The sequence below is a fragment of the Sulfitobacter sp. SK025 genome, from assembly GCF_003352105.1.
GTDB lineage: Bacteria > Pseudomonadota > Alphaproteobacteria > Rhodobacterales > Rhodobacteraceae > Sulfitobacter > Sulfitobacter pontiacus.
Map to the genome: position 1 here is coordinate 429,435 of NZ_CP025808.1, position 114,581 is coordinate 544,015.

General features: G+C 59.7%; 99 protein-coding genes, 6 tRNA genes, 3 rRNA genes and 2 riboswitches (2 of these 110 cut by a window edge). Of the genes, 64 read left to right on the forward strand and 44 right to left on the reverse strand.

Translation table 11 applies throughout. From position 1 onward, the window contains the following. From C1J04_RS01990 to C1J04_RS02010, 5 genes are all read left to right on the forward strand, one after another. A protein-coding gene (locus tag C1J04_RS01990; protein ID WP_009825736.1) for an ABC transporter ATP-binding protein crosses the window boundary here: on the forward strand, nt 1-1,412 show its 3' portion. It extends 430 nt beyond the left edge of the window; only the last 1,412 of its 1,842 coding nucleotides appear in the window; its start codon lies off the left edge, out of view; it ends in the stop codon at nt 1,410-1,412. Beyond that, nucleotides 1,412-3,238 carry an ABC transporter ATP-binding protein gene (locus tag C1J04_RS01995; RefSeq protein WP_009825737.1) on the forward strand — a complete coding sequence of 609 codons (1,827 nt, stop codon included), beginning with the start codon at nt 1,412-1,414 and terminating at the stop codon, nt 3,236-3,238. Before C1J04_RS01990 ends, C1J04_RS01995 begins: the two co-directional genes overlap by 1 nt. A gap of 38 nt (nt 3,239-3,276) precedes the next feature. Continuing rightward, entirely contained in the window at nt 3,277-4,515 is a 1,239-nt protein-coding gene (locus C1J04_RS02000; protein WP_009825738.1) for a class I SAM-dependent RNA methyltransferase, read from the forward strand. A 9-nt stretch (nt 4,516-4,524) separates the two neighbouring features. Beyond that, a complete protein-coding gene (locus C1J04_RS02005; RefSeq protein ID WP_009825739.1) occupies nt 4,525-5,316 on the forward strand; it encodes an ion transporter in 792 nt (263 codons plus the stop codon). 85 nt (nt 5,317-5,401) lie between these two features. Beyond that, nucleotides 5,402-5,899 (forward strand): L,D-transpeptidase family protein, encoded by a 498-nt coding sequence (locus C1J04_RS02010; protein ID WP_005850826.1) that lies wholly within the window; start codon nt 5,402-5,404, stop codon nt 5,897-5,899. Between the two features lie 32 nt (nt 5,900-5,931). Here the strand turns inward: C1J04_RS02010 and C1J04_RS02015 are convergent, their stop codons facing one another. Then, complete coding sequence (locus C1J04_RS02015) at nt 5,932-6,441, reverse strand: CAP domain-containing protein (protein WP_005850828.1); 510 nt, start codon at nt 6,439-6,441, stop codon at nt 5,932-5,934. 171 nt (nt 6,442-6,612) lie between these two features. On the opposite strand from C1J04_RS02015, the gene C1J04_RS02020 reads away from it, so the two are divergent. Both C1J04_RS02020 and C1J04_RS02025 read left to right on the forward strand, forming a co-directional pair. After that, the gene (locus C1J04_RS02020; RefSeq protein WP_009825740.1) at nt 6,613-7,218 is read left to right on the forward strand and encodes a L,D-transpeptidase; all 606 of its coding nucleotides are present in this window, start codon (nt 6,613-6,615) and stop codon (nt 7,216-7,218) included. Nucleotides 7,219-7,358: 140 nt separating this feature from the next. Next, nucleotides 7,359-7,541: a hypothetical protein gene (locus C1J04_RS02025; protein ID WP_005850832.1), complete on the forward strand. Its 183-nt coding sequence runs from the start codon at nt 7,359-7,361 to the stop codon at nt 7,539-7,541. Nucleotides 7,542-7,690: 149 nt separating this feature from the next. On the opposite strand, the gene hemH is transcribed toward C1J04_RS02025, so the two are convergent. After that, a complete protein-coding gene (gene hemH, locus C1J04_RS02030; protein WP_009825741.1) occupies nt 7,691-8,737 on the reverse strand; it encodes a ferrochelatase in 1,047 nt (348 codons plus the stop codon). A gap of 52 nt (nt 8,738-8,789) precedes the next feature. Further along, a complete protein-coding gene (locus C1J04_RS02035) occupies nt 8,790-9,608 on the reverse strand; it encodes a hypothetical protein (protein ID WP_009825742.1) in 819 nt (272 codons plus the stop codon). A gap of 17 nt (nt 9,609-9,625) precedes the next feature. On the opposite strand from C1J04_RS02035, the gene C1J04_RS02040 reads away from it, so the two are divergent. Genes C1J04_RS02040 through C1J04_RS02055 form a run of 4 tightly spaced genes read left to right on the forward strand, consistent with a single transcriptional unit; the run spans nt 9,626 to nt 11,925 of the window. After that, a complete protein-coding gene (locus tag C1J04_RS02040) occupies nt 9,626-10,354 on the forward strand; it encodes a ComF family protein (RefSeq protein WP_037954040.1) in 729 nt (242 codons plus the stop codon). Nucleotides 10,355-10,390: 36 nt separating this feature from the next. After that, nucleotides 10,391-10,648, forward strand: a complete 258-nt coding sequence (grxC, locus tag C1J04_RS02045; protein WP_005850844.1) for a glutaredoxin 3 — start codon at nt 10,391-10,393, stop codon at nt 10,646-10,648. Continuing rightward, the gene (locus tag C1J04_RS02050) at nt 10,648-11,478 is read left to right on the forward strand and encodes a carbon-nitrogen hydrolase family protein (RefSeq protein WP_009825744.1); all 831 of its coding nucleotides are present in this window, start codon (nt 10,648-10,650) and stop codon (nt 11,476-11,478) included. Before grxC ends, C1J04_RS02050 begins: the two co-directional genes overlap by 1 nt. Before the next feature lie 9 nt (nt 11,479-11,487). Beyond that, complete coding sequence (locus tag C1J04_RS02055) at nt 11,488-11,925, forward strand: MarR family winged helix-turn-helix transcriptional regulator (RefSeq protein ID WP_005850847.1); 438 nt, start codon at nt 11,488-11,490, stop codon at nt 11,923-11,925. Nucleotides 11,926-11,937: 12 nt separating this feature from the next. Here C1J04_RS02055 and ubiG read toward each other — a convergent pair whose 3' ends face one another. Beyond that, nucleotides 11,938-12,684 (reverse strand): bifunctional 2-polyprenyl-6-hydroxyphenol methylase/3-demethylubiquinol 3-O-methyltransferase UbiG, encoded by a 747-nt coding sequence (ubiG, locus tag C1J04_RS02060; RefSeq protein ID WP_009825745.1) that lies wholly within the window; start codon nt 12,682-12,684, stop codon nt 11,938-11,940. A 48-nt stretch (nt 12,685-12,732) separates the two neighbouring features. Between ubiG and pip the strand changes: the two genes are divergently transcribed. The 6 genes from pip to infB all read left to right on the forward strand — a co-directional run bounded on the left by pip (nt 12,733) and on the right by infB (nt 20,058). Next, nucleotides 12,733-13,704 (forward strand): prolyl aminopeptidase, encoded by a 972-nt coding sequence (gene pip / locus C1J04_RS02065; RefSeq protein WP_114865235.1) that lies wholly within the window; start codon nt 12,733-12,735, stop codon nt 13,702-13,704. Then, entirely contained in the window at nt 13,701-14,549 is an 849-nt protein-coding gene (locus C1J04_RS02070) for an ABC transporter substrate-binding protein (RefSeq protein ID WP_009825747.1), read from the forward strand. Before pip ends, C1J04_RS02070 begins: the two co-directional genes overlap by 4 nt. Before the next feature lie 162 nt (nt 14,550-14,711). Continuing rightward, entirely contained in the window at nt 14,712-15,290 is a 579-nt protein-coding gene (gene rimP, locus C1J04_RS02075) for a ribosome maturation factor RimP (RefSeq protein WP_005850854.1), read from the forward strand. Beyond that, the gene (gene nusA, locus C1J04_RS02080; protein ID WP_009825749.1) at nt 15,291-16,931 is read left to right on the forward strand and encodes a transcription termination factor NusA; all 1,641 of its coding nucleotides are present in this window, start codon (nt 15,291-15,293) and stop codon (nt 16,929-16,931) included. Nucleotides 16,932-16,953: 22 nt separating this feature from the next. Continuing rightward, the gene (locus C1J04_RS02085) at nt 16,954-17,574 is read left to right on the forward strand and encodes an RNA-binding protein (protein WP_005850857.1); all 621 of its coding nucleotides are present in this window, start codon (nt 16,954-16,956) and stop codon (nt 17,572-17,574) included. A gap of 9 nt (nt 17,575-17,583) precedes the next feature. Then, nucleotides 17,584-20,058 (forward strand): translation initiation factor IF-2, encoded by a 2,475-nt coding sequence (gene infB, locus C1J04_RS02090; RefSeq protein WP_114865236.1) that lies wholly within the window; start codon nt 17,584-17,586, stop codon nt 20,056-20,058. A 1-nt stretch (nt 20,059) separates the two neighbouring features. Here infB and C1J04_RS02095 read toward each other — a convergent pair whose 3' ends face one another. From C1J04_RS02095 to C1J04_RS02115, 6 genes are all read right to left on the reverse strand, one after another. Then, nucleotides 20,060-20,866, reverse strand: a complete 807-nt coding sequence (locus C1J04_RS02095) for a metallophosphoesterase family protein (protein ID WP_009825751.1) — start codon at nt 20,864-20,866, stop codon at nt 20,060-20,062. Then, on the reverse strand, nt 20,863-21,786 hold the full coding sequence (locus C1J04_RS02100) for a diacylglycerol/lipid kinase family protein (protein ID WP_009825752.1): 924 nt from the start codon (nt 21,784-21,786) through the stop codon (nt 20,863-20,865). The genes C1J04_RS02095 and C1J04_RS02100 overlap by 4 nt, the downstream gene beginning before the upstream one ends. A gap of 74 nt (nt 21,787-21,860) precedes the next feature. Next, complete coding sequence (locus C1J04_RS19675) at nt 21,861-21,995, reverse strand: hypothetical protein (protein WP_009825753.1); 135 nt, start codon at nt 21,993-21,995, stop codon at nt 21,861-21,863. A gap of 126 nt (nt 21,996-22,121) precedes the next feature. Beyond that, on the reverse strand, nt 22,122-22,520 hold the full coding sequence (gene mutT, locus C1J04_RS02105; RefSeq protein ID WP_005850865.1) for an 8-oxo-dGTP diphosphatase MutT: 399 nt from the start codon (nt 22,518-22,520) through the stop codon (nt 22,122-22,124). Next, complete coding sequence (gene argJ / locus C1J04_RS02110) at nt 22,517-23,743, reverse strand: bifunctional glutamate N-acetyltransferase/amino-acid acetyltransferase ArgJ (protein ID WP_114865237.1); 1,227 nt, start codon at nt 23,741-23,743, stop codon at nt 22,517-22,519. Before argJ ends, mutT begins: the two co-directional genes overlap by 4 nt. 3 nt (nt 23,744-23,746) lie before the next feature. Continuing rightward, complete coding sequence (locus C1J04_RS02115; RefSeq protein WP_114865238.1) at nt 23,747-24,625, reverse strand: peptidylprolyl isomerase; 879 nt, start codon at nt 24,623-24,625, stop codon at nt 23,747-23,749. Between the two features lie 176 nt (nt 24,626-24,801). Here C1J04_RS02115 and secA point away from each other — a divergent pair, with 176 nt between their 5' ends. Together secA and C1J04_RS02125 are read left to right on the forward strand one after the other, a co-directional pair. Next, the gene (gene secA, locus C1J04_RS02120) at nt 24,802-27,531 is read left to right on the forward strand and encodes a preprotein translocase subunit SecA (RefSeq protein WP_009825756.1); all 2,730 of its coding nucleotides are present in this window, start codon (nt 24,802-24,804) and stop codon (nt 27,529-27,531) included. Between the two features lie 110 nt (nt 27,532-27,641). Beyond that, a complete protein-coding gene (locus tag C1J04_RS02125) occupies nt 27,642-27,911 on the forward strand; it encodes a spike base protein, RCAP_Rcc01079 family (RefSeq protein WP_005850873.1) in 270 nt (89 codons plus the stop codon). A 35-nt stretch (nt 27,912-27,946) separates the two neighbouring features. On the opposite strand, the gene C1J04_RS02130 is transcribed toward C1J04_RS02125, so the two are convergent. Together C1J04_RS02130 and C1J04_RS02135 are read right to left on the reverse strand one after the other, a co-directional pair. Further along, complete coding sequence (locus tag C1J04_RS02130; protein WP_009825757.1) at nt 27,947-28,615, reverse strand: sugar transferase; 669 nt, start codon at nt 28,613-28,615, stop codon at nt 27,947-27,949. A 102-nt stretch (nt 28,616-28,717) separates the two neighbouring features. Continuing rightward, nucleotides 28,718-29,452 (reverse strand): metallophosphoesterase, encoded by a 735-nt coding sequence (locus C1J04_RS02135; protein ID WP_009825758.1) that lies wholly within the window; start codon nt 29,450-29,452, stop codon nt 28,718-28,720. Between the two features lie 264 nt (nt 29,453-29,716). Between C1J04_RS02135 and C1J04_RS02140 the strand changes: the two genes are divergently transcribed. The 7 genes from C1J04_RS02140 (at nt 29,717) to C1J04_RS02170 (ending at nt 37,508) form a co-directional block, all read left to right on the forward strand. Further along, nucleotides 29,717-31,714 carry a YjbH domain-containing protein gene (locus C1J04_RS02140; RefSeq protein ID WP_009825759.1) on the forward strand — a complete coding sequence of 666 codons (1,998 nt, stop codon included), beginning with the start codon at nt 29,717-29,719 and terminating at the stop codon, nt 31,712-31,714. Then, complete coding sequence (locus C1J04_RS02145) at nt 31,711-32,370, forward strand: YjbF family lipoprotein (protein ID WP_009825760.1); 660 nt, start codon at nt 31,711-31,713, stop codon at nt 32,368-32,370. Before C1J04_RS02140 ends, C1J04_RS02145 begins: the two co-directional genes overlap by 4 nt. A 172-nt stretch (nt 32,371-32,542) precedes the next feature. Further along, nucleotides 32,543-33,787 carry a polysaccharide biosynthesis/export family protein gene (locus C1J04_RS02150; RefSeq protein ID WP_009825761.1) on the forward strand — a complete coding sequence of 415 codons (1,245 nt, stop codon included), beginning with the start codon at nt 32,543-32,545 and terminating at the stop codon, nt 33,785-33,787. A gap of 166 nt (nt 33,788-33,953) precedes the next feature. Further along, nucleotides 33,954-34,904: a glycosyltransferase family 2 protein gene (locus tag C1J04_RS02155; RefSeq protein WP_009825762.1), complete on the forward strand. Its 951-nt coding sequence runs from the start codon at nt 33,954-33,956 to the stop codon at nt 34,902-34,904. Nucleotides 34,905-34,951: 47 nt separating this feature from the next. Next, entirely contained in the window at nt 34,952-35,308 is a 357-nt protein-coding gene (locus C1J04_RS02160) for a GtrA family protein (protein WP_254655135.1), read from the forward strand. Then, nucleotides 35,305-36,078: a methyltransferase domain-containing protein gene (locus C1J04_RS02165; protein WP_009825764.1), complete on the forward strand. Its 774-nt coding sequence runs from the start codon at nt 35,305-35,307 to the stop codon at nt 36,076-36,078. Before C1J04_RS02160 ends, C1J04_RS02165 begins: the two co-directional genes overlap by 4 nt. A gap of 26 nt (nt 36,079-36,104) precedes the next feature. Beyond that, nucleotides 36,105-37,508, forward strand: a complete 1,404-nt coding sequence (locus C1J04_RS02170) for a hypothetical protein (RefSeq protein ID WP_254655136.1) — start codon at nt 36,105-36,107, stop codon at nt 37,506-37,508. On the opposite strand, the gene idi is transcribed toward C1J04_RS02170, so the two are convergent. Together idi and C1J04_RS02180 are read right to left on the reverse strand one after the other, a co-directional pair. Next, complete coding sequence (gene idi, locus C1J04_RS02175) at nt 37,505-38,023, reverse strand: isopentenyl-diphosphate delta-isomerase (protein ID WP_009825766.1); 519 nt, start codon at nt 38,021-38,023, stop codon at nt 37,505-37,507. The two genes, C1J04_RS02170 and idi, sit on opposite strands and share 4 nt — an antisense overlap. Before the next feature lie 149 nt (nt 38,024-38,172). After that, nucleotides 38,173-38,820, reverse strand: coding sequence for a CoA transferase (locus C1J04_RS02180; RefSeq protein WP_254655137.1), 648 nt, complete (start codon nt 38,818-38,820; stop codon nt 38,173-38,175). A gap of 119 nt (nt 38,821-38,939) precedes the next feature. Between C1J04_RS02180 and C1J04_RS02185 the strand changes: the two genes are divergently transcribed. After that, nucleotides 38,940-40,331: a DUF2793 domain-containing protein gene (locus C1J04_RS02185; RefSeq protein WP_009825768.1), complete on the forward strand. Its 1,392-nt coding sequence runs from the start codon at nt 38,940-38,942 to the stop codon at nt 40,329-40,331. A 113-nt stretch (nt 40,332-40,444) separates the two neighbouring features. Next, nucleotides 40,445-42,934 (forward strand): calcium-binding protein, encoded by a 2,490-nt coding sequence (locus C1J04_RS02190; protein ID WP_009825769.1) that lies wholly within the window; start codon nt 40,445-40,447, stop codon nt 42,932-42,934. Between the two features lie 25 nt (nt 42,935-42,959). On the opposite strand, the gene C1J04_RS02195 is transcribed toward C1J04_RS02190, so the two are convergent. Genes C1J04_RS02195 through C1J04_RS02210 form a run of 4 tightly spaced genes read right to left on the reverse strand, consistent with a single transcriptional unit; the run spans nt 42,960 to nt 46,677 of the window. Beyond that, complete coding sequence (locus C1J04_RS02195) at nt 42,960-43,724, reverse strand: ABC transporter permease (RefSeq protein ID WP_009825770.1); 765 nt, start codon at nt 43,722-43,724, stop codon at nt 42,960-42,962. 29 nt (nt 43,725-43,753) lie between these two features. Further along, nucleotides 43,754-44,656, reverse strand: coding sequence for a sulfotransferase (locus C1J04_RS02200; RefSeq protein WP_009825771.1), 903 nt, complete (start codon nt 44,654-44,656; stop codon nt 43,754-43,756). 24 nt (nt 44,657-44,680) lie between these two features. Then, nucleotides 44,681-45,337, reverse strand: coding sequence for an ABC transporter ATP-binding protein (locus C1J04_RS02205; protein WP_009825772.1), 657 nt, complete (start codon nt 45,335-45,337; stop codon nt 44,681-44,683). An 8-nt stretch (nt 45,338-45,345) separates the two neighbouring features. Then, nucleotides 45,346-46,677, reverse strand: a complete 1,332-nt coding sequence (locus C1J04_RS02210) for a capsule biosynthesis protein (RefSeq protein ID WP_037954047.1) — start codon at nt 46,675-46,677, stop codon at nt 45,346-45,348. Between the two features lie 91 nt (nt 46,678-46,768). On the opposite strand from C1J04_RS02210, the gene C1J04_RS02215 reads away from it, so the two are divergent. Then, nucleotides 46,769-47,692: a glycosyltransferase family 2 protein gene (locus C1J04_RS02215; protein ID WP_009825775.1), complete on the forward strand. Its 924-nt coding sequence runs from the start codon at nt 46,769-46,771 to the stop codon at nt 47,690-47,692. 7 nt (nt 47,693-47,699) lie between these two features. On the opposite strand, the gene C1J04_RS02220 is transcribed toward C1J04_RS02215, so the two are convergent. From C1J04_RS02220 to C1J04_RS02230, 3 genes are read right to left on the reverse strand one after another with little or no spacing between them, the layout of a single operon-like run. Then, on the reverse strand, nt 47,700-48,461 hold the full coding sequence (locus C1J04_RS02220; RefSeq protein ID WP_083779625.1) for a sulfotransferase family 2 domain-containing protein: 762 nt from the start codon (nt 48,459-48,461) through the stop codon (nt 47,700-47,702). Next, nucleotides 48,458-49,192 carry a CatB-related O-acetyltransferase gene (locus C1J04_RS02225; RefSeq protein ID WP_009825777.1) on the reverse strand — a complete coding sequence of 245 codons (735 nt, stop codon included), beginning with the start codon at nt 49,190-49,192 and terminating at the stop codon, nt 48,458-48,460. Before C1J04_RS02225 ends, C1J04_RS02220 begins: the two co-directional genes overlap by 4 nt. Then, on the reverse strand, nt 49,189-51,612 hold the full coding sequence (locus tag C1J04_RS02230) for a glycosyltransferase (protein ID WP_009825778.1): 2,424 nt from the start codon (nt 51,610-51,612) through the stop codon (nt 49,189-49,191). The genes C1J04_RS02225 and C1J04_RS02230 overlap by 4 nt, the downstream gene beginning before the upstream one ends. Before the next feature lie 197 nt (nt 51,613-51,809). Here C1J04_RS02230 and C1J04_RS02235 point away from each other — a divergent pair, with 197 nt between their 5' ends. Further along, nucleotides 51,810-52,439, forward strand: coding sequence for an acyltransferase (locus tag C1J04_RS02235; protein WP_009825782.1), 630 nt, complete (start codon nt 51,810-51,812; stop codon nt 52,437-52,439). Between the two features lie 135 nt (nt 52,440-52,574). Beyond that, a tRNA-Arg gene (locus C1J04_RS02240) sits at nt 52,575-52,651 on the forward strand. 16 nt (nt 52,652-52,667) lie between these two features. On the opposite strand, the gene selD is transcribed toward C1J04_RS02240, so the two are convergent. Continuing rightward, a complete protein-coding gene (gene selD, locus C1J04_RS02245; RefSeq protein WP_009825783.1) occupies nt 52,668-54,836 on the reverse strand; it encodes a selenide, water dikinase SelD in 2,169 nt (722 codons plus the stop codon). Between the two features lie 213 nt (nt 54,837-55,049). Between selD and C1J04_RS02250 the strand changes: the two genes are divergently transcribed. The 8 genes from C1J04_RS02250 (at nt 55,050) to C1J04_RS02285 (ending at nt 66,215) form a co-directional block, all read left to right on the forward strand. Continuing rightward, nucleotides 55,050-56,216 (forward strand): metallophosphoesterase family protein, encoded by a 1,167-nt coding sequence (locus C1J04_RS02250; RefSeq protein ID WP_009825784.1) that lies wholly within the window; start codon nt 55,050-55,052, stop codon nt 56,214-56,216. After that, complete coding sequence (locus tag C1J04_RS02255) at nt 56,213-59,650, forward strand: ATP-binding protein (protein ID WP_009825785.1); 3,438 nt, start codon at nt 56,213-56,215, stop codon at nt 59,648-59,650. Before C1J04_RS02250 ends, C1J04_RS02255 begins: the two co-directional genes overlap by 4 nt. 643 nt (nt 59,651-60,293) lie before the next feature. Then, nucleotides 60,294-61,753: ribosomal RNA gene (locus C1J04_RS02260) — 16S ribosomal RNA — on the forward strand. A 248-nt stretch (nt 61,754-62,001) separates the two neighbouring features. Beyond that, nucleotides 62,002-62,077, forward strand: a tRNA-Ala gene (locus C1J04_RS02265). A 100-nt stretch (nt 62,078-62,177) separates the two neighbouring features. Then, a tRNA-Ile gene (locus C1J04_RS02270) sits at nt 62,178-62,254 on the forward strand. A 605-nt stretch (nt 62,255-62,859) separates the two neighbouring features. Beyond that, nucleotides 62,860-65,767 (forward strand): 23S ribosomal RNA (locus C1J04_RS02275). Between the two features lie 183 nt (nt 65,768-65,950). Beyond that, nucleotides 65,951-66,065: ribosomal RNA gene (gene rrf / locus C1J04_RS02280) — 5S ribosomal RNA — on the forward strand. Together the 16S, 23S and 5S rRNA genes with 3 tRNA genes alongside form the textbook arrangement of a ribosomal RNA operon. Before the next feature lie 73 nt (nt 66,066-66,138). Continuing rightward, a tRNA-Met gene (locus tag C1J04_RS02285) sits at nt 66,139-66,215 on the forward strand. A gap of 225 nt (nt 66,216-66,440) precedes the next feature. Here the strand turns inward: C1J04_RS02285 and C1J04_RS02290 are convergent. Further along, entirely contained in the window at nt 66,441-67,577 is a 1,137-nt protein-coding gene (locus tag C1J04_RS02290; protein WP_009825786.1) for a Hint domain-containing protein, read from the reverse strand. 297 nt (nt 67,578-67,874) lie between these two features. After that, nucleotides 67,875-67,960, reverse strand: a tRNA-Leu gene (locus C1J04_RS02295). A gap of 214 nt (nt 67,961-68,174) precedes the next feature. Between C1J04_RS02295 and C1J04_RS02300 the strand changes: the two genes are divergently transcribed. Next, a complete protein-coding gene (locus C1J04_RS02300; RefSeq protein WP_009825787.1) occupies nt 68,175-69,158 on the forward strand; it encodes a complex I NDUFA9 subunit family protein in 984 nt (327 codons plus the stop codon). Nucleotides 69,159-69,213: 55 nt separating this feature from the next. Here the strand turns inward: C1J04_RS02300 and C1J04_RS02305 are convergent, their stop codons facing one another. Beyond that, a complete protein-coding gene (locus C1J04_RS02305; RefSeq protein WP_037954055.1) occupies nt 69,214-70,017 on the reverse strand; it encodes an undecaprenyl-diphosphate phosphatase in 804 nt (267 codons plus the stop codon). Nucleotides 70,018-70,246: 229 nt separating this feature from the next. Between C1J04_RS02305 and C1J04_RS02310 the strand changes: the two genes are divergently transcribed. The 7 genes from C1J04_RS02310 (at nt 70,247) to C1J04_RS02340 (ending at nt 81,725) form a co-directional block, all read left to right on the forward strand. Continuing rightward, nucleotides 70,247-71,680, forward strand: a complete 1,434-nt coding sequence (locus C1J04_RS02310) for an NAD(P)-dependent oxidoreductase (RefSeq protein WP_037954057.1) — start codon at nt 70,247-70,249, stop codon at nt 71,678-71,680. Between the two features lie 57 nt (nt 71,681-71,737). Then, entirely contained in the window at nt 71,738-76,270 is a 4,533-nt protein-coding gene (gene gltB, locus C1J04_RS02315) for a glutamate synthase large subunit (protein ID WP_009825790.1), read from the forward strand. Nucleotides 76,271-76,369: 99 nt separating this feature from the next. After that, a complete protein-coding gene (locus tag C1J04_RS02320) occupies nt 76,370-77,083 on the forward strand; it encodes an SGNH/GDSL hydrolase family protein (RefSeq protein ID WP_114865239.1) in 714 nt (237 codons plus the stop codon). 27 nt (nt 77,084-77,110) lie between these two features. Continuing rightward, entirely contained in the window at nt 77,111-77,857 is a 747-nt protein-coding gene (gene mtgA / locus C1J04_RS02325; protein WP_037954060.1) for a monofunctional biosynthetic peptidoglycan transglycosylase, read from the forward strand. Between the two features lie 60 nt (nt 77,858-77,917). Continuing rightward, nucleotides 77,918-78,583, forward strand: a complete 666-nt coding sequence (gene fzlA, locus C1J04_RS02330) for an FtsZ-binding protein FzlA (RefSeq protein WP_005850934.1) — start codon at nt 77,918-77,920, stop codon at nt 78,581-78,583. 15 nt (nt 78,584-78,598) lie between these two features. Further along, nucleotides 78,599-79,657, forward strand: coding sequence for a tRNA epoxyqueuosine(34) reductase QueG (gene queG, locus C1J04_RS02335; protein ID WP_009825793.1), 1,059 nt, complete (start codon nt 78,599-78,601; stop codon nt 79,655-79,657). A gap of 61 nt (nt 79,658-79,718) precedes the next feature. Then, on the forward strand, nt 79,719-81,725 hold the full coding sequence (locus C1J04_RS02340) for a hydantoinase/oxoprolinase N-terminal domain-containing protein (RefSeq protein ID WP_009825794.1): 2,007 nt from the start codon (nt 79,719-79,721) through the stop codon (nt 81,723-81,725). 51 nt (nt 81,726-81,776) lie between these two features. Here C1J04_RS02340 and msrA read toward each other — a convergent pair whose 3' ends face one another. The 6 genes from msrA to ade all read right to left on the reverse strand — a co-directional run bounded on the left by msrA (nt 81,777) and on the right by ade (nt 87,549). Next, a complete protein-coding gene (gene msrA / locus C1J04_RS02345) occupies nt 81,777-82,286 on the reverse strand; it encodes a peptide-methionine (S)-S-oxide reductase MsrA (protein ID WP_037942922.1) in 510 nt (169 codons plus the stop codon). Further along, entirely contained in the window at nt 82,283-82,732 is a 450-nt protein-coding gene (gene msrB / locus C1J04_RS02350; protein ID WP_037954063.1) for a peptide-methionine (R)-S-oxide reductase MsrB, read from the reverse strand. The genes msrA and msrB overlap by 4 nt, the downstream gene beginning before the upstream one ends. Nucleotides 82,733-82,852: 120 nt before the next feature. Next, nucleotides 82,853-83,722, reverse strand: coding sequence for a DMT family transporter (locus tag C1J04_RS02355; RefSeq protein WP_037954066.1), 870 nt, complete (start codon nt 83,720-83,722; stop codon nt 82,853-82,855). Between the two features lie 144 nt (nt 83,723-83,866). After that, nucleotides 83,867-84,157 (reverse strand): HU family DNA-binding protein, encoded by a 291-nt coding sequence (locus C1J04_RS02360; protein ID WP_235183739.1) that lies wholly within the window; start codon nt 84,155-84,157, stop codon nt 83,867-83,869. A gap of 129 nt (nt 84,158-84,286) precedes the next feature. Beyond that, entirely contained in the window at nt 84,287-85,750 is a 1,464-nt protein-coding gene (locus C1J04_RS02365; protein ID WP_005850943.1) for an AMP nucleosidase, read from the reverse strand. Beyond that, on the reverse strand, nt 85,747-87,549 hold the full coding sequence (gene ade / locus C1J04_RS02370) for an adenine deaminase (RefSeq protein ID WP_009825797.1): 1,803 nt from the start codon (nt 87,547-87,549) through the stop codon (nt 85,747-85,749). Before ade ends, C1J04_RS02365 begins: the two co-directional genes overlap by 4 nt. Before the next feature lie 121 nt (nt 87,550-87,670). On the opposite strand from ade, the gene C1J04_RS02375 reads away from it, so the two are divergent. From C1J04_RS02375 to C1J04_RS02385, 3 genes are read left to right on the forward strand one after another with little or no spacing between them, the layout of a single operon-like run. Beyond that, complete coding sequence (locus tag C1J04_RS02375) at nt 87,671-88,936, forward strand: glycosyltransferase family 4 protein (RefSeq protein WP_009825798.1); 1,266 nt, start codon at nt 87,671-87,673, stop codon at nt 88,934-88,936. Nucleotides 88,937-88,948: 12 nt separating this feature from the next. Further along, nucleotides 88,949-89,803 (forward strand): SDR family oxidoreductase, encoded by an 855-nt coding sequence (locus C1J04_RS02380; protein ID WP_009825799.1) that lies wholly within the window; start codon nt 88,949-88,951, stop codon nt 89,801-89,803. 14 nt (nt 89,804-89,817) lie between these two features. After that, complete coding sequence (locus tag C1J04_RS02385) at nt 89,818-90,402, forward strand: exopolysaccharide biosynthesis protein (protein ID WP_009825800.1); 585 nt, start codon at nt 89,818-89,820, stop codon at nt 90,400-90,402. On the opposite strand, the gene C1J04_RS02390 is transcribed toward C1J04_RS02385, so the two are convergent. The 3 genes from C1J04_RS02390 to thiB are packed head-to-tail and all read right to left on the reverse strand — an operon-like array spanning nt 90,403 to nt 93,591. After that, nucleotides 90,403-91,095, reverse strand: a complete 693-nt coding sequence (locus C1J04_RS02390; protein ID WP_009825801.1) for a thiamine ABC transporter ATP-binding protein — start codon at nt 91,093-91,095, stop codon at nt 90,403-90,405. It abuts the gene before it with no gap. Next, the gene (locus C1J04_RS02395) at nt 91,082-92,638 is read right to left on the reverse strand and encodes a thiamine/thiamine pyrophosphate ABC transporter permease ThiP (protein ID WP_009825802.1); all 1,557 of its coding nucleotides are present in this window, start codon (nt 92,636-92,638) and stop codon (nt 91,082-91,084) included. Before C1J04_RS02395 ends, C1J04_RS02390 begins: the two co-directional genes overlap by 14 nt. Then, complete coding sequence (thiB, locus tag C1J04_RS02400) at nt 92,614-93,591, reverse strand: thiamine ABC transporter substrate binding subunit (RefSeq protein ID WP_009825803.1); 978 nt, start codon at nt 93,589-93,591, stop codon at nt 92,614-92,616. Before thiB ends, C1J04_RS02395 begins: the two co-directional genes overlap by 25 nt. A 34-nt stretch (nt 93,592-93,625) precedes the next feature. Then, nucleotides 93,626-93,725: riboswitch (TPP riboswitch) on the reverse strand. Between the two features lie 92 nt (nt 93,726-93,817). Here thiB and aroC point away from each other — a divergent pair. From aroC to C1J04_RS02415, 3 genes are all read left to right on the forward strand, one after another. Beyond that, nucleotides 93,818-94,918 (forward strand): chorismate synthase, encoded by a 1,101-nt coding sequence (gene aroC / locus C1J04_RS02405; protein ID WP_009825804.1) that lies wholly within the window; start codon nt 93,818-93,820, stop codon nt 94,916-94,918. A 101-nt stretch (nt 94,919-95,019) separates the two neighbouring features. After that, the gene (locus C1J04_RS02410) at nt 95,020-95,997 is read left to right on the forward strand and encodes a DMT family transporter (protein ID WP_009825805.1); all 978 of its coding nucleotides are present in this window, start codon (nt 95,020-95,022) and stop codon (nt 95,995-95,997) included. Between the two features lie 111 nt (nt 95,998-96,108). After that, nucleotides 96,109-97,056: a cyclase family protein gene (locus C1J04_RS02415; RefSeq protein ID WP_005850953.1), complete on the forward strand. Its 948-nt coding sequence runs from the start codon at nt 96,109-96,111 to the stop codon at nt 97,054-97,056. Nucleotides 97,057-97,137: 81 nt separating this feature from the next. Here the strand turns inward: C1J04_RS02415 and C1J04_RS02420 are convergent, their stop codons facing one another. Next, on the reverse strand, nt 97,138-98,007 hold the full coding sequence (locus C1J04_RS02420) for a branched-chain amino acid aminotransferase (protein ID WP_005850954.1): 870 nt from the start codon (nt 98,005-98,007) through the stop codon (nt 97,138-97,140). A gap of 160 nt (nt 98,008-98,167) precedes the next feature. On the opposite strand from C1J04_RS02420, the gene C1J04_RS02425 reads away from it, so the two are divergent. The 5 genes from C1J04_RS02425 to dxs all read left to right on the forward strand — a co-directional run bounded on the left by C1J04_RS02425 (nt 98,168) and on the right by dxs (nt 102,593). Continuing rightward, nucleotides 98,168-98,680, forward strand: a complete 513-nt coding sequence (locus C1J04_RS02425; RefSeq protein ID WP_005850955.1) for a MarR family winged helix-turn-helix transcriptional regulator — start codon at nt 98,168-98,170, stop codon at nt 98,678-98,680. Then, the gene (locus tag C1J04_RS02430; protein WP_005850956.1) at nt 98,677-99,378 is read left to right on the forward strand and encodes a response regulator; all 702 of its coding nucleotides are present in this window, start codon (nt 98,677-98,679) and stop codon (nt 99,376-99,378) included. Before C1J04_RS02425 ends, C1J04_RS02430 begins: the two co-directional genes overlap by 4 nt. 135 nt (nt 99,379-99,513) lie before the next feature. Next, nucleotides 99,514-99,756, forward strand: coding sequence for an exodeoxyribonuclease VII small subunit (locus C1J04_RS02435; protein WP_005850957.1), 243 nt, complete (start codon nt 99,514-99,516; stop codon nt 99,754-99,756). Next, the gene (locus C1J04_RS02440) at nt 99,710-100,648 is read left to right on the forward strand and encodes a polyprenyl synthetase family protein (RefSeq protein WP_083779626.1); all 939 of its coding nucleotides are present in this window, start codon (nt 99,710-99,712) and stop codon (nt 100,646-100,648) included. Before C1J04_RS02435 ends, C1J04_RS02440 begins: the two co-directional genes overlap by 47 nt. Nucleotides 100,649-100,664: 16 nt before the next feature. Beyond that, on the forward strand, nt 100,665-102,593 hold the full coding sequence (dxs, locus tag C1J04_RS02445) for a 1-deoxy-D-xylulose-5-phosphate synthase (protein WP_009825808.1): 1,929 nt from the start codon (nt 100,665-100,667) through the stop codon (nt 102,591-102,593). A gap of 27 nt (nt 102,594-102,620) precedes the next feature. Here the strand turns inward: dxs and C1J04_RS02450 are convergent, their stop codons facing one another. Continuing rightward, complete coding sequence (locus C1J04_RS02450) at nt 102,621-103,055, reverse strand: 6,7-dimethyl-8-ribityllumazine synthase (protein WP_005850960.1); 435 nt, start codon at nt 103,053-103,055, stop codon at nt 102,621-102,623. 80 nt (nt 103,056-103,135) lie between these two features. After that, nucleotides 103,136-103,294: riboswitch (FMN riboswitch) on the reverse strand. 66 nt (nt 103,295-103,360) lie between these two features. Here C1J04_RS02450 and C1J04_RS02455 point away from each other — a divergent pair. The 5 genes from C1J04_RS02455 (at nt 103,361) to C1J04_RS02475 (ending at nt 107,611) form a co-directional block, all read left to right on the forward strand. Then, nucleotides 103,361-103,984, forward strand: a complete 624-nt coding sequence (locus tag C1J04_RS02455) for an FMN-binding negative transcriptional regulator (protein ID WP_009825809.1) — start codon at nt 103,361-103,363, stop codon at nt 103,982-103,984. Between the two features lie 26 nt (nt 103,985-104,010). Further along, nucleotides 104,011-104,664, forward strand: coding sequence for a glutathione S-transferase (locus C1J04_RS02460; RefSeq protein WP_009825810.1), 654 nt, complete (start codon nt 104,011-104,013; stop codon nt 104,662-104,664). Between the two features lie 176 nt (nt 104,665-104,840). After that, nucleotides 104,841-105,401, forward strand: coding sequence for a ubiquinol-cytochrome c reductase iron-sulfur subunit (gene petA / locus C1J04_RS02465; RefSeq protein WP_009825811.1), 561 nt, complete (start codon nt 104,841-104,843; stop codon nt 105,399-105,401). Between the two features lie 12 nt (nt 105,402-105,413). Next, the gene (gene petB / locus C1J04_RS02470; protein WP_114865240.1) at nt 105,414-106,757 is read left to right on the forward strand and encodes a cytochrome b; all 1,344 of its coding nucleotides are present in this window, start codon (nt 105,414-105,416) and stop codon (nt 106,755-106,757) included. Nucleotides 106,758-106,762: 5 nt separating this feature from the next. Further along, nucleotides 106,763-107,611 (forward strand): cytochrome c1, encoded by an 849-nt coding sequence (locus C1J04_RS02475; RefSeq protein ID WP_009825813.1) that lies wholly within the window; start codon nt 106,763-106,765, stop codon nt 107,609-107,611. A gap of 132 nt (nt 107,612-107,743) precedes the next feature. On the opposite strand, the gene C1J04_RS02480 is transcribed toward C1J04_RS02475, so the two are convergent. From C1J04_RS02480 to dapF, 3 genes are read right to left on the reverse strand one after another with little or no spacing between them, the layout of a single operon-like run. Beyond that, the gene (locus C1J04_RS02480; protein WP_009825814.1) at nt 107,744-108,103 is read right to left on the reverse strand and encodes a putative quinol monooxygenase; all 360 of its coding nucleotides are present in this window, start codon (nt 108,101-108,103) and stop codon (nt 107,744-107,746) included. Nucleotides 108,104-108,163: 60 nt separating this feature from the next. Continuing rightward, entirely contained in the window at nt 108,164-109,420 is a 1,257-nt protein-coding gene (gene mtaB / locus C1J04_RS02485) for a tRNA (N(6)-L-threonylcarbamoyladenosine(37)-C(2))-methylthiotransferase MtaB (protein WP_009825815.1), read from the reverse strand. Beyond that, a complete protein-coding gene (dapF, locus tag C1J04_RS02490) occupies nt 109,417-110,325 on the reverse strand; it encodes a diaminopimelate epimerase (protein WP_009825816.1) in 909 nt (302 codons plus the stop codon). The genes mtaB and dapF overlap by 4 nt, the downstream gene beginning before the upstream one ends. 104 nt (nt 110,326-110,429) lie before the next feature. On the opposite strand from dapF, the gene C1J04_RS02495 reads away from it, so the two are divergent. Further along, nucleotides 110,430-110,505 (forward strand) — tRNA-Lys (locus C1J04_RS02495). A gap of 81 nt (nt 110,506-110,586) precedes the next feature. On the opposite strand, the gene C1J04_RS02500 is transcribed toward C1J04_RS02495, so the two are convergent. The 5 genes in view from C1J04_RS02500 to C1J04_RS02520 are tightly spaced (at most 4 nt apart) and all read right to left on the reverse strand, a layout consistent with a single transcriptional unit that may run on beyond the window. Next, on the reverse strand, nt 110,587-111,357 hold the full coding sequence (locus C1J04_RS02500) for a LamB/YcsF family protein (protein WP_009825817.1): 771 nt from the start codon (nt 111,355-111,357) through the stop codon (nt 110,587-110,589). Next, complete coding sequence (locus C1J04_RS02505; RefSeq protein WP_037954071.1) at nt 111,358-112,386, reverse strand: biotin-dependent carboxyltransferase family protein; 1,029 nt, start codon at nt 112,384-112,386, stop codon at nt 111,358-111,360. It abuts the gene before it with no gap. Then, nucleotides 112,383-113,120 carry a 5-oxoprolinase subunit B family protein gene (locus C1J04_RS02510; protein WP_009825819.1) on the reverse strand — a complete coding sequence of 246 codons (738 nt, stop codon included), beginning with the start codon at nt 113,118-113,120 and terminating at the stop codon, nt 112,383-112,385. Before C1J04_RS02510 ends, C1J04_RS02505 begins: the two co-directional genes overlap by 4 nt. Further along, complete coding sequence (locus tag C1J04_RS02515; protein ID WP_009825820.1) at nt 113,117-114,427, reverse strand: TRAP transporter large permease; 1,311 nt, start codon at nt 114,425-114,427, stop codon at nt 113,117-113,119. The genes C1J04_RS02510 and C1J04_RS02515 overlap by 4 nt, the downstream gene beginning before the upstream one ends. Nucleotides 114,428-114,431: 4 nt before the next feature. Further along, nucleotides 114,432-114,581, reverse strand: the 3' portion of a protein-coding gene (locus C1J04_RS02520) for a TRAP transporter small permease (protein ID WP_005850973.1). The gene runs 375 nt beyond the window's last position; 150 of the gene's 525 nt are visible here — the last part of the coding sequence; its start codon lies beyond the right edge, outside the window; its stop codon occupies nt 114,432-114,434.

The window sequence follows — 114,581 nt, forward strand, 5'->3', positions numbered from 1 at the left end:
GCATCATGCAAACGCCCCCCGCTGCGGGGGAGGTCGTGTTTCAGGTTTTTGACGCGATTTCATATGCGCTGGCCTATCTCATCGGTGCAGCGATTTTGTTAACCACGTCGGACTGGCAGCTGCTGATCCCCTTGGTCGCGTGGTTCGCGCTTTATGCTGTGCTGACCCAATGGACGATCAAGCGTGTGGCGGTTGCGTCGCAGGCGGCGTCGGATGCCCGCTCAGAGGTGACAGGCCGCGTGGTCGACAGTTACAGCAACATTCATTCGGTCAAGATGTTCGCTCACCATGACCGCGAGATTGAATATGCCAAGGGCGCCATCGAGAAGGCGCGCGTCACTTTTCAAAAGGAAATGCGGATATTCACCATCATGGATATCTGTCTGGTCAGCTTGAATGGTTTGTTAATCGTCGGGGTCGTAGGCTGGGCGTTCTATCTGTGGTCCACCGGCAACGCGACGGTGGGCGTGGTGACGGCTGCGACGGCGCTGACGCTGCGGTTGAACTCCATGACCGCCTGGATCATGTGGGCGCTTTCGACGTTCTTCCAGCAGCTTGGCGTCGTGGCCGAGGGGCTAGAAACGATTGCGCAGCCCATCACCTTGGTTGACGACAGCGATGCCAAGCCGCTGGCCCTGACCGACGGGCGGGTGGAGATGCGCGGGCTGACCCATCATTATGGCCGTGGTTCGGGCGGGTTGGATCACGTGGATATCACCGTGCAGCCGGGGGAAAAGATCGGCCTGATCGGGCGGTCGGGCGCGGGCAAATCGACCTTGGTCAAGCTGCTGCTGCGGTTTTACGACCCCGAAGGCGGACGCATTCTGATTGACGGGCAGGATATCACCACCGTCCGGCAGGACAGCCTGCGGCAGGCGATCGGGATGGTGCAGCAGGACAATGCCTTGCTGCATCGGTCGATCCGCGAAAATATCCTTTACGGTCGTCCCACCGCGACGGAGGCAGAGGTGATTGCCGCAGCGAAACAGGCCCAAGCACATGATTTTATTCAGGAGTTGAACGATCAGGGCGGGCGGTCCGGCTATGACGCGCAGGTTGGCGAGCGGGGCGTGAAACTGTCGGGAGGGCAGCGGCAACGCATCGCGCTGGCGCGGGTCATCCTCAAGAACGCGCCGATCCTTTTGCTGGACGAAGCGACGAGCGCGCTTGACAGCGAGGTAGAAGCCGCGATCCAGCAGACCCTGTACGGCATGATGGAGGGCAAGACCGTCATCGCCATCGCGCATCGCCTGTCCACCATCGCTGAAATGGACCGTATTCTGGTCATGGACGGGGGCCGTATCGTCGAAGAGGGCACGCATGAGGTGCTTTTGGCACAAGGCGGGCTATATGCAAATTTCTGGAACCGGCAATCCGGCGGGTTCCTTCGCACAGAAGAGCCGACATCGTAATGCCTTTGACATGGATTGACCCGTTTTCCCCCGCCACGACAGAGCCGCCGCGCCGTCTGGCGGCCTTTTTTCGTTGGGCGTTGAAGGGCAGCGGCCCTGCGCTTGGCGTCGCGGGGGTGCTGTCGATTTTCGCCGGCGTGATAGAGGTGATGGCCGCCTTGGTTCTTGGGTGGGTTGTGGATGCGGCGCTTGCCGCCGAGGCTGGGGCCGTATTCTCGGATCATACGGGGCTGCTCTTGGCGGGGCTGGCGTTCTTTTTGCTGCTGCGTCCGGCGCTGTTCGGCGTCAGTTCGTATATGCAGACGATCGTGGTCGCGCCGAATGTGTTCAACCTCGTGCTGTCGCGCTTGCATCGCTACACTTTGGGGCAGGCGGTCACGTTTTTCGACAATGATTTCGCGGGCCGGATTTCGCAGAAGGAAATGCAGACCAGCCGCGCGCTGACCGATGTCGTGACCGAGGTGCTGCATACGGTGCTCTTCGCCGCCGCGTCCTTTGTCGGCGCGGTGATGCTGCTTGGCACGGTAGACTGGCGCATCGCTGCGGGGCTGGTGCTTTGGATGGTCGGCTATGTCTTCCTGATCCGCCACTTCATGCCGCGGGTTCGCAAACATTCGAAAGCGCGGGCAGGGGCGCGCGCGATGGTGACGGGGCAGGTGGTCGATACGATCACCAACATCAAAACCGTCAAGCTCTTCGCCCATGCCGATCACGAGGACCGCGCCGCCTTGGGGGCGATGCGCAAGTTTCTGGACACGAGCCTCGATTTCGGGCGGGTGAGCGTCTCTTTCCGGTTCTGGCTGATGACGATAGCGGGGTTTTTGCCGGTGCTGCTGGTGGGGGGTGCGCTTTGGTATTGGTCGCTGGGTCTGGTGACGGCGGGCGATATTGCGGCGACGGGGGCGGTGTCGCTGCGGCTGGCGCAGATGACGGGCTGGGTCAGTTTCACGCTGATGGCGCTTTATGCGAATGTGGGCGAGGTCGAAGACGGGATGCGCACGCTGGCCGCGCCGCAGCAGCTGCGCGATGCAGACAACGCGGCAGAGCTGGAGGTGCGCGAAGGGGCGATCCGCTTTGACGGGCTGCGCTTTACCTATGGGCGCGATACGGGCGGTATCGAAGAGCTCAGCCTATCGATCAAACCGGGGGAGAAGCTGGGCATCGTCGGCGCATCGGGGGCGGGAAAATCGACGTTGGTGTCGCTTTTGCTGCGGCTCTATACGGCGGAACAGGGTCACATTTCGATTGATGGGCAGGATGTCTCATTGGTCACCAAGCAAAGCTTGCGGCGTCAGATCGGGATGGTCACGCAGGAGACGGCGATGTTCAACCGGTCGGCGTTCGACAACATCCGCTATGGCAAGCCCGACGCGACAGAGGCAGAGGTCATCGCCGCCGCACGTAAGGCCGAGGCGCATGAGTTCATCGAGAAGATGCAGGACCACACGGGCCGCAGCGGCTATGACGCGCATCTGGGGGAACGGGGGGTCAAGCTGTCGGGCGGGCAACGTCAGCGCATTGCGCTGGCCCGCGCGATCCTCAAGGACGCGCCGATCCTGATATTGGACGAAGCGACAAGCGCGCTGGATAGCGAGGTCGAAGCCGCGATCCAAAGCGCGCTGACCCGCGTGATGGAGGGCAAGACCGTGATGGCCATCGCCCACCGTCTGTCGACCCTGACCGAGATGGACCGCATCGCCGTGATGGACGCGGGCCGCATCGTAGAGATCGGCACCCATGAGGCGCTGCTTGCCAAAGACGGGCTTTATGCCCGCTACTGGCGGCGGCAGTCGGGCGGGTTTTTGGATATGAAGGCCGCAGAATAAGGCTTTTGCTGCGCCCGGCTTCGCGGTAAGCCCTGCGCATGACAGAATATACAATCCAGCGACTTGGCCACTTGGGCGACGGCATTGCGCCCGGCCCTTTATTTGCCCCGATGACCCTGCCGGGCGAGGTGGTGACAGGCACGCCTGACGGTCAGACCCTGACCGACATCCGTATCGTCACCCCGTCGGAGAACCGGGTGTCGGCGCCGTGTCGCCACTTCAAGGCCTGTGGCGGCTGCCAGTTGCAGCATGCGTCGGATGACTATGTCGCGGATTTCAAGCTGGGCGTGGTCAAGGCGTCGCTGGATGCCCACGGGATAGAGACTGTTTTCAAGCCGCTGCAAACCTCGCCTGCGCAATCGCGCCGTCGGGCCACCTTTGCGGCGAAACGCACCAAAAAGGGCGCGATGGCCGGCTTCCACGGGCGCGGTTCTGATGTGGTGATCGAAATTCCCGGGTGTCAGTTGCTGGACCCTGCGGTGATGGGCGCGCTGCCGATTGCCGAAAAGCTTGCCGTGATCGGCACCAGCCGCAAGGCCGCACTGGCTGTGACGGTGACCGCGTCGCGCGGGGGGCTCGATATCTCGGTCCAGAACGGGAAAGAGCTGGACGGCCCCTTGCGGCAAGAACTGGCGCATCTGTGCGACAGTCTGGGGCTGGCGCGGCTGACCTGGAACGGCGAGGTGATCGCGATGCGCACGCCGCCCGTGCAGCGTTTCGGTGCGGCCAAGGTGACACCCCCGCCCGGTGCCTTCCTGCAAGCCACTCCGCACGGAGAGGCGGCGCTGGTCACCGCCGTGCGCGAGGCTGTCGGTGAGGCGCGTCATGTGATTGACCTGTTTGCCGGCTGCGGCACGTTCAGCCTGCCCTTGGCCGATCAGGCAGAGGTACACGCCGTCGAGGGTGACGCCGCCATGACCGCCGCGCTGGATCACGGGTGGCGCATGTCGACGGGGCTCAAACCCGTCACGACAGAGGCGCGCGATCTGTTCCGCCGCCCCTTGCTGCCGGACGAGCTGGCCAAGACCGACGCCGTGGTCATCGACCCGCCGCGCGCGGGGGCCGAGGCCCAGATCGCAGAGATCGTCAAAGCGATGCCGCCGGTGCTGGCCTATGTGTCGTGTAACCCCGTCACCTTCGCGCGGGACGCCGCCGTGCTGATTGCCGCCGGTTATACGTTGAATTGGGTGCAAGTCGTTGATCAATTCCGCTGGTCCTCCCATGTGGAGCTGGCAGCGCAGTTCACTGCGCCGGAAGTACAACGCAAACGTAAATAACGCAGATCTATGGTGGGCACGGTAAACATGCGGGAACGTCTGGGAAGATGGGTCGAAGGGCGGGCCGTCAGCAATTTCATCATCGGTGTGATCGTGTTCAACGCCGCCTTGCTGGGGATGGAAACAGCCCCCGCCCTGATGGAGAGATACGGCACGCTGATCCTGTTTCTTGATCGCGTCTGCCTGTTCATTTTCATCGCCGAGATCACACTCAAGATCATCGCGCGCGGGGTCGGGTTCTTCCGCAACGGGTGGAATGTCTTTGACTTTACGGTCGTTGCCATCGCGCTGGTGCCCGCGGTGCAGGGGCTGTCTGTCTTGCGGGCGCTGCGTATCCTGCGGGTTTTGCGGGTGCTGTCCGTCGCCCCGCGTCTGCGCCGCGTCGTCGAAGGGTTTATCACCGCGTTGCCCGGTATGGGGTCGGTGTTCCTGCTGATGACGATCATCTTTTACATCGGCTCCGTCATCGCGACCAAATTGTTCAGCGACCAGTTCCCCGAATGGTTCGGGTCATTGCCCGCCAGCGCCTATAGCCTGTTTCAGATCATGACGCTGGAAAGCTGGTCGATGGGGATCGTCCGCCCGGTGATGGAGGTCTACCCCTATGCCTGGGTCTTCTTCGTGCCGTTTATTCTGGTCACGACCTTCGCCGTAGTGAACTTGCTGGTGGGTCTGATCGTGAACTCGATGCAGGACGCGCATAACGAGGAAGAGACCGTGCGCACCGATGCCTACCGGCTTGAGGTGATGGAAAAGCTGGAAGCGATCGAAAAGAAGCTGGCAGAGCACAGCCGCCAGTAACGGCTTTTTGACCGCATCGATATTTGCTACATGATAGGGCATCCACATAAGGCCGAAATGGTCGCGGGAACGAGGCATAGTGAACATGAAACGCAGAAACCTGATTCTGGGTGGCACCGCGCTGGTCGCGCTTGGGGCCTGCAGCAGCAGTAAATTCAAACGGTACAACGGGCCGCAGGTCACCTATGTGATCGTCAACAAGGGCGACCGCCGGATGTATCTGATGCACCACGACAAGGTGCTGGAATCATACGATATCAAACTGGGGTTCGCGCCTGTGGGCCACAAGGTGTACGAAGGTGACGGACGCACGCCCGAAGGGATCTATATGATCGATCGGCGCAATCCGAACAGCCGGTTCCACCTGTCGATCGGCATCAACTACCCCAATGAAATGGACCGCGCCCGCGCGGAAGCTTTGGGCAAAAGCCCCGGTGGCGATATCTTTATCCACGGTCAAAAGACCGCCAAGGACAAGAATCGCACCGATTGGACGTGGGGATGTATCTCTGTCTCGAACGACGAGATGGAGGAGATCTATGCGATGGTCGGGGATAACACCCCGATCGCACTGAACCCCTGATATCTAGCTAAAAGCGGGGGTGACCTTGGCGGTCACTTCCCCATCACCATGGTCCACCAGATCTTGCCGTTGTTTTCCTGATGCCAGGAAAAGCCCATGTTCAAAGCGTCCTTCGACATGATGATGCGGCGGGTGTCCGGTTTTTCCATCCAGGCGGCAAGTGTTTCGAGCTCGGTCTCGTAGGTTTCCGAGATGACTTCGCCGACCAGCGCGCCGGTGTATCCTACGCGTTGGATACGATCGACAGGGGACGACCCGTCAGACCCGAAGTGCCAGGGGCGGTTCTGCACCGCCATATCCCGCGAATGGGTGGCGGCGGCGGCGTTCAGTTGTGCGTCCAGTTGAACGGGTGCCAGACCGGAGGCCCCGCGCAGCGCGTTCACGGAATCAAGCATACGGAACTGCAGCTTGCCGGTATCATTGCGACCGATCTTATAGACGGTAGGGCCGGGGCGACCGTCGGACGCAAGCGGGGTCGGTGCAGGGGTACAGGCCGCCAGCGCCACGGTCAGGGAAATAAGGATTGAAAACAGACGGATCATGGCGCAGCTCCACGCAATTGGGTTTGTCGTGCCATACAGCTTGATGCGTTGCAGATCAAACGCACATGAGCGTGAGCGCGCCTGTTAACGCTTGTTTGATTTGAAACTGCGACTTTCGAGCCATATACGACAGTATTATACTAGGTTGTAACTACCTTCAGGAGACATCTGATGTCTGATAAGAAATTTACCCTTTCGTCGCGCCGTGCTTTCCTTGCTGGCAGCGCCGCGATGCTGGCAACGCCTGCGCTGGCGCAAAGCAGCGTCAACAGCGAAGCGACCACGGAGACGGAGCGCGATCTGACCGAGGCAGTGCGTCGCAACACCTCCAGCTTCCGCACGCTGGATTGGCAGCCTTACTTTAGCGACACCAAGAACGGGGCCATTCTTGTCGATATCGACAGCCGCGCGGTGCATTACTGGTCTGAGGATCAGTCGATCTACAAGCTGTACCCCTCAAGCGTACCGCTGACCGAGGAACTGACCCGCCGTGGGCGTACCAGCGTGATCCAGAAGGTCGTCGGCCCCACATGGCGTCCGACCCCGTCGATGCTGGAACGCAACCCAGAGTGGCCAGCGGTGATCGGGCCGGGCCCTGACAACCCCTTGGGCACCCACGCGCTGTACCTGAGCTGGACGTACTACCGTATCCATGGCACGCATGACACACGCAAGATCGGGCGTCGTTCGTCGAATGGCTGCATTGGCCTGTACAATGAACATATTGCTGAACTTTTTGGCATGGCGAACGTCGGCACCCAAGTGTTGCTTATTTGACAACTTTTTAGCGATTGTGGTGCTCAAAAGCTGAATCCGGGTTTGCAATTACCCGCTGATGCTGTTTAGAAAGTTTTACGAGGTAAGTCTTGGGCGCGTGCTATCACACTGTGAAGTACGCCTTTTCTGGAGGTTATGTTATGAAGAAACTCGTTCTCGCCGCTGCTCTGACAGCTGCTGCATCGAATGCATTTGCTGGTTCGCTGGCAGAGCCAATCATCGAAGCACCCGTCATCGTTGAAGAGTCCACCTCTTCTTCCTCGGGCATCCTGATTCCTCTGCTGCTGCTGGCCGTTGTTGCTGCTGCAGTTGCTTCCGACTAATTCGGTCGAAGTTTCAGTTAGAAAAAGGCGGTGTTCTACACCGCCTTTTTTTATGTCTGCCGTTCGGCTCCAGATGACAAGCGGACAAAAGAAAAGCGCCTGTAGCCACAGGCGCTTTCTTTGTTTTCAGGTCCGACCCGCGCGGGGGATTAGTCGATCCAGCCTTGCAGGTTTTCCTCGATCACATTGGAAAGCGCCTTGATGTGCAAGTCGTCGTCATTGAGACAGGGGATATAGTGAAACTCCTCCCCGCCCGCGTGTTCAAAGCTTTCCTTGATCTCTTCGTTGATCTCTTCCAGCGTTTCGATGCAATCGGCTGAAAAGGCAGGGGCACAGACCGCGATCTTTTTGTTACCGGCTTCGGCCTGCCGCGCGACCTCTTCCACCGTATAGGGCTGCAACCATTCTTCGGGGCCGAACTTCGACTGGAAGGTCGTCATGATCTGGGTGTCGTCCCAGCCCAGCCGTTCCTTCAGCAGGCGCGTCGTTTTCTGGCATTGGCAGTGATAGGGATCGCCCTCCATCAAATAGCGCAGCGGGACACCGTGATAGGAACACAGCAGCTTGTCGGGCTTTGTCTCCATCTTGGCGTAGGCCTTCTCGATCGAGGTGGCGAGCGCTTCGATATAATCGGGGCGGTCGAAATAGGGTTCAACCGTGCGGGCGGCGGGTTGCCATTTCTCTTTGGCGAGCGCCGCGAAAAACGCGTCATTCGCGGTGGCAGAGGTGGCCCCAGCGTATTGCGGGTACAGCGGGAAAAACAGGATCTTCTGGCAGCCCGCAGCGGTCATCGCCGCCACCTTGGATTGGGTCGACGGGTTGCCGTAGCGCATGCAGTAATCGACCATGACTGCGTCACCATACCGCGCCTGCATCGCGTCTTTTATCTTCGCGGTTTGCTGTTTGGTGATGGTCATCAGCGGGCTTTCCCCCGCCTCGTGGTTCCAGATCGACTTATACGCGGCACCGCTGGTGAAGGGGCGTTTCGACAGGATCACCAGCTGAAGCAGCGGTTGCCATTTCCACGGGCTATAGTCGATCACGCGGCGATCCGACAGAAATTCCGATAGATAACGGCGCATTGACCAGTAATCATAGTTGTCCGGCGTGCCGAGGTTCGCCAGCAGGATACCCACCTTGGGGGCGGGTACGGTGGGGTGGTCAGGCTGTGCATGGGCTGGGCGCTGCTGCGTCATCTGGCATTCCTTTTCTGCGTTTAGCGCTGAGATAAACGGTTATGGTCGCGCGTCAATCGCGCAGCGGCGTTTCTGCCGTGGCCAGCGCATCGGCCAAGCGCTGCTGCGCAGAGCCGGGTCGCAGGGGTTTGGGCTGGCTGTCCGCCGGTGCCCAGCCCGCCAGAAAGACCAGCTCAAAGCTTGCTTTGATGCGCCCCTCTGGCGTGGCGTAGTGGTCGCGGTAAAGCTGCCCCGCCGCTTCAAAGATCGCGCGGCCACTGGGGCGGCGCAGGCGGCTGGTCAGGGCGTTGGCCTCTCCCATGGCGCGCAGGTCGCGCATCAGGTGCCAGATATCGCGGTATTCTGTCGTCAGCGTCACGGAATCCGCCACCGGCAGCGCAAGCCCCGCCCGTTGCAGCAGCCCGCCGATATCGCGCAATTCGGCCATAGGGGCGATCCGCGGCGACAGCCCACCGGTGATCGACGCCTCGGCCTGACCCAGACAGGCGCGCAGCTCGTGCAGGGTCTGCCCGCCGAAACCGACGCTTAAAAACAGCCCGTCGGGTTGCAGGGCGCGGCGCGACTGGATGATCTGACCCACCGGATCATTCGCCCAATGCATCCCCATCGCATGGACCACCAGATCATGTGCGCCCTGGGTCAGCGCAAGCGTATCTGTGTCCTCCACCAGCGTCGCAGAGGGGTGCAGCGCGCTCCAGACCTGCGGGAAGCCGGTGACAATCGCTGCTGACGTAAAGGTTCTGTTAACCAGCGACAGCCGATCATCGACCTCTTCAAGCGCGGCGCGGTGCAGGAACAGGGCGTCATCGGAGGCGCGGCTGCGGTTGCGGGTCAGCGCCGCGCGATCGGTCAGGGTGTGTGAAGCGTTCATGAAAGGATAATAAGATCATGCGAGACCAGTTACAAACCGCTGTTGCGCTGATTTACCCGCCGTCCTGTCTGGCGTGCGGGGCGTGGGTGGCTGCACATGGGGGGCTGTGCGGTCCGTGCTGGCGCGACACGGGGTTCATTGAAGGTGTGGTCTGCGAAACCTGCGGTATTCCCTTGCTGGGCGATCTGTCCGAGACAGACGTGCGCTGCGACGCGTGCCTTGCCGCGCCACCGCCGTGGGACCACGGGCGCGCAGCCCTTTTGTACCGAGATACCGGCCGCCGGCTGGTGCTGGCGCTGAAACACGGCGACCGTCAGGACATCGCCAAACCCGCAGGACACTGGATGGCGCGGGTGATCGCGCCCTTCGTCACGCCTGACACTTTGGTGGTGCCCGTGCCGCTGCATTACGCGCGGCTGTGGAAGCGGCGGTTCAACCAATCGGCCCTGCTGGCCCGTGCGCTTGCCCGTGAACACAAGCTTGGGTGGTGTCCTGACGCGCTGCGCCGCGTCCGACGCACCGCCGCGCTAGAGGGGAAGGGACGCCGCGAACGCATTGCCCATCTGGATGGCGCGATCACCGCCCATCCCCGCCGCGCCGACCTGCTGCGTGACCGTCCGGTGCTGTTGGTGGATGACGTGATGACATCGGGTGCCACTTTACAGGCGTCGGCGCGGGCCTGTCTGGACGCACGCGCAGGGCCAATCTGCGTCGTGACACTGGCAAGAGTGGCAAAAGATACTTAAGTCTTGATCCAACCCATTTGTTGAAAGGACATCAACATGCAACCTGTTGAGATCTATACCTCCCCGCTATGCGGATTTTGCCATGCCGCCAAACGTCTGCTGAATGAAAAAGGCGTGAGCTTTGCCGAGGTCGACGTGCTTGCCCAGCCAGAGCGTAAGTCCGAGATGATCGAACGTGCCAATGGCGGACGCACCGTACCGCAGATCTTTATCGGCGACACCCATGTCGGCGGCTGTGATGACCTTTACGCGCTTGAACGTGCGGGCAAGCTGGACGCTTTGTTGGCCTCCTGATGCAGGCGGCGCTGATCCAGCTGAACGTCAGCGATACACCGGCCCGCAATCTGGCGGGCACGGTAGAGATGGTGCGCGATGCTGCGGCGCAGGGGGCGGCGTTTGTCCTCACGCCCGAGGTCACGAACTGCGTCTCGACCAGCCGCGACCACCAGCGCAGCGTGTTGCAGCACGAAGACGATGACATCACCCTCGCCGCCTTGCGGGATGTGGCGCAAGAGACGGGCATCTGGCTGCTGATCGGGTCGCTTGGGCTGAAAACGCGGGATGCGGACGGGCGCTTTGCCAACCGGTCGTTCCTGATTGATCCGCACGGGCAGATCAAGGCCCGCTACGACAAGATCCATATGTTCGACGTGGATATCGACGCGGGCGAAAGCTACCGCGAATCGGCGGGCTACCGCCCCGGCGATCAGGCGGTTGTGGCGCAGACGCCTTTCGCCAAAATCGGCATGAGCATCTGCTATGACATGCGCTTTCCCAAGCTCTATCAGGCGCTGGCGGATGCGGGGGCCACGATCCTGACCATGCCCGCCGCGTTTTCGCCCGTGACCGGTGCCGCGCATTGGCACATGCTGCTGCGGGCCCGCGCGATCGAGACAGGGTGTTTCGTGTTAGCCCCCGCGCAGACCGGCACCCATGCCAGCGACAGCCACAAGACCCGCGACACCTACGGCCATTCGCTGGTTGTTGCCCCGTGGGGCGAGGTGCTGCTGGATGCGGGCACCGCGCCGGGCGTTTATCCGTTCACGCTGGACATGGCACGTGTACAAGAGGCACGTACCCGCGTACCCAGTCTTGCCAACCGGCGGGATTTCAAGGCACCTTAGTAACGGCTTATGACGGAAAATCGAAACTCACTTGCGATCACGTTGATCAGCGAATTGCTGTCGGCTGATCAACGGATGCGCAACCGGCTGACCCGGGCGCTGCCCAAAGGTATGGAGATTTCGCATTTTTCGGTGCTGAACAATCTGGCCTGGCATGACGGCGAAAAGACCCCCGCGCAGCTGGCCGAGACGTTCAATGTCACCCGTGGTGCGATGACGAATACGCTGAATAAGCTGGTCTGGGCGGGCTATGTGCATATCCGCCCCGATTGGGACGATGCGCGGCGCAAGATGGTGGCGATCAGCCCCGCAGGGCGCAACGCGCGGGATCATGCGATCCGGCAAATCTCGCCGTTGATCAATGATGTGGCCGATGATCTGGGCGAGGCGCAGGTGCGTGCCACGCTCGATACCCTGCGCGCCCTGCGGCGCCAGCTGGAGGGCTGACGCAGGTTTGGGTCACTCTGGCTTCAGGCTGGCGGTGACGTAGTTCACGCTCAGGTCACGATCGGACAGACGCCACGACCATGTGATCGGGTTGAACACGAAGCCCTTGCGATCCACTGCCGTCAGGCCCGCCTTGTGCAGCAGGTCAAAGAGTTCATCCGGGGTGATGAATTTCGACCATTCATGGGTGCCCTTGGGCAGCCAGCGCATCACGTGCTCTGCCCCGACAATCGCCATCATGAAAGACTTGGGGTTGCGGTTCAGCGTCGAACAGATGTGCAGCCCGCCGGGTTTCAGCAGGGTGCGGCAGGCGATCAGATAATCGATGGGAGAGGCGACATGTTCGACCACCTCCATGTTCAGTACCACGTCGAATTGTTCCCCCGCTTCGGCCAGCGCCTCGGCGGTGGTGTGGCGGTAGTCGATCTCGAGCCCCGATTGCTGCGCATGGACCTGCGCGACGGGGATGTTGCCCGCCGCGGCATCGGCTCCGACCACGGTCGCACCCAAACGCGCCATAGGTTCCGACAGCAGCCCGCCGCCACAACCGATGTCCAGAATCCGCAGCCCGCGGAACGGTTCGGGCGATTTCAGATCGCGGTCGAACTCTCCGGCGATTTGGGCAGTGATGTAATCGAGCCGGCAGGGATTGAGCATATGCAGCGGCTTGAACTTGCCGTTTTCGTCCCACCATTCGGCGGCCATGGCCTGAAACTTTTCGATCTCGGCGGGGTCAACAGTGCTTTGAGGCGCTTGCATTCTGATCTCTCTGTGCTCTTTTGGGTCCAATGACTATATAGGGCTGTAATGGACAAAATCCCGGACCAAAAGCGCGCAGTGCAATATCTTCACCCGCCGATCGACCCGTTCGATCAGCGGATGATGGATGTGGGCGATGGTCATTCGATCTATGTCGAACAATGCGGCAACCCCGATGGCATTCCTGTGGTGGTCCTGCATGGCGGCCCCGGCGGCGGGTGCAGCCCGTCGATGCGGCGCTATTTCGATCCGGCAAAATATCACGTGATCCTGTTTGACCAGCGCGGGTGCGGGCGGTCCAAGCCTTTTGCGTCGGTTATAAATAACACCACATGGGATCTGGTCGCGGATATCGAACGTATCCGCAAAGCGCTTGGCATCGAGAAATGGATCGCCTTTGGCGGCAGCTGGGGCGCGACGCTGGCGTTGATCTATGCCGAAACCCACCCCGAGAGGGTGCGCAACATCATCCTGCGCGGCGTTTTCATGATGACGCAGTCGGAGCTTGACTGGTTCTATGGCGGCGGCGCGGGCAAGTTCTGGCCCGATCTTTGGGCGCGGTTTACCGGCCTGATCCCCGAAGCCGAGCACGGCGATCTGATCGCGGCCTACCACCGACGGCTGTTTTGTGGCGACCGCATGACCGAGGTGAAATACGGCAAGGCATGGGCCGCATGGGAAAACGCGCTGGCCTCGATCCATGCGTCGGGCGGGTCGTATGAGGGACCGGGGGAATATTCGCGCACCTTCGCCCGGCTTGAGAATCACTATTTCTCCAACGCCGGATTTCTTGAGTTTGATGGCCAGATCCTTGCGCATGTGGACCGCATTGCCCATATCCCCGGCGTGATTGTGCAAGGCCGCTACGATATGATTTGCCCCCCCTCCAGCGCGTATGAACTGGCGCAGGCTTGGCCCAATGCCGAGCTGAAGATGGTGCGCAATGCCGGTCACGCGCTGTCCGAACCCGGCATCAGCGCCGAACTGGTGCGCACGATGGACAGGATTGCCGCGCAATGACCCGCTCTTTGATGGATCGCCGTGCTTTATTTGCCTCGGGTGCTGCGGCGGCCTTGCTGGCGGCGACAGGTGTGTCGGCGGCGTCCATGCCCAAAGCGGGCGGGCGGTTGCGGATGGCGCTGTCGGGGGCGGCGCGCAGCGATACCTGGGGGCAGGGCGATGGCCTGTTCATGCAGGTGGCGCGGCAGGGGTTGATCTTTGATACGCTGACCGAAATCGCCGCTGACGGCACCCTGCGCGGAGAGCTGGCAACAGCCTGGCAGGGCAGCGCCGACGGGCGCGTCTGGCTGGTCGATCTGCGCAAGGATGTGCTGTTTCACGATCAACGCCCCATGACCGCCCGCGATGTTGTCGCGTCCCTCGCGCTGGACGGTGTGGTAGAGGCGACGGGCCCCCATCAGCTGCGCATCACGATGGATGCGCCCGCGATGGACTTGCCCTTTACGCTGGCGGACCCGCGTCATGTGATCCGCGCCGCCCATGCGATGGACGACGGCATCGGCACCGGCCTGTACCGTCTGCGAAGATTTACGCCGGGTCAGCAGGTTTTGGCCGAACGTGTGGCGGATCACTACAAAGGGCGCAGCGCCGGCTGGTTCGATACGGTTGAACTGGTGTCCATTCCCGCGCAGCAGGTCCGTGCGCAGGCGATGGCTGAATATCTGGTCGAAGCGGCAGACCTGAATGATGGCGAAGCCCTTCAATCCTATGATGATATTGCCTTGCTGCCCCATGCACGCGGGGTGACCCATGCGGTGTCACGCAGCATCGCCATGCCCCTGCGCACCGGCCAGCATCGCCCGTTGGACAACCTGCGCGCCGCCGAACGCTGGTGGCTGGCCTAAGCAGGGCAGGCACACGGGGCTTGCAGTTTCACATATACGGGCGTATATGACGTCTCAACAGCGGCGCATCGGGGTCCACACCTGAGGCTCCACCGATCTTGAACACGGGCCGCGCGCCCGTTTTTTTGTGCCTGCTCGAAACTGCAGGATGATAGTGAGATTATGAACAACGACCTGATTGCAAAAGCAGCCATTGATCGCCGCATGGCCGAGATCATCACACCGGTGATCGAGGATATGGGGTTTGAACTGGTGCGCGTTCGCCTGATGTCGGGCAAGTCGACGACGTTGCAGGTGATGGCAGACCGTCCCGATGGCGGTATCGAGGTGGACGAGCTGGCCCTGATCAGCCAATCCATCAGCGCTGTCATGGATGTCGAGGATCCGATCCTTGATGAATACACCCTTGAAGTGTCGAGCCCAGGCATCGACCGCCCGCTGACGCGGCTCAAGGATTTCGAGATGTTCGAGGGCTATGAAGCCAAGATCGAGACCGGCGAACTGATCGACGGCCGCCGCCGCTTTAAGGGCGAGCTGGCAGGCGTCGAGGATGACGAGGTGCTGATCAACGTCGAGGAAGGCACCATCGGGCTCAAGTTCGATTGGCTGACCGACGCCAAACTGGTTCTGACCGACGATCTGATCAAAGAAATGCTGCGCCAACGCAAAGCGTCCGGTGCGATTGACGAAACCAAATTCGATGACATCGAGACCGAAGGGTCCACCGAGGGAGACGACTAAATGGCCATTACATCTGCCAACCAGCTGGAACTGCTGCAAACCGCCGAGGCTGTGGCCCGCGAAAAGATGATCGACCCCAATCTCGTGGTTGAAGCGATGGAAGAATCGCTCGCTCGGGCGGCGAAGTCGCGCTACGGCGCTGAGATGGACATTCGCGTTTCCATCGACCGCAAGACCGGTCGCGCGACCTTTACCCGTGTGCGTACGGTTGTGGCCGATGACGAGCTTGAGAACTATCAGGCGGAGTTCACGGTAGAGCAGGCCAAACAGTATATGGCCAACCCCGAAGTCGGTCAGGAATTCAGCGAAGAAGTCCCACCGGTTGAAATGGGCCGTATCGCCGCACAATCCGCCAAGCAGGTGATCTTGCAGAAGGTCCGCGAAGCCGAGCGTGACCGCCAATACGAAGAATTCAAGGACCGCGCCGGCACGATCATCAATGGTCTGGTCAAGCGCGAGGAATATGGCAACGTTATCGTCGATGTGGGCGCTGGCGAAGCGATCCTGCGTCGCAACGAGAAAATCGGCCGCGAAAGCTATCGCCCGAACGACCGTATCCGCGTGTACATCAAGGATGTGCGCCGCGAGCAGCGCGGCCCGCAGATCTTCCTGAGCCGCACCGCGCCCGAGTTCATGGCCGAGCTGTTCAAGATGGAAGTGCCTGAAATCTATGACGGCATCATCGAGATCAAGGCCGTTGCCCGTGACCCCGGTTCGCGCGCGAAAATCGCTGTCATCTCTTATGATGGCTCCATCGACCCTGTGGGGGCCTGCGTTGGTATGCGCGGCAGCCGCGTTCAGGCCGTTGTGAACGAGCTTCAGGGCGAGAAGATCGACATTATCCCGTGGAACGAAGACCAGCCGACCTTCCTTGTGAACGCGCTTCAGCCTGCTGAAGTCTCCAAGGTTGTTCTGGACGAGGAAGCCGGCAAGATCGAAGTCGTCGTTCCCGAAGAACAACTGTCGTTGGCGATTGGCCGTCGTGGTCAGAACGTGCGTCTGGCATCGCAGCTGACCGGTCTGGACATCGACATCATGACCGAAGAGCAAGAGAGCCAGCGCCGACAGGCAGAGTTCGAACTGCGCACCAAGCTGTTCATGGACAATCTGGATCTGGACGAATTCTTTGCCCAGCTTCTGGTTTCCGAAGGGTTCACCAACCTTGAAGAAGTCGCCTATGTCGAAGTGGACGAGCTGCTGGTCATCGACGGTGTTGACGAAGACACCGCAAGCGAACTGCAAGCCCGCGCCCGTGACGTGATCGAAGCGCAGAACAAAGCGGCCCTTGATGCGGCGCGCGCCTTGGGTGTGGACGACACGCTTATTGAATTCGACGGTCTGACACCCCAAATGATTGAGGCACTGGCCAAAGACGACGTAAAAACGCTCGAAGATTTCGCGACTTGCGCGGATTGGGAGCTGGCCGGCGGCTGGACTACCGTGAATGGCGAACGCACCAAGGATGAAGGGACACTTGAACCTTTCGATCTGTCGCTGGAAGATGCGCAAAAGCTGATCATGACCGCGCGCGTCCTGCTGGGCTGGGTCGATCCTGCCGAGCTTGAAGCGGATGATGTCGACGAAGAGTTCGATGCCGACATCGACACGGACATCGACACGGGCGAGGAGGCCGAGGCCTGATCGCGGGGCCTTGGGGAACGATATGACACGTGGTGGCGTTTCTAAAGACCGGCAAGACGGTCCCGAACGAAAGTGTATCGCCACTGGCGAGGCGCAGCCCAAAAACGGGCTGATCCGCTTTGTCATTGGTCCCGACATGCATGTTTTCCCGGATATCATGGGGAAACTGCCCGGTCGGGGGATGTATGTGTCAGCGGATCGGGCCGCATTGGAAAAAGCGGCCAAGAAGGGTCTGTTCGCCCGCTCGGCCAAGCAACCTGTCAAGGTTGCGGATGATTTGGTGGATGAAGTTGAAAAGCAACTTGTCCGCCGTGTGGTTGACCTGATTTCGTTGCAACGCAAGGCGGGCAAGGCCGTTGCGGGCTACGAAAAAGTCAAAGGTTGGCTGCAAATGGAAGAAGCCGAAGTGTTGATCCAGGCAGTAGATGGATCGGGCCGCGGCAAATCGAAACTAAGCACGCCGCATTACGGCCATTACATTGGCTGGCTGACGGCAGACGAATTGGGTTTGGCTTTCGGACGCCAAACTGTGATACATGGGGCGCTCGCCTCTGGTGGTCTTACCTCTCGTGTTGTAGAGGAGGCTCAGCGGTTAAAAGGCGTGCGCATAAACGAGGGTGGCAACGGTCACCCGAAAGGATAGACGAGCTTCATGAGCGATAGTGACGGCAAAAAGACATTGGGCCTGCGGGGAGCGTCTTCGCGTCCCGGCAACGTAAAGCAAAGCTTTAGCCACGGGCGGACGAAAAACGTCGTGGTCGAGACCAAGCGCAAGCGCGTTGTGGTGCCCAAACCTGCTGGCGCAAAAGCCGGCGGCGGTAGCAATCCATCGCTCGGGGATCCCTCCAAGCGTCCGGCAGGGATCACCGATTCCGAAATGGAACGCCGGCTGAAGGCGGTTCAGGCTGCCCGCGCCCGCGAGGCGGAAGAAGCCGAAGCACGCGCAGCCGAGGAAAAGGCCCGCGCGGAAGACCGCGAGCGTCGTCGTGCCGAGATCGATGCGAAAGAAGCCGAAGAACGCCAGCGCGAGGAAAGCCTGAAGGCGAAAGCCGAAGAGGACGAGCGCCGCAAGAAAGAAGCGGAAGCCGCAGCAGCCGCTGCCGCAGCCCCCGCAGCGACGCCTGCCGCGCCGCGTTCGCCGAACATCAAATCCGGCGCACCGACCCCTGCGGCCCGCAAGAAAGAAGGCGACCGCGAGGAAACCAACAAGGGTGGCGACGATAGCCGTCGTTCCGGCAAACTGACGCTGAACCAGGCTTTGTCCGGTGGCGAAGGTGGCCGTCAACGGTCCATGGCGCAGATGAAACGCAAGCAGGAACGCCAGCGCCAGAAGGCAATGGGCGGCTCGGTCGAGCGTGAAAAGGTCGTGCGCAACGTCAACCTGCCTCCGGCGATCGTGGTTTCCGAACTGGCGAACCGGATGGCCGAACGCGTTGGCGCTGTCGTCAAAGCATTGATGACAAACGGCATGATGGTAACGCAGAACGAAACCATCGACGCTGACACAGCCGAGCTGATCATCGAGGAATTCGGCCACAAAGTGGTGCGCGTTTCCGACGCTGACGTTGAAGACGTGATCAAGGAAGCCGAAGACGATCCGAAAGATCTGGTATCGCGTCCTCCGGTTATCACGATCATGGGCCACGTTGACCACGGTAAGACATCGCTGCTTGACGCGATCCGCAAAGCCAAGGTTCAGTCCGGCGAAGCGGGCGGTATCACGCAGCACATCGGTGCCTATCAGGTCACAACCGACAACGGTCAGGTTCTGAGCTTCCTCGATACTCCGGGCCACGCGGCCTTTACCTCGATGCGGTCGCGCGGTGCGCAGGTCACCGACATCGTTGTTCTGGTGGTCGCGGCGGATGATGCTGTGATGCCTCAGACGATCGAAGCGATTAACCACGCGAAAGCGGCTAAGGTGCCAATGATCGTGGCGATCAACAAGATCGACAAATACGAAGCCAACCCTGACAAAGTCCGTACGGACCTGCTGCAGCACGAGGTCATCGTTGAAAAGATGTCCGGTGAAACACAGGACGTCGAAGTATCGGCAACCACGGGTCAAGGTCTGGACGAACTGCTGGAAGCCATCGCGCTGCAAGCGGAACTGCTGGAACTGAAAGCGAACCCGAACCGCGCCGCGGTCGGTGCCGTGATCGAAGCGCAGCTTGACGTGGGCCGCGGCCCCGTTGCCACTGTTCTTGTTCAGAACGGTACGCTGCGTCAGGGCGACATCTTTGTTGTGGGCGAGCAGTACGGTAAGGTCCGTGCGCTGATCAACGATCAGGGCGAGCGCGTGAAAGAGGCAGGCCCATCCGTGCCGGTAGAGGTGCTTGGCCTTAACGGGACACCGGGTGCTGGCGACGTTCTGAACGTCACCGACACCGAGGCGCAGGCGCGCGAGATTGCGGAATACCGCGAAAAAGCCGCCAAAGACAAACGCGCTGCGGCTGGTGCTGCGACGACGCTGGAACAGCTGATGGCGAACGCCAAGGTGAACGAAACCATTAGCGAGCTGCCTTTGTTGATCAAAGCAGACGTTCAGGGGTCTGCCGAAGCGATCGTTCAAGCGATGGAGAAAATCGGCAACGACGAAGTCCGCGTGCGCGTCCTTCACTCGGGCGTGGGTGCGATCACCGACACCGACGTTGGTCTTGCCGAAGCCTCCAACGCGCCGATCATCGGCTTCAACGTGCGTGCAAACGCATCGGCCCGTGCCTCGGCCAACCAGAAGGGCGTCGAGATCCGGTATTACTCGGTCATCTATGACATGGTTGATGATGTGAAAGCTGCCGCAAGTGGCCTGCTGAGCAACGAGATCCGCGAACACTTCATCGGCTATGCGTCGATCAAAGAGGTGTTCAAAGTGACCGGCGTTGGCAAGGTTGCGGGCTGTCTGGTGACCGAAGGCAAAGCAAGCCGCGCCGCTGGTGTGCGTCTGCTGCGCGACGATGTCGTGATCCACGAAGGCACGCTGAAAACGCTCAAGCGGTTCAAGGACGAAGTTGCCGAAGTACCGTCAGGCCAGGAATGTGGTATGGCGTTCGAGAACTACGAAGACATCCGTCCGGGCGACGTTATCGAAATCTTCACACGTGAAGAAGTCGTGCGCACGCTGGACTAAGTTACACCTCGTCCGATATCTGATGATCAGAAGCCCGGTTAAATGTCCGGGCTTCTGTCGTTTCAAACACCCGTTTATCTTCGTTAAAGCTCAGCCGGTCGACACAGACCTGATCGTCCGAGATCTTCACAAGGTTGAAATCATTCGGCTCTCCGCGGACACGAGACGACAGGCTGGTCCCCGCATGCAACTGGATCGCCGTGGTGCCGCCGGATTCGACGGTAAAATTCTCTGCGTGCCACGTGTGTAGGTGCCCCGACAGGATCAGGTTCGCCCCGCAAGACAACAGCTTTTCCAGCGCGATTTCGGCACCGGGTATGGGTTTTTTGTTGGTGTGATTAGGATGCTCTAGCGGGTGATGCACCACTAACACGCGGGCTTTGCGCGCGGCGGTGTCATCAATCGCCTTGCAGGCTTGCGCGATACGCCCTGCCGTCAGCTTTCCCGTCTGCCACGAAAAGCGATCGACCGAGTTGATGCCGATGACGACCATATCATCGTCCTCATACCGAGGCGTCAGATCGGCGTTGATCCATTTGCGATACCGCCGCCACGGCATGAAAAACCGCTGGAACGGGCGGTCAAGCAAGACATCGTGGTTCCCCGGCACACCCAAGACAGGCGCGTTGATCCGCTGGATAAAGTTATGCGCTTCCTCGAACTGGCTCCGCCGCGCGCGCTGCGTGAAATCGCCCGAGATGGCGACGATATCGGGGTTCAGCTCGTTCACACAAGAGAGCAGCGGTTCCAGCAGGTCGGGACGATCCTTGCCAAAGTGTAAATCTGAGAGATGCACCAATGTGCTCATCTGACGGCCTCGTTGAATTCGGCAGGAACGATCAGCTGCAGGGCCTCGCGCTGCATGTGCAGTTTGAACGGGCCTTTCATGCGGCTTAGCTCTCCGTCGCGGGCGACAGGGCGTGATTTATGCGGCATCTCAAGCGTGATCTCGTTCCCGCAGTGCATTTGATAGTCGGTTTCACGTTTCGCGACCCCAAGGGCCAGCGCGGCGGCGTGTTTGAACAACCCCCAGCGGTTCGTATCGGGGGCGACCAGCAGCACCATGCCGCCCTTGGCGATACAGTCTTCGCCGCCCAGCCCCATTTGGTTCAGCTGAAAGGCGTTGCTGATCGCAAAGACCAGCGGTGTCCTATGTTTAAAGGATTTGCCATCAATCGTCACCGTCAGCCTGAGCGGCGCGCGGAGTGTTGCCAGCGCTTTGACCACCGACCAATAGGCCGCGACACGGCTGCGGCCCCAGCGGTCATAGATGCCTTCGCGGGTTTTCAGGATGGCGGCATAGGCCCCGATGCTGGCGTTGTTCAGAAACGCGTTGCCATTGATCTTGGCGATGTCCGTGGGGCGCAGGACGCCCTTGGCGATGACATCCACGGCTTCGTCAACGGTTTCGGGCAGGTTCAGCGAACGGGCGAAATAGTTAAAGGTGCCTGCGGGGATAATCCCCATCTGGTTGGGCACATGCGCCAAGCCCGAGGCGACGCCGCTGATGGTTCCGTCGCCGCCTGACGCGACGATGGTGGCATCGGGGTTCGCCTCGGCAGTCGATTGCGCCACCTGTCCCAAATCCGCGCCATTGGGCGAGAATTCAACGAAGCTGACGGGAATGTCGTGGTGTTGAAACCTGTCTGAAATCCGGGACTTACGCTCTGTCCCGTCTTTGCGGCCGGAGCCCTTGTTCAGAATAACGATAACACGTTGAGGCTTCATGATTGATCCATCCTTGATGACCTAAGCAAACGCTTGGGGCAGGGGGATGGTTCAGATGTTTTGCGTGTGCGTGATCAGTTCCGGCGCTGGATTGGCTTGCCGGTATAGATCGCGTCATCAACCTTAACCGATACGCGGCCGTCGGGCATGTCGCGGACGAAGTTACCCTGGACGGATACGGTGGAACCGATGGTGATTGTGCGAAGCATTGCTTCCTCCCAGAAAAACCTGAAGTTGCATCTTTATAAGCGACAATTTGCCTAAGTCTAGCAACAAAAAAGTCAAGGAAGCAGTATTCGCGCGCGTAAAGAAACAGCAGCGAGGTCGCGCTGGCCCTAAAGCCAGTCGCGCAGGATCGGAATCAGGGGAATGTCCGCAGGGGGCATCGGATAATCTTTCAGCGCATTGGCACGGACCCATTTCAGGGTCTGCCCCTCGCGCGCCTGCGGTGTGCCGTTCCATTTGCGGCAGGCAAACAGCGGCATCAGAAGGTGAAAATCATCGTAGGCATGGCTGGCAAAGGTCAGCGGGGCAAGGCAGGAGGCCCATGTGTCGATGCCAAGTTCTTCTTGCAGCTCGCGGATCAGCGCGGCTTCGGGGGTTTCGCCGGCCTCGACCTTGCCGCCCGGAAACTCCCACAAACCGGCCATGGATTTGCCGGGCGGGCGCTGTGCCAAAAGCACGCGCCCGTCCACGTCGATCAGGGCAACCGCCGAGACAAGGATAACCTTCACGAACGATAGTCCGCGTTGATCTCGATATAGCCGTGGGTCAGGTCACAGGTCCAAACCGTTGCTTTGCCGTCGCCAAGGCCCAGATCAACGCCGATGGTGATGTTCTGGCCCTTCATATGCGCCGCCGCTGCCTCTTCCGAGTAGTCGGGGCTGCGCCAGCCGTCTTTAGCCACCTCGATATCGCCAAAGCGGATCGACAGACGATCCCGATCAGCAGCGGCACCTGATTTACCGACGGCCATTACCACGCGGCCCCAGTTCGGATCCTCGCCCGCGATGGCGGTCTTGATGAGGGGGGAATTCGCGATGGCCATGCCGTGGGTCTTGGCGTCGTCATCCGTAGCGGCACCGGTCACGGCGATCTCGACGAATTTGGTCGCCCCTTCGCCGTCTTGCACAACCTGATGCGCGAGGTTCAGCATGACGCCGTGCAGCGCTTCCGAGAACGCATCGCTTTCGCTGGCATCCACGCCCGACGCGCCAGTTGCAGCCAGGATCAGACTGTCGGAGGTCGATGTGTCGCTATCCACGGTGATGCAGTTAAAGGTGCTATCGGTATGGGTCGACAGCATCTTTTGCAGCGCCGGTTGGCTAACAACCGCATCGGTGAAGATATAGACCAGCATCGTCGCCATATCTGGCGCGATCATGCCCGATCCCTTCGCAATCCCCGCGATAGAGACTGTGTTCCCGTCAATCTCGACCTCGGCACGGGCCCCTTTGGGGAAGGTGTCCGTGGTCATGATCGCCTTGGCCGCATCGGAAATGCCCTTGTCGGACAACGCGCCCTTAAGGTCCGCCAGAACAGCCGTAATCCGGTCGTGGGGCAGGGGTTCGCCGATCACACCTGTCGATGAGGTAAAAACACGCGATTGGGGAATGTTACAGACATCAGCAACTGCAGCGGTAATTGCTTCGACCGCGGTGACGCCGCCCTTGCCGGTGAAGGCATTGGCGTTGCCCGAGTTGACCAGAATTGCGGCACCGGTGTCCGATGTCGCGCCGATCTTGGCCTGACAATCCAGGACCGGCGCGGCGCGGGTGGCAGAGCGCGTAAACGCCCCCGCCACCGTCGAGCCCGGGGCCAATTCGGCCAGCATCACATCGGTGCGGCCTTGATACCGTACCCCCGCCGCGATGGTGGCGAAACGCACACCATCGATGACAGGAAGATCAGGGAAGTGATCGGGTGCCAGCGGGGATACAGCGGGGATTTTGCCCATTTGTTACTCCAGCAGGCCGAGGTTGGTCAGAACCGAAGGGTCGATTGAGTCAGCCGCCGAGCGGTCAACATCTGCGGCTTCGGTGGTCTTTTCGATCAGGGTCTGTGCCTTGACCTGACGGACCTGGGTTTCCAGCTCGTCCTTCACGTCTTCGAGCTTGGGCGCTTCTTTCTGGCGCTTGTCGTCCAGTTTGATCACGTGCCAGCCGAACTGGGTTTCAACGGGTTCCGACACAGCGCCGACTTCAAGCGCGGCAACGGCGGTTTCAAACGCGGGCACCATCATGCCGGGCCCGAACCAACCCAAAGTGCCGCCCGCAGGACCGGATGGACCGGTGGACTTTTCTTTCGCCAGCTCGGCAAAATCCGCGCTTTCATCCAGCTCTTTCTTGACGGCTTGGGCTTCTTCTTCTGTTTCTACCAGAATATGCGACGCGCTGAATTCCTCGGTCGGTTCCGCATCGGCGTAGGCTTCGTCATAGGCGGCTTGCAGCTCTTCCTCGGTGACGTCCTGGGCCATTGCTTTCTCGATCACTTCGCCCGCGATCAGCTGGCGACGTTCGTTTTCAAGCGCCATCTCGATCCGCTTTGGCACTTCACCGTCAAAATCTTGCGACAAGGCGGTTTGCTGCACAAGCTGATCCAGAATGCCTTTGAACAGGACTTCGGGGGGAAGCTGTTGATATTGTTCGGGCAGGGTGGCGCGGGCAATGATCATGCTGCCAATCGTGATGTCGGTGCCATTGACCGTGGCAACCACGGTTTCAGCGGTGACGTCTGTCTGCGCATCCGTGTTTTCGGCAGTGTCGTCCTGCGCAACAGCGGGCAGGGCGAGCGAAGCTGCCACCACGAATGGTGCCAGAAAAGTGAGAGGTTTTTGCATGTATCTGTCCTTGGTTTGGCAGCCACAAGGGGCTGCTACATTGACACGGTTTAGTGCGGCCCTTACATCGCCCTATGGGCGCGGCCTTGGCGCACGTTCAGTCTTGTATCTAGGGGCTGTCCGGCGGCTCGGCAAGCAGATGGACGCCTTGGAACATAACTTCGGCAGGAGATTGCATGCTGGGCATCGGAACACTCGCCAAAAAAGTCTTTGGGACCCCAAACGACCGTAAAATCAAGGCGACCCGCCCGCTGGTTGAAAAGATCAACGCGCTGGAAGAAGAATTCTTGGCTTTGACCGACGACGGTCTGAAGCAAAAAACAGACGAGCTGCGCAAGCGGGCGATTGACGGCGAAAGCCTTGATGATCTGCTGCCGGAAGCTTTTGCGAACTGCCGTGAAGGCGCCCGCCGGACCTTGGGTCTGCGCGCTTTTGACACGCAGTTGATGTCGGCGATTTTCCTGCATCAGGGTAACATCTCCGAGCAGAAAACCGGCGAGGGTAAAACCCTGACCGCGACGCTGGCCGCTTACCTCAATGCGCTGACCGGCAAGGGCGTGCATGTGGTCACGGTGAACGAATACCTCGTGAAACGGGACGCCGACTGGATGGGCAAGGTCTTTGCCTCGCTGGGGCTGACCACGGGCGCTGCGGTGTCCGGCATGACCGAGGAAGACAAACGCGCCGCCTATGATTGCGACGTGACCTACGCCACGAACAACGAGCTGGGCTTTGATTATCTGCGCGATAACATGAAGTCTGAGCTGAGCCAGATTTTCCAGAAACAGCACAACTTTGCCATCGTGGACGAAGTCGACAGTATTCTGATCGACGAGGCGCGGACGCCGCTGATTATCTCTGGCCCGTCGCAAGACCGCTCCGAGATGTATAAAATCGTCGACGATGTGATCCCGCTGCTGCAGGAAAGCCACTACGAGCTGGACGAGAAAACCCGCAACGTGACCTTTACCGACGAAGGGAACGAGTTCCTCGAGCAAGAGCTGCACAGCCGCGGTCTGCTGGAAGAAGGGTTAACGATGTATGACCCCGAAAGCACCACCATCGTGCACCACGTGAACCAGGGTTTGCGGGCGCATAAGCTGTTCCAGCGCGACAAGGATTACATTGTGCGCGACGGCGAGGTGATGCTGATCGACGAATTCACCGGGCGTATGATGTCCGGTCGTCGTCTGTCCGACGGGTTGCATCAGGCGATCGAAGCGAAGGAAGGCTGCCAGATCCAGCCCGAGAACGTGACACTGGCCTCGGTCACCTTCCAGAACTACTTCCGCCTTTATGACAAGCTGGCCGGCATGACGGGTACTGCCGAAACCGAAGCCGAAGAATTCGCCGAGATTTACGGGCTGGGTGTGGTCGTTGTCCCGACCAACGTGCCGGTTGCGCGTGTGGACGAAGACGATCAGGTCTATCGTTCGGCGCTGGAAAAATATCAGGCGATGATCGAAAAGGTCAAAGAAGCCAATGCGATAGGCCAGCCGGTTCTGGTGGGTACCACCTCTATCGAGAAATCCGAAATGCTGAGCCAGATGCTGACCGAAGCGGGCATCAAGCATAACGTTCTGAACGCGCGACAGCACGAGCAGGAAGCGCAGATCGTGGCGGATGCGGGCAAGTTCGGTGCGGTCACCATCGCGACAAACATGGCCGGTCGCGGCACCGACATTCAGCTGGGCGGCAACGTCGAGCTGAAGGTGATTGAAGCGCTGGACGCTGATCCTGATGCTGACCCCGTTGCGATCCGTGAAAAGATCGAAGCGGAACACGCTGACGAGAAGAAAAAAGTGCTCGACGCAGGGGGGCTTTATGTTCTGGCGTCCGAGCGTCACGAAAGCCGCCGGATCGATAACCAGCTGCGCGGCCGTTCGGGCCGTCAGGGGGATCCCGGCCGGTCGTCCTTCTACCTGTCTCTCGAAGACGATCTGATGCGTATTTTCGGCTCTGAACGGCTTGAGAAAGTGTTGACGACGCTTGGCCTGAAAGAGGGCGAAGCGATTGTGCACCCTTGGGTCAACAAGTCGCTGGAGCGCGCGCAGGCCAAGGTCGAAGGGCGCAACTTTGACATTCGTAAACAGCTGTTGAAGTTCGACGATGTGATGAACGACCAGCGGAAGGTCATCTTTGGCCAGCGCCGCGACATCATGGAAGCCGCCGACCTGCAAGAGATCACCGCCGACATGCGCGAGCAGGTGATCGACGATCTGATCGATCAGTTCATGCCGCCAAAAACCTATGCAGATCAGTGGGATACACAAGGTTTCCAGGCCGCGGTTGCGGATCAGTTGAACCTGGATGTGCCCGTCGCAGCATGGTGTGAGGAAGAGGGCGTCGACGATGAGGTCATCCGCGAACGTCTTGTCGAAGCCAGCGAAAATATGATGGCCCAGAAGGCTGAACAGTTCGGCCCCGAGAACATGCGCAACATCGAAAAGCAGGTGTTGTTGCAGGCGATTGACGGCAAGTGGCGTGATCACCTTCTGACGCTGGAACATCTGCGGTCGGTCGTCGGTTTCCGCGGTTATGCGCAGCGTGATCCGTTGAACGAATACAAGAACGAATCCTTCCAGTTGTTTGAAAGCATGCTGGACAGCCTGCGGACCGAAGTGACCCAGAAGCTGGGTCAAATCCGTCCGATGACAGAGGAAGAGCAGCAGCAAATCCTGTCGCAAATGCAGGAACGTCAGGCCGCGGCGCAGGTTAACGCAGCGCAGGCGGCGGAAGAGAACAGCGAAGCGCCGGCTTCGACCGCCGCTGCCGCGTCCGGTTCTACCGCTGTGGCGGAATTCGACGAGAATGATCCAAGCACGTGGGGCACCCCTGCGCGCAATGATGAATGCCCCTGCGGGTCGGGCAAAAAGTTCAAGCATTGCCACGGCAAGCTTGCGTAAATGATCTTCCCCAAGGCTGGTTGCTGGCCTTGGGGGTGCTCCGCACGGTGGGGTAAGATTTAGGTAGGATCGGTAGACCAAGCTGCGCTTTTCACCAAACGGAGAGCGACATGCCAATTACCGACAATTTCAATGACTATACCGCAGGATTGACCGGCCCTATTTGCGGGGCCTTTGATATTGTGCCCGACGATACCGCCGACCTGCCGCAGATCACCCGTGGCTTTATGGTCGGTGGGGCCGGTGATGTCGCGGTGACGCTGAAAAGCGGGGATGCAATCACTCTGCCCGGTTTGATGGCGGGGGTCGTCTATCCGTTTCGCATCTCAAAAGTGCGCGACAGCGGCACCACCGCAACGGGGATCAAAGGGTTGGTCTAGCGCCTTGTCACCGCGTTAACTGTTGTTGCGCCCCGTCAGTATCCGGTGGGGCGCAACAGGACGGGCAGAGTGCGCGCGATGATCTTGATATCGCCCATAAAGCTTGGCTGGCGGGCATAGCGTTCATCAAGCGAGGCGCGTTCGGCAAACAGCAGGATGCCGCGCCCCGATACCTGCCAAAGCCCTGTGACCCCCGGGCGCACCCGTTGGTAAGCGTGGCGGGCATCACCGTAGCTGTGCAGCTCCGCCAGGGTGACGGGGCGCGGCCCCACCAAAGACATATCGCCGCGCAGTACGTTCCAGATCTGGGGCAGTTCATCCAGACCGGTGCGGCGCAGGAAATGGCCGCCGGGGATCACGCGCGGATCTTTGGTCAGCTTTTGGTACAACGCCCATTCCAGCGCGCGATCAGGTCGCGCCAATAGAATCGCCGGAAGCGCGGCCTGTGCATCAGGGACCATCGTTCTGATTTTCCAACAGCGGAAAACCTTGCCGGCGCGCCCAACCCTCGGGTGGGCATAAAGACCGCCCTGACCCGTGGATGCCACCAGACAGTATAAAACGATAATCACGGGCAGGATCAGCGGCAGCAACGCGAGGCTGACGGCAAGGTCGAACACCCGTTTCCCGCCCCCTTCGTATAGCGGCGCCCGACGTGCATGGACATCACTGCCCTGCCGTATCCCGATATCGATAAACGCCATCGTCACCTCTTACCCATAGCAACCAAACACCGGCGCATGTGCCGGTGCGTCAGCTAAAGCAGAGGTATCCTAAGGTGTGGTTAAAATCGGGATGCCGTCAGATCAGAGGTAGTTAAACTCGACCTCGCCATTGTGGATCGTTGCGGCGGTGAGCTTGTCCGTCGCGTAGGCCCCGGTGTCGATCGACACCACGCCGCCCTTGATCATCGGGGTGTCGACGATTGTGTGCCCGTGTACGACCCAGATGCCGTCACGGCGGCGTTTGCGCCCGAAATCCTCATGCCCCCAAAGCAACGTCCGGCTTTCCTGATCCTTGATAGGGATCAGTGGGTTAGCAGCGGCGTGGACAAAGGCGACATTGCCCGACACCCAAGAGGTTGGCAGGTTGATCACCCAGTCGAGCAAGGCCTCGCCCATAGCGCCTTGCAGGGCGTCGCGGGCGCGTTCCAGATCATCACCAGAGGAGGTTTGCGACACGCCCGAGACGCCAAAGCTCGACAAAGTCTGGAGCCCGCCGTACCGGAGCCAGCGCGGACCATTCTCTTTCGGATTGTCGATAAACTTTAGCATCATCTGCTCGTGGTTGCCCATCAGCGTGATAATATCGGTCTGTTCGTGCAGCGCCCGCAGAACCTGCGCACTTTGTTCGCCGCGGTCGACAAGGTCGCCGACGCAGATCACCTGTGTTCCGTCCGGAGGTTCGGGCAGTCTTTCAAGCAGATCAAAACGCCCGTGAATATCTCCGATCGCAATCACGGGTACATCCGGTGTGATCGGATCGAAATGAGGTTCGGGCTCGGGGTCAGGTTGACGGCGTTTAAACCAACGGTTCAGCATAGGTCTTGGCGTATCCTCTGTGTTGCAAAACTGGCGCAACGAAATGGTAAATCCGTTGATTGGACGGCACACAAAGTGTAGTCCTTCTTAAAGTTCTCTACGGTCCCGGTATTCGCAACAATTAATTAATAGGTAGGTTAGCAGATGCAAGGGCGCTCGAGGAAACTAGCTTGTTCGATGCTAGCCGGGGCGTTTTGCGTCACTAGTCTTGCCGAAGGCGCAGCGCAATCTTTATCGACCTACGGCACACCCGGGTTGGTGGAAATGCCGACGGCCCGCGTGTTGAAGGACGGCGATCTGGCCTTCACGGCAAGCACGTTTGGCCCCAACTACCGGTATTCAGCGACGTTCCAGGTCTTGCCGCGTCTTTATGGGACATTCCGGTATTCGCGGATTAAGAATATCAGTACCAATGCGTACCTTGATGGCGATACCTTCGATCGCAGCTTTGATGTGCATTACCAGATTTGGGATGAAACCGACCTACGCCCTGCTTTCGCCGTGGGGATGCGAGACTTTCTGGGCACTGGTATCCTGAGCAGTGAATATTTTGTGGCCACCAAAAGCTTTGGGTCGAAGCTCGAGGTCACCGGCGGTCTGGGCTGGGGGCGGCTTGCGGGGCGGAACTCATTCTCGAATCCGTTCAGTATTTTGTCTGACCGGTTTGACACACGGACGCGCGACGCTAACAGGGGCGGCCAGCTAGAGACAGGAAACTGGTTCCGCGGGCCGACGTCGGTCTTCGCGGGCGTGCAGTGGAATGTGTCGGACCAGATGACGCTATTCGCCGAATACTCCCCCGATGAATACACGCGGGAATCGGTGAACACGGGCATCGACGTGTCTTCGCCCCTCAACGTGGGGTTGGAGTATCGTTTCAACAACGGTGTGCACCTCAAGGGGTTTGTCGTCGGGGGGCATGAGGTCGGCGCACAGCTGAGCTATGTCATCAACCCCAAGAAACCGTCTGTACCCGGCGGGTTGGAGCAGGCACCGCGCACCATCGGCGCGCGCAACCGGCTGGCTATTGCGGAGTGGAACAACTCTGCTGCCGGGGGTGGGCGTGATGCGGTCGAAGCCGTGTTGCAGCGTGTGCTGGCGGAAGACGGGCTGGAGCTGCAAGGCTTCATCATGTCGGGCAACCGCGCGACCGTCCGCGTGGAAAACACCCGTTTCGACAACGAGGCCCAAGCGGCAGGGCGCACGGCGCGGGCCATGGCGGTGACGCTGCCCCCCGCGATCGAAGAGTTCACGGTCGTGTTTCTGGAGCGCGGCGTGCCGCTGAACCAGATCGTGACGCAAAGATCCGATCTGGAAGAGCTGCAGTTTGATTACGATGGTGCGTGGCGCAGTCTGGCGCGGGCGCGTCTGGAAGACGGGCACGATCAGGGCCGCGAAGGCGAGTTGTCGGATGTCTATCCGGTCTTTGACACGTCGATCGGCCCATATCTCGCCACGTCCTTTTTCGACCCTAACAGCCCGATCAGGGCCGATTTCGGCGTCCAGCTCAAGATGGATTACCGGCCACGTCCGGGGCTGACCTTTGGGGGTCGTTTCCGCTATCCGCTGGTGGGCAATATCGACAAATCGTTCCGCGTGTCGGATTCCGTGATCGAGCCGGTCCGCTCTAATGCTGTGCGCTACGCGAAGGAATCTGAGCTTGAGGTGAACAGCCTCACGGCCGAGTATATGTTCCGCCCTGGGAAAAACCTGTTTGGCCGGGTCTCGGCAGGGTATCTGGAAGGGATGTTTGGCGGCGTGTCGACCGAGGTGCTTTGGTATCCGATGGATAGCCGGCTCGCACTTGGGGCAGAGCTGAACTATGTCAAACAACGTGATTTCGACATGCTGTTCGGGTTTCAGGACTATGACGTCGTGACCGGCCATGCCTCTGCCTATTATGATCTGGGGAATGGGTTCTTCGGGCAGCTAGATGTTGGTCGCTACCTTGCGGGTGACTATGGCGCGACGTTCTCTTTGGATCGTGAATTCAACAACGGGTTCAAGGTTGGCGGGTATTTCACGCTCACGGATGTGTCCTTTGATGATTTCGGGGAAGGGTCTTTCGACAAGGGCCTGCGGTTCGAAGTGCCGCTTTCGTGGCTGACCGGACGCCCGTCGCGGACGAAAGTCCAGCAAACAATCAAGCCGATTACACGCGACGGCGGGGCGCGTCTTGCTGTCGCCAACCGTCTGCACGGGGTCGTGCGCGACTATCGCGGCAAAGAGCTGCGGGACAGCTGGGGGAGATACCTGCGATGATCTTACGTGCGTTGACCCTTGGTCTGTGTCTGGCGGGCCTCACAGCCTGTAGCGCCAGTCAGAACCTTCTGGCGCGGGGTGTTGCCGTTGCTGTGGACGACGATTCAGTCGTGCCCAAAACCTCGCAAGGGTTTCCGCCCCGTTTTGCCGCGCTGGTGCAGGATACCGCCACCCCCGCCTTGCTGCTGACCGTCGAGAACCGTGCACAAACCGGCCGCATGCTGCGCGAGGCGCGTGTGAACGGTGTCGATACATGGCTGAGTTCGGATTTAACCGCGCTGATGCTGGAAGACGGGATGCTGCAAGGGACACGCGGCCTTGGGTCTGAACTCTTCGCCGCTGATGTGTCGGAGCCCAAGGCGCTGATCCTGTCCGGGCGGCGCGGTTATTCAGACCGGTTGCACAGCAATCTGACAGGACTGGATGAGATTTCTACCCGCGCGTATCGCTGTCTGGTGGAGCCGCAGGGCAGCGCGACGCTCGCGCTTGAGATCGGCACCGTGCCGACGCGGGTTGTAACCGAGGATTGCAAAAGTCTGGACCAGTCGTTTCGGAATACGTATTGGGTCAGTGTAAAGAGCGGTGCCATTGTACAGGCGCGGCAATGGGCGGGCGATGAGGTCGGGTATTTGATGACCAAGGCCGCCGCCCGTTAAGGTTAACAGGGGCCGAACCTGTCTGGGGGCGAGGTGTCACATGATGAATGGGAGTATTAAAGTGCGATACCTATTGGTAGCTGTTTTGGGCCTGACCCTTGCAAGCTGTGGTACGGTTTACCGAACACCTGAAGTTGTAGAGGGCGTCGCTGGCGGCACCAATGTACGGGTGATGAACCTCACTGCTGAATCCGTCATTCAGGCGAATAGATCCGCCTATGCGCCACGGAGCCTGCCCGATGTGTTTTCCCGCACCGCAGGCTCTGGCTCGGGGCTGCGCGGAACCGGGGCGCTGCCATCGCCCACACTCGACGTTCAGACCCGCCCCAATGCGCTTGAGCTGCGCCTGCCGCCCCCGGTTGATCCCGGTCCCTACGAGATTGGTATCGGTGATGTGGTGCTGCTGGCCACGCCGCGCGCCGCCGGATCGGTTGAACAGTTGACCGGGCTGCTGGCCGCACAAAACGCGCGCCAAGGCTATACGGTGCAGGATGACGGATCGATCAACATTCCCGATGTGGGCCGTGTGCGTATTGCCGGTTTGACCATTGAAGACGCCGAAGCAGCCTTGTTCCAGCGTCTGGTCGAGAACCAGATTGACCCGACTTTCAGCCTCGAGATTTCCGAGTTCAACTCGCGCCGTGTGTCCATCGGGGGCGCCGTGTCGCAGCCGACTGTTGTGCCGGTAACGCTGACGCCGCTCTATCTGGAAGAAGCCTTGGCCGCTGCCGGCGGGATCACGGTCGAGGATCAGGACTATGCCTCGATCCGTTTGTACCGTGATGGTACGCTGTATCAGATCCCGCTGTCGCAGCTTTATTCCCGCGCGAGCCTGACCAAGACCCGCCTGCTGCCCGGCGATGCGATCTTTGTTGATACGGAATATGAACTGGCACGTGCACAGGAATATTTCGCGCAGCAGATCACTCTGGTTCAGGCGCGTCAGGCGGCACGCGCCTCGGCATTGCAAGAGCTGCAGCTTGAGGTGTCCTTGCGCCGTGCGAGCTTGGATGAGGCCCGTAGCAATTATCAGGCACGCCGTGGCCTTGGCGCCGATGACCGCGACTATGTCTATCTGGCCGGTGAGGTTGGAACGCAGTCGCGTTTTGCCTTGCCGTACGAGCGTAAGGCAAGTCTGGCAGATGCCTTGTATGATGCGGGTGGTGTAGCGTCGTCGACCGGCGATGTATCGCAGGTCTATGTGCTGCGCGCATCCTCTGACCCGCGCGAGCTGGGGGCCATTACCGCGTGGCATCTGGATGCCCGCAACGCCGCGAATTTCGCGCTGGCCCCGCGGTTCGAGCTGCGCCCTGATGACATCATCTTTATCGCGCAGCAGCCCGTCACCAAATGGAGCCGCGCTGTTTCGCAGATCCTGCCGCAGATCCTGAGTGTGGGGAACGCGGTCAGCAATTGATCTGACCACGATTGATGACCAAAGGCCGGGCAGAAATGTCCGGCCTTTTACGTTTCAAAGGGTCTGTCTAACGGGCGGAGGTTTCGCAAATTGAACCCATCGGTGCCCTATTTCAGCCACATCGCCTCATTACCCCTGAACGGGTCAATTATTCAGGCGGTGTGATATGTATCTTTCTGTTGTGATCCCTTGCATGAACGAAGAAGCCTCGATCCCGGGGCTGGTATCGCGGCTGACGCAGGCGATCGCGCCGTGGAAAGATCGGGCCGAGATTATTCTGGTGGATGATGGATCCACCGATGCCACGTGGAAAGCGATCGAGACCGCGCAAGCGGGCTGTGCGCAACTGGTGGGTATCAAGCTTTCGGCCAATCGCGGGCATCAAATCGCGCTGACCGCCGGGCTTGAGGCGGCACAGGGCGAACGCATTTTTATGCTGGATGCCGATTTGCAAGATCCGCCGGAATTGCTGGTCGATATGATGTTCATGATGGATCGCGGGTTTGACGTGGTTTACGGCCGTCGTAGCGAGCGCCAGGGCGAGACCATGTTCAAGAAGGCCACGGCGCATCTGTTCTACCGCTTCCTCAATGCCATGTCCGATGTCCCGATCCCGCAGGACACGGGCGATTTCCGTTTGGTGAACCGCCGCTCGCTGGATGCGGTGCTGGCGATGCCGGAAAAGGCCCGTTTTATTCGGGGGATGTTCGCTTGGGCAGGCTTTAAACAGGTGGGTATTGAATATATCCGCGCCCCACGCGCCTTGGGCGAAACCAAATACCCCTTCCGCGCCATGATGCGCTTTGCCATCGACGCGATGACCGCCTTTTCGACGAAGCCGTTGAAACTTGCGACGCGCCTGTCTTTTGTCAGCTTGTTCATGGCGGCGTTGATGGCCGCTTATGTGATCTATTCGCTGGTCGTGTATCAGACGGCCCCCGGTTGGGCGTCGGTGGTGCTCGCGGTTAGCTTCTTCTCGGGGGCGCAGCTTTTGACGCTGGGTATTTTGGGAGAATATATCGGTCGCCTTTATGTCGAGGCCAAGGATCGCCCGCTCTATTTCGTGAGCGATGATACGCGCGATATGGTCCCAGATGTGAAGCGGTTGCGTGCCTGATGCGTGTTTTTGACTATAAGTGCGCCCGCTTTGGGGTTGTCGGCATTATGACGGCATTATCCTACGTGGCGATGTATCCGGCGTTTCTGGCGGCGGGGGTGCCACAACCGGCAGCCAATGCGCTGGCGTTTTTTCTGGCGATCGTGCTGCAATACATCGGTCATGCCCTGTTCACCTTTGAACGGCGGCTGATCAATCGCAGCCAGATCACAAAATTCGCCATTATGGTCGGCTGCGGCTTTGGCATGTCGATGCTTGTCACGGGCGCTCTGGCCGTGGCCTTGGGGATGCCGGCCTGGGCGGCGGCGCTGGCCGTTGCGCTGTATCTGCCGGTGCAGAACTATATTTTGATGACCCTATGGGTGTTCGCCTTGCCGCACCCCAAGACGGAGTACATGTCATGAGCCATATCTACAGTGATACATTTTTCGACTACATCAACCAAAGTGCGCGCGCGTCGGCAAAACCGTTTGTGTCATTGCTGTTTCCTTTGCTTAAGCCCACGACGGTGATCGATCTGGGCAGTGGGCGCGGTGTTTGGATGGATGAATGGCGCAAAGGTGGCGCGGAGGACGTGCTGGCCGTAGACGGGGATTATGTAGACCGGGCGCAACTGGCAGTCGCGCCGAAGCAGTTCATGGCCGCCGATCTGACACAGCCGGTAAAGACGGGCCGCCGCTTTGATCTGGCGCAGAGCCTTGAGGTCGGAGAGCATCTGCCCACCGAAGCCTCGGAGGTTCTGGTCGATAGTCTGACGCGGGCGTCTGATCGTGTGTTGTTTTCCGCTGCGGTCACCGGGCAGGGGGGCGAGTTTCACGTGAACGAACAGCCCTTGTCCTTCTGGCAGGATATTTTCGCGGCCAAAGGCTATGTCGCCTATGATTGCGTGCGCCCTGCATTGAAGGACAACAAGGATATCGCGCCCTGGTATCGTTACAACGCGATCCTTTATGTGAATGAGGCCGGGCGCGCGGGTTTGCCGAAAGAGATCCTCGCGACCCAAGTGCCTGCGGGCCAAAAGCTGCGCAACGCGGGTAGCCTTGGCTGGCGGTTGCGTTTGGCCGTGGTCAAGACCCTGCCACGCGGCGTTGTCACGGCCATTGCGCAAGCGCGGGCGATGGTGCTTGCCCTGCGGGCGCGCCGTGCCAAAACCCTGGGTCGCGCGGCTGTATGACAGCGGCGGCCGGGCGGCAGTTGGTGATGCGGGCCGAATCTGAACGGCTGCAGCTGGCACCGGTCTTCCTGATCACACTGGTGGCGGCGTTTTTGCTGACGGGGCAAAATCTGCTGGATCCGATGATCCGCCATGATGACTATCCCGCCCTTTTCGCGGATGCGCCCGCCTTTTGGAACAAGACCCTGCACGAGGGGCGGTGGCTGAACTATATCTGGCACCTGCGCGAGGTGGTAACGCCCGCCTGGCTGAACTTTGCCCTGTATCAGAGCCTATGGGCGGCGTTTGTCGCAGCGTTTGCCGTAGCGGCGATGGGCCCCGGTTCGCAGCGCTGGTTTACTGTCGTGCTGGGCCTGCTGCTGGTGGTCTGCCCGTCCGAGATGCTGATCTCGCTCTGGTTCAATACGCTCATCCCCGGGTTGGCTGTTGTGGCGCTGTTTGCGGTGCTGGCCTGTTACCTGTCCAGCCCGCAGTTGCGCTGGCTGTTGCCGATTTTCGTGATCGTCAGCTTTATGGCCTATACGACCTATCCGCTGCTGCTGTTGGCGATTTGCATTGCGCGTACGCGGGACCGGTCAATCCGCGATCTGGCGGGGCTGATGGGGCTGTTTTGCGCAAGCTTCGTTGTCGCGGTGCTAACGGTCTATACGTTGAACTGGCAGGTTCACGGTGTGTTTGGCGTGCCTGTGGCCGATTGGCGTGATCCGACCGCGGGGCACGGGATTGGCGGGATGATCGCCAACCTGCCGAAGCTGGGGGAAACATTTACGCTGTTCCTCAACCGGACCGGCATCGGGTATCCGCCGCTTATCGGGCTTATTCCGTTTGTCTATATCCTTGCCCTGAATGTGCTGCGCAAGCGCGCGCCGCTAGAGGCTTTGTATCTTGCGGCTGGTATGGCGATCGGGCTGGCGCTGACAGTGGTTCAGGCGCTGAAACTGGGGGTGATCGTTCCGCCGCGCGCGTTTATCTTCTTTTGGGTTTTCTTTGCGCTCACTGTGGTGCGTGCGGTTCAGATATTGAGCGAGGATGAGGGTCTATACGGCCGTTTAGGGCGCAATCTATTGCTGTTGATCATCGGTGTGTGGTTTATCCAGCTGTTTCTGGCCTATGGGCAGTCCAATGATTGGCGTAGCGATACCAAACTCTGGGCGCAGGAGGTGCGGACGACGGAGGGGCCGGTCTATGTCTATGGCGACTCATCGAAAATTGCCGCTGGGCTAAAGGCCGGCATACAATCTTACAAAGCGCTGCCGTTCCGGCTGAAACAGTTGACCGGAAAGACGGCGGTGGCCTGTGACGAGGTGCCTGATACCTGCCCGTCCCGGCCGGATATGACTGCCGGCGATGCCGAGGTGCATTTGCTGCGCGAAGGGAATGCGCTGTTCATGCTGTTTACGCCAGAACCATCGGACGAGACTGAGGATTAAGCGGTAAAGATGCTGTCCATGTGTTCGGCCAGATAGATACGCAGCCAGGGGGTAAAACGCTCTGGCGTGGTTTGGGTCTGGCGGGCGAGGTCGGAGAGGTCAACCCAGGCGGTGTCCATCACTTCGGCGGGGTTCGGGGTCACATCGGTGAGCGCGACGGCTTCGGCGACGTAAATCTCTACCAGCTCGTGTTCGGTCAGGCCGCCGCCCACATCGGCGCGGTATTCGACCTGGTCGCGGTGGTCGAGCCTTAGGCCGCTTATCCCCAGCTCTTCGTCCAGTCGCCGTTTGGCGCAGGTGAGTGCGGGTTCCTCCCAGAACGGATGGGTACAGCAGGCGTTCGCCCAGAGACCGGGGGTGTGATATTTGCCAAGCGCCCGTCGCTGGATCAGGGTTTCGCATCCGCGCATGACGAAAACCGAGATAGCCTTGTGGCGAAGACCGCGCTGGTGGACCTCAAGCTTTTCGACGGGGGTAAGCTTGCCGTTGACCCAGGCGGGGATCATCGTGGTCATGTGGCTGCCCCGTTCGGGTGGCGTTTTGGCGATGTCATATCCGGCTGCCCCGCTCCTTGCGGCCCGCTGGCCCCTCTGCGCTAGGCGGTCTTGTAGCGGGTCGGTTCTGGATTGTCAGCCGCTGGTTGCGAAATGTCGGATAAGAGCCGTTACGCAATACCGCCTGCGTTAAGGTTGGTGGCGATGCGATCTGTGTCATAGCCAAGATTGGCGAGGATAGTGCGGGTATCGGTTTGACCGTCAGGCATCCGTGGCGGCGTGGTTTTATGGGTCGAATATCGCGGCGCTGGCGCAGGCTGTAGCATGTTCCCTGCGGTGACGAATGTATCGCGTGCGGTGTTGTGAGGGTGGGAAGGTGCCTCTGCCAGTGACAGAACGGAGGTATAGCAGGCATCGTGGCCGATCATGATCTCGTCCCATTCGGCGCGGGTCTTGGTTTCAATCAAGCGGGCAAGCTTGTCGCGCATGGCGTCCCATTGGCGTTGGTCGTTCTGGATCTGCATGTCGGGATCGTCTGACAGACCGCAGAGGTGCAGTAGTTGAGCGTAGAATTGCGGCTCTATCACGCCAATAGAGACGAATTTTTCATCCGCTGTCTTATAGACATCATAGAAATGCGCCCCTGTATCAAGCATGTTCACACCCCGGTCATCCTGCCACCAGCCTTGACCGTGAAACGCATAGATCATCGACATCAACAGGGCCGATCCATCGGTCATTGCAGCGTCGATCACAGTACCTTTACCACCGCGCTGTACGTCCAAAAGGGCAGAGACCATGCCAAATGCAAGCATCATGGCACCGCCCCCGAAATCGCCGACCATATTGGCGGGGGGCGTGCGATGGTGCAGGCTCGCGTTAACCTGTCTGCTGCAGGGTGGGCCCTGATCAACATCTACCGAACAGGAGCCACCATATGACCGATACATCCCCCGTTCTCGCCCTTCCGTATATTCAACCGTCGCAAGCGCAAAAGCATGTGACCCATAACGAGGCGCTGCGGCTTTTGGATGCGATTGTGCAACTGTCGGTCCTGTCTTTCACCGAAACTACGCCGCCCGCGACCGCAGCCGAGGGGGATCGGTATCTGGTGGCCTCAAACGCTGTGGGGGATTGGGCGGGGCATGACCAAGAAGTGGCAGTGTTCGTGGACGGGGCGTGGCAGTTTATCACGCCGATGCCGGGCTGGGTGGCATCTGTGGCCCCCGGCCAAACCCAAGTGGTTTACGACGGCGCGCGCTGGGCGGTGCCGGGGTTGCAAGATGTGCCTCGGCTCGGTGTCGGGGCGACGCCGGATGCGTATAACCGGTTGGTTGTGGCGTCGGATGCGGTGCTGTTCAACAATGCCGGGGCGGGGCATCAGGTGAAGATCAACAAGGCATCCGAAGGGGACACGGCCAGTCTGCTGTTTCAGACCGCCTTTGGGGGGCGGGCCGAGATGGGGACCTCGGGGAGCGACGATTTCGCCATCAAGGTCAGCGCAGACGGCGCGAATTGGGCGGAAGCTTTGCGCATTGAAGCGGCGAGCGGGCGTGTGACCGCCCCAGTCTCGGGTTGGCGAGAGCGGCTGACTGCCCCCCGCATTTACTATGTGGACCCCCTTCAGGGTGGCGACGGGCAAAGTGGGCGGGGCACGGGGGCGGCTGCCTTTGCGTCGCTAGGCCGTGCGATGGAGGAAGTCGTCCGTTTGGACAGCGCAGGCCACGCGGTCACGGTTCAATTGGCGGATGGCAGCTATGATCTGGGCCCTATGCCAGTCGCGGTAAGCGCTGCATTGGGGGGAGGTCTGGTTGAGCTTGTCGGGAATGCTGGCGACCCCGACGCGGTCACGATGACAGCGACAGGGTCGGTGATCGAGCTGGTTTCGGGGCGTCTGAGGTTGCGGGGTATGAGGATAGAAACCTCCGGTGCCGACCCGGCGATCCGGGTGTTGCCGGAAGCGGTGTTAGAGGTTGATGAGGTCATCTTTGGCGCGGCGGGGGGACATCTGGATATTGTCGGCGGGCGCGTCGAGGGGGCGGGTTCGTACGTTATCGACGGCGATGCCGCGTATCATCTGCGTCTGTCGCAGGGGGCTGTTCTGGCGCGGGGGATGCAGACGGTGACGCTGGCGAATACGCCCGACTTTGCCACTGCGTTTGTGAGCTGCGAGATGGCCGGGCAGGCGGATTTCAGCGGGCATGGTTTCACCGGCACAGCCACGGGCAAACGTTTTGACGTGAGCAGCAACGCTGTGGTGCAAAGTGGCGGGACCGTGCTGCCGGGTGATATCGCGGGCACGACGCATAGCGGTGGCCTATACCTCTGATCTGCGAAAACCGAAAATTGTATGAAAGGGCCACATTGCCGCCTTAAAAGCTGAAGCTGCCGTTAAGGAATTCGGCTCATCTTTATCCCCGGAACATGTAGGGGAATAAACCGATGGAGCTTGAGCATAAAACCACATTGTCGCCGCGGAAGGATATGGCGCTGACCGGGGTGACGGATATGGCGGTTGCCCAATCCTCTGGCGGGGCGGTTCTATACACGACCTCGCGCTATGGTGGCGGAGACTTGCTGGCCTATCGCATTGATGCGGAAGGGGGGCTTCGGTTTCTGGACAGTCGGGCCATCGCCGGGGACACGCGGGCCGGAGTCACCAACAGGCTGGAGGTTGTAGACGGTGCGCTATTGCTCACGGGGGCGGATAACGCCGCGCTCACCCGCATTGCGTTAACAGATGATGGGCGCTTTGGTGACGTTTCTGCCGTAACCGGTGGTGCCGTGCCTGCCCAGTTACTGGCCGTCGAGACGCTGGATTTAGGCGGGCAGAGCCATCTATACGGGCTGGTGCGGGGGGCGGATAGCATCGGGTCGTGGCGCATGGGCGACGATGGGGCGCTGACGCGCATATCGGGCGACAGTGGCGTCGCGTCAGAGGCAGGTCTGACCGGCCTGAGCGTCGGGTATGTCGGAAGCACGCCGTATCTGCTGGCGTCCTCGGCGCGGGACGACGCATTTATTTCGTTCAAATTGGATGGGAATGGTATCCCGCGAGAAGTCTCTCGTATCGCGGCGGAGGATGGCGTGGGGATCGGCAGGCCAAGCGCCACAGCCTTTGTAGAGGTTGGGGGGCATGGATTTGCGATACTGGCCGCGGCGGGAAGCGCGAGTTTGAGCGTCGCGATGCTGGAGGCAAATGGTGGATTAACCTTAACGGATCACGTCCTCGACACGCGGGACACGCGCTTTGACGGGGTGCATGTGATCGAGACCGCAACACAACACGGCCGCGCCTATGTGGCGGCGGCGGGCGGAGATGATGGCGTTTCGGTCTTCGAATTGATGGACGATGGCCGGTTGATGCATCTGGTGTCGATCGAAGACACGGACGGAAGCACGCTCGACGCGGTGTCGGCGCTTAACTTTTCGGTACAAGGAGATTTACTGCACCTCGCCGTCGCCTCAGGTGCCGAAGCGGGGCTGAGCATTTTTACAGTGGATATTTCTGACCGGGTTTCGGCGGCAACAGGGGGTGATCAAGCTGACACGCTGACAGGCGGCACGGGGGGCGATTTGCTAACCGGCGGGGATGGCGCGGACCATATCTCCGGGCGCGCAGGGGATGATATTTTGCGAGATGGCGGCGGCCGTGATCTGTTGACCGGCGGCTCCGGCCGCGATCTTTTTGTGCTTTCCGCAGATGGGGAGGCCGATACGATTGCCGATTTCGACAGCGCACAGGACAGCATTGATCTGTCGGCCTGGCCGTTCCTGAGACATGGGTCTCAGTTGACCATATCTTCGACCAAAGACGGTGCGGTTCTGTCTTTTGGTGAGGAGCGGTTAGAGATAAAAACATCGAACGGACAGTCCCTTAGCGAGGACGATGTTCAAGCGCTCGATCTGATTGGGCAGTCGCGTTTCATGCCGGATTGGACCCTGCCAGAGGAACCCGATACGCCATCCCTTCCCACCGCACCGACCCCGTTGGTTCTGGTTGGCACGCCGCAGTCGGATGTGCTGGAAGGGGATGCGGCCGATGATCATATCAGCGGGCGCGCGGATGGCGACAGGCTGATCGGCGCAGGCGGCAATGATACGATTCTTGGCGAAGCTGGGGCCGATACGATCTATGGCAACGGCGGGAGCGATCTGATCGAGGGTGGTACCGAGGGGGATCAGATCTGGGGCGGTATCGGCTGGGACACTTTGCGCGGTAGTGATGGGGACGACGCCCTGTGGGGCGGCGACGGGTATGACGCGCTTGGGGGTGGCGACGGGAACGACACGTTAACAGGCAATAACGGTGCGGATAGACTTTATGGGGATAGGGACGATGACCATCTGATCGGCGGGCTAAATGCCGATAGCCTGTGGGGCGGTGCCGGCAAAGACCGTTTGGAGGGTAGCGCCGGTGCGGATCAACTGCTTGGCGGCAGCGGGAATGATCAGCTTTTCGGAAATGCGGGCGCAGATTTTCTGCAGGGGGACAGCGGGAATGACCGTCTTGCCGGGGGGATCAACAACGATACGGTTAACGGCGGGTCCGGGAATGATACGCTGTCGGGCGACAATGGTGCCGACCAGCTGATCGGCGGCGACGGCGATGATTTGATCAAAGGCAATGCCGGTCACGATACGCTTGATGGCGGCGCGGGAAACGACGTGCTGTCCGGTGGGATCGGGGCAGATCGGTTTATCTATGGTGCAGGCCAAGACACAATCCTGAGCTTTCAAAACGAAATTGACACTCTTTCGCTGGATTCTGCCCTTTGGGGTGGGGGAAGTTTATCGATGAGCCAGCTTCAGTCGTTCGCACACAAAGGGGCCGAGGGGCATATCGTGCTGGATTTTGGCAGCGGCAAAACGCTGGACCTGTTGGGCGTCGAAAATCTATCTATCCTAAACGGCGACTTCGAAAGCTTTTAAAGTTTAAACTGCCACGCTGGGATCGTTACCGTTCCAGAATGTCACGGTGATAGCGCCTTAATAACACAAGGCCAAAAAGGCCCAGTATTGCGGCAACGGCGTAGACATAGGCTGAGGAGACGTAGGGTACGTCGTAATTATGATAAAACCCGGACCTGACGCGGCCGACCACGTGGATCAGTGGATTGAACCAAAGATAGCCGCGGTAGGGTTCGGGTATCGTTTCATATAAAAAGATGACGCCGGACAGTAGCAAAAGCGGCCGCGTGCAAATCCCGTAGACACGTTGCCAGACCTGAAACATTGACATCATAAAACAGTTGAATACCCCCACGCCCAGTGAAAGCGCGGCAATCATAGTCAGCGCTGACACGATGTCTGATGCATTTATTGCGGCCCGCGTATCAAACAGAAAAATGATCCCACTCAGTACGATAAAGCCTACAAGAAGCTGAGTGAGAAAATTGAGGATGAACCGCCCCAAGATGGCGTCGACGAAAGTCACGCGCGGGTAGGCTAGTAGCTGTTTCGAATAGTTGATCGCCTGCGCGACCTTGTTGCTGAGATCGACGAACATCAAAAAGGGCAGCAAACCTGTAGCGTAAAAGATTGGAAAATTGTTTCCGAGCGGGGGCATACGAAACCCGATCGAGAATATTGCGGTCAACAGCGCGATCCCGAGAACGGGTTCAGCCAATGCCCAAATATACCCACCCGGGGACCGGCCATAGCTGGTCCCGATTTCGCGAAGTATCAGCGCGACGATAATGCGCGGCGTCGCAAAGACCATTGTTCTTCGTCGGCGTGCGACCCGACCTATCATCCTGGTACCCTCTGCGCGCTGTTGACCTGCCATCGTGCGGGCGTCGCTGCGCCAAAACGATTTAAAATGAAGTCATACTGTAGGGCAAAGGCCTCTCTAAAACTGTGTTTTAGGTGCTCTGGCAACATGGCGTGGCGACCAGAATTACTGCGAAGGTCAGCTTTGGGTGAAATCGGCGAAATACCTAAGAACGTGCAGATATCGCGCATGGTATGAGCGTGAAAAAGGTCTTCGTAAAATACATACTTAATTCGATGTAGGGGGATCACCGCTTCCAGCTCGCTCATCGTGCGTCGATAGTTCGCCCGCTCTAGCTTAGGCAGCCGTTTACTGTCGATCAAATGCTGCGCGCGCGCCTCGCAAGCCGTTTGAAAGTCGGCTACATGGGCGGCATCCGCGCTAACGGCCATTCTGATTTGAGACCACATACGATCAATCGGATCCCTCAAAATAAAGATGAAACAACTTTCGCCAAGGCTCCCCATTTCAGAGAAGTCCTTTGCACCCAGTATCGCATAAGCCGGGGTGATGTCGCAGATCACAGGCTGACCGCTAAACCCCTGAGTAAGATAGGAAAGATAGGCCTCGTGATGTTCAGGCGCATCCGTGTAGATGGACAAAAGGTCAGCCAATTCGCTGAGGACCCTAAGATTGCGCCGATTCTTGGGGCCGCGTTCTGACACCAATTCCTTTGCCAAGGTTTTCACCGTGTTCATACGTAGGTCAAAAACCTGGTCAGACTTACCCGCGATCACATTGAAATAATGAAGTTCCTTATTGCGCGAAAAATGAATCTGACTGCTGGTGCGCAAGGTTTCATAAAGCCAAGTCGTGCCGGCTTTCTGAGCCCCGATGCAATAGGCAAGCTTGGTGTTTTCCGGCAGAATAGATAGAGCCATACGGTACGCCTTGGGATGAGCTGATCATTTCCCCATGTTGTATTCGTGATGTGCTATCGCATCGTTAATGTCGGCAAAGTATTCTAGGTTTCCGGCCTCTAAAACAGCGCCTGCCGTGCATAGTTCTCGTAGCATGCCATTGGAGTGGCTTACAAATATTGCACCGGATCGGGACAGGCGGTCCATAAAAATGGAACGACTTTTCTGTTTGAACCGAGCATCTCCGACAGCGGTGATTTCGTCAATCAGATAGGTGTCAAACTGCAGCCCCATGGAAACGCCGAAAGCCAGGCGCGACTTCATACCGGCGGAGTATGTTCGGAATGGAAGATGAAAATGAACCCCAAGCTCGGAAAAATCGGCGACGTAATCGACCAGCGCAGACGTGTCTGCACCATAAATCCGTGCCACGAAGCGCGTGTTTTGTGCCCCCGTCATGTCGGGGTGGAACGACCCAGCAAAGCCAACTGGGAAAGATACACTGCCATCAGAGATGACCTCGCCCGATGTAGGGTCAGTTGCCCCCGCAATGATCTTGAGCAGCGTAGATTTTCCAGCGCCGTTCCGCCCTAGCAGCCCGACAGAAATACCAGTTGGAAAAATAACGTTAATATTTGAAGCGACAGTCCTCCGTCGACCCCGCACATGATAGGTTTTGGTCAAATTTCGAAAGACAATCATCGGCGATCCTAGTGCCGATCACGTAAGGAGTGCCAAACCAGCATAATGAGCGCCCACAGGGCGAAGCTAGATGCGAATGTGAAGCCTAGAAGAAAAGGGCGATTTGGATAAATCGACGTCTCTGCAAGTGTCGGAGGGATATGCGCCGCCAAGTATTTTGATCTTTTTCGCCCCTCTGCAACCGCTGTATCAAAGGCGGCTTGGCTGGCGGTATAAGACTGTTCAGCAAATTCCAAATCGACCTTTAGGCTTTCAAACTGCCCAAAAAGATCCGCGAAACCAATGGAGTGCATTGCACCCTGCATGGCATTCGATTTCTGATGCTCCTGCGAGATACGCGCTGCTATTATGTCGCGCCTTCGTTGCGCTTGCTTCAAGCGCGGATCGGTTGGCGTGCTGGTTTGTTGAAGCATGTCGATGCTAATCAACGTTTCCGTCATTTCTGCTTCTAAAGATGCCAATAACCCGGTCTGAATTTGAAGCGGTGTATCGGGGCTCACCAATTGGTTCCTTATGCGGAATTCGGCTAGCGTAAGCCGCGTTTTCTTGAGGCGCTGCGCTGCGCGCGCCAAGTTCTCTTCAGCATGTTGGGTAGCATCCTCGTGCGCTATCGCGGAAAGTTCATGTATCAGTTTTGCGCTTTCAGCATAGATTTCTTGGACAATGGCCCGCGCGTCTTCGGGAGCAAATGCTTGCACCTTAACCTCGATCAGACCGGTGCTACTATCGCTATACACATTGACCATGCGACCCCAGTATTTGGTCAGATCCTCGATCGTACCAGGGGCGTGGTAGCCGAAAACCGGATCAGAGTTTGTTGCGGGGGGCGACCATATTTTTCGCAAATTCAGAGACTTATCGATTTTCTCCACTAAGTGCTGACTTTGAATGAATTGATACAGAACTTCTTCGTCCGCGGCACCGGACCCCGAGAGATTTGCGACCCCACCCAAGAGTTCGACCGGCGAGCTCATATCCTCGCTATGGACAGCAAATCCAGCGATAGAGGTATAGCGATCTGCAGCGCGCTCCCAAAGGTACCATGACACGAACAGGCTGGTTCCGAGAACGATGATGATAAAGCTGACAAAAGAAAGCCGATGACGTAGGTGAAGGCGCGCTTGTGGCACAGGCGGGACGATCGACGTGACTGGCAGTGTCAGAATGGTCGCTTGAGAGGCGGTTTCTCGTTTCTTTTCCCGCGCCGCAACGGCAAGCGCCCTATCATGCCGTTTTTTTTCGATGCGTCGCAAAGCTTCCTCACGCTCGCGCAGTTTTTGTTGTTTGCGCGCCGCGTGCGTATGGTGCGTGGTTGTTGATTGGGCAGGATTATGGGTCATGATCTCAGTGCATAATCCAACAGTCCTCACAGTTTATTAATTCGCGCGAAGTAGTTCAGAGAAAGTCGATTAAACTACGAAGGATTTTAGGATGGCGGAACCGCATGTTCACATTTTAATGGGGACGAAGAACGGTGGCATGTTTTTGGCAGATCAGTTGGCCTCAATCCGCGGGCAATCGCATCAGGATTGGAGCCTTTGGGCAAGCGATGACGGCTCGACCGATGGCACCTGTGAGGCGCTTGAAACTTTCAAAGCGGAAACACCGCACCATGATATTCACTTGCTCAAAGGGCCTCAGAGGGGCGTTGCCGCCAATTATTATAAGTTGTTGAAAAACCAAGAGTTAGATGGGAAGTGGGTGGCGTTTTCCGATCAGGATGATGTCTGGCTGCCTCACAAACTATCCCGTGCTGTCGCGCTTGTCGGGCGGCTGGGTGGTAGATGTGTTTACAGTAGTAGAAGTTACTATGTGAACGAAACGGGGGAGCGTTTGGGAACGTCCCCGGCGTTGAATCGCCCTTATCGGTTTGGAAATGCAATCGTACAGAATGTTATGCGCGGAAATACGATTGTGATTCCGCCTATCGTCACCAACTATCTGCGTAGCATTTTAAGTACTACGGACGTTGCGGAAACTCCCTTTCATGATTGGTGGATGTATCAAGCGATCACGGGCGCCGGGTTTAGTATTCTTCATGATCAGAAACCTGGGGTATTATACAGGCAACACGGTGCAAATCTTGTGGGCGCGCCTGTTCGTCATTTACGGCGCAGGGCTCGATACATGGCGGATGGTACGTTGGTGAATTGGATCGATGCAAATGCGGCCGCGATGTACCGAATTGCTCCTGTTCTAACGGCGACCGCTCGCGAGCAATTATTGAGGTTTCTCGATTGGCGTTCCCAAAGTCACACTAAGGAGCGCGCGGCACTGACTTCGCTCGGGATCTATCGGCAAACACAGGCGGGGGATCTAGCCCTGCGCGCGCTTGCGCAGCTCAAACGGTTCTGAACCGGTGTTAGCTTAACAAGCCCTCGTCTTTGAGGTGATCAAGCAAGGCTATGTCAGCCTCAGCAAACGCAGCCAGCCTTTCCTGTGCCGGTTTATCATTGATCAGAGTCATTAGATCTTGCCAACGGCTTGTCTGAACGCCTTTTGGCCCAACATTGATGCGCGTTTTCACAATCGAAGGACGGCACCCCGTTAGGTTTTGAATGTCATTTTCAAGCAGATTTAAACTGCTTAAGCGATAAACCCTATCTAGTTTCCGCGCGCCGCCTATCGCTTGACCAACAAGCATATCTTTCGAGAAATGGCAGACCTCGGCCGCCCCGCGAACTTTCCCGGTGGCGAGATAGCTACAGTAAAAATTGTCGTAGTGATCCTTAATGAACTGTTGCCAAGCAGGACTTCCGCCAAAGAAGTATGCGGCGGGGGAGCAATTTTTTACTTTGTACAACCCCGTATGCCCAGGCGATGAAAGCAGGCTGTCCGTGAGGCGTGAGGCTTTATTTCTTAAATAAAAATAGAAAGAAGCGATCCTTTCAAATGGATCGCGAAGTACCGTGAACGCAAAGGTATCTGTCTGGGTCTCACGAAGGCGGCACCAATCTAGGTGACCCGAGTAAAGGTCATACCCGTTGGGAAACTGACCGTCTGAAGAAGCTTGGTGGTGAACGCGAACAGGAGAGGTTCGAGCGTTGCCATAAATTTTAGTGAGCTCCGAATGCACAGATTGGCCTGCGGTTTTGGGAATATGTAGAAATGCGACTTTTTTCACTGAATGTTTTCCGATCGCAGATCCAGCGTCGGGGGTGCGAAAGGCGCGACATCTTTGAGCATTGAGTTTACCCCTCTACAGAATTCCAGCACATCCGACGGATCAAGGTGGTCCATTTGCCACGGCGCAAACTGCCACCAGCGGCACTTTAACATGAGACTGATGAAGCTCGGCGGTAGGCGCATTCGTTTGAGAGTGGCCGGATTCCCCGCGACGACTGCATAAGGGGCAACGTCACGGGTCACGACCGAATGCGCACCGATTATTGCGCCGTCGCCAATGGTGACCCCGGCGGCGATATACGCACCGTGTCCGATCCATACATCATTTCCAATTGTAGTGATTTTTACCTTGGTGGGCGGCTTGCTGTGACCTGTCCTATAATTGTGGTAATGTTCGGCTGCCTCAAAACCGTCGCCAAGTTCGAATACTCGGTCCCCAAGATAGAAAGCGGGGCTTGTGGATACCCAGTCCAATGGGTGGTTTTGCCGACCTATCTGAACGGATTCGCCGAATGAACAATATCGGCCGATGCGTGCGGCAAAACAGTATCCCGAGACTTGATACGAGAACGTACCCATCTCTAACGAGTGTTCATACTGTGTCCATTTCAGGCTCCCCGGGGCTTCGAGCACGGTATGTCTGGGGAGGTTGATCGACGTAGCACCCCGGTTCAGTACCTCGATGCCATTGTTTCGCAAAAATTTTAGGGGCACTGAGATCTGGCTCATGAGGCCACCGCCCAGGTTTTGGTGATGTGATTTTTAACGTGAGACAGCAGAATATCCGCCAAATCCTGTTGGGTTGAGTAGGGAATAGGGAAACCGTTTTCAGCTTTGGTAACTGCTTCGCCCTGAGCACCAATTGCGAACGCATGGGTGGGCACACCGGATGTCAGAGCTTCGTGCGTGGTAAACGAGAATGTCTCCGGCCATACGGAAGGTATTAACCAATCTGTCACGCCGTATCGGGCGGCAATTTTTCCCAGATCTGATATGGTATATCTTCCATGGATAGGCACCGAGGGGGGGAGGGGAATGGCGGGATCGAAGTTCCCGACGATGACCATACCGACACCTTGCACATCTATCGCATCAGCGGCTCGGCTGATGATCTGTGCGCCTTTCTGAAGACCAATGTCGCCCAATACACCGATCACCGGGCGCTTTGGGCTGAGGGGCCGAGGGATACGGGGCACGGCGTCTGAAATTCTATGCGGTGCAACTTGAATTTTATCGGCGCAGTTGGGGAATGCTGCGCGCACAATTTCTTTGCTATTTTTAGAAAATACCACGATCTCTTGGGATGCGGTCAGGAGTTTTCCCCACTCGCTTTGCCACCGAATCATGCTTATCGGTGCACCTGTGGTTGCTGGGGCATTTAGGTGAGGTGGAGGTAGGCCATCGTACACTCCTTGATCGTTCAGAAGAGTGTAGTTGGGTGAGATTGCGAAGTAGTCATGAAAGAGAAACTCTATCACCTGTTGGCCAGTTTGGCTCAATTCTAGAACTGCACTTGGAATAGTCAGCGGATCTTGATCCCCAACCGCGCAGGAATAGATTAATCGTCGCCGTTTTATGGGGCGTAAAAGTTGTTTGACGTAGTCGAGGTTGTTGGTCCCGCCGGAGATTATTCCGTCATGGCAATGCAATTCGATTTGCCATCGCATGGCACCGCCGACCCTGATTACGACAGCGGCGCGGCCCAACGCGTGATGTTTCGATTTCACCCGATGTTGCAGATACGAATCAGCGCCGCCACCCATGCTGTGTGCGATATATATCGAGACGGGATACGTGTCTTGTGCCCCTAGCCAAGCCAATGCCAAAGCGAGGCGGGGCGATTTCAATGGGTCAGAGGCAATGAACTGCTGCACTTCTGTATCGTATTGGGGATAACGTTTTGAAATAAGCGCGTTGTTTTTCGCGATGAGGCGCGTTTTCTCTTCCGATCCGAAACTTTGTCCGCCGCGATGCTCTACGAAAAGGTTAACCGCACTATAATGCAGTCCGCCCGCTCCTCTGATGCGCTGGCACCAATCGACCTCTTCGCCGTATCCCCGACCAAAACTGACATCCAATTGCGGTTCAGTTCTGAGATAGCTGGGATTTATCGCCATGCAAAATCCCACCCCGGTCGGCGTGGCCACGCGATAGCTTTGCGGGTTAAGCTGCGCGGCGGTCACATCTATAAGATCCCCCTGTCCGGCGGCAAGTTTTTGGGGCGCACAGATGAGGGGGGCGGTAAAAATTTCCGCGTCGTTGGACATTGGGGTTACAGTGGCGGCGCGTGGATACTCAACGAGGGGACGGATAAGGCGGCTCGCCCAGTTCGCCGGGACCAGGGCGTCAGAATTCAGTAAAATAACCGTGTCGTGCCAGCGTTGTGCATAGCGCAAGCCTTTGTTTACGCTTTTTACAAACCCAAGGTTTTGATCATTCTCAAGCAGTGTCGCACGGTCATTGTGTGCCAAGGACCACGCGCGCAGCAACGGTAGAATTCGTTTATCGGTTGAGCAATCTTCGATCAGAATAATGCGCCACTGAAGATCGGTATTGTCGACGACGCGCCGCAGCGCCTCTTTCAGTAGGTCATGTGCGTTGAATACCGGCAGTATGATCGTCACCGATGCCGTTGTGACGGGAGGCGCATTGGCGCGGAATAGGTCAGGGTCAAGCTCGCGCGCATGGTGAACGGGGCATAGCCCCAGCCCCCGTTTGATCCGCGTGCGAAAAGCGGGGTCCCGTTTGACGCGCCAGCAGCCATAGGCAGGCAACTGCAGCACCAGCGCGATGACGAATTTGATTACCAATCGCGCTTGAACCCACCAAAGGTGAGGGAGTTCTAGACTTCGCGCAATTGCCCAGGTGCCATTGCGAACACGGTGAAATTCGACCCCAAACCGCCCGATTTCTTGCAAGCCTGTCGGGCCAAGCGGCGTGGTCAGGTCGAACCCGACCCGTCGCGGGCCACCATAGGCTTTGGTCACGTCGTCACGGATCAAGTCAGCTTTAGCGCTTACTTTTACGCCGTTCATATGCAGCACGATATCATCCGCGAACGTCCAGCCCGCCAGCCTCAAGTTCCCGTCATTTACGGCAAATACATCAACGGCACCCACCGCGGCACCGGACGGGTCCGTAATGTGCATTGGACGCCCCACGGCCCTTAGGTGGGCGGCGATATAGCGGGCAAAGAGAGCTTTGAGCTGTTTATACAAAATCAATCATTTCGATTCTATGTTGCGTTGATAGAGCTCTAGATCAGCACGCTCACTCTTAAGGGGAGGTTAAGTTTACTCAGCATTACAACAGAATTTTTGTTCGGATTTTACGGGAGGTGACATAGGTGAGCAAAACGCATCTTGGCGTTTTGGTGACGGATAACGGTCAAAACAATCAGGTAGATATATCGCCAACAGCTACCTGCGCCGAAGGGGTGCAGATTAATATATACGGGCGCAATAACCACGTGGTGATCGGCGAGGGTACTGTGATCTCCGGTGGCTTGGTTGAGCTAAGGAATCACGAGAGCGCCGTCTATATTGGCGCGGGCTGTCGTTTGGCGGGGTCATTTCGATGCCGCGCGCGTGATACGCATATTCGCATCGGCGATCGCACCACGATCATGATGGCTCACCTCAGTCTCCACGAAGCGGGCGCGATTACGATTGGAGAGGATTGCATGCTGTCCGGGGATATCACCATGGATGTCAGTGATGTGCATTCGATCCTTGACGTAGAAACGGGGGAGCGGATCAACCCGCCCCAAGATATCGAAATCGGGGATCATGTCTGGTTGGCCCATGGTGTCAGGATCATGAAAGGAGCGCAGATAGGGCAGCATTCAGTGATCGGTAGCCGTTCCATGGTTCTTGGGGTTATCCCCGCACATAGCTTGGCTGTGGGCGCGCCGGCGCGTGTTGTGCGTGCCGGTATCACCTGGGATCGTCGACGGCTAAGTCCGAAAGATCAATAAGTATTGGGTCCCTGTGCGGAGCCGTTGGTGATTTACACTATCGAAAGAGGAGATACGTGATGGCAATATCATGGGGATTGCGGGTAGATTTTGCTTTGCTCATCCTACGCAAACTGGCTATGAGATGACCTGAGTGGTCCCGTAGCTCAACTGGATAGAGCACCTGACTTCTAATCAGGATGTTGGGGGTTCGAGTCCTCCCGGGATCGCCAGACGCACCGAGTTTGCTTACAGCACAGTGATTGGTCCTTCGCCGTCGGTCAAATGCCCGATAATACAGGCTTTTTTACCTTCGGTAGCCATATCGCTGATCGCAATTTCTGCCTCGGCTGGGGGGAGGGCGGCCAGCAAGCCGCCTGCTGTTTGGGGGTCGTGCAAAAGCGGGTCGCTGCGTCCTCGCGTGGGGGCGTTGTCGACGTTGGGGTGATACAGCGACGAGTGCACGCCGCGATCTGATAGGTCTCGGGCACCGGAGTAGACGGGAATGGCGTCCGCCGAGATTTCCGCGCTCAGGCGCGATGCGCGGCAGATGGCGGCGATGTGACCCGCAAGGCCAAAGCCGGTGACATCTGTCATGGCATTGGCGCGACGCAGGTGGAAGGCTTGACGGTCCTGCGGTTCTGCCATCTCGTTTAGGGCCTGGGCGACGTCGGCTCCCCGTGCTGTGCCCTCCATATGCGCAGCCATGATAATGCCTGATCCGATGGGCCGGGTCAGCACAAGGCAGTCGCCAGCCTGAGCGCCCGACAGGGTGATTGGTGGCGTTTCGCGCGTGCCGGTGACGGTGAATCCGATGGTCATTTCATCACCCATCGATGTGTGCCCCCCGACAATCGTCGCGCCCGCGTGGTCGAATATCGCACGGGCTGCGTCGGTGATTTCTTGCAGTGTCCGGGACTGAAGCGCCTGAGACATATGGGGGAGTACGATGCTGGAAAGGGCCACTTGGGGTTGCGCTCCCATGGCCCAAATGTCGCCCAAGGCGTGCACTGCTGCGATGCGCGTCATCAAGGCGGGGTCGTGGATCAAAGCGCGCAAGTGATCGGCGCTGATGACCTGAAAGCCGCCACCGGGTTGCTTTAGCACCGCAGCATCATCGCCGAGGACAGAAAGAATGGCCGCATCCGTTGGACCGTAAAGCGACGAAAGCCCGTCACGAAGCACTGTGTTTCCGACCTTAGCGCCACAGCCGCCACATAAGGGTTTCGCGGCCAGTATATCGCGGGCACCCTGCGCCAGCGTATCGGGCAAAGCTGGCGGTTGCATCGGCGGCAAATCGTCAAGTTTATCCATGAAAGCGCGGTCGATCCGGTCTTTCCAGCGCCATAACGCAGGCCCCGAGAATGCAAGATCGAATTTTTCCGCCAAAGCCGATTTTTCCCCAAGCGAGATAAGCTTTAGGTAACGTTTTTGTGGTTTGAAGGGCTTGCGGGGTCCATTGGTGAGGGCGGCGCGAAGGTTGTGATACAGGACGGGTGCTGCGCGAACGGCAAACACGCCAGCCTTGGGGCGTGGGGCAAAGGGCATTGCTGCGCAGTCGCCGACGGCAAATACAGTTGGGTCACCGGGAAGTGACAGGTCGGGCGTTGTTTCGATGAACCCATCACGCAAGGGGAGGTCCGTTTGCGCCAGCCATTCATGCGGGAAAGCACCGGCAGCGCCGACAGTCAATTGAGAAGGGATTTTGTCGCCGCTGCCCAGAACGACATGATCGGCGGCGATTTCCGTGACGCGTACGCCGGTGTGTAGGGTGACCTTGGCGCCGCGAAGCTTGGCCTCGACCGTGTGGCGCGCGCGGTTGCCAAGGCCCGAAAGCGTCGGGTCGGACTGTAGCAAGGTGACCCGAGGCTCGATCCCCGCGCTGCGCACGGCATGGGCCATCGCGAGGGACAGCTCGCAACCGGCGACACCGCCGCCGATCACGGCGATTTCGGGCTCTATGTCCCCGCTCGTCACAGCGGCAAGGAAATCGCGCCAGCGTTTGGCGTAGACATCAAGTGGCTTTGCACCGACAGCAAAACCATCAAACCCCGGGATACCCATTTTAGCGGTGATCCCGATATCAAAGGAGGCAACATCATATGCAATAGGCGCGCGGTCTTCGACATGGACCAGACGCGCAGTGCGATCGATATCTGTGGCGTGGGACAGGATTAGACGCGCGCCCGCAAAGCGGCACAGCCGCACCAGGTCGATTTCAAGTGTTTCACGTGAATAGTGACCCGCGATATAGCCCGGCAGCATCCCTGTATATGGGGCCGTGGGGCCGGGATTGATGACGGTTAACCGCGCGCCCGGTAGCGGGTTCATCCCCCATTTGCGTAGCACCAACGCATGGGCATGCCCGCCGCCAATCAGCACCAGGTCTTGGGTCAGCGGGATATCGTGTCGATGCATCGAATGGCTTTCTATCAGGCGGGTGTCATAGTCTTAGCCCGCGGGATCGGCGGATCAAAGCCGCAAGACACAACTGCGGCCCGTTGCAACGGAATGTGAACTACGTGACAAAGACCGCAGCGTTTTCCGTGAACAAGGTGGCCTCCGTCCGTGACCCTTCGTATTCTGCACACTGCCGATCTTCACCTCGATTCACCGCTTCGTAGTTTGGCGATGAAGGATGACCGTCTGGTCGCGCAGGTGCGCGGCGCCAGCCGGCAAGCGCTTGAGACGATGGTGCAATATTGCATCGACGAGAGGCTCAGCGCTTTTCTGATCTCGGGCGATCTTTATGACGGGCAAGAACGTAGCGCGAAAACCGCCGCGTATCTCGCCGCGCAGATGCATCGTTTGGCGCAGGCTGACGTGCGGGTGTTCTATATCAAGGGGAACCATGACGCGGAAAACCCGATCGCGGGGGAGATCGACCTACCGCCGAACGTGCATGTGTTCGACGGGCGGGGGGAGAAGGTACAGTTGGCGGACCACCCCGTCTATATTCACGGCGTCAGCTTTCGCGACCGTCACGCGCCGGAAAGCCTGCTGCCGAAGTATACCGTGCCAGAGGCGGGGGCGGTTAATATTGCGATGATGCATACCTCTCTCGCGGGGGGCGAGGGGCATGATCTTTATGCGCCTGTGTCGGTCGGCGAACTGGCGGGGGCTGGGTTTGATTATTGGGCGTTGGGGCATGTTCACAAACGCGCGGTGCACAGCGAAGACCCCTGGATCGTGATGCCGGGCATGCCGCAAGGGCGCGATATCGGGGAGGCGGGGCCAAAGTCCGCTAGCCTGCTGACGATCGAGGATGGCAAGATCTCGGTTTCCGAAGTGGCGACCTCGGTCGTGGAATTCCGCCGCTGTGATTGCGATGTGACGGGGGCGGAGGCTGACGAAGATCTGCGCCGCAAACTGCGGTCGGCGTTGCAGGCACAGGCCGGACGGGGGGCTGCGATCTTGCGGTTGCGGTTGACGGGGCAAACGGCGCTGGCGTGGCAGATACGCCAGTTGGCGGATGTTTGGCGCGCCCAAGCCGACGAAATCGCGGAAAGCATCGGTGATCTGTGGATCGAGAAGATGTCGGTGGATGTAACGGCTGTATCTGAGGATGCGGTGGATGGTGCTGTGGCCGAGGTACAGCAGTTGATGACGGACATCGCCAAGGAGCCCGCCACTCGGGACAGGTTGCAGCAAGAATTAAGCCAGATCCTTGGCCTATTGCCTGCTGACCAGCGCCGCGCCCTCGCTCCGGATGCAGAGGCGCAAGAGGCGTTGTTGCGGCAGCTGACCGATGAGGCGGTGTTGACCATGGCCGCGCAGATGCGAGGAGCGGGCGAATGATGCGGCTGCAGCAGCTTGCGCTGGACCGATTTGGTCACTTTACCGACCGCGTGCTGGATTTCGGCGCGCGCCCCGCGAACGGATCGGACTTTCATATCGTCTTTGGCCGCAATGAAGCGGGCAAAACCACCCTGATGGAGGGGTATCTGAGGCTGCTTTACGGTTTTGCAGCGCGTGAACCCTATGCCTTCAAACACCCCCGCGCGAACCTGCGCGTCAGCGGTACCGTCGATATTGACGGGCAGATCCACCGGCTGTCCCGATTGCCCAAACGCTCGGGCAATCTTGTGGACGGGGCGGGCAAACCTGTGCCGGATGCTTTGCTGTCTGCGGCGCTGCGCGGTGTGTCGCAAAAGGAATACCAAAGTCTGCTGTGTCTCGACGATGAAACAATCGAGGCCGGCGGCGAAGAGATTACCAAAAGCGAGGGGGATATCGGGAAGCTGCTGTTCTCTGCTGCGGCGGGTATCAGCGATCTGTCGCAGGTCTTGGGGCGGGTGGAGCAGGGCAATCGTGACCTTTATCTAAAAGGCGGTACAAAATCAGAGTTCGCGGCGCTGAAGGCTGCGCATGCAGAACTGGTCCAGCAGATCAAGGATCATGACGTCAGCGCCGCCGCGTTTCGCGAGTTGCGTCTTGCGCGGGACGCCGCCCAAACCGAAGAGCAGCGTCTGCGCGCCGCCAAGTCCGAGCTTTCCGTTCAGAAAACGCGGCTGGAAGCTATACTTGATGCGCATCCATTGGCGACAGAATGGAAAACCCTAGAGGCGCAGCTTACCCCTATCGCGCATTATCCCATGACGCTGGAGTTCGACAGCGAAGACTTGATTAAAATGATGACGAAACGGATCGCACTTGTTGCCGAAAGGGAACGGTCCGTCGCCGAGGTGGACACCTTGCGGGCCGCGCGAGACGAGGTCGCCGTCAACGCGGATGATTTGGCGCGGGGGGCTGATGTTGATGCGCTTGCCTTCAAGAAAAGTCAGGTAGAGGCGGGGCAATCCGACCTGCCCAAACGCGAAGCACAGTTGATGCAGGACACCGCTGATATGCGGGCGCGGCTTGATGCTCTGGGGTTGCCCGCCGATGGCGCGCTTGCGCAATTCATCTTAAGCGATCCGGCCCTTGCGGCGCTTGAACAGGCGCGCGCCACTCTGGACGATGCGCGCAAGCATCTGCAAACCACTCAGGCGGAGGCAGAGGTCGCGCGCGACAAATACGATGACGCTGCACGAGCCCTGCGCGATACCGAAGAAGAGACCGCCGTCGACGCGGATGTCGAACGCCTGTTCATGCAGGCCGAAGCGGAGGATCTGGTCAGTCGGTATAATGACGCGCTGCGCCGGCTCGCGGCGGATCGTCAGGGGGTGGCCACTGCCTTGCGCGGGCTGGCGCGGCATAATGTGGCGTTCGAGGCGGTTCCGGCACTTCCGCTCGGCAGCCGGCGCGCGCAGGAATTGATGCAGGCCCATGGGGAAGCGCGGCTTGCCCTGCGTGCTGCCGTGCAGGCGGGAACCACGGCAGCCGATCGTCTGGCGGGTGCCGAGACAAGACATGCGATGGCCGCGTCGGCCCCAGACTTGATCAGCGATGATGCCGCCGCCAAAGGGCGACAAACCCGAGATGAGTTATGGGCGCTGCATAAAGATGTGTTGGACATGGCCTCTGCCTCTGCGTTCGAGGCCGCCATGCGGGCGGATGACGCGCAGACCTCATTACGCGCCGGGCAAAGCCAATCGCTGGCGGAAATGCGGCAGGCGGAACGACAGTTGATCGAGGCGCGGCAGGATCATGAGAGGGCGCAGAATAAACGTACCGAGACCGAGGCGGCGTTTGATCATGTGACGGGTGAACTGCGGTCCCACCTCGACGCACTTGGCCTGCCCGAAACCCTTTCCGCCGAGGATTTTGTCGAATGGGTACGCGACGCAGAGGCGGCGCAAACTGCAGCCGAAACCTTAAAGACATCTGAACAGGCCAACACAGACCTATTGCGCGCGGCAGAGCAGATGCGCGACGATCTGGCAGCACGGTTGGGGGCAGGGGATGCGCCTTTGCGGACCGTTGTGCTCATGGCCAAAACCCAGATCGCAGCGTCGCGCGAGCATCAGAATGCGCAAAAGCTCGCACAGGCCACAGTGCGGCAGGCCACGGCAGAGCGGGATCGCCGAGCAGCCGCAGCGGACAAGGCACGCACGGCCGTGACCGAGGCGCGTGACCAGTGGCGCGATGCCGTCGCGACGCATCTTCCGGCGCTGCAGGCTGGCATAGAAATGTGGAACGGGCTGACCGGCCTGCGCAGTATCCGAGAGGTCGACGCCCGCATGGCTGGTGTCCGACGTCAGATTGCGGGCATCAAACAGGATCGCGCCGGTTTCATCGCACAGTTGGATGCACTGGATGGCGGGGCAGACGCGCAAGAACAGCCCTTGGCGCGCTACGCCGCTTTGCAAACCGCGGTGGAGCGTGCCCGTCAGGCCCAAGCGCGCCGCAGCGATCTGGACGCGCGCCTTGCCGAGGCGGAGGACGCCGCGGCTGAGGCGCTGCGCGAGATTGCCGTGCTTGATGATCAGGTCCAACTTCTGGCCCGTGCGTTTGATGACCAGATAGACACCTCTACCCTTGATGTATTGCGTCAGGCGACGGCGACCGCGCAACAGGCAATTGCTCTGCGCCAGCAAAGTTCGGATTTGCGTACCCGTCTGCTCTCGATCCTGGGGGTTGATGGTTGGGAGCAGGCGCAGGAACGCCTCAGCGCCGCGCCCCTCGCACAGGCGCAAGTGGAGCTTGCCGAGCTGTGCGAAGACCTGTCGCGACTTGGAGCAGAGCTCGACAGCGCGATTGCTGCGCGCGCGCGGGCGCAAGCGGCGCTGGATGCGGTTGGGGGGGATGGTGATATCGCGGCGCTCACCTCGCAAAAGCGCACGGCCGAAGAACAGATGCAGGCCGTGATGCTGCGCTATCTGACGGGGCGCTTTGGCCATACTTTGGCCGAGGATGCCATCCGCCGGTATCGCGACACCCACCGCAGCACGATGCTGGCCGCGACCGAACAGGCCTTCAGCGATCTGACCCAAGGGGCATACAATACACTGACCACGCAGCCTGCCGCTCAGGGGGATGTGTTAATGGCTGTGCGGGCAGAGGATGGGGTGTCTAAGGAAGCTGCGGCAATGTCTAAAGGGACGCGGTTCCAGCTTTACCTTGCCCTGCGCGCGGCGGCCTACGAGCAGATGGCGTCAACAGGAACCGTACTGCCGTTCTTCTGTGATGATGTGTTTGAAACCTTCGACGAAGACCGCACCCGCGCGGCCTGTCGCTTGATGCAACGGGTCGGAAAGCGCGGGCAGGCAATCTATCTCACCCACCACCAGCATGTGGTCGATCTCGCCCAAGAGGCCTGCGGCACAGATGTGACCGTGCACCGGCTGTAACGCCCGATATGGATTCGCGATTATCCGGCCCGCGAGTCGGCGATTCCACCGCAATGCCCTACCTGTGGTTGGGTCGAGGCACGAAAAGCTCCGTATAAGCGGAGAGAGATACCCTGACGGGACTTGGTGCTGCAAATTTCCGACGCTCAGAAAGTCAATAAAACAGGCGTTTGTGAAGGTTTTTTGACGAAAAGGATAAAATCCGAAAAAAGGGGTTGCGGGTATTTGGAACAAACCTTAGAACGCCCCTTACCGGAGACGCAGACACGCTGACACGGGGCGCTAGACGGGGACGACGGGTTACGGTTCGGGTCTTACGTAGCGGGAAAATTCTGAGGTAATTGAGGCGGGGCGCGCTGAAAGTTTACGGCGCATCTTGGTTTCTTTTGTCTCGACGCTCTTTGAAATTGATAGATATCTGAAGAGATATGTGGGCGGTTTGGTTCATTCGATGGATCAACGTCTGTATATCGCGCTCTTAGGCTTCGGCCGATGATGGAGTGTCAGCTTCACTGTTTGGACGGCTTTTCGTTACTTTGGTAACTTTAAGCACTTCAAACGGAGAAAACGCCTGTATCATTCAGTAAGTGATGCAGGTTTGATGTGCAGAGGTTCGACGTCAAGGATACGCAGTAATGCGTTTCAACTTGAGAGTTTGATCCTGGCTCAGAACGAACGCTGGCGGCAGGCCTAACACATGCAAGTCGAGCGCACCTTCGGGTGAGCGGCGGACGGGTTAGTAACGCGTGGGAACATACCCTTTTCTACGGAATAGCCTCGGGAAACTGAGAGTAATACCGTATAAGCCCTTCGGGGGAAAGATTTATCGGGAAAGGATTGGCCCGCGTTAGATTAGATAGTTGGTGGGGTAATGGCCTACCAAGTCTACGATCTATAGCTGGTTTTAGAGGATGATCAGCAACACTGGGACTGAGACACGGCCCAGACTCCTACGGGAGGCAGCAGTGGGGAATCTTAGACAATGGGCGCAAGCCTGATCTAGCCATGCCGCGTGTGTGATGAAGGTCTTAGGATCGTAAAGCACTTTCGCCAGGGATGATAATGACAGTACCTGGTAAAGAAACCCCGGCTAACTCCGTGCCAGCAGCCGCGGTAATACGGAGGGGGTTAGCGTTGTTCGGAATTACTGGGCGTAAAGCGTACGTAGGCGGATTGGAAAGTTGGGGGTGAAATCCCAGGGCTCAACCCTGGAACTGCCTCCAAAACTATCAGTCTAGAGTTCGAGAGAGGTGAGTGGAATTCCAAGTGTAGAGGTGAAATTCGTAGATATTTGGAGGAACACCAGTGGCGAAGGCGGCTCACTGGCTCGATACTGACGCTGAGGTACGAAAGTGTGGGGAGCAAACAGGATTAGATACCCTGGTAGTCCACACCGTAAACGATGAATGCCAGTCGTCGGGCAGTATACTGTTCGGTGACACACCTAACGGATTAAGCATTCCGCCTGGGGAGTACGGTCGCAAGATTAAAACTCAAAGGAATTGACGGGGGCCCGCACAAGCGGTGGAGCATGTGGTTTAATTCGAAGCAACGCGCAGAACCTTACCAACCCTTGACATCCTGTGCTAACCCGAGAGATCGGGCGTTCACTTCGGTGACGCAGTGACAGGTGCTGCATGGCTGTCGTCAGCTCGTGTCGTGAGATGTTCGGTTAAGTCCGGCAACGAGCGCAACCCACATCCTTAGTTGCCAGCAGTTCGGCTGGGCACTCTAAGGAAACTGCCCGTGATAAGCGGGAGGAAGGTGTGGATGACGTCAAGTCCTCATGGCCCTTACGGGTTGGGCTACACACGTGCTACAATGGCAGTGACAATGGGTTAATCCCAAAAAGCTGTCTCAGTTCGGATTGGGGTCTGCAACTCGACCCCATGAAGTCGGAATCGCTAGTAATCGCGTAACAGCATGACGCGGTGAATACGTTCCCGGGCCTTGTACACACCGCCCGTCACACCATGGGAGTTGGTTCTACCCGACGACGCTGCGCTAACCTTCGGGGGGCAGGCGGCCACGGTAGGATCAGCGACTGGGGTGAAGTCGTAACAAGGTAGCCGTAGGGGAACCTGCGGCTGGATCACCTCCTTTCTAAGGATGATCTTAGCAGCGAGAACTTGTTCTCACTCGTAGATCACTTAGCAGGTCAGTAAACAAAACTGACCATATTCAAGGCATCGCAAGATGACCTTTCGGACCGAGCCGTCCTCATATCTCTTCAGCAAGCGTCTCACGCAGTGAGGCGCGAAGCCCCGACAGGGTATTTGCGCAGCAAATGTCCCGAAAGGGGCAGGGTTGCTTCACGCAGCCAACGTAACACGCAGCCCTCGGGCTACGCTGGGGCCTTAGCTCAGCTGGGAGAGCGCCTGATTTGCATTCAGGAGGTCAGGAGTTCGATCCTCCTAGGCTCCACCAAGCATACGGCCCTTGAATAACCGCTTGGGCTGGTCCCTCTCGGGACATTCCTTCGGAATGCCCTGCCGGGACGTCGCGGTTTTGCTTCGCAAAACACGCTGGGTCGGTAGCTCAGGTGGTTAGAGCGCACGCCTGATAAGCGTGAGGTCGGAGGTTCAAGTCCTCCTCGACCCACCAAGATCTTTGCCAGCTAAAGATCGTCGCCCAAACAGGGTTTTGCGCAGCAAAGCACGCGTTGGGCAAGCACACGATTTGACCATTAAGCACTGTACGCAGTTCTTAATCGTCCAATCGGACGGCGCGCAAGCGCATGGGTGACATTCCTTTGGAATGCATCTGATTGACATCGTAAAGAGAGATACAGTTACTTTAAGAGTAATCTTGAAGTAACAAACAACACGATCTGATCGCACCGCGTTAGGTGATGATCTCGGTTGCTGCTCCTTTTGGAGCCGGCGTTTACTCGACTGTTTCCTCGGTCTTTTGAACGTATCGCGACTGAAAGCGACGTGTTGTCCAAGTCAAGTACACTAACCAGAGTAGTGACGCCTGCTTCCTGCACGGAAGGTAGGCTAGATGCACTGCTCGCTGTCCACTCTGAGAGAGTGGGCGGGTAAAAGTATGCTTTTGATCTGGAATAAGGGAAGACAGTTTCTTACCAGCTTCTGTCTCCCGCGTTGGACTGACGTCCTGCACTCTACCGGCCGTTTGAGGGTCTAAATTGTCCTCAAGTAGCTGAATAGGCGGTAGGACATTAAATCAGTCTTTCTTTTTCTGGATCAAATCAAGCGCGAAAAGGGCGTTTGGTGAATGCCTTGGCAGTAAGAGGCGATGAAAGACGTGATACTCTGCGATAAGCCATGGGGAGCTGAGAATAAGCTTTGATCCATGGATTTCTGAATGGGGCAACCCACCTGATTGTTTATTGTTGTCCTACCGCTTTGCTACTTGAGGACGTAAGTTCGCAAGGTGCAGACGGTGGGTTCATCAGTAAGCAGAACCAGGTATTTATAGACTGAATACATAGGTTTATAAAAGCAAACCCGGGGAACTGAAACATCTAAGTACCCGGAGGAAAGGAAATCAATTGATACTCCCCTAGTAGCGGCGAGCGAACGGGGACCAGCCGAGCCATGAGTGTGGTTAGAATGCGTTGGAATGCGCAACCAAAGTGGGTGATAGTCCCGTATAAGAAGCATGATTGGACGTATTAAGTAGGGCGGAACACGTGAAATTCTGTCTGAAGATCGGAGGACCACCTTCGAAGGCTAAGTACTCCTTACTGACCGATAGTGAACCAGTACCGTGAGGGAAAGGTGAAAAGCACCCCGACGAGGGGAGTGAAACAGTACCTGAAACCGAACGCCTACAATCAGTTGGAGGGTCTTTACGGCCTGACAGCGTACCTTTTGTATAATGGGTCATCGACTTGGTCTCACAAGCAAGCTTAAGCCGTTAGGTGTAGGCGTAGCGAAAGCGAGTCTTAATAGGGCGTTGAGTTTGTGGGATCAGACCCGAAACCGAGTGATCTAGGCATGGCCAGGTTGAAGATAAGGTAACACTTATTGGAGGACCGAACCCACATCCGTTGAAAAGGATCGGGATGAGCTGTGCCTAGGGGTGAAAGGCCAATCAAACTCGGAGATAGCTGGTTCTCTGCGAAATCTATTTAGGTAGAGCGTCATCCGAATACCCTCGGGGGTAGAGCACTGGATGGGTAATGGGGCCCCACAGGCTTACTGATCCTAACCAAACTCCGAATACCGAGGAGTACTAGATGGCAGACACACAGCGGATGCTAACGTCCGTTGTGAAGAGGGAAACAACCCTGACCTACAGCTAAGGCCCCTAATTCATGGCTAAGTGGGAAAGCAGGTGAGACGACCAAAACAACCAGGAGGTTGGCTTAGAAGCAGCCATCCTTTAAAGATAGCGTAACAGCTCACTGGTCTAAATAAGTTGTCTTGCGGCGAAGATGTAACGGGGCTCAAGCCATGAGCCGAAGCTTAGGATGCATTAATTGCATGGTAGCAGAGCGTAGTGTGACATAAGACTTATCTTTATTATCGCTTAACGTCTGTTTGGTACGTGTAAACGTGCTCAAGTAGCCGTAGGCGGTAGCACAAGATAAAGTCTTTTCTGTGAAGCCGGCGCGTGAGCGATCCGGTGGAGAGATCACTAGTGAGAATGATGACATGAGTAGCGACAAAGAGTGTGAGAGACACTCTCGCCGAAAATCCAAGGGTTCCTGCTTAAAGCTAATCTGAGCAGGGTAAGCCGACCCCTAAGGCGAGGCCGAAAGGCGTAGTCGATGGGAACCAGGTTAATATTCCTGGGCCAGATGGAAGTGACGGATCTCGAGGGTAGTTCATCCTTATCGGATTGAATGGGCTGCTTAGAGGTCCCTGGAAATAGCTCCATCGCTAGATCGTACCCTAAACCGACACAGGTGGATAGGTAGAGAATACCAAGGCGCTTGAGAGAACTATGTTGAAGGAACTCGGCAAAATACCTCCGTAAGTTCGCGAGAAGGAGGCCCGGTTCCTAGGCAACTAGGGGCTGGGGGCACAAACCAGGGGGTGGCGACTGTTTATTAAAAACACAGGGCTCTGCGAAGTCGTAAGACGACGTATAGGGTCTGACGCCTGCCCGGTGCCTGAAGGTTAAAAGGAGGAGTGAGAGCTCTGAATTGAAGCCCAGGTAAACGGCGGCCGTAACTATAACGGTCCTAAGGTAGCGAAATTCCTTGTCGGGTAAGTTCCGACCTGCACGAATGGCGTAACGACTTCCCCGCTGTCTCCAACATAGACTCAGCGAAATTGAATTACCGGTCAAGATGCCGGTTACCCGCGGTTAGACGGAAAGACCCCGTGCACCTTTACTACAACTTCACACTGGCATTAGGCCGAACATGTGCAGGATAGGTGGTGGGCTTTGAAACGTGGACGCCAGTCTGCGTGGAGCCTCCCTTGAGATACCACCCTTGTTCTGCTTGATGTCTAACCGCGGTCCGTTATCCGGATCCGGGACCCTGTGTGGTGGGTAGTTTGACTGGGGCGGTCGCCTCCTAAATCGTAACGGAGGCGCGCGAAGGTTGGCTCAGAGCGGTCGGAAATCGCTCGTTGAGTGCAATGGCAGAAGCCAGCCTGACTGCGAGACTGACAAGTCGAGCAGAGTCGAAAGACGGCCATAGTGATCCGGTGGTCCCAAGTGGGAGGGCCATCGCTCAACGGATAAAAGGTACGCCGGGGATAACAGGCTGATACTGCCCAAGAGTCCATATCGACGGCAGTGTTTGGCACCTCGATGTCGGCTCATCTCATCCTGGGGCTGGAGCAGGTCCCAAGGGTACGGCTGTTCGCCGTTTAAAGAGGTACGTGAGCTGGGTTTAGAACGTCGTGAGACAGTTCGGTCCCTATCTTCCGTGGGTGTAGGATACTTGAGAGGAGTTGCCCCTAGTACGAGAGGACCGGGGTGAACGATCCACTGGTGGACCAGTTGTTATGCCAATAGCAGTGCTGGGTAGCTATGATCGGACAGGATAACCGCTGAAGGCATCTAAGCGGGAAGCCCCCCTCAAAACAAGGTATCCCTGAGAGCCGAGATAGACCATCTCGTCGATAGGCCAGAGATGTAAGCGTAGTAATACGTTCAGTTGACTGGTACTAATTGCTCGATAGGCTTGATTTGATCCAGTAGAAGAAAGACTTCTTACTAGGACAAAAGCATACACATACAATCAGTCGTACTGACTTGGACAAACCCTTACCCAGAATGGTGAGGGGGCGGGAACGCGCATCCTTCGGATACGCTCTCTCCCGCTTGTTGCTCTTTTGCCAATGGCAAAAGCAGCAACATAGAGGTTTTACTCGGTTTGGTGGTCATAGCGTAAGCAAAACACCCGATCCCATCCCGAACTCGGCAGTTAAGTGCTACTGCGCCAATGGTACTGCGTCTTAAGACGTGGGAGAGTAGGTCACCGCCAAACCTAGCAAAACCTCTACGTATCTCTCAAACGATGACAAAAAAACAAACGCCAATACAAAAACATTGGCCCCCGGCGCGGGATGGAGCAGCCCGGTAGCTCGTCAGGCTCATAACCTGAAGGTCGTAGGTTCAAATCCTACTCCCGCAACCAACTTTAACGAAATTTCGAATTCAACAACGCCCGCATCACCTGCGGGCTTTGTGGCGTTTTGAGCCAACGTGATGGCGCGAGGGGTGACCTGATAGGAACGCAGGTCCCGCTACCTATAGCTGAATTTACGGAAGTGGGATGCTTCGTAAACACAAAGATTCGCACATAGACAGCTCAGCGAGAGCGCACACTGTTAGCCTTCCACTCAAACAACCTGAACGCGCCCTAGAGCCGCAGCAGGCGTGCCTCATGGCGTTTCAGCGTGTTCCGCGCGGCGTTGTATTGCTTTATCCCGATCTGCTCTGAAAGCGCGGGGAACAGCGCCAGGATCTCGTCGCGTTGCGCTTGGCCGATGCTTTGGAGTGTCTCTACTCCCGGCTGAAAGCTTTCTGTCCATGCCCCGTCCGACAGCACAAGCTGATGGCTTTCGAACATCAGGTGCACGTATTGAACAGAAGGAGGCGTGAACGTCCGGATCGTGTCACCATTCACCAAGTGCTTCGCGGCGACGAGGACCTCGTCCTGACCAAAATGTAGCATCGATCGCGCATCGGAAATAAATATTCGGTGGTTGGGTGAAACGATAAGGTCCCGTTCCGGCGTTCCAGCGCCGAGAGCACCCGCCGTGATCAAAACGGGGCGCAGGTGTGGATAGACGACCAGCTCCGCCGCTGTCAGCTGACGTGCGCCGACCCAAGAGACCTTCTGCATTCCGTTGTCGCGTGTGATGACAGCGTCACCGGCTTTCAAGTGCTCTACAGGGGTGTCGCCTTTTGCAGTGGCGATCAGGCTGCCCGCGGTGAAACATGGCACGGTGTTCCCGACATAGAACTTGCCGTTGCCATCCTCCAACGTACCGGATGCGATGGAGCCGTCGCCGTCAAAATCCTGATCCGTATTGCGGTCAATCTTGAGTGTGCCGATATTGTCGCCCGCATTGGTACCTGGTGCCACCAGTAGATTCCCAAATGTCGGCGCGCTTGGGTCGTTGGCGCCGCTTTCAGTGCGGGGCACCAGAACGTTGGCGTTGAACCGCACGTAGGTGTCGCCAAGTCCGCTGACATCGCTTTGGATAATCGCCGATTGGCCGGGGTTCCTCGGAACGTAATTATATTGGACGATACCGGAGTTATAGTCGGCAGCACTGGCATAGACCTTGATCCCGATGAAGGACGATCCCCCGTCAAGTTCACCGTCAGCCGTTTCATTCTGTGTGATGAATTCGATGATGGCATCGTCAGCGAAGGGCTGGCTGCCACCGGAAAGTGTCATCTGACCAGCGCCGTTTTGGCCTGCGCTGGAGTTTGTCGACACAGCGGGATTGTTGATAACATCGATACCAAACGCAAAAAAGCTCGCCATCTCTTTGTCCTCTGGTGGCCTGTGGGTCGGTCAAATGATCCGGACCGGCCTAGTTTATAGTAATTTCTGCAAATTCATTAGCGATAAGTGGCGACAAATCGACTTAACTTTTGACATATCACATGGATGTGAAGCGAGCCCGACGCCAGTGGGGCGTCTTTGATGGCGCTATCGATGGTGGTTGATATGCCGCAGATGCGATGCTGATTTGAAAGGGCAGTTTGATGGGCAGGTACAACGATCGCTAAGGCAGCACTAAGTAACAGTGAAACAAAACAGCGACTTATCGGGGATAAGTGGTGCCCAGGAGAGGACTCGAACCTCCACACCGTTGCCAGTACTAGCACCTGAAGCTAGCGCGTCTACCATTCCGCCACCTGGGCACAGGGGGGTTGTGAGGGAGCGTTTATTGTTGTGGGGCGGGGGTGTCAATTGGATTCTCGCAACAAAATGAAACGGCGTTAAAATAAATCCGGAAAACCGAGGTTCGGTGCGGTGGGCCGGGCTTTCGAGGGGATCTCTGCCGGAATTGCTGCTTGTTCCCGAGGGGGGCTGGATGTATCTGTAGCGCTAGATTTTCTGGTCAGGGGTATCATCATGGCAAAGCTGGTCACGGTTTACGGCGGCTCCGGGTTTGTGGGGCGGTATATCGTTCGTCGCATGGCGTTGGCGGGGTGGCGGGTGCGCGTCGCGGTGCGTCGCCCGAACGAGGCGCTGTTTGTGCGCACCTACGGCACTGTCGGCCAGGTCGAACCGGTCTTTTGCAACATCCGTGATGACGCGTCGGTGCGCGATGCGCTGCAGGGCGCTGATGCGGTGGTGAACTGCGTCGGTATTCTGGCCGAGGCGGGGAAAAACACCTTTGACGCCATTCAGGCCGACGGCGCAGAACGCATTGCGCGCTTGGCCGCCGCCGAAGGGATCACGCGTTTGGTGCAAATCTCTGCCATCGGGGCGGATGCCGAGGCGGATAGCGAATATGCCCAGACCAAGGCGATGGGGGAGGCCGGTGTGCTCAAGCATATGCCGCAGGCTGTTATCCTGCGCCCCTCGATCGTGTTCGGCCCCGAGGATGACTTCTTTAACCGTTTCGCTGGTATGACGCGGATCAGCCCCGCGATCCCTGCTGTGGGGGCGGATACGCTGTTCCAGCCCGTCTATGTAGATGACGTGGCCCACGCGGCGGAGCTTGCGGTGACAGGCAAGGCCCCTGCCGGTATTTACGAATTGGGTGGCCCCGAGGTCGAAAGCTTTCGCGGCCTGATGCAGCGTATGCTTGACGTGGTGAACCGTCGCCGCATGGTTGTCGCCTTGCCGACTTTCGTGGCGAAGGTGATCGCCTTTGGCCTTGATGTGTTGCAATCGGTGACGCTCGGCCTGGTCAAGAACAACACGCTGACCCGTGATCAGGTCAAGAACCTGGCGCATGATAATGTCGTGGGCGAGGGGGCGCGGGGCTTTGATGCTTTGGGGATCAGCCCCGTGTCCATGGGCTCCGTCCTGCCCGAGTACCTGTGGCGGTTCCGCCCCTCGGGCCAGTATGACGAGATCAAGCAATCCGCGAAGAACCTGCGGACCTAACGATTTCGATGTCGAATTTGGAAAGGCCCTGCCGGCGACGGCGGGGCCTTTTTCGTTAGCTGTAGGCGTATACCAACAGCGCTGCCCCCAGCAGGATGCGGTAGATCACATAAGGGGTGAAATTCACGCTGCGCAGCAGGCGCATCATCAGGAACAGTGCCAACAGTGCGGCGACGAAGGCGAAGCCCGCCGCGATCGACGCGTCGCGCGCGAGCTGGGCGTCGGCTTGCCCGATCACATCCAGTGACAAAAGCGCGCCAGAAGCGAGGATCGTGGGAATCGACATCAACATGGACAGCGTTGCGGCACTGGCGCGGTCATAGCCCAGTTTGCGGGCGGCGGTGATGGTGATGCCCGACCGCGATGTGCCGGGGATCAGCGCAAGCGCCTGCGCCAGACCCATCCAGACGGCACCTTTGATATCCCAGTCGCCAGTATCCCGATCGCTGCGCCCCGTGCGATCCGCCCAATAAAGCACGATACCGAAAAGCAGCATGGTCCAGCCGATCACCGCGACAGAGCGGAGCATTTCCTCAATCCCCAGCAGTTTGAACGCCAGCCCGACGACCAGCACCGGAAGTGTTGCGAGGATCAGCAGGGCGGCCAGCCTTGCGCCGGGGGTGTCCATCTTGCCGCGCAGCAGGCGACCAAGCCCGATTGTTGCTTCTGCGACCTCCGACCGGAAGTAGAGCACGACCGCAAGAAGCGTGCCCACATGCACCGCGACATCAATCGCAAGCCCCTGATCCGGCCCGCCGGTCAGCGTTGGCAGCAGGATCAAATGACCCGAGGAAGAGACAGGGAGAAACTCTGTCAGACCTTGAATGATTGCGACAAGCAGCAGTTGGAACACGGTCATAAGGGGGGCGGCCTTTGGGTCATTGGCGATGGCATAGGCATATAACTTTGGCGGGCTGGAAGGGAAGCCCGTTGTTGGGTCCGAATCGGACATAAATATATGGTAAATTTGCGGAAATATCGGAGCTGATATGAAATAAACCGCATATAGGTCAGCAATACTGCCTTTATAATCGTTTGGGGCCTGTGTATGAGGGGGCAGCAACGTGTTTCAGGCGGAGAGATCCAAGATGGCAAAGCAGCCAATGCTCAAGTTTACAACGGTTTCCCGGGATATGCCCGAAAAACGGATGCCGAATCTGCGTCGTGAAGACTTTAAAGAGATTTATGCGGAATACGCGGATGAGAAAGCGCAGGAGCAGTCCAGCCGCTGTAGCCAATGTGGCGTTCCCTATTGCCAGACCCATTGCCCGCTGCACAATAACATTCCTGACTGGCTGCGCCTGACCGCCGAAGGGCGTCTGCAAGAGGCCTATGAGGTCAGCCAGGCCACCAACACCTTCCCCGAAATCTGCGGCCGCATCTGCCCGCAGGACCGTCTGTGCGAAGGCAACTGTGTGATCGAACAATCGGGCCACGGCACTGTGACCATCGGCTCGGTCGAGAAATACATCACCGATACCGCGTGGGAAAATGGCTGGGTGCAGCCGATCAAGCCCAAGACCGAACGCGCCGAATCCGTTGGCATCATCGGCGCGGGCCCCGGTGGTCTGGCCGCAGCCGACGTGCTGCGCCGCGCGGGTGTGCAGGTCACCATCTATGACCGCTATGACCGCGCGGGTGGTTTGCTGACCTACGGCATCCCCGGTTTCAAGCTGGAAAAAGATGTGGTCATGCGCCGCAACGACCAGCTGGCCGAAGGTGGCGTTAACTTTGAATTGAACTGCGATGTGGGCGTCGACATCAGCTTTGCCGATATCCGCGCCAAGCATGACGCCGTGATCATCGCGACGGGCGTCTATAAAACACGTGACATTCAGGCCCCCGGCGTGGGCGGCGTTGGCCTTGAGCGCGCGATTGATTTCCTGACCGTGAGCAACCGAAAAAGCTTTGGCGACAAGGTAGAGGAATTCGATTCCGGCCGTTTCAATGCCGAAGGGAAGCGTGTCGTCGTGATCGGCGGCGGTGATACCGCGATGGACTGTGTACGGACCTCGATCCGTCAGGGGGCGACCTCGGTCAAATGTCTGTACCGCCGTGACCGCGCCAACATGCCCGGCTCGCAACGCGAAGTGCAAAATGCCGAGGAAGAAGGTGTGGTCTTCGAATGGCTGTCCGCGCCCAAAGGGTTCGTCGGTGATCCGGTCACCGGCGTCGTCGTGCAAAAGATGCGTCTTGGCGCGCCTGATGTCTCGGGTCGTCAGGCCCCCGAGGTGATCGAGGGTGCCGATTATGTCGAAGAGGCGGATCTTGTGATCATGGCGCTTGGCTTTGAACCCGAAGACCTGCCCACGCTGTGGAACACGCCCGAGCTGCCGGTCAACCGCTGGGGCACGGTCAAGGCCGACTATATCACCGGCGCGACCGAGCTGGATGGCGTCTATGCCGTGGGCGATATCGTGCGCGGTGCGTCGCTGGTGGTCTGGGCCATCAAGGACGGGCGCGACTGTGCGCAGGCGATCCTTGAAAAGATGGGGGCCAGCGTGGCCATCGCGGCCGAATAAGCGCCCCTTTCAACTGATATTTCGCGCCTCGGGCGCGCCCGATTTAGGAGATTCCAAATGACCAAATATGATGACGCCTGGGTAGCACGCGAAGAAGCAAAACGCGCCTTCATGGCAGAAAACGGTCTGTATTCCGAAGAAGAAGAGCATTCATCCTGCGGGGTGGGTCTTGTTGTGAACATCGACGGCTCCAGCAGCCGCGCGGTTGTCGAAAACGGGATCAAGGCGCTCAAGGCGATCTGGCACCGTGGTGCGGTGGATGCCGATGGCAAGACCGGCGACGGCGCGGGCATCCACGTGCAGATCCCCGTCAACTTTTTCTATGATCAGGTGCGTCGCACCGGTCACAGCCCCCGCGAAGGCGAATTGATCGCCATCGGTCAGGTCTTTCTGCCGCGCACCAACTTTGCCGCGCAGGAAACCTGCCGGACCATCGTTGAAACCGAAGTGCTGCGGATGGGCTACTATATCTACGGCTGGCGCCACGTGCCCGTCGATACCTCTGTTCTGGGGGAAAAGGCCAACGCGACCCGTCCCGAGATCGAACAAATCCTGATTTCCAACGCCAAGGGCGTGGACGAGGAAACATTCGAGCGCGAGCTTTACGTCATCCGTCGCCGCATCGAGAAAGCCGCGCTGGCCGCTCAGGTGCCAACGCTTTACATCGCGTCGATGTCCTGCCGGTCGATCATCTACAAGGGCATGATGCTGGCGCAGGATGTTGCCAACTTCTACCCCGACCTGATGGACGAACGCTTTGAATCCGCGTTTGCGATCTATCACCAGCGCTATTCCACCAACACCTTCCCGCAGTGGTGGCTGGCGCAGCCCTTCCGCATGCTGGCCCACAACGGCGAGATCAACACGCTCAAGGGTAACGTCAACTGGATGAAAAGCCACGAGATCCGGATGGCCTCGGGCACCTTTGGCGACATGGCCGAAGATATCAAACCGATCGTCGCCGCGGGGTCGTCCGACTCTGCCGCTCTGGATTCGGTGTTCGAAGTCCTGGTGCGCGCGGGTCGTTCGGCCCCGATGGCGAAAACCATGCTGGTGCCTGAAAGCTGGTCAAAGCAGGCGGTCGAGCTGCCTCAGGCATGGCGCGACATGTATTCCTATTGCAACTCGGTGATGGAGCCTTGGGATGGTCCCGCAGCGCTGGCCATGACCGATGGCCGCTGGGTCTGCGCCGGTCTTGACCGGAACGGCCTGCGCCCCATGCGTTTCGTCGTCACCGGTGACGGCATGCTGATCGCGGGTTCCGAGGCGGGGATGGTCCCGCAGGACGAGGCGAATGTCGTGCGTAAAGGCGCGCTTGGCCCCGGTCAGCTGCTGGCGGTCGACATCGAAGAAGGCAAGATGTTCGGCGACACCGAGATCAAGGACAAGCTTGCCGCGTCGCGTCCCTTTGGTGAATGGGTCGGCAAGATCAACGAGCTGGACAAAGCGCTTGGCGATGTCGAGGAAAAGGCCCTGTTCTCGGGCGATGAGCTGCGTCGCCGTCAGGTGGCAGCGGGCTATACCATCGAAGACCTCGAGCAGATCCTCGCACCGATGGCCGAAGATGCGAAAGAGCCCTTGGCGTCCATGGGCGATGACACCCCGTCGGCGGTTCTGTCGAACCAGTACCGCCCGCTCAGCCACTTCTTCCGCCAGAACTTCAGCCAGGTCACCAACCCGCCCATCGACAGCCTGCGCGAATTCCGCGTCATGAGCCTGAAAACGCGGTTCGGGAACCTCAAGAACGTGCTGGATGAATCCAGCACCCAGACCGAGATCCTCGTGCTCGACAGCCCGTTCCTCGCGAACGCGCAGTTCGATCAGCTGATGACCGAATTCAACGCGAATTCCGTCACCATCGACTGTACGTTCGAGCCGGGCGGCAACAACCTGAGCGAAAACCTGCGCCGCATCCGGGACGAGGCAGAAGACGCCGTGCGCTCGGGCGCTGGTCACATCGTGCTGACCGACCAGTTCAGCGATGCGACCCGCGTGGCGATGCCGATGATTCTTGCGACCTCTGCCGTGCACAGCCAGCTGACCCGCAAGGGCCTGCGGACCTTTACCTCGCTCAATGTGCGCTCGGCCGAATGTGTGGACCCGCATTACTTTGCCGTGCTGATCGGCTGTGGTGCCACCGTGGTGAACGCCTACCTTGCCGAGGATTCGCTGGCGGATCGTATCGGGCGTGGTCTGCTGGACATGACCCTGACGACCGCGATGGCCCGCTACCGCGAGGCGATTGATCAGGGCCTGCTGAAAATCATGGCGAAGATGGGCATCAGTGTCATGTCCTCCTACCGTGGCGGCCTGAACTTCGAAGCCGTAGGGCTGAGCCGTGCGATGTGCGCGGAATACTTCCCCGGCATGACCAGCCGCATCAGCGGGATCGGTGTGACCGGTATCCAACGCAAGGCCGAAGCGGTCCACGACCGTGGTTGGCAGGGTGATGGCGTCGTCATGCCCATCGGCGGCTTCTACAAGGCGCGCAAATCCGGCGAGACCCACGCATGGGAAGCGTCGTCGATGCACATGTTGCAAATGGCCTGCAACAAAGCGTCCTACCAGATGTGGAAGCAATATAGCGCCAAGATGCAAAGCAATCCGCCAATCCATCTGCGCGACCTGCTGGACATCAAGCCGCTGGGGGCCCCAGTGCCCATCGAAGAGGTCGAATCCATCACCTCTATCCGCAAGCGTTTCGTGACGCCGGGCATGTCCCTTGGCGCGCTGTCGCCCGAGGCACATAAGACCCTGAACGTCGCGATGAACCGCATCGGAGCCAAGTCAGACTCTGGCGAAGGCGGCGAAGATCCGGCGCACTTCGTGCCCGAGGCCAACGGTGATAACCCCTCGGCCAAGATCAAACAGGTGGCGTCGGGCCGTTTCGGTGTGACTGCCGAATACCTGAACCAGTGTGAAGAGCTTGAAATCAAGGTCGCTCAAGGGGCCAAGCCGGGCGAGGGTGGTCAGCTTCCGGGCATGAAGGTCACCGACCTGATCGCCCGTCTGCGCCATTCGACCAAGGGCGTGACCCTGATCTCGCCCCCGCCGCACCACGATATCTATTCCATCGAAGACCTTGCGCAGCTGATCTATGACCTCAAGCAGATCAACCCGCGCTGCAAGGTGACCGTGAAGCTGGTGGCGTCCTCGGGCGTTGGCACGATTGCGGCCGGTGTGGCGAAGGCCAAGGCGGATATTATCCTGATCTCGGGCCACAACGGCGGCACGGGCGCATCGCCTGCAACCTCGATCAAATATGCGGGTCTGCCTTGGGAAATGGGCCTGACCGAAGCGCATCAGGTTCTGGCTATGAACAACCTGCGGGACCGCGTTACCTTGCGGACCGACGGTGGTTTGCGCACAGGGCGTGACATCGTGATGGCCGCGATGATGGGAGCCGAGGAATACGGCATCGGCACTGCCGCGCTGATCGCCATGGGTTGTATCATGGTGCGTCAGTGCCAGTCGAACACCTGCCCCGTCGGTGTCTGCACCCAAGACGAAGCGCTGCGTGGCAAGTTCACCGGCAATGCGGATAAGGTCGTGAACCTGATCACCTTCTACGCCACCGAAGTGCGCGAATTGCTCGCCTCCATCGGGGCGCGTAGCCTGGATGACGTGATTGGCCGTGCTGATCTTCTGGCACAGGTCAGCCGTGGGTCTGCGCATCTTGACGATCTGGATCTTAACCCGCTGCTGATCACCGTCGATGGCGCGGCAGAGATCGTCTATGACCGCAACAAGCCACGCAACGCTGTGCTGGACACGCTGGACTCTGAAATCGTGCGCGACGCCGCGCGTTTCCTTGAAGATGGCGAGAAGATGCAGCTCAGCTATGCGGTGCAGAACACGCACCGTACCGTGGGCACCCGCGTCTCAAGCCACATCATCCGCAACTTTGGCATGAACAACCAGCTGCAGCCCGATCACCTGACGGTCAAGCTGACCGGTTCGGCAGGGCAGTCGCTGGGGGCCTTCGCGGCACCGGGGCTCAAGCTTGAAGTGTCGGGCGATGCGAATGACTATGTCGGCAAGGGTCTGTCGGGCGGCACCATCGTCGTGCGCCCGTCTATGGCCAGCACCATCGTCGCCTCTGACAACACCATCATCGGTAACACGGTGCTTTATGGTGCGACCAAGGGATTTTTGTTCGCAGCGGGCCGTGCCGGTGAACGTTTCGGCGTTCGGAACTCGGGCGCGCATGTGGTGATCGAAGGCTGCGGCAGCAACGGGTGTGAATACATGACCGGCGGTGTGGCCGTGATCCTGGGCGAGATCGGCGCGAACTTTGGCGCGGGTATGACGGGCGGTATGGCCTATCTCTACAACCCCGATGGCAAGGCCGACAAAATGCTGAACCGCGAAACGCTGGTGACCTGCCCTGTCACGGTCGAGCATTGGGAAAACCAGCTGAAGGGTCTGATTGAACGGCACCTGCAGGAAACCAACAGCCGCAAGGCCGAAGACATCCTGCAGCACTGGGACATTGAAAAGGATAACTTCCTGCAGATCTGTCCCAAAGAGATGCTGGTCCATCTGCCCGCCCCGCTGAGCGTCGAAGAACACGCGATCCCGGCGGAGTAAGCAAAACGGATAGATCGGGCGCGGGGGGAACCTCGCGCCCGATTTCTTTTGTGCGTCGCCCACGCTTTACCGGGGCCGCAACCGGCCTATAGTTACGGGATGATCAAAACACTTACCTCTCGCGTCCGGCTGATGGCGCTTTTGCTGGTGGGGCTCGCGCTTGCGGCCTGTACCGATGCTGCGCCCAAGGGCGGCGGCGATATTCTGGTGATTGGCGATTCCGTCATGGCGTGGAACGGATCAAGCGATCAGGCGATCCCCGATGCGATGGCAGCTAGCCTCGGGCGCAACGTGGTCAGCAAGGCCGTCCCCGGTGCACAGTTCAGCAATGACAGCACGCTTTTATCCGCTGTCGGTTTCGATATTCAGGATCAGTACCCCGGCGGGCGGTGGAACTGGATCGTGGTGAACGGCGGGGCCAATGATCTGGGGTTCAACGACTGCAAATGCGCGGCCTGCACGCCTGTTGTCGACACGCTGATCGCTGCCGATGCCGCCACTGGGGAAATCCCCGCCTTCCTGTCGGGTTTGCGCAGCACGGGCGCGCAGGTGATGTGGATGGGGTATTACGCAGGCAATGGCAAAGGGTCATTCGAAGGCTGTCGCGATGATCTGGTGCTGCTGGAACGCCGTATCGCGCGGTTTGCGGCACAAACCCCGGGGGTGACATTCCTTGATTCAGAAACCGTCATCGACCGTCAGAATCCCAGCCTGTTTGCCAGCGATAACACCCACCCGTCGCCCAAGGCCTCTGCGCTGATCGGGGCCTATCTTGCAAAAGGGATTTCCGCCCGCAGTGCCCGTTCACAATAAGCCATTGCCACGATATAGCTGATGGCTATGGCAAAACGCGCATCCTCCAAATCCAAGGGCAAAGCCAAGTCCAAGACCCCGTCCCCTGCGGCGCAGCTGCGGTCGCTCAAGCGGCGTGTGGTTCGGGGCGCGTTCAAGTTGGTGCTCGCCGTGCTTGGCCTGTTGATCGCCCTGGTGTTGCTGTTCGCGGTGATCAACCCGCCGACGACCCCCTATATGTTCAGCGAAGGCCGCAGGCTGGGGGGCGTGGACCAGCAATGGGTCGCGCTGGAAGACATGGCCCCTGTCATGGCGCGGTCTGTCGTGGCGGCGGAAGATGCGAATTTCTGCGAGCACTGGGGCTTTGATCTGGCCGCGATCAAACGCGCCATCGCCGAAGGATCAAACCGCGGGGCATCCACCCTGTCGCAGCAGACGGTCAAGAACGTCTATCTCTGGCATGGCCGCACATGGTTGCGCAAAGCGCTTGAGGCCGGGATCACGCCGCTGGTTGAAACCGTCTGGACCAAGCGGCGCATCATCGAGGTCTATCTGAATGTGGCCGAGTTCGACGAAGGCATCTTTGGTGTCGACGCCGCGGCGCAACATTACTTTGGGGTGATTCCCGCCAAGCTGACCGCAACCCAAGCGGCGCGGCTGGCCGCGATCCTGCCGTCGCCGAAAACCCGTTCGGCCGCGCGCCCCTCTGCCGCGGTGCGCAAGCGCAGTGCCCAGATCCGCGATGGTGCGGCGACAATCAGCAAGGACGGACGGGCAGCCTGTTTCGAGAGTTGAAAAACCCAACCAAGACGGGCATGAGGATGAAACCCCTGTTTGTTAGTACCGGAACCCCTTATGGCTCGCCTGTTTCACGTCCCGCTTTCGCCGTTCTGCCGCAAAGTCCGGCTGAGCCTCGCTGAAAAGAAGATCGAGGTTGAACGCGTCGAAGAACGGTATTGGGAGCAAGACCCAGATTTCATGCGTCGCAATCCGGCGGGCAAGGTGCCCGTGTTGCAGCTTGACGGAATCATCATGTCCGAAAGCGCCGCGATCTGCGAATATATCGAAGAGACCCGCCCCGAACCGTCGCTGATGCCCTCTGATCCGGTCCAGCGGCTTGAAGTGCGTCGTCTGGTCAGCTGGTTCGACGACAAGTTCCACGACGAGGTGACCTCGAAGCTGCTCTACGAACGGGTCAACAAAAAGGTGATGAAGCAGGGGTTTCCCGACAGCCGCAACGTCAAGGACGGGGCCAAGGCGATCAAGTATCACATCGACTATATGGCATGGCTGCTGGACCACCGGCGCTGGCTGGCGGGCGACGTGATGACGTTGGCCGATTTCGCGGCGGCGGCGCATCTGTCCTCGCTCGATTATATCTCGGATGTGGACTGGAACCGGTCCGACGTGGTCAAGGATTGGTACGCCAAGATCAAGTCCCGCCCTGCGTTCCGGTCGTTGCTGGCCGATCAGGTGCCGGGCTTCCCGCCGCCGAAGCATTATAATGACCTTGATTTCTGATCCACGCCGCGCCCGATGTCTGTGACATCGGCTGCCGATACGGACGCCCTGCGGGGCCGGTTGGTGGCGCAGGCGCTGGACGAAGGCTTTGTCTCTTGCCGGATTTGCCGCCCTGACGCGGTGCCTGATGTGCCCGAACGGCTGCAGGCTTTCGTCGATGCAGGCTATCATGGGCAGATGGCGTGGATGGCCGACCGTATGGCGTGGCGCGGCAACCCTGCCGCCCTTTGGCCCGAGGCGCGGTCAGTGATCATGCTGGCCGAAAGCTACACCCCCGAATACGACCCGACCGAGGTGCTGAACCACCCCGACAAGGCGGGTGTGTCGGTCTATGCGCAGGGGCGCGACTACCACGACATCGTCAAGAAACGGCTCAAGCGGGTGGCGCGTTGGCTGGTGGCGCAGGAACCCTGCGAGGTGAAAGTCTTTGTCGACACGGCCCCCGTGCCGGAAAAGGCGCTCGGGCAGGCGGCGGGGCTGGGCTGGCAGGGCAAGCACACCAATCTGCTAAGCCGCGACTGGGGGAACTGGGCCTTTCTGGGCGCGATTTTCACCACGTTGGATTTCACCCCCGACACGGCAGAGGTGGATCACTGCGGGTCGTGCCGGTCCTGCCTCACGGCCTGCCCGACCAATGCCTTCCCCGCGCCCTATCAGCTGGATGCGCGGCGCTGCATTTCCTATCTGACCATCGAACACAACGGGCCGGTCGACCTAGAGCTGCGCAGCAAGATGGGCAACCGCATCTACGGCTGTGACGATTGCCTTGCCGCCTGCCCGTGGAACAAATTCGCCGTCGCGGCGAGCGATTTGCGCTATCACGGCGGTGTCGGAGCCCCCGATCTGGCAGAACTGGCGACGCTGGATGATGCAGCGTTTCGTCTGCGATTCAGCGGCTCGCCGATCAAGCGGATCGGGCGCAACCGGTTCATTCGCAATGTGCTTTATGCCATCGCCAATTCCGGTCAGGCGCGCCTGACCCCTGTGGCGCAGGGCCTGTTGGACGATCCGGACGCGACTGTCGCCGACGCGGCGCAATGGGCCGTGGCCCGTCTGCGCGAAAACCAAGGCTGACAGGGCTGGACCGCTGCGCCGGAACAGGTAAACCCTAGGAAAACGGTGCAAGGATAGTTGAATGGCGCTTTTGCTTGGGGTCGATACGGGCGGCACCTATACGGATGCGGTGCTGATCCGCGATGAAACCACGGTGATCGCATCGGCCAAGGCGCTGACCACCCGCGCCGATCTGGCCATCGGTGTGGGGCAGGCCGTGCGCCGCGTGCTGGCGGCGGCTGATGTTTCAGCGGGTCAGGTGGCGATGGCGTCGCTGTCGACCACGCTGGCAACCAATGCGCTGGTCGAAGGGCAGGGCGGGCGCGTCGCGTTGATCTATGTCGGCTTCAAGGAACGGGATCTTGAGACGCACGGGCTGGCAGGGGCGCTGAACGGTGACCCCTATCTGATCCTTGGCGGGGGGCATGACCACGCAGGCGCAGAGCGTGCCCCGCTGGACGAAGCCGCGCTGATCTCCTTTTTGACCGAGCAGCGTGAACAGGTCAGCGGTTTTGCTGTCGCCAGCCAGTTCGCCACGCGCAACCCCGCCCATGAACAACGCGTCGCCGCCTTGGTGACGCAAGTGACGGGGCGGCCCGTGTCGGCCTCGCATCAGCTTTCGGCCAAGCTCAACGGGCCGAAACGGGCGCTGACAGCGGTGCTGAACGCGCGGCTGATCGGGATGATCGACCGGTTGATCGGGCGGGCCGAGGATGTGTTGACCGACATTGGCGTCACCGCCCCGCTGATGGTGGTGCGGGGGGACGGGGCGCTGATCTCTGCCGCGCAGGCACGGGAACGGCCGATTGAAACGATCCTCAGCGGGCCTGCGGCCTCTATCGTGGGGGCGCGGTGGATGACCGGTGCGGCGCGTGCGTTGGTCAGCGATATTGGCGGCACCACCACCGATGTGGCCCTGTTGCGCGATGGCCGGCCCGCGATCGATCCCGCAGGGGCCCGCGTCGGCAGCTACCGCACGATGGTAGAGGCCGTTGCCATGCGCACCACTGGTCTGGGGGGCGACAGCGAGGTGCATTTCCTGACCGAAGGCTTGCAGGGGGGTGTGACGCTGGGGCCCAAGCGGGTCTTGCCCATTGCCCTCATCGCGACGGAGGCATCCGAGGTGGTTCATGCCGCGCTTGATGCGCAGCTGCGCAGCACCACCCCCGGCGAATATGACGGGCGCTTTGTGCGTGCCGTGGCAGGTCAACCGCGCGAGGGGATCTCGGCGCGTGAACAAATGCTGCTGGACCGTATTGGTGACGGGCTGCACCCGATGGCCGACGTCCTGCGCGCACGCATAGAGACAGGCGCGCTGAAACGTCTGGTAGAGCGTGGCTTGGTTCAGCTGGCCGGCGTTACGCCATCGGACGCAAGCCATGTGCTGGGACGGGTCGCGACGTGGGACGCAGAGGCCGCAGGCAAGGCGCTGCGGTTGTTTGGACGGCGACGCACAGGCGCGGGGCAGATGCTGGCCCCTGATCCCGCCGCTATGGCGCAGATCATCGTGGATCAACTGACCGAACAGACCGCGCTGGCCATGCTGGAAGCGGCGCTGGCGGAAGAAGAGCCCGCCTTTGATACAGAACCCGAAACGCTGGCCCGCCACGAGCTTTTGCAGCGCGGGTTGCGCGGGCACGCGGGGCTTGTGCGGATCGAGGCGGCGTTGAACGTGCCGGTGATCGGGCTGGGGGCCTCTGCCGCGGCCTATTATCCGGCGGTGGGGGAACGGCTGGGCACGCAGATGATCCTGCCCGAACACGCTGCAGTGGCCAATGCCATCGGAGCAGTCGTGGGCAGGGTGACCATGCGGGAAAGCGGCACGGTGACGTCCCCGGCAGAGGGGCGGTTCAGGGTGTATCTGGCCGGCGGGCCGCAGGATTTCACGGATCAGGCACAGGCGCTGGGCGCGCTTGAGGTAACCCTGCGCGACAAGGCAGAGGCGGCGGCGCGGGCGGCGGGGGTGGTCGATGTGCAGATCGACGTGCAACGCGACATCCGCCACGCAGAGGTCGAAAGTCGCAAGGTCTTTATCGAAGCGCTGCTGACGGTCGAAGCGACAGGCAGGCCAAGGGTCGCATCGGCCTGACGCCGCCCAAAAGAAAACGGCGCAAACCCGAGGGGCTGCGCCGTTTTGCGTTTATTCTGCTGCCGCGCGTTTGGGCAGGACCCAATCGGGGCGCGGGAAGTGGCAGGTATAGCCGTTTGGAATACGCTCCAGATAATCCTGATGCTCGGGCTCTGCTTCCCAGAAATCGCTGACGGGTTCTACCTCTGTCACGACTTTGCCTGGCCAGATGCCCGATGCCTCTACATCGGCAATCGTGTCCAGCGCCGTGGCTTTCTGGTCCTCGTCGACATAGTAGATCGCCGAACGATAGCTCAGCCCGCGGTCATTGCCCTGACGGTTCAGCGTTGTCGGGTCGTGGATCTGGAAAAACAGCTCCAGCAGGTCACGATAGCTGATGACGTCGTCGTCAAACATCACCTCGATCGCCTCGGCATGGGTGCCGTGGTCGCGGTAGGTGGCATTGGGCACATCGCCGCCCGAATAGCCCACGCGGGTCGATAGAACCCCCTCGCGTTTGCGGATCAGGTCCTGCATGCCCCAAAAGCATCCTCCGGCCAGTACTGCGCGTTGTTCGCTCATGCTACATCCTCCACTTGGTTGATATAATCGCCATAGCCTGCGTCTTGCATGTCGTCACGATGAATGAAGCGCAAGGAGGCGGAATTGATGCAATAGCGCAGCCCGCCACGATCCGCGGGACCGTCGGGGAAGACGTGGCCCAGATGGCTGTCCCCATGGGCGCTGCGCACCTCGGTGCGGATCATCCCCAGCGACGCGTCACGCAGTTCGGCGACATGGGCCGGTTCGATGGGTTTGGTAAAGCTCGGCCAGCCGCAGCCGGAGTCATATTTGTCCGAGGACGCGAACAGCGGCTCGCCAGAGACGATGTCTACGTAGATGCCTGGCTCTTTGTTATCGAGCAGCTTGCCCGTGCCCGGCCGTTCGGTGCCGTTCTGCTGGGTGACACGGAATTCTTCGGGGGACAGAGCGTTAATGGCGGCGTCGGTCTTTTCATAGGTCGGCATGCGAGGCTCCTTTGCGGTTTGATACATTAAATGGGGCCTGCGCGGGTTTTTCAAAGGGGTAATGCACCGACGCACCGATCTGTGACCGCCCGCCTATCGCCCAACCCCTTGGCTTGCAGGTCAGGCCCTGCGCTGCCGCGAGACCTGAACCGCAAGAATACCCAAGGCAATCACGGCGACGCCGATGATATCCTGAACCCCCAGCGGTTCGCCCAGCAACAGCCAGGCAATCGCCACCCCGAAAAACGGGTTGAGGAAATGGAAGGTCGCGGCGCGGGTGGCTCCGATACGGTTGACCAGCCAGAACCATACCACCGTCGCCAGCAGCCCCGGCACCAGACAGGTATAAAGGAACGCCAGCGCCAGCGGCCAGCTTGGGCTGATGTGCGGCGTCTCGAACAGCAAGGTCGCAATCGACAGCGCCACGCAGCCGACAAGCATCTGCAAGCCCACCACCATCAGGAAGTTCCCGCCAGAGGTCGCACCGCGCACCAGCAGGGTCGCCGCAGAGAGCGCGACCACACCGACGCCGCACAGCAGCAGCCCCGTCAGATCGACGCCGCCGCTGATCCTTGCACCCATAATGATGGCCACCCCGATCACACCGGCGATCAGCCCTGCAATGCCCAACGGCTTGAGCTTTTCCCCCAGAAACAGCCATGTCGCCAGACCGACCAGCAACGGCATGGTCGAGGCGATGATCGCCGCCAGTGACGCCTGTACGGTCTGCATCGCGACAAAGTTCATCCCCAGATAGACCGCGTTTTGCAGCACGCCGAAAATGATCGTCGCCCGCCATTGCGCGCGCGTCAGCCGCCACGTCTGCCCAAGCGCCAGCGCGACCCCCACGCCGATCAGGCCAGAGATCAGATACCGCGCCGACAAAGCCATCAAGGGGGACGCATCCGCGACGATAATCCGTGCCGATGTAAAGGCAGAGGACCACATGACGGCGAAGGCCAGCCCCATGAGAATTGCACGTATATCCATGAGGGGGCCTTTCAGGTTTTCCAGTGGGCGGAGACTTCCGCAGTTGCCCGACAGGGGCAAGCGCATTCAGCGCAACGCAGACCTGCGCCAAACGCAAAGGGCCGCCCGTGGGCGACCCTTTGTCAGAACAGACTGTGATCAGTCTTATTCGTTAACGCTGTCTTTCAGCGCTTTCGCGATGGTCATCTTAACAACCTTGTCCGCGTCTTTCTTGAACTGTTCGCCGGTGGCAGGGTTGCGCACCATACGCTCGGGGCGTTCGCGGCAGTAGATTTTGCCAATGCCGGGGAGTGTCACAGCGCCACCGCCGGAGACTTCTTTGGTGATCAACGCGCAAACCGCGTCCAGTGCCGCGCTTGCTGTTTTCTTGTCTTCGCCCATTTCCTCAGCCAAAGCCGCGACGAGCTGGGTTTTTGTCATTGGTTTAGTTGCCATCTTGTTTTTCTCCTTCGTCCGCCCGGATTAGGGCCTCACGCGCAGAATGTAACGGTATGTTGTGGCTGAACACAACGAATAGGTCGCAAGAAACCGCGAAAACATGCCATTTTCAGCCGATTTCGGCCTTTAGAGAAAGGCAGTTTCGTCAAACGAGCGCAATTTTCGGCTATGCAACCGCTCTAGCGGCATATCGCGCAGCTGTTCCATCGCGCGAATACCGATCATCAAGTGTCGTGCGACCTGCGTTTTGTAGAAATCGGACGCCATACCGGGCAGCTTCAATTCACCATGCAGGGGTTTGTCCGACACGCATAGAAGCGTGCCGTAAGGCACCCGGAAGCGGTAGCCGTTGGCCGCAATCGTTGCGCTTTCCATATCCAGCGCCACGGCGCGCGACTGGCTGAGCCGCTGCACCGGACCGGATTGATCGCGCAATTCCCAGTTGCGGTTGTCGATGGTGGCAACAGTGCCCGTGCGCATGATCCGCTTCAACTCGTAGCCTTCAAGCTGGGTGACCTGTTCAACGGCGTCCTCCAGCGCGATCTGGATCTCGGCCAGCGCGGGGATCGGAACCCAGACCGGCAGGTCGTCGTCCAGCACGTGATCCTCGCGCAGATAGCCATGCGCCAGCACGAAATCTCCAAGCGCCTGTGTGTTGCGCAAACCGGCACAGTGGCCGACCATCAGCCACGCATGGGGCCGCAGCACGGCGATGTGGTCGGTCGCGGTTTTCGCGTTGGACGGACCGACGCCGATGTTGACCAGCGTGATCCCGGACCCGTTCGCGCGCTTGAGGTGGTAGGTCGGCATCTGCGGAGTCTTGACCGACGCAGGCAGCGGCGCGTCGCCGTCCGAAATCTCGACATTGCCGGTAGAGACGAAGGACGTGTAGCCGCTATCGGGGTCACGCAACATAGCGCGGGCGTATTCCTCGAACTCGGTCACGTAGAACTGGTAGTTGGTGAACAGCACGTGGCTTTGGAAATGTTCGGGGTCGGTCGCGGTGTAATGCGTCAGCCGTGCCAGCGAATAATCGACGCGCTGCGCGGTGAAGGGGGCCAGCGGGCGCACGTTGTCCAGCGGCAGATAGGTGCCGTTGACGATGTCGTCATTGGTTGTGCTCAGGTCCGGCACGTCAAACACATCGCGCAGGGTGAAATCCGCGGCACCTTCCTGCGGGATCGTCACGCTGTCGTCATTGCTGACCGCGAAATGCACGGGGATCGGCGTGTCGGATACCGCGATGGTCACGGGCTGGCCGTGGTTTTCGATCAGCAGACGGATTTGTTGTGTCAGGTAATGTTTGAACAATTCCGGCCGCGTGATCGTGGCCGAGAAGGTGCCGGGGGACGACACATGGCCGAACGACAGCCGTGAATCCACCTGCGCATAGCTGGAGGTGGTAAACCGGATCTCGGGGTAGAAGGCTCTGATCCGCGTTTCCGGGGCGGCGCTGTCCATCGCCTTCTGGAAATGCGCGCTCAGGAAGCCTGTCGCTTGGCTGTATAGCTCTATCAGCCGTGCAACGGCGGCAGCAGCATCGGTGAACTGTTCGGCGGGGCGGGCGTCTGGGGTCAGGATTCTGGTCATGAAACAGGCTCTAACAAAGGAATAAATTCAAAACTGCGCACATCAACCAAGCCGAGGTCAGAGATGCGCAATTCGGGAATGACAACAAGCGCAAGCAGTGAATGCTGCATATAGGCGTTGTTCAGCGTGCAGCCACAGTCGCGCATTGCCTGCATCATGGCTTCGGTCTTGGCGGCGACGTCGGAGGCGGGGTTGTCGGACATCAGGCCAGCGATCGGCAGCTCGACCATGGCCAGCTCTGCCCCGTCCTTGAAGATGGTGATCCCGCCGCCAACCTCGCGCAGACGGTTCGCGGCCATCGCCATATGCTCGGTATCGGTGCCCACCACGATCATGTGGTGACTGTCATGCGCCACGGTGGACGCCATCGCCATCGGCCCCTGATAGCCAAAGCCAGACACCAGCGCGTTGACGACAGTGCCGGTACCGCGGTGCCGTTCGACCAGTGCGATCTGGCACACTTCGCCCGTGGACTGCACGCGCCCTTCGGTCACCGGCAGCTCGAATTTCAGCGCGCGGGTGGGGGCCTGATTCTCGACCACGCCGATGACATTCGCGGTGACGGCATTGGCCCCCGCAGGTGCGGTGATCTGGAAATCATCCGCGCCAAGGGCTTTGCCCATGTTGACGGTCTGCCGCGCATGGGGCGGCCAATCGTAATGCGGGCAGTCTACCAGACACGCGCCATCCTCTGCCACGATCTGCCCCCGCGCGATCACCGTCTCGATGGGGAGTGTCTTAAGGTCAGAGGTCAGGATCACATCGGCCCGCCGCCCGGGCGTCAGCGACCCGATCTCGCGTTCCAGCCCAAAGTGGGTCGCGGTGTTGATCGTCGCCATTTGCAGCGCGACCAACGGGTCGCAGCCGCAGTCGATGGCATGGCGCACCACGCGGTTCATATGACCGTCATTCACCAAGGTGCCGGAATGGCAGTCATCGGTGCACAGGACCATGTTGCGCGAATCCAGCCCTTTTTCGGTGATCGCGGTGATCTGTGTTTCAACGTCATACCACGCGGACCCCAGCCGGATCATCGACCGCATCCCCTGACGCATCCGCGCAATGGCATCCGCCTCGCAGGTGCCCTCGTGATCATCCGCAGGGCCGCCCGCCACATAGGCCGCAAAGGCGGGCCCCAGATCGGGGGAGGCATAGTGCCCGCCCACGGTCTTGCCCGCGCGTTGCGTTGCGGCAATCTCGGCCAGCATCTTGGGGTCGCCCGCGGTCACACCGGGGAAGTTCATCATCTCGCCCAGACCGATAATACCGGGCCAGTGCATGGCCTCGGCGACATCCTCTGCCGTGATTTCAAAGCCGGTGGTTTCCAGACCGGGGGCGGATGGCGCACAGGACGGCATCTGGGTGAAGATGTTCACCGGCTGCATCAGGGCTTCGTCATGCATCATGCGCACGCCTTCCAGCCCCAGCACATTGGCGATCTCATGCGGGTCGGTGAACATCGACGTGGTGCCATGGGGGATCACAGCGCGGGCAAATTCCGCCGGCGTCAGCATACCGCTTTCGATGTGCATATGCCCGTCACACAGGCCGGGGATCATATAGCGGCCCTTGGCCTCGATCACCTTGGTCGTGTTGCCTTTGCAATGGCTGGCGTCCGGCCCGACAAAGGCAATGCGCCCCGCCTTGATCGCGATATCATGGTCCGGCAGGGTTTCGCGCGTGTGGACGTTGACCCAGATACCGCCGGTGATAATCGTATCCGCAGCGCTGCGTCCTGCCGCAACAGCGACCAGTTGATCGGCCACATCGGGCCACGAGGGGAATGTGTGTTCTTTCATACCTGACGTTGACACGAAGATCGCCCGAGGTTCAAGCCAGAGCCGTCCAGCGCCGTGGCGTTTGCACTGTCCGTGCTGACTGGGCTAACTGTCTGCAACCGACAGGACATAAGGCGACCCCATGAAGATCATGTTTGTGCACCAGAATATGCCCGGCCAATACCGCGAGCTGGTGCAATGGCTGGCCGATCAACGCACACACCAGATCTATTTCCTGACCCAACGCAAAAATCCGCCCCGTTTTGATGGCGTCGAGACACGGGTCTACAAGGCGCATCACAGACCGGCAGAGACTGCCTATGGGCTGTCGAAGAACTGGGAGGAATCTACCGGCAACGGCTTGGGGGCCGCCCGCGCGGCCAAACAGATCGAGACCCGCGAAGGGTTCAAACCCGATATCGTGGTGGGGCATGTGGGCTGGGGGGAGCTGACGTTTTTCAAGCAGATCTGGCCCGATGTCCCGATCATCGGCTTCTTCGAGTATTACTACAGCGATACCGGCGGCCCTGTGGGGTTCGACCCCGAAGACCCCGTGACCGAGAATACCCCCTTTCTGTTGCACGCGCGCAATGCCGTGCCGCTGGCCAATATCGAAACCGTCGATGTCGGGCTCAGTCCGACCTACTGGCAGCGCGACCGTTTTCCGCAAAGCTTTCATCGCAAGCTTTATGTTTGTCACGACGGGATACGCACAGACCAGCTGCGCCCCGATCCGGCGGTGACGCTCAAACTGGGGCGGATGGATCGCGCCCTGACCAAGGATGACGAGGTGCTGACCTTTGTGTCGCGCAACCTTGAACGCACGCGGGGCTTTCATGTGTTTATGCGCGCATTGCCACGCATCCTGAAGCAACGCCCCAATGCGCGGGTGTTGGTGGTAGGGGGCAACGACACCTCTTATGGCGGCAAAAGCAAACACCCCGGGGGCCTCCGCGCCGAGATGGAGGCAGAGGTGGGCAAGCACGTCGATTGGTCGCGGGTGCATTTTCTGGGCAAGCTGTCCTACGAGGATTACCAGAAGGTGATACAGATCAGCCGCTGCCACCTTTATCTGACGATGCCATTTGTGCTGTCGTGGTCCCTGCTCGAGGCGATGGCGATGGGCGCGACGATTGTCGGCTCTGACGTGGCCCCCGTGCGCGAGGCGATTACCCATGGCGAAACCGGTCTGCTATGCGATTTCTTCGATCCCGATGCGCTGGGCGATCAGGTGGCGGATGTTCTGGGCAATCCGGCGGCCTATGCGCATCTGGGCCCGGCGGCGCGGGCGCATGTGGTCAAAACCTATGACTTCCTGACCAAATGCCTGCCGGAACATATCGCGCAGATGAATGCATTGGTCCCCGAGGGGCAGCGGATCGCCTTGCCCCGGACCCCCACCACATAGAAAGGACGCCTCATGGAGAAAACGCTGCTGTCGATCGGGCATGGCTTTAGCGCGCGCGCCCTTGCCGCACGGCTGGTGCCGCAGGGCTGGCGCATCGTCGGCACCACGCGCAGTCCCGACAAGGCAGATGCCATCGCGGACACAGGCGTTGAACCCGTCGTCTGGCCGGGGGCCGATCTGGGGGCGTTGATCGCGCAGTTTCCCAATGTGCTCGTCTCGGCCGGACCGGACAGCGCAGGCGATCCGGTCTTGAATGCGGTCGAGGATGCAGTCACCCGCGCCGCGCCCGATCTGCGGTGGGTCGGCTACCTGTCGACAACAGGGGTTTACGGCGACCACGACGGCGATTGGGTGGACGAGGACACGCCGCTGACGCCATCGACCAAACGCGGACGCGCCCGTGTCACGGCAGAGGCACGGTGGCAGGCGATCCCCGATCTGCCGCTGCATATCTTTCGCCTCGCAGGGATCTATGGCCCCGGACGCGGCCCCTTTGCCAAGGTGCGGGCCGGAACGGCGCGGCGGATCATCAAGCCGGGGCAGGTCTTCTCTCGTATCCATGTCGAGGATATTGCCCAAGCGCTTGAGCTGTCCTTGCAGCGGCCCGACCCGGGCGCGGTTTATAATCTATGCGACGATGACCCCGCGCCGCCGCAAGACGTGATCGCCCACGCGGCAGAGCTGCTTGGCCTTCCCGTGCCCCCCGCGATCCCCTTTGATCAGGCCGATATGACCCCCATGGCCCGCAGCTTTTACGCGGAAAGCAAGAAGGTTCGGAACGACCGTATCAAGCAGGCGTTAGGCTGGGCACCGCAGTTCCCCACCTATCGGGCCGGGCTGGCGGCATTGCTTGCACAAGACAGCTGACCTTTGGGGGGTATATGCACAATATCGAGGAGCGTAGCCTCACCCATCTGCTGGACGGGATGGAGCAAGCGGCCAGCCGCGAGATGGTCACGATCAACGATGTGCTGAACGAATTCGGAGAGCGGTCCCTGCTCCCGTTCATTCTGCTGGCCGCGCTGCTGTTGGTGTCGCCGCTGTCCGGTGTCTTTGGTGTGTCCAGTTTCATGGCGATGGTGATCATCGTGCTGTCGGCGCAGGCGGTCTATGGGCGCAAACGTCTGTGGTTGCCGCAGTTCCTGCTGCGCCGCGAGGTCAAGTCATCGCGGTTGCTGTTCTGCGTGCGGTGGCTGCGCAAGCCCGCGGCGTTTTTTGATCGCCACTCGGGCAAAAGGCTCCAGTTTCTGACGACAGGGCCGATGCGTCTGCTGACGTTGGTGACCTGCGTGATTCTGCCTGTGGGCTGGCCATTGCTTGAATTCGTGCCCTTCGCATCGTCCTTCGGGGGCGGAACGGTGGCGCTGTTCGCCTTTGGCCTGTTCACCCGCGACGGGCTTTATGTGCTGCTGGGGTATCTGACGATCCTGCTGACATCGCTGACCTTTTACGCCGTCATTTTCTGATTACCCCAGATAGGCGCGCAGCGCGTCAGGCGGGTTGTCCATCAGCGCTGCGGCAGGCTGCGGCGGATGCGCGGTGCCACCTTCGACAAAGATCACCTGATCCGCGATGCGGCGCACGTCCTCGGGGGCATGGGTGACCATGATCAACGCGGCTTTGGTCTCTGCGGCGAGGGCGGCCACCAGATCCAGCATGTCGTTGCGCAGGGCGGGGCCAAGTGCGGCAAAGGGTTCGTCGAGCAGCACAAGCGGGCGGGCTTGCACCAGCACCCGTGCGAGGGCCACACGGCTTTGCTGCCCGCCGGAAAGCTCGGAGGGTTTGCGCCCGGCCATCCCCTGCAGCCCGACACGATCAAGCGCCTCGTGTACACGGGTTTGGTCCGCGGTGCCGAGCCGCAGGTCGGGGCGCAGCCCCAGCCCTACATTCTGCATCACGCTGAGATGGGGAAAGAGGTTGTTATCCTGAAAAAGCATCGTCATCGGCCGCGCACCGGGGGCGGCTTGGGTGATGTCTTTGCCCTGCCACAGCAGCCTGCCGGACCTGAGCGGAATGAACCCGCAAAGCGCCCCCAGCAGGGTGGACTTCCCCGCACCCGAAGGGCCGATCACCGCATAGGTCTGCGCGGGCGCAAGGCTCAGGTCGGCGTGCAGGGTAAAGCTGCCTTGGGTGATCTGCGCGGTCTCAAGCGTCAGCATGCCAGCGCCCTCCCTTGTCGAATATCCAGAAAATCCCAAGCGACAGCGCCAGCAGGATCAGGGCCGCACCGGCCGCGGCCTCCATCCGGTAGGCCCCCATCAACCGGTACATCTGCAGCGGCAGGGTGGCACTGTCGGGGTCGGCGAACAAGGCGATGACCCCCAGATCCCCCATCGACAGGGCACCGGTCAGCCCCGCGGCAAAGCCGATCTGCGGGCGCAAGCGTGGCAGGATCAGCCAGCGCCAAAGCGGCCATCCGGTCAGCCCCAGCATCTGCGCCTGCCGGCCATAGATCTGCACCGTGTCGCGCAACCGCGGCACCAGAATACGCAGGGCAAAGGGCAGGGCCATCAGCGCATTGACCAGCGCCGTGACGGGCAGGGCCAGCGCAAAGGGGCTGGCGACAGGGTTGATCAGAATGAACCAGCCGGTGCCGATCATCAGCGGAGAGGCCGCAAGCCCCAAGAGGCCCACGGCCTCTACCCCGCCGCGGGCGCGGGTCGCGATCCATCCGGCAAGGGGCAGGGCCAAGGCCAGCAATACCACCACGCTGATCAGCGCCACGATGAGTGAGGTGCCCGCCGCCTGCCACACGCTGGCGGGCATTTGCGGCAGGCCGATCACCCCGCGCAGCACGACCGAGGTCAGGGGCAGCAGCAGAAACCCCGCTGCCAATGTGATGAACAGCGCGTCGAGCCACCGTTGCAGCCCACCACGTGCGTCCCAGCGGTGCAGGGGGCGGTCCTGCCCGCCGCCCAGACTGATCGCGGGGATGATCCACAGCGCCAGCGCGGCGGTGCTGCCGGCAAGGCCAAGCTGCACCAGCGACAGCAGCGCTGCACGGTTCAGGTCAAAGTCGAAACGGAACGCCTGATAGATCGCAAGCTCGATCGTCGTGGCGCGGGGACCGCCGCCGAGGGTCAGCGCCACGGCAAAGCTGGTCAGGCAGATCACAAAGATCAACGCCGCGGTGCCGGGCAGGATTTGCCGCAGGAGGGGAAGCTCGATGCTGCGAAATACCGCGCGCGGGGTCAGGCCAAGCTGTGCGGCCAGCCGGAACCGTTCCGCGGGCACGGTCTGCCACGCCTGCAACAAAAGCCGCGTGGCCAGCGGGAGGTTAAAGAAGACATGTGCCAGCACCACACCGTGCAGCCCGTAGATCGTGATGCCGGGCAACCCGACCGCCGCCAGCGCCGCATTGAGCCAGCCCGCGCGGCCAAAGACCGCAAGCACCCCCAGCACGGCGACAATCACCGGCAGGATGAACGGTGCCCCCAGCAGCGTGACCAGCAGCCCGCGCCCGACAAAGCGCCGTCGCGCCAAGGCGCGGGCGACAGGGATTGCCAGCACGGTAGACAGCAGGGCGGAAAGCGCGGCCTGTAGCACGGTAAACCGGATCGCGGACCAATCGGCCGGGCCAAGCCCGCTGCCGAACTCGGCCCGCCACAGCACCGCCCCCACCGCAGCAAGGATCAGCGCCGCAACCAGAATGGCGGCGCTGATGCCGGATTTCGTGCTTATTGCGACAGCGCGGAGAGCCATTCGGCCAATGCTTCCTCGCGCAGGGCGGGCACGTCATCGTTCGGGATCAGCAACGCCTTGCCCGGTTCGATCAATTGTTCAAAGCCTTCGGGCAGCCCGCCTTGGGGCGTGACGGCAGGGTACATCCAGTTGGTCGTGGGCAGCACCGATTGCGCCGCGTCCGATACCATGAACTGCATGAACTGATCGGCCAGCTCGGGCTGGTCGCTGCCCGCCAGTTTGCCGACCACTTCGATCTGCATGTAATGGCCTTCGTCAAAGGCGGCGGCGGCTTTGGTCGCGTCCTCTTCGGCGATCAGGTGGTAAGCGGGGGATGTGGTATAGCTCAGCACCATGTCGGCCTCGCCCTCAAGAAACAGGCCGTAGGCTTCGGACCAGCCCTTGGTCACGGTCACGACGTTATCCGCCAGACCTTCCCAGATCGCAGGGGCCTCGTCGCCATAAGCGTCCTTGACCCACATCAGCAGGCCCAGACCGGGGGTAGAGGACCGCGGGTCCTGAATCACGATCTTGAGGTCACTGTCGGCCAGAGCGCGAAAATTCGCGGGCGGGGTCAGATCGACGTTATGGACAAAGGCGAAATAGCCCCAGTCATAGGGGGCAAAGCTGTCGTCTTCCCATGTGACCGGCAGGTCATAATCCGCGTTCACTGTGGCGGGCGCGAACAGCCCTGTCTCCTTGGCCGCCGCGATCAGGCTGGTATCAAGCCCCAGCACCAGATCGGCGTCAGACCGCGCGCCTTCGAGCTTGAGCCGCGCCAGCAGCGCCGCGCCATCGCCCATACCGACGAATTTCAGATCGCAGGCGCATTCGGCCTCGAAGGCCGCTTCGATCACCGGGCCGGGGCCCCATTCGGCGACAAAGCTGTCGTAGGTATAGACCACCAGTTCGGGCGTCTCGGCCCATGCCTGCGTGGCGAAAAGCGTGGTGGCAGCAAGTGTAAGATACTTCATGGCATCCTCCAAAATGCGGCGTCAGAAAGCGTTGGAGGTGTATCCAGACCTTCCCTCCGCCGGTGTTAACCGGTTCAGGTTCAACGGGTCCGTGCGCGCACATCTCAGCCTGTCAGGCCCCCCGAGGTATCTTGTCGGTAGAACGCCTGTCGTCCGCGCGCAAGGTGAAACCCCTTGAGGCATGGTGCAGCCCCCGTTAAGGATCACCGCCAAAGGAGCACCGCCCATGTCGATCAACAGCTTTGGCCATCTTTTCCGCGTGACCACCTGGGGCGAAAGCCACGGGCCTGCTTTGGGGGCCACGGTGGACGGCTGCCCTCCCGGTGTGACGATCACCGAAGAGATGATCCAGCACTGGATGGACAAACGCAAACCCGGCCAGAACAAATACACCACGCAGCGCCGCGAGGCGGATGAGGTGCGGATCCTGTCGGGCGTGTTCGAAGGTGTCACCACCGGCACGCCGATCCAGCTGATGATCGAGAACACCGACCAGCGGTCGAAGGACTACGGCGACATCAAGGACAAGTTCCGCCCCGGTCACGCCGACATCACCTATTTCCAGAAATACGGCATCCGCGATTATCGCGGGGGCGGGCGGTCCTCGGCACGTGAAACCGCGTCGCGTGTGGCGGCGGGTGGCCTTGCGCGCGAAGCGATCAAGGCGATTGCACCGAATGTGCAGATCACCGGCTACATGGTGCAGATGGGCCCGCACAAGATCGACCGCGATGCGTTCGATTGGGACCAGATCGAACAGAACCCGTTCTGGGTGCCCGACGCCAAAGCGGCAGAAGAATGGGCGGCGTATCTGGACGGTCTGCGCAAATCCGGATCCTCCGTCGGTGCGATCATCGAGGTGACAGCGCGCGGCGTGCCCGCCGGCCTTGGCGCGCCGGTCTATGGCAAGCTCGACACCGATCTGGCCGCCGCGATGATGAGCATCAACGCCGTCAAAGGCGTGGAGATCGGCGAAGGCATGTCCGCTGCCATGCTGACCGGAGAGCTGAACGCGGACGAGATCAGCATGGGCCCCGACGGCCCTGTCTATTCGTCGAACCACGCGGGCGGTATTCTGGGTGGCATCAGCACCGGTCAGGACATCGTGCTGCGTTTTGCGGTCAAGCCAACGTCAAGCATCCTGACCACGCGCAAGACAATCACCAAGACCGGCGAAGATACGCAGATCATCACCAAAGGCCGCCATGACCCCTGCGTCGGCATCCGCGCCGTGCCGGTGGGCGAAGCGATGATGGCCTGCGTCCTGCTTGACCATATGCTGCTGCACCGCGGTCAGGTCGGCGAAAACCGCGGCATCATCGGCTAAGTCACGCGGAACGCTTGGATTTTCCGCGTGTTGGCGGGAATACGACGTGCAAGTTGACGCGGGGTCTTGCAACTTGAAACCTGCGGGCGCAAGCATGCGCCATGCAAAGCACCACGACAGAGCACCGCCCCGGCCGGGCCATCGCCCTTAAACTGGGGGCGGTCTTTCTGTTCTCGGTCATGGCGGCCCTCATCAAGATCGCGACGGCCACCGTGCCCGCCGCCCAAGCCGTGTTTTACCGTTCGTTCTTTGCCTTCCCGATGATCATCCTGTGGCTATGGCAAAGCGGCGACCTGCGCGACGGGCTGAAGCCCAGCAATCTGATGGGCCACGTCTGGCGCGGCGTTTTCGGGACCACGGCGATGGCGCTGACCTTTGCCGGGCTTGGCCTGCTGCCCCTGCCAGAGGTCACCGCGATCGGCTATGCCACGCCGCTTTTCACGGTAATCTTCGCCGCGATATTTCTGGGCGAACAGGTGCGTGTGTTCCGACTGTCTGCGGTGGCCGTGGGGCTGATCGGCGTGCTGATCGTTCTGTATCCCCGCTTTACCGTAGGCGGGGATAGCGTGTCGCAGCTTGCCATGCTGGGGGCGATGATGGTCGTTGCCGCGTCTATCATGCGCGCGCTTGTCCAGATCCACGTGCGCCGATTGGTGCAAACCGACAGCACGGCGGCCATCGTGTTCTATTTCTCGCTCACCGCGACCTGCCTGTCGTTCCTCACGCTGCCCGCAGGCATGGTGATCAACTGGGAACCGCTATGGTGGGTGAACCCCGGTTGGCAAGTCTCGGCACTATTGATCCTGTCGGGTATGATCGGCGGGGTATCACAGATCATGATCACGGCTTCTTACCGCTTTGGCCCGGTGTCGATGCTCGCCCCGTTCGACTATGCCTCTATGCTGTTCGCGGTGTTGATCGGCTGGGTGCTTTTCAGCGAAATCCCGACGCCTGCAATCCTGATCGGTGCCGGTCTGGTCATCGCCGGCGGTGCCGCGATCATCTGGCGGGAACGGCAGTTGGGACTGGATCGATCCAAATCCAAGGCCAGCAGCACGCCACAGGGGACGCCCAGCTGACCGGTTGAAATTACGTGCCCTGATTGAATTTCATGTTAGCCTAACCCTCTAGGGTGTGGAGCAGCGGATATCCCGTCGGTGCTGCACCCTGTTTTCTGGGAGGGAAGAAAGATGAAATTTACCAAGATTATCGCAACTGCCTTGTCCATCGGTGTCGGGGCATCTGCCGCATGGGCGCAAGACTGTGACCATTCGCATTGGGGCCCTGACGACCAGCTGGGATCGGCGAACCTGATCTCGACCGAGCGCACGTTGGAGGCCGCCAAGCTGATCAAGCAGGGGAAATCGATGCCGCTTGGGATCGTGATCGGGCCGGATACACCTGCCTTCCCGCCCCGTTCGCTGAGCCTTCAGGTGGTCCAGCCGAACCAGCACGGCGGCCAAAAGCTGTCGTCCTTTGGCTATGAAGGCAATTATAACGACGATCTGCTGCAAACCTGGATCGGTATCGGGTCGCAGTTGGACGGGCTTGGGCATCTGGGCGAAGACGGGATGTATTATAACTGCCTGGACGAAAAGGAAATCTCGGCGATCAGCGGCCTGACCAAATTGGGGACGCATGCCGTGCCGCCCTTGGTCGGGCGTGCCGTGATCATCGATATGGCCAAGCACATGGGCAAAGATGTGTTGGCCGCCGGAGAGCATTTTGGCGAGGCAGAGATTACCGCCGCGATGGAGGCGCAGCAGATCACGGTAAACGAAGGGGATATCGTGCTGTTTCACACGGGCTGGACCGACGGCATGATGGAAAGCGACCCGACGGCCTGGGGGTCCACCGAACCGGGGCTGAACAACGAAGGCGCGGTGTTTATGGCGTCGATGAACCCGATGGCCGTGGGTGCAGACACATGGGGCCTAGAAGCCATTCCACCGAAAGAGGGGGACAAGGTGTTCTATGGCCACGTCACGCTGCTCAAGGACAACGGCATCTATATTCTGGAGACGATGAACACAGGACCGCTGGTCGCTGAAGGCGTGCAAGAGTTCATGTTTGTGCTCGGGCAGCCGCTGATCAAAGGCACGGTACAGGCGATGATCAATCCGGTCGCGCTTTACTAACACGACGTGCTGCACCGCAGGCGCGGGCACGAAAACGGCGCGGGGGGGAACCCCTCGCGCCGTTTGTTTTGATTGGGCAGTTCAGGACCGGACGAGCTTTTCGTAGTCTTCCGAAATCTCGCGGGTGAGCGCGCCGACCTCGAAGGTGTAGTCGCCGATCTGTCCGACGGGTGTGACCTCGGCCGCGGTGCCGGTCAGCCAGCATTGCTCGAAGCCTTCCAGCTCTTCCGGCATGATGTGGCGTTCGTGCACGGTCAGGCCCTTTTCCTTGAGCATCCCGATAACGGTCTGACGGGTCAGCCCGTTCAGGAAGCAATCGGCCAGTGGCGTATGCACTTCGCCGTCCTTGACGAAAAAGATGTTCGCGCCGGTCGCTTCGGCCACATAGCCACGGTAGTCCATGAACAGCGCGTCGGAACAGCCTTTGGCCTCAGCCGCGTGTTTGGAGGTGGTGCAGATCATATACAGGCCCGCCGCTTTGGCGTGCACGGGGATCGTTTCGGGCGACGGGCGCTTCCACTTCGAGATGTCGAGCTTGGCGCCCTTCATCTTGGCGTCGCCGTAATAGTTGCCCCATTCCCAGCCCGCGATGGCCAGACGCACAGGGTTGCGCGCCGCCGAGACACCCATGTCGGGGCCGGCACCACGCCACGCGACCGCACGGACATAGGCATCGGTCCAGCCGTTCGCCTTGAGCATTTCGTATTTCGCGGCTTCGATCTCGTCCACGGAATACGGGATTTCGAAATCGAGGTATTGCGCCGATTTGCGCAGCCGTTCCGAATGCTCGCGGCCTTTGAAAATCTTGCCATTGTAGCAGCGTTCGCCCTCGAACACCGATGACGCATAGTGCATGGCGTGGGTCAGGATGTGGACATTGGCGTCGCGCCAATCGACCATTTTACCGTCCAACCAGATTTTGCCGTCGCGATCGTCGTATGCGCCGTCCATGATGTATCCTTCCTCAAAGCACCTCGGGATTTATGAAAATTGCGTGAAACCCGCTGCGTGCAGACATATAATTACGCAAAACATGGGATTCGATAGCCTTTGACTCTTGGAAAGTCAATAACGCTGACGTAAGCTCTTGGCGCAGCAAGGGGAGAGTATAATGGCAGACGGACGCGGCCCATCATCACACACGGGCGAGAACCTGCTGTTCCTGACGGATGAACAGCTGCGGCAGGGGATCGAGGCGATGTTCTTTGCCTACCGCGGTTTTACAGCCGACCCTGACAAGATCCTTGTGGATATGGCCTATGGCCGTGCGCACCACCGTGCGATCCACTTTATAAACCGGGCACCGGGCACGACGGTAAACAACCTTCTGGGGATTTTGGGTGTTACAAAACAATCCCTTAATCGTGTATTGCGCACGCTGATCGCCGATGGTCTTGTCAAAAGCCAAGTGGGAAAAGCAGACAAGCGGGAGCGGCACTTGTATCTGACTGACGCCGGGCGCGCGCTCGAACAGACATTGTCTGATGCACAACGGATGCGGATGCGCAGTGCGTTCCGCGACGCGGGCCCCGAGGCGGTCGCCGGTTTCCGCACCGTGCTAGAGGCGATGATGGACCCCGAAATGCACCATTGTTACACCCGTCTGAAGGAAAATGGCGCGTGAACGAGGCCGACGCACACCTGCTGATCGTCGATGACGACGAACGTATTCGCACGCTGCTGCAGAAGTTCCTGATGCGGCACGGGTTCCTTGTGACCTCGGCCCGCGATGCCGCCCATGCGCGGCGTATTCTGGCGGGACTGGATTTTGACCTGATCGTGCTGGATGTGATGATGCCGGGCGAGGATGGTCTAAGCCTGACGCGCAGCCTGCGCGAAGACATGCAAACGCCGATCCTGCTGCTGACCGCCAAGGGCGAGACGGGCAACCGGATCGAAGGGCTGGAAGCGGGGGCGGATGATTACCTTGCCAAACCGTTCGAACCCAAAGAGCTGCTGTTGCGGATCAACGCGATCCTTCGGCGTATGCCCGACACCCGCGTGGCTGATACCGCGCCCAAGGTGCTGTCGATGGGGCCGATCCGCTATGACATCGAACGCGGAGAGCTGTGGCAGGGCGACGATCTGGTGCGGCTGACCGCCACCGAAATCCAGCTGATGCGCATTTTCGCGGCCCAACCGGGCGCCGCGCTGAGCCGGTCAAAACTGGTGGAGGAACTGGGCCGTGACCGCGGGCAGGCGCAGGAACGTGCTGTCGATGTGCAGATCACCCGTTTGCGCCGCAAGATCGAAGACAATCCCAAACAGCCCCGCTATCTGCAAACCGTGCGCGGCGCGGGCTATATGCTGGCCCCCGACTGATCACCCGCTGCCTTGGCGGTAAATGTGGTGTCGTGGCGTAAGAGAATTTGCGCCCAAGAAATCGGCACGGTCACTGGAAGCCATGGCGCGGGCGGGCTATGGTCAGGCCAAGTTTGATTGATGGGATTCACGGCAATGACGGATACTCCGGTAGAAGAGATGAGCTTTGAGGCAGCGATGGCCGAACTGGAAAAGGTTCTGGGCCAGCTGGAACGGGGCGATGTGGCGCTGGATGAAAGCATTTCGCTTTACGAACGCGGGGCCAAGCTCAAGAAGCGCTGCGAGACCAAGTTGAAGGAAGCCGAAGAGAAAGTCGCGCAGATCACGCTGGATGGCGACGGCAACCCTGTCGGAGTGGCTCCTGTTGGCGGGGTTTGACATCTCGCTTGAGACAGAGCTGACGCGCAAACCGTTTCATGCGGCCATGCCCCATGCTGCGGATCTGGCGATTGGCCAGATCCTGCACGGGCTTGGCGGGTTGGACGGCACTGTGGCCGAGGCGATGCGCTATGCCGTGACAGGCGGCAAGGGCCTGCGGGCCTTTCTGGTGATCGAAAGCGCGCGGTTGCACGGGGTGATGGACGCGCAAGCTGCCCCCGCCGCCGGCGCGATCGAGGCGCTGCACGCCTATTCGCTGGTGCATGATGACATGCCTTGCATGGATGATGACGCCCTGCGTCGGGGTCAACCCACGGTACATGTGAAATGGGACGAGGCGACGGCGGTTCTGGCGGGCGATGCGCTGCAGACATTGGCGTTTGAACTGGTCGCGGCAACGGGCTGCGGCGACGCTGAACGGGTTGCGCTGGTCACGGGGCTGGCGCGGGCTGCCGGAGTGCGCGGCATGGTGGGCGGGCAGGCGATGGACATCGCCGCCGAAACCGCGCGCCAACCGCTGACCCTTGACCAGATCACAACGCTTCAGGCCGGCAAGACCGGTGCGCTGATTGAATGGGCCGCGACGGCGGGGCCGGTGATGGCGGGCGATGATGCCGCCGCGCTGCGCAGCTATGCGCGCAACCTCGGGCTGGCGTTCCAGATCGCGGATGACATTCTTGACGTCGAAGGCGATGCCGCCACGGTGGGCAAGGCCGTGGGCAAGGATGCCGATGCGGGCAAGGCGACATTTGTGTCGCTGCTGGGGTTGGACCCCGCCCGCGCCCGTGCCCGTGATCTTGTCGATGCTGCCTGTGATGCCCTGTCCCCCTACGGCAGTGACGCCGAAACCTTGCGAGACGCGGCCCGCTTCGTTATTGCCCGCAAAAGCTGATCCGGTGGAGAGCCAGATGACCGATAGACCAGATACGCCCCTTTTGGACCGGGTGAACCGCCCTGCCGATCTGAAGAATTTCTCGGATGCAGAGTTGGTGAAACTTTCCCATGAACTGCGGGCAGAGACGATTTCTGCCGTATCAGAGACGGGCGGCCATCTGGGCGCAGGTCTGGGCGTGGTTGAACTGACGGTCGCGATCCATTCGGTGTTCGATACGCCGAAGGACAAACTGATCTGGGATGTGAGCCACCAGTGCTACCCGCATAAGATCCTGACCGAACGCCGCGACCGTATCCGCACCCTGCGTATGAAAGATGGGTTGAGCGGATTTACCAAACGCAGTGAATCCCCCTACGACCCCTTTGGTGCGGCGCATTCGTCGACCTCTATCAGCGCGGCTTTGGGCTTTTCGGTGGCACGGGATCTGGGCGGCAATGTCCCCGAAGGTCTGGGCGATGCGATTGCGGTGATCGGCGATGGGTCGATGTCGGCGGGCATGGCCTATGAGGCGATGAACAACGCGGGCCATCTGAAAAAACGGATGTTCGTCATCCTGAACGACAACGAGATGTCGATCGCGCCGCCGGTGGGGGCGATGTCGACCTACCTTAGCCGTCTTTATGCCGAAGAGCCGTTTCAGGATTTCAAAGCCGCGGCCAAGGGCGCTGTCAGCATGTTGCCCGGCCCGTTCCGCGAAGGGGCCAAGCGCGCCAAGGATATGCTCAAGGGCATGGCCGTAGGCGGTACGTTGTTCGAACAGCTTGGATTTTCCTATCTCGGGCCGATTGACGGGCATGACCTGAACCAATTGTTGCCGGTTTTGCGCACGGTCAAGGCGCGGGCGACGGGGCCGGTGCTGATCCATGTGATCACCAAAAAGGGCAAGGGCTATGGCCCCGCCGAAGCCGCCCGTGACAAGGGCCACGCGACCGCCAAGTTCAATGTGCTGACGGGCGAGCAGAAGAAAGCGCCGTCAAACGCGCCCAGCTATACCCGCGTCTTTGCGGACAGCCTGATCGCCGAGGCCGCAAAAGACGACAAGATCTGCGCCGTGACGGCCGCGATGCCGGATGGGACAGGGCTGAACCTTTTCGCCGAACGCTACCCCAGCCGGTGCTTTGACGTGGGCATCGCGGAACAGCACGGTGTGACATTCTCTGCCGGATTGGCGGCGGGCGGTATGAAGCCGTTCTGCACGATGTATTCGACCTTCCTGCAGCGCGGCTATGATCAGGTGGTGCATGACGTGGCGATCCAGCGCTTGCCGGTGCGCTTTGCGATTGATCGCGCGGGGTTGGTCGGGGCGGATGGCGCCACCCACGCTGGTGCCTTTGACGTGGCGTTTTTGGCGAACCTGCCCGATTTCGTCGTGATGGCTGCCGCGGATGAGGCAGAGCTGGTGCATATGGTGGCCACGGCGGCGGCCTATGACGACGGGCCGATTGCCTTCCGCTTCCCGCGGGGTGAAGGCGCGGGCGTGACCATGCCCGAACGCGGCGAACCGCTGGAGATCGGCAAGGGGCGCATCATCGCCGAGGGCAAGCGCGTGGCGCTGCTGTCCTTTGGCACGCGACTGTCAGAGGTGGAAAAAGCCGCCGAGGCGCTGCGGGCCAAGGGGATCACACCGACCATTGCTGACGCCCGCTTTGCCAAGCCACTGGACCGCGAGATGATCCTGTCACTGGCCGCCGATCACGAGGCGCTGATCACCATCGAAGAGGGTGCAGTCGGCGGTTTCGGCAGCCATGTGGCGCAGCTTTTGGCGGACGAGGGCGTGTTCGACGCTGGTTTGAAATACCGGTCTATGGTGCTGCCCGATATCTTTATCGATCAGGCGAGCCCTGCGGATATGTATGCGGTCGCGGGGATGAACGCCGAACATATCGAGGCAAAAGTGCTGGATGTGCTGGGCATCGCCAGCATCGGGGCGCAGCGGGCCTGACGCACAGGCCCGCGCGTTAAACCAGTCTTAGGCGTCAAGCAGTTGACGCGCCGCGACGATGCCAAGCGCTGCCGAAGCGGCCTCGCGGCCTTTTTCGACGAAATGCGCGCGGTAGATCGCATTGTGGTGGTCGGTTTCCTGATAATGGTGCGGCGTTAGCGATACGGATAGCACGGGCACGCCCGTATCAAGGCCTACGCGCATCAACCCGTCAACCACGGCTGTCGCCACGAAATCATGCCGATAGATGCCGCCATCGACCACGAAGGCCGCGCAGATCACCGCATCGTATTTGCCGGATTTGGCCAAGGTCTGCGCCATCAGCGGCATTTCGAACGCGCCGGGGACATCGACAACATCGATCTGGCTTGCGGGGATGGTTTCGGAAAACCCGTCATAGGCACGATCTACAATATCGGCGTGCCAGCGTGCTTTTACAAAGGCGTAGCGGGTGTGTGTCATAGTGATCTCCTTTTTTACGTCAGCGACACAAGTCACCCAAGGCGATCACGATTGCGGACGGCCCAAAGGGGCCGCAACAAACGCATTCTCTTTCATCCGGACTATGACCGTCGGCTCTGGCATCTCACCAGATCTGCTGACCCGGCGCATCCCGAAGGGATGTCGCCAGCGCTCGCGGGCTCGTGGCACTGGGGCCACATACCGCCGGTGGGGAATTGCGCCCCGCCCTGAGAATAGGGATACGTTGCCAAGGCAGGGGCGCGTCTGCAATACCAAAAGCGCGTTTGCAGTTTGGACCCTACGTTATGCACCCGAATCCCGTTTACCACGACGCCGACACCGCCAAGAACATCGCCTTTGCCCGCGATCGCAGCTTTGGCGTGCTTGCAGCCAGTGGCAACGACGGCCCGTTGATCAGCCATGTGCCGTTTCTGCTGAACGAAGCAGGGGATCAGGCGGATCTGCATCTGGTCCGGTCAAACCCGATTGCGCGGGCGCTCAAACTCGCGCTGCCGGTCAAGCTCGCCATCAGCGGGGGCGATAGCTATGTCTCGCCCGACTGGTACGACATCGACGATCAGGTGCCGACGTGGAACTATGTGGCGGTGCATCTGACCGGCACGCTAGAGCTGCGCCCGCAAGAAGAGCTGCTGGACCTGCTGGATCGCCAGTCTGCCTGGTTCGAGGGCCGCCTGCTGCCCAAGCCGCCGTGGACCACCGCCAAGATGAACCCCGTGCCCCTGCAGAAAATGATGCGCATGATCGTGCCCTGCCGGATGCGGATCACCGGCGTCGACGGGACGTGGAAGCTGAGCCAGAATAAACCCGATGCGGTGCGACTGGCCGCTGCCGACGGGGTAGAGGCGCACGGCTTTGGCGCGGGAACAGGCAGTTTGGCCGACCAGATGCGCGCGGCAAAAGGCGCCTGATCAACAACCGATTGCACCGCGCGCGGATGACGGTGATAGTTCGCCTGAACCCCGAGGAGGAGACACCCGTGAAACTATCCTATTCCCCGACATCGCCCTATGTCCGCAAGGTCATGGTATTGCTGCACGAAACCGGCCAGATCGAAGATGTGACGCTTGAAAATATCTCGACCACGCCGCTGGCGCCTGATGCGGCGCTGCTGCCGAACAACCCGCTGGCCAAAGTACCGGCGCTGGTGCGCGACGAGGGGCCCGCGCTGTATGATAGCCGTGTGATCTGCGCCTATCTGGATGATCGCGCGGGCGGCAAGCTTTATCCCACGGGCAGCCGCCGCTGGGACACGCTGACGCTTGAGGCAACGGCGGATGGTATGCTGGATGCGGCGCTATCGATGGTCTACGAGGGCCGGATGCGCCCCGAAGGCAAGCAGGTGCCGGAATGGGTCGAGGGTCAGTGGTCCAAGATCGAACGGGCGTGCGCGGCGCTGAATACACGCTGGATCAGTCAGCTTTCCGGTCCGCTGGATATGGGGCAGATCGCCGTCGGCTGCGCCTTGGGATACCTTGATTTCCGGCATGACGCGCGCAATTGGCGCAAGGGAAACGACGCCTTGGCCGATTGGACGCGCCGCTTTGATTCGCGTGCATCCATGCAGGCCACTGCCCCTCCGGCAGGATAAATGCGCAAAAAATCCGGCCTTCACCCTTGAAGGAATGCAACACTGCGACGGTTTGCGCGACAAAGGTATCTGGACGTGCGCGACGCAGCCCGCTAGTAACCAAAAGAATTGTGGGAGGTGCGTCAGCGCCGCCCCTTGATTTAATGGCCGTCAGGCCCTCGATTTGGAGTTAACCCGTGTCCCAAGCAGAAGATCACGCAGGCACCCGGAGGGATTTCCTCTATTACGCCACAGCTGGTACAGGTGCGGTCGCCGTCGGCGCGGCAGTCTGGCCTTTGGTCAATCAGATGAACCCATCCGCAGATGTGAAGGCGCTGTCGTCCATCCGCGTCGATGTGTCCGCTGTTGAGCCAGGTACACAGCTCACGGTCAAATGGTTGGGTAAGCCGGTGTTCATCCGCCGCCGTACCGAAGAAGAAATTGCCAAGGCACGTGACGTTGAAATGTCCGAGCTGCCCGATCCGGGCGCAGAAAACGCCAACATCGCAGCCGGTGCCCCCGCGACGGACGAAAACCGCGCGATGGTTGGCAAAGAAGACTGGCTGGTAATGATGGGCGTCTGTACCCACCTGGGCTGCGTGCCTTTGGGCGACGCAGGTGATTTTGGCGGCTGGTTCTGCCCCTGCCACGGATCGCACTATGACACTGCGGGCCGTATCCGCAAAGGGCCAGCACCGCGCAACCTGCCGGTGCCAATCGCAGAATTCGTGGATGAAACCACGATCAAACTAGGTTAAGGGAGAACGGGAATGGCTGGAATTCCTCACGACCATTACGAGCCGAAATCTAACGGAGAGAAGTGGCTGCACACCCGTCTTCCCGTTGTTGGGCTGCTGTATGACACATTGATGATCCCGACACCGAAGAACCTGAACTGGATGTGGATCTGGGGCATTGTTCTGACGTTCTGTCTGGCACTGCAAATCGTGACCGGCATCGTTCTGGCGATGCACTACACACCGCACGTCGATGCAGCGTTTTCAAGCGTTGAACACATCATGCGGAACGTGAACGGCGGCTATATGCTGCGCTATCTGCACATGAATGGCGCGTCGCTGTTCTTTGTTGCGGTCTATGCGCACATCTTCCGCGGTCTGTACTACGGGTCGTATAAAGCACCGCGCGAGATCACCTGGATCGTCGGCATGCTGATCTATCTTCTGATGATGGCGACAGGCTTTATGGGATATGTTCTGCCTTGGGGTCAGATGTCGTTCTGGGGCGCTACGGTTATCACCGGTCTGTTCGGTGCGATCCCGTTCATCGGGGAAAGCCTGCAAACGCTTCTGCTGGGCGGGCCTGCGGTCGATAACGCCACGCTGAACCGTTTCTTCAGCTTGCACTACCTGCTGCCCTTCGTGATTGCCGGTCTGGTGATCGTGCACATCTGGGCCTTCCACACCACCGGGAACAACAACCCCACAGGGGTCGAGGTCCGTCGCACAAGCAAGGAAGACGCGCAGAAAGACACGCTGCCCTTCTGGCCCTACTTCGTGATGAAAGACCTGTTCGCGCTGGCCGTGATCCTGGTTGTTTTCTTTGCGATCGTGGGTTTCATGCCGAACTATCTGGGCCACCCCGATAACTATATCGAGGCGAACCCGCTTTCGACGCCTGCGCACATTGTGCCTGAATGGTACTTCCTACCGTTTTACGCGATTTTGCGTGCCTTTACTGCCGAAGTCTGGGTTGTTCAGATTGCGTCCTTCGTGACCGGTGGCATTATCGATGCCAAGTTCTTTGGTGTTCTGGCGATGTTCGGTGCGATCGCGGTGATGGCACTGGTGCCTTGGCTGGACACATCCTCGGTGCGTTCGGGCCGCTATCGTCCCATGTTCAAGTGGTGGTTCGCGCTGCTGGTGATCGACTTCTTCGCGCTGATGTGGCTGGGTGCCATGCCTGCGGAAGAGCCCTATGCCAGCTTCTCGCTGATCGCTTCGGCCTATTGGTTCGCATACTTCCTGGTGATCCTGCCGCTTCTGGGTGTGATCGAGAAACCAGCGCCGCAGCCTGAAACCATCGAAGCCGACTTTGACGCGCATTACGCGCCAAAAACCGGCGGCACCAAGACGCTGGTCAAGCCAGCAGAGTAAGGACCATGACAATGATCAAGAAAACCTTCCTTTCGGCTGTTGTCGCCTTGGGCTTTGCAGGTTCCGCTGCTTTCGCCGCCGGTGGCGAAGCGCATGTCGAAGACTTCGACTTCTCGTTCGAAGGGCCTTTCGGGTCCTTCGATGCCAACCAGCTGCAACGCGGTCTGCAAATCTATACCGAGGTATGCTCTGCCTGCCACGGGATGAAGTTTGTGCCGATCCGTACACTTGCGGATGAAGGTGGCCCCCACCTTCCCGAAGATCAGGTCCGTGCCTATGCCGCGAACTTTGATATCTTCGACCCCGAGCTGGACGACACACGCCCCGGCACGCCGGTTGACCATTTCCCTGAGTCCGCGTTGGATACCGCGCCCGATCTCAGCTTGATGGCCAAAAAACGGGCCGGTTTCCACGGGCCTTACGGTCTGGGGATCAACCAGTTCTTCAAAGGCATGGGCGGACCCGAATATATCGCGTCGCTTTTGACTGGCTACGAAGAAGCCCCAGCCTGTGCCCCCGAAGATTTCCCCGGCCACTATAACACAGCCTTCGCGAGCGGCGGCTTCCCCGAGTCCTGTAAGGACGAAGAAGGCCACGCCACGGTTGGCGGCAGCTGGATCGCGATGGCACCCCCGCTGTACGGCGACGACGTGACCTATAACGACGGCCACGATTCTGACCTGCACCACGAAGCCGAAGACGTTGCGGCCTTCCTGATGTGGACGGCCGAACCCAAGTTGATGGCACGCAAGCAAGCCGGTTTTGCTGGCGTTCTGTTCCTGACGCTCTTGTCGGTATTGCTGTACCTGACCAACAAACGTCTGTGGGCGCCTGTGAAACACAAGGAAGACTGATCTTCCTTCACACCGCCAATGCCTGAATATAGCCCCCCGATCCATTGTGGTTCGGGGGGCTTTCTTTTTTTGGGGTAACCGGCTGGTCGCCAAACTCGCTGGTAGGACACCGCCACAGACGGTGTCCGTGGCTTAGCGGTGGAAGCCTGCCACGCGGTCCAGCCGCACACCGCCATAGCCTGCAAGCACGGACATCACCGCGGCGGTGGCAGGGCCGTAGACGGTTAAACGCACCGGCATAAACAGCTCTGTAAACCGGTCAGCAAAGCGGCCACCGAACTGCGCAAAATGCGCCATCACGGCTGCGTTGTCCGCATAACGTTCCAGCACAGTGCAGGTGCGTCGGTCGTCGGACATGTAGAATTCGCAATGCAGCGTACGCGGTTCGTCTGCCTCTGCAGCCTGTACCATTTCATCAAGCAACGGTTGGACATTGTCGCCCTGACCATCCCGCACGTCCATCTCGAGGACCCATTCTATAATTTCGCTCATGTTAACCCTTTCTCGCTAGGGAATCACCCTAGAGGAGAAAGGTTTACAATCTGCAACGTCTCACACAGCCAGCAGATGCCCTGCGTTCTGGCCGGTGATCGTGGCCGAAATGATCGCGCCCTCGGTCTGGGGGGTGGCAAAATGGGTTTCGGTGAATTGTTCGGTCCGGCCCATGGTGGGGCTTTCCATCAACACCTGATGGGCGCGACCTTGTTGGGCCGCCAAATGGCGCGCGACCTGCGCGTCACCCGCAGCACGCAGCTGCGCCGCGCGTTCCTTGATGAGCGTGCCGTTCACTGCTGGCATCCTTGCAGCGGGCGTGCCTTCGCGCGCCGAATAGGGGAAGACATGCAGCCATGTCAGATCGCAGTCCGTCACCAGCTTGAGCGAGTTTTCGAACATCGCGTCGGTTTCGGTGGGGAAGCCGGCGATGATATCGGCCCCAAAGGTCATGTCGGGACGCAGTTTGCGGGCCTCTTGGGCAAAACGGATCGCATCGTCGCGCAGGTGACGGCGCTTCATCCGTTTCAGGATCATGTCATCGCCGTGCTGCAAGGACAGATGCAGGTGCGGCATCAGGCGGGGCTCGGTGGCGATGGCCTGCATCAGGTTCTCGTCCACCTCGATCGAATCGATGGAACTGATCCGCAGGCGCGGCAGGTCGGGCACCAGCCGCAGGATGCGCATCACCAGATCGCCCAGCTTGGGCGTCGCGGGAAGATCCGCACCCCAACTGGTTAGATCGACGCCGGTCAGAACGACTTCGTTAAAGCCCTTGTCGACCAGCCGCTTGATCTGATCCACCACGACCCCCGCGGGGACCGAGCGGGAATTGCCGCGGCCATAGGGGATGATGCAAAAGGTGCAGCGGTGATCGCAGCCGTTCTGGACCTGCACATAGGCCCGGCTGCGCGTGCCGAACCCGTCGATCAGATGCCCCGCCGTTTCGGTCACCGACATGATGTCATCGACCTGAAGCGCCTCTGTCTCGCCGATGAAATCAGCCGCCAATCCCTTCCACGTCGCGCCCACCATCTTTTCGGTGTTGCCGATGACAGCGTCGACCTCTGCCATCTTGGTGAAGGTCTCCGGTTCGGTCTGGGCGGCGCAGCCGGTGACGATCAAACGCGCGTCGGGGTTGGCCTTGCGCAGTTTGCGGATGTCCTGACGCGCCTTGCGCACGGCCTCGGCGGTGACGGCGCAGGTGTTGACGATTACCGCGTCTTTCAGGCCAGCCTGTTCGGCCAGTTCCTTCATCGCCTCTGTCTCATAGGCGTTCAGGCGGCAGCCGTGATTCGAGAAGATCGGGGCGCTCATGTCAGGCTTTCCAGAAACGAAGGGGTCAGGACGCCGCTGAAGACATGGGCCGAGGGGCCGGTCATCCAGACGCCATCCTCGCGCCAGTCGATGTGCAGCGTGCCACCGTCCAGATCAATACGCACGGCGCGGCCTGTCAGCCCTCTGCGGGCCGCTGCCACGGCCGTCGCACAGCTTGAGGAGCCGGAGGCCAGCGTGATGCCCACACCCCGTTCCCACACGCGCATACGGATGTGATCGGGGCCGATGATCTGGGCGATCTGCACATTGGTGCGTTCGGGGTAAAGCGCGTGATGCTCGATACCGGGGCCAAAACCGGCCAGATCAATCGCGTCGACATCATCAACAAAGAAGGTGCAATGGGGGTTGCCCATGCCGGTGGCTGTCGGCGCACCGTCGATCGGCAGCTCAAGCGTATCCATCTGGCGAGCAAGCGGAATTTCGTCCCAGCCAAGCTGCGGGTGACCCATGTTGACCGATGTCAGCCCATTGCCTGCATCCCGCGCCGCCAGATCGCCGCGGTCGGTGGTCAGGTGCAGCTGGGTTTTGCCTGTTTCCTCCATCAGGAACCGCGCGATGCAGCGCGTGGCATTGCCGCAAGCGGCAGAGGTAGAGCCGTCGGCGTTGAAGAACGTCAGATGCGCATCAGCCGCGCCATTGGTGATCACAGCCAGCTGGTCGAAGCCCACGCCGAACTGGCGATGCCCGATGGCCTGCGCAAGGGCAGGGGTCACCTTCGGGAGCGCCGGGGGCGCGTCGGCACGCGCATCAGTTTGGCGCGCATCCAGCACGACCTTTTCGCGTGCATCCAGCACATCTTTCTGGCGCGCATCCAGCACGACAAAATCATTGCCCAGCCCATGCATCTTCATGAAGGGCAAACCGTTAGTCAGATCACTATACATTCGGCGCATATAACGCGGCATTTGAAACTAATCCAGCGAGAGTGAAATTTTTCGTAAGTTTCCGCTTGACCCCAAGGCCGCACCTTTCTAGATACCCGCCTAGTGGGCCGTTAGCTCAGTTGGTAGAGCAACTGACTTTTAATCAGTAGGTCGATGGTTCGAACCCATCACGGCTCACCACTACTTTCCAGTCTGACTGGAACGGATAAAAACAGCGCCCCTCGGGGCGCTGTTTTTCGTTTCAGGTGTTGGGTTTAGGGCTTAGCCCGTATGGCCTTCAAAACATTTCAGCGCGATCCCTGCTTCTTGCAGTGATGATTTGACTGCGCGGGCAATGTCGACGGCTTCGGGGGTGTCGCCGTGCAGACAGATCGTATCGATCGCGGCAGGAATTGTTTGGCCGCCCTCGGTCAGAATCGCACCGGCTTTGACCATTTTGACCATCCGTTCGCCCGCCAGTGCCGCATCGTGAATCACCGCACCGGGTTTAGAGCGGTCGACCAGCGTCGCGTCGTCGTTATAGGCGCGGTCGGCAAAGATCTCTCCGGCCCATTTACAGCCAAGCGATTGCACCGCGTCCTGCTGCGCCGTGGCGGCCAGCACCATGACGATCAGATCAGGCGCGACGCTGAGCGCGGCCTCATAAAGATCACGGGCCAGCATCTCGTCCTCTGACGCCATATTGGCGAGCGCGCCGTGCAGTTTCAGGTGCCGCACCGATGTGCCGAGGCTGCGGGCCATGCCGACGCTGGCGGCGACCTGATAGCGGACCTGATTTTGCAGCGTGCCCCGTGGCACCGACATGCGGTTGCGGCCAAAACCGGCCAGATCCATGAAACCGGGGTGCGCACCGATACCGACGCCACTGTCACGCGCCAGCGCCATTGTGGCAGACATCACATCGGCGTCGCCCGCGTGGCCGCCACAGGCGATGTTGGCAGAGCTGATGATTTGCAACAAAGCGGCGTCATCGCCCATTTTCCACGGGCCAAAGCTTTCGCCCATATCGGCATTCAGATCGACGGTCGGCATTTAATGCTCCTCTTCAAAGGGGTTGTCGGTGGCAGAGATCGCGCCCCCCACCAGTTGATAGGCCAGCAGGTTGCGGATTTTGGTCGGGTCGCGGACGAGCGGCGTGACCTTCCCGCCAAGCGCCTTGATGTCTTGGCGGTGCTGCGTCTCGAGCGTGATGGCCTGTTCCAGCGTGATGAATTCGAACCGGATCGCGGTGCCCGATGCGGCTTGCGCCACGCGGGGCAGGTCGCGGGGAATCACGGTCCCGATGCGGGGATAGCCGCCGGTGGTCTGGCATTCGCCCATCAGCACGAAGGGAGCGCCGTCGCCGGTGATCTGGATGTCGCCAGGCACGATGACCTCGGATAGGATGGACAGACCGCCCTCGGCGCTGAAGCCGGTGCCGTCGTGGTCCATGCGCACGCCCATGCGGTTGGCGCGCGGGTCGCGGGTAAAGGCGGTGGTCTCGAAGCGTTTGCGTTCATCAGCGGTAAAGTGGTCGGTCTGCATGCTGGCCACGACGCGCACGGTGCCGCCGTCAAAACGACTGTCGCGGGGCAGTTGCAGCCCCGTTTCGCGCGACTTGTCCGCCCCAAGGGGCAGCGCGTCGCCCGCAGCAAGCGGCTGGCCCAGACCTGCGCTTAGGTGGCTGGCTCGTGCCCCCAACAGTGTGTCAGAGGCGATGCCCCCGCCCACATGCAGATAGCCATAGGTGCCGCCCGTGGTGCCGCCAATGGTCAGCTTTGCGCCCGCGGGCAGCATGTGGCTGGCGTTCCAGACGATGGCATCCCCGTCGATGCTGGCGGCCATGGTGGCCCCTGTCAGTGCGATACGGATGTCGGCGTCGGCCGTGAAGGTCCCGCCGGTGCCTGTCATCTCTATCACCGCAAGCTCGGGCGATTGGCCAAGCAGGGCGGCCCCTTCGAAAAGCGCCACGGGATCGGCGGCACCGCCCTTGGTCAGCCCTTGGGCACGCCAACCGGGGCGGCCCATATCCTGTGTCGTCAAAGCGGGGCCGGCTTGGGAAATGGTGAGGGTCGCGCTCATGCCAGCACCTCTGTCTCTGCGCCGCCCTGGCCGGTTTCATCTGTCGCGGTGATCTTGTCATATTCGGCGCGCGATATGGAGGGAAAGCACAGCTCGTCCCCCGGTGACAGGGCAAAGGGCGTGTCGCTGCGCGGGCGGAAGGTCTTGAACGCGGTCTGCCCGATATGGCGCCAGCCGGTGGGGGAGGCATTGGTGAAAATAATCAGCTGCCGGATCGCCACGATCAACGCGCCGGCGGGGACGGATTTTGTCAGCCCCTGCTGGCGCGGAATATCCCAGTTCTGCGGCAGTTCGCCCATATAGGGCTGGCCGGGGGCAAAGCCGATGGTCAGCACCCGTACGCGCGCTTGCGACAGCTGTGCAATCGCCGCATCGGGGTCCAGCCCCGCAAGCTCTGCCGCTTCTTCAAGCTGTGGCGCAAGGTCGGTGCCATAGACCGTTGGCACATGCCACAGCCTCCGCCCCGTCGGCAGGTCAGAGGTGTACCAGTCGCGCGTTGCCAGCAGGTCGTGCAGCCGGTCCAGCAGGGTGTCCACCGAAGCCGCCACCAGATCGATCTGCAGGAAGGTGGACACCAGCGAGGTGCTCGTCTCTGTCACCTCGGGCCAGTCGGCAGCATCCACGGCGGCGCGGAACGAAAGGGCGGCGCGGTTCGCGGGCTCTGACATCGTGTCGGCAAAACGCACCAGCACGCCGGACAGGCCAACGGTCTGGATCAGGGGGAAGTCGGTCATTGGGGCACCTGCCTTAGATTTTCGGGCAGCCAGGTCGCGATGTCGGGGAAAAAGATCAGGACAAAGACCATCACCACCATGATCAGGAACATCGGCAAGGCGGCTTTGGTGATATATCCCATCTCGTGATCCGTCATGCCTTGCAGCACGAACAGATTGAACCCGATCGGCGGCGTGATCTGCGCCATCTCGACCACGACCACAACAAAGATGCCGAACCAGATCAAGTCGATCCCCGCACCGCGCACCATGGGTTCAACCACAGCCATCGTCAGCACGACCGACGAAATACCATCAAGGAACATGCCCAGCACGATATAGAACACTAGCAGCGCCATCAGCAGTTGAAAGCGCGTCAGTTCAAGCGCTGCAATCCCGTCCGCCAGCGCACGGGGCAGGCCGGTAAAGCCCATCGACAGTTTAAGAAAGGCAGCACCCGCAAGGATCAATGCGATCATGGCAGAGGTGCGCATCGCCCCCATCAGGCTTTCCTGAAAGCTGGTCCAGTTCAGCGACCCCTGCATCAACGCCAGCGCCAGCGACCCTAGCACACCGATGGCAGCCGCCTCTGTCGCGGTGGCGTAGCCCAGATACATCGACCCGATCACCACCGTGATCAGCCCGAAGACCGGCAGCAGAAAGCGCGAGTTGCGCAGCTTGGCGGCAAAGCTCATCCCTGTCTCGACGCTGGGGTTCCAGTCCTTCGAGGTCAGCGCGATAAAGGCGACATAGGCCATGAACATCAGCGCCAGAATAAGCCCTGGCAGGACGCCGGCAAAGAACAGTTCGGTGATGCTTTCGTTCACGGTGACACCATAGACGATCAGCGCGAGCGAGGGCGGGATCATCAGCCCCAGCGTAGCGGCACCGGCCAGCGTGCCGATGATCATCTTTTCGGGATAGTTGCGCGCCCGCAGTTCGGGGATCGACATTTTACCCACGGTCGACAGCGTCGCGGCAGACGACCCTGACACGGCGGCAAAGACGGTGCAGCCGACGATATTGGTATGCACCAGCCCGCCGGGCAATTTCGCCAGCCACGGCGACAGCCCTTTGAACATATCCTCGGATAGGCGTGTCCTGAACAGGATTTCCCCCATCCAGATGAACAGCGGCAGCGCGGTCAGCGTCCACGAGCTGGACGAGGCCCAGATCGTCGTGACCATAGCATCGCCAACCGGGCGGGTGGTAAACAGTTCCATCCCGAACCAGGCGACGCCCATCAGCGCCAGACCAACCCAGACGCCGGTGCCCAGCAGGAATAGCAGCACGGTGATAAACAGAATGATCGCGTAAAGTTCCGTCACAGCGTCACTCCCCAAAACTTTGATCGACAAGATCGCGGGTGAGACGGTGTTCGCCTTTTACGATCAGATAGAGCAGGTTATCGGTCAGCGCGATGGCAAGGATGCCGCCGCCCACAACCATCACCGACTGCGGAATCCACAAGGACGTGGCGTC

What these genes read in the sequence shown, in the direction of transcription:
- C1J04_RS02095 (WP_009825751.1), bottom strand. Translation starts at nt 20,866, where the DNA reads ATGAGCACATTGGTGCATCTCTCAGATTTACACTTTGGCAAGGATCGT.
- C1J04_RS02020 (WP_009825740.1), top strand. Translation starts at nt 6,613, where the DNA reads ATGTCTGATAAGAAATTTACCCTTTCGTCGCGCCGTGCTTTCCTTGCT.
- C1J04_RS02455 (WP_009825809.1), top strand. Translation starts at nt 103,361, where the DNA reads ATGCACCCGAATCCCGTTTACCACGACGCCGACACCGCCAAGAACATC.
- nusA (WP_009825749.1), top strand. Translation starts at nt 15,291, where the DNA reads ATGGCCATTACATCTGCCAACCAGCTGGAACTGCTGCAAACCGCCGAG.
- C1J04_RS02255 (WP_009825785.1), top strand. Translation starts at nt 56,213, where the DNA reads ATGATGCGGCTGCAGCAGCTTGCGCTGGACCGATTTGGTCACTTTACC.
- dxs (WP_009825808.1), top strand. Translation starts at nt 100,665, where the DNA reads ATGACCGATAGACCAGATACGCCCCTTTTGGACCGGGTGAACCGCCCT.
- msrA (WP_037942922.1), bottom strand. Translation starts at nt 82,286, where the DNA reads ATGAGCGAACAACGCGCAGTACTGGCCGGAGGATGCTTTTGGGGCATG.
- C1J04_RS02300 (WP_009825787.1), top strand. Translation starts at nt 68,175, where the DNA reads ATGGCAAAGCTGGTCACGGTTTACGGCGGCTCCGGGTTTGTGGGGCGG.
- C1J04_RS02050 (WP_009825744.1), top strand. Translation starts at nt 10,648, where the DNA reads ATGCAGGCGGCGCTGATCCAGCTGAACGTCAGCGATACACCGGCCCGC.
- C1J04_RS02250 (WP_009825784.1), top strand. Translation starts at nt 55,050, where the DNA reads ATGAAGGATGACCGTCTGGTCGCGCAGGTGCGCGGCGCCAGCCGGCAA.
- C1J04_RS02200 (WP_009825771.1), bottom strand. Translation starts at nt 44,656, where the DNA reads ATGGCTCTATCTATTCTGCCGGAAAACACCAAGCTTGCCTATTGCATC.
- C1J04_RS02505 (WP_037954071.1), bottom strand. Translation starts at nt 112,386, where the DNA reads ATGAGCGCGACCCTCACCATTTCCCAAGCCGGCCCCGCTTTGACGACA.
- C1J04_RS02390 (WP_009825801.1), bottom strand. Translation starts at nt 91,095, where the DNA reads ATGCTGACGCTTGAGACCGCGCAGATCACCCAAGGCAGCTTTACCCTG.
- gltB (WP_009825790.1), top strand. Translation starts at nt 71,738, where the DNA reads ATGACCAAATATGATGACGCCTGGGTAGCACGCGAAGAAGCAAAACGC.
- C1J04_RS02155 (WP_009825762.1), top strand. Translation starts at nt 33,954, where the DNA reads ATGTATCTTTCTGTTGTGATCCCTTGCATGAACGAAGAAGCCTCGATC.
- mtgA (WP_037954060.1), top strand. Translation starts at nt 77,111, where the DNA reads ATGGCAAAACGCGCATCCTCCAAATCCAAGGGCAAAGCCAAGTCCAAG.
- C1J04_RS02415 (WP_005850953.1), top strand. Translation starts at nt 96,109, where the DNA reads ATGAAATTTACCAAGATTATCGCAACTGCCTTGTCCATCGGTGTCGGG.
- C1J04_RS02480 (WP_009825814.1), bottom strand. Translation starts at nt 108,103, where the DNA reads ATGAGCGAAATTATAGAATGGGTCCTCGAGATGGACGTGCGGGATGGT.
- C1J04_RS02115 (WP_114865238.1), bottom strand. Translation starts at nt 24,625, where the DNA reads ATGCAAAAACCTCTCACTTTTCTGGCACCATTCGTGGTGGCAGCTTCG.
- C1J04_RS02290 (WP_009825786.1), bottom strand. Translation starts at nt 67,577, where the DNA reads ATGGCGAGCTTTTTTGCGTTTGGTATCGATGTTATCAACAATCCCGCT.
- C1J04_RS02025 (WP_005850832.1), top strand. Translation starts at nt 7,359, where the DNA reads ATGAAGAAACTCGTTCTCGCCGCTGCTCTGACAGCTGCTGCATCGAAT.
- C1J04_RS02215 (WP_009825775.1), top strand. Translation starts at nt 46,769, where the DNA reads ATGGCGGAACCGCATGTTCACATTTTAATGGGGACGAAGAACGGTGGC.
- secA (WP_009825756.1), top strand. Translation starts at nt 24,802, where the DNA reads ATGCTGGGCATCGGAACACTCGCCAAAAAAGTCTTTGGGACCCCAAAC.
- C1J04_RS02035 (WP_009825742.1), bottom strand. Translation starts at nt 9,608, where the DNA reads ATGAACGCTTCACACACCCTGACCGATCGCGCGGCGCTGACCCGCAAC.
- thiB (WP_009825803.1), bottom strand. Translation starts at nt 93,591, where the DNA reads ATGAAGTATCTTACACTTGCTGCCACCACGCTTTTCGCCACGCAGGCA.
- C1J04_RS02150 (WP_009825761.1), top strand. Translation starts at nt 32,543, where the DNA reads ATGAACCTCACTGCTGAATCCGTCATTCAGGCGAATAGATCCGCCTAT.
- ade (WP_009825797.1), bottom strand. Translation starts at nt 87,549, where the DNA reads ATGAAAGAACACACATTCCCCTCGTGGCCCGATGTGGCCGATCAACTG.
- C1J04_RS02360 (WP_235183739.1), bottom strand. Translation starts at nt 84,157, where the DNA reads ATGGCAACTAAACCAATGACAAAAACCCAGCTCGTCGCGGCTTTGGCT.
- C1J04_RS02355 (WP_037954066.1), bottom strand. Translation starts at nt 83,722, where the DNA reads ATGGATATACGTGCAATTCTCATGGGGCTGGCCTTCGCCGTCATGTGG.
- C1J04_RS02190 (WP_009825769.1), top strand. Translation starts at nt 40,445, where the DNA reads ATGGAGCTTGAGCATAAAACCACATTGTCGCCGCGGAAGGATATGGCG.
- C1J04_RS02395 (WP_009825802.1), bottom strand. Translation starts at nt 92,638, where the DNA reads ATGGCTCTCCGCGCTGTCGCAATAAGCACGAAATCCGGCATCAGCGCC.
- C1J04_RS02210 (WP_037954047.1), bottom strand. Translation starts at nt 46,677, where the DNA reads ATGACCCATAATCCTGCCCAATCAACAACCACGCACCATACGCACGCG.
- C1J04_RS02170 (WP_254655136.1), top strand. Translation starts at nt 36,105, where the DNA reads ATGCGGGCCGAATCTGAACGGCTGCAGCTGGCACCGGTCTTCCTGATC.
- rimP (WP_005850854.1), top strand. Translation starts at nt 14,712, where the DNA reads ATGAACAACGACCTGATTGCAAAAGCAGCCATTGATCGCCGCATGGCC.
- C1J04_RS02305 (WP_037954055.1), bottom strand. Translation starts at nt 70,017, where the DNA reads ATGACCGTGTTCCAACTGCTGCTTGTCGCAATCATTCAAGGTCTGACA.
- C1J04_RS02195 (WP_009825770.1), bottom strand. Translation starts at nt 43,724, where the DNA reads ATGGTCTTTGCGACGCCGCGCATTATCGTCGCGCTGATACTTCGCGAA.
- C1J04_RS02000 (WP_009825738.1), top strand. Translation starts at nt 3,277, where the DNA reads ATGACAGAATATACAATCCAGCGACTTGGCCACTTGGGCGACGGCATT.
- pip (WP_114865235.1), top strand. Translation starts at nt 12,733, where the DNA reads ATGGACAAAATCCCGGACCAAAAGCGCGCAGTGCAATATCTTCACCCG.
- C1J04_RS02010 (WP_005850826.1), top strand. Translation starts at nt 5,402, where the DNA reads ATGAAACGCAGAAACCTGATTCTGGGTGGCACCGCGCTGGTCGCGCTT.
- C1J04_RS02145 (WP_009825760.1), top strand. Translation starts at nt 31,711, where the DNA reads ATGATCTTACGTGCGTTGACCCTTGGTCTGTGTCTGGCGGGCCTCACA.
- selD (WP_009825783.1), bottom strand. Translation starts at nt 54,836, where the DNA reads ATGCATCGACACGATATCCCGCTGACCCAAGACCTGGTGCTGATTGGC.
- C1J04_RS02375 (WP_009825798.1), top strand. Translation starts at nt 87,671, where the DNA reads ATGAAGATCATGTTTGTGCACCAGAATATGCCCGGCCAATACCGCGAG.
- C1J04_RS02205 (WP_009825772.1), bottom strand. Translation starts at nt 45,337, where the DNA reads ATGATTGTCTTTCGAAATTTGACCAAAACCTATCATGTGCGGGGTCGA.
- C1J04_RS02475 (WP_009825813.1), top strand. Translation starts at nt 106,763, where the DNA reads ATGACAATGATCAAGAAAACCTTCCTTTCGGCTGTTGTCGCCTTGGGC.
- grxC (WP_005850844.1), top strand. Translation starts at nt 10,391, where the DNA reads ATGCAACCTGTTGAGATCTATACCTCCCCGCTATGCGGATTTTGCCAT.
- C1J04_RS19675 (WP_009825753.1), bottom strand. Translation starts at nt 21,995, where the DNA reads ATGCTTCGCACAATCACCATCGGTTCCACCGTATCCGTCCAGGGTAAC.
- C1J04_RS02460 (WP_009825810.1), top strand. Translation starts at nt 104,011, where the DNA reads ATGACGGTGATAGTTCGCCTGAACCCCGAGGAGGAGACACCCGTGAAA.
- C1J04_RS02310 (WP_037954057.1), top strand. Translation starts at nt 70,247, where the DNA reads ATGGCAAAGCAGCCAATGCTCAAGTTTACAACGGTTTCCCGGGATATG.
- C1J04_RS02365 (WP_005850943.1), bottom strand. Translation starts at nt 85,750, where the DNA reads ATGACCAGAATCCTGACCCCAGACGCCCGCCCCGCCGAACAGTTCACC.
- idi (WP_009825766.1), bottom strand. Translation starts at nt 38,023, where the DNA reads ATGACCACGATGATCCCCGCCTGGGTCAACGGCAAGCTTACCCCCGTC.
- C1J04_RS02380 (WP_009825799.1), top strand. Translation starts at nt 88,949, where the DNA reads ATGGAGAAAACGCTGCTGTCGATCGGGCATGGCTTTAGCGCGCGCGCC.
- C1J04_RS02180 (WP_254655137.1), bottom strand. Translation starts at nt 38,820, where the DNA reads ATGATGCTTGCATTTGGCATGGTCTCTGCCCTTTTGGACGTACAGCGC.
- dapF (WP_009825816.1), bottom strand. Translation starts at nt 110,325, where the DNA reads ATGTATAGTGATCTGACTAACGGTTTGCCCTTCATGAAGATGCATGGG.
- hemH (WP_009825741.1), bottom strand. Translation starts at nt 8,737, where the DNA reads ATGACGCAGCAGCGCCCAGCCCATGCACAGCCTGACCACCCCACCGTA.
- C1J04_RS02100 (WP_009825752.1), bottom strand. Translation starts at nt 21,786, where the DNA reads ATGAAGCCTCAACGTGTTATCGTTATTCTGAACAAGGGCTCCGGCCGC.
- C1J04_RS02085 (WP_005850857.1), top strand. Translation starts at nt 16,954, where the DNA reads ATGACACGTGGTGGCGTTTCTAAAGACCGGCAAGACGGTCCCGAACGA.
- C1J04_RS02440 (WP_083779626.1), top strand. Translation starts at nt 99,710, where the DNA reads ATGGCGACGGCAACCCTGTCGGAGTGGCTCCTGTTGGCGGGGTTTGAC.
- C1J04_RS02410 (WP_009825805.1), top strand. Translation starts at nt 95,020, where the DNA reads ATGCAAAGCACCACGACAGAGCACCGCCCCGGCCGGGCCATCGCCCTT.
- aroC (WP_009825804.1), top strand. Translation starts at nt 93,818, where the DNA reads ATGTCGATCAACAGCTTTGGCCATCTTTTCCGCGTGACCACCTGGGGC.
- C1J04_RS02160 (WP_254655135.1), top strand. Translation starts at nt 34,952, where the DNA reads ATGACGGCATTATCCTACGTGGCGATGTATCCGGCGTTTCTGGCGGCG.
- C1J04_RS02425 (WP_005850955.1), top strand. Translation starts at nt 98,168, where the DNA reads ATGGCAGACGGACGCGGCCCATCATCACACACGGGCGAGAACCTGCTG.
- C1J04_RS02070 (WP_009825747.1), top strand. Translation starts at nt 13,701, where the DNA reads ATGACCCGCTCTTTGATGGATCGCCGTGCTTTATTTGCCTCGGGTGCT.
- msrB (WP_037954063.1), bottom strand. Translation starts at nt 82,732, where the DNA reads ATGCCGACCTATGAAAAGACCGACGCCGCCATTAACGCTCTGTCCCCC.
- C1J04_RS02385 (WP_009825800.1), top strand. Translation starts at nt 89,818, where the DNA reads ATGCACAATATCGAGGAGCGTAGCCTCACCCATCTGCTGGACGGGATG.
- C1J04_RS02420 (WP_005850954.1), bottom strand. Translation starts at nt 98,007, where the DNA reads ATGGACGGCGCATACGACGATCGCGACGGCAAAATCTGGTTGGACGGT.
- argJ (WP_114865237.1), bottom strand. Translation starts at nt 23,743, where the DNA reads ATGGGCAAAATCCCCGCTGTATCCCCGCTGGCACCCGATCACTTCCCT.
- C1J04_RS02015 (WP_005850828.1), bottom strand. Translation starts at nt 6,441, where the DNA reads ATGATCCGTCTGTTTTCAATCCTTATTTCCCTGACCGTGGCGCTGGCG.
- C1J04_RS02130 (WP_009825757.1), bottom strand. Translation starts at nt 28,615, where the DNA reads ATGGCGTTTATCGATATCGGGATACGGCAGGGCAGTGATGTCCATGCA.
- C1J04_RS02510 (WP_009825819.1), bottom strand. Translation starts at nt 113,120, where the DNA reads ATGACCGACTTCCCCCTGATCCAGACCGTTGGCCTGTCCGGCGTGCTG.
- C1J04_RS02055 (WP_005850847.1), top strand. Translation starts at nt 11,488, where the DNA reads ATGACGGAAAATCGAAACTCACTTGCGATCACGTTGATCAGCGAATTG.
- C1J04_RS02230 (WP_009825778.1), bottom strand. Translation starts at nt 51,612, where the DNA reads ATGCACATTACGGACCCGTCCGGTGCCGCGGTGGGTGCCGTTGATGTA.
- infB (WP_114865236.1), top strand. Translation starts at nt 17,584, where the DNA reads ATGAGCGATAGTGACGGCAAAAAGACATTGGGCCTGCGGGGAGCGTCT.
- C1J04_RS02500 (WP_009825817.1), bottom strand. Translation starts at nt 111,357, where the DNA reads ATGCCGACCGTCGATCTGAATGCCGATATGGGCGAAAGCTTTGGCCCG.
- queG (WP_009825793.1), top strand. Translation starts at nt 78,599, where the DNA reads ATGTCTGTGACATCGGCTGCCGATACGGACGCCCTGCGGGGCCGGTTG.
- C1J04_RS02140 (WP_009825759.1), top strand. Translation starts at nt 29,717, where the DNA reads ATGCCGACGGCCCGCGTGTTGAAGGACGGCGATCTGGCCTTCACGGCA.
- C1J04_RS02135 (WP_009825758.1), bottom strand. Translation starts at nt 29,452, where the DNA reads ATGCTGAACCGTTGGTTTAAACGCCGTCAACCTGACCCCGAGCCCGAA.
- C1J04_RS02165 (WP_009825764.1), top strand. Translation starts at nt 35,305, where the DNA reads ATGAGCCATATCTACAGTGATACATTTTTCGACTACATCAACCAAAGT.
- C1J04_RS02005 (WP_009825739.1), top strand. Translation starts at nt 4,525, where the DNA reads ATGGTGGGCACGGTAAACATGCGGGAACGTCTGGGAAGATGGGTCGAA.
- C1J04_RS02340 (WP_009825794.1), top strand. Translation starts at nt 79,719, where the DNA reads ATGGCGCTTTTGCTTGGGGTCGATACGGGCGGCACCTATACGGATGCG.
- C1J04_RS02125 (WP_005850873.1), top strand. Translation starts at nt 27,642, where the DNA reads ATGCCAATTACCGACAATTTCAATGACTATACCGCAGGATTGACCGGC.
- mtaB (WP_009825815.1), bottom strand. Translation starts at nt 109,420, where the DNA reads ATGAGCGCCCCGATCTTCTCGAATCACGGCTGCCGCCTGAACGCCTAT.
- C1J04_RS01995 (WP_009825737.1), top strand. Translation starts at nt 1,412, where the DNA reads ATGCCTTTGACATGGATTGACCCGTTTTCCCCCGCCACGACAGAGCCG.
- C1J04_RS02040 (WP_037954040.1), top strand. Translation starts at nt 9,626, where the DNA reads ATGCGAGACCAGTTACAAACCGCTGTTGCGCTGATTTACCCGCCGTCC.
- ubiG (WP_009825745.1), bottom strand. Translation starts at nt 12,684, where the DNA reads ATGCAAGCGCCTCAAAGCACTGTTGACCCCGCCGAGATCGAAAAGTTT.
- fzlA (WP_005850934.1), top strand. Translation starts at nt 77,918, where the DNA reads ATGGCTCGCCTGTTTCACGTCCCGCTTTCGCCGTTCTGCCGCAAAGTC.
- C1J04_RS02450 (WP_005850960.1), bottom strand. Translation starts at nt 103,055, where the DNA reads ATGACACACACCCGCTACGCCTTTGTAAAAGCACGCTGGCACGCCGAT.
- C1J04_RS02320 (WP_114865239.1), top strand. Translation starts at nt 76,370, where the DNA reads ATGATCAAAACACTTACCTCTCGCGTCCGGCTGATGGCGCTTTTGCTG.
- C1J04_RS02225 (WP_009825777.1), bottom strand. Translation starts at nt 49,192, where the DNA reads ATGAGCCAGATCTCAGTGCCCCTAAAATTTTTGCGAAACAATGGCATC.
- C1J04_RS02435 (WP_005850957.1), top strand. Translation starts at nt 99,514, where the DNA reads ATGACGGATACTCCGGTAGAAGAGATGAGCTTTGAGGCAGCGATGGCC.
- C1J04_RS02185 (WP_009825768.1), top strand. Translation starts at nt 38,940, where the DNA reads ATGACCGATACATCCCCCGTTCTCGCCCTTCCGTATATTCAACCGTCG.
- petB (WP_114865240.1), top strand. Translation starts at nt 105,414, where the DNA reads ATGGCTGGAATTCCTCACGACCATTACGAGCCGAAATCTAACGGAGAG.